The 115,343-nt window shown below is 68.8% G+C and carries 109 protein-coding genes, 1 tRNA gene and 3 riboswitches (2 of these 113 cut by a window edge); of the genes, 84 read left to right on the top strand and 26 right to left on the bottom strand.

The window, feature by feature from the left end; translation table 11 throughout:
* Positions 1-690: the 5' portion of a transcriptional regulator gene (locus FB475_RS33640; protein WP_141862076.1), read on the bottom strand. The gene continues 60 nt to the left of window position 1, outside the view; only the first 690 of its 750 coding nucleotides appear in the window; the start codon lies at positions 688-690; its stop codon lies beyond the left edge, outside the window.
* Between the two features lie 36 nt (positions 691-726).
* Positions 727-801 (bottom strand) — tRNA-Leu (locus tag FB475_RS33635).
* An 89-nt stretch (positions 802-890) separates the two neighbouring features.
* Between FB475_RS33635 and FB475_RS33630 the strand changes: the two genes are divergently transcribed.
* The 7 genes from FB475_RS33630 (at position 891) to FB475_RS33595 (ending at position 8,626) form a co-directional block, all read left to right on the top strand.
* The gene (locus tag FB475_RS33630; protein WP_141862074.1) at positions 891-1,661 is read left to right on the top strand and encodes a transcriptional regulator; all 771 of its coding nucleotides are present in this window, start codon (positions 891-893) and stop codon (positions 1,659-1,661) included.
* 15 nt (positions 1,662-1,676) lie between these two features.
* Positions 1,677-2,264: an ANTAR domain-containing response regulator gene (locus FB475_RS33625; RefSeq protein WP_141862072.1), complete on the top strand. Its 588-nt coding sequence runs from the start codon at positions 1,677-1,679 to the stop codon at positions 2,262-2,264.
* Between the two features lie 344 nt (positions 2,265-2,608).
* A complete protein-coding gene (locus FB475_RS33620; protein WP_141862070.1) occupies positions 2,609-3,838 on the top strand; it encodes a branched-chain amino acid ABC transporter substrate-binding protein in 1,230 nt (409 codons plus the stop codon).
* Between the two features lie 84 nt (positions 3,839-3,922).
* Positions 3,923-5,239: a branched-chain amino acid ABC transporter permease gene (locus FB475_RS38535; protein WP_238332606.1), complete on the top strand. Its 1,317-nt coding sequence runs from the start codon at positions 3,923-3,925 to the stop codon at positions 5,237-5,239.
* Positions 5,236-6,951 carry a branched-chain amino acid ABC transporter permease gene (locus tag FB475_RS33605; RefSeq protein WP_141862068.1) on the top strand — a complete coding sequence of 572 codons (1,716 nt, stop codon included), beginning with the start codon at positions 5,236-5,238 and terminating at the stop codon, positions 6,949-6,951. The genes FB475_RS38535 and FB475_RS33605 overlap by 4 nt, the downstream gene beginning before the upstream one ends.
* Entirely contained in the window at positions 6,948-7,913 is a 966-nt protein-coding gene (locus tag FB475_RS33600) for an ABC transporter ATP-binding protein (RefSeq protein WP_202878674.1), read from the top strand. The genes FB475_RS33605 and FB475_RS33600 overlap by 4 nt, the downstream gene beginning before the upstream one ends.
* Positions 7,910-8,626, top strand: a complete 717-nt coding sequence (locus FB475_RS33595) for an ABC transporter ATP-binding protein (protein ID WP_141862066.1) — start codon at positions 7,910-7,912, stop codon at positions 8,624-8,626. Before FB475_RS33600 ends, FB475_RS33595 begins: the two co-directional genes overlap by 4 nt.
* Before the next feature lie 16 nt (positions 8,627-8,642).
* On the opposite strand, the gene FB475_RS33590 is transcribed toward FB475_RS33595, so the two are convergent.
* Positions 8,643-9,383: a DUF554 domain-containing protein gene (locus FB475_RS33590; protein WP_141862064.1), complete on the bottom strand. Its 741-nt coding sequence runs from the start codon at positions 9,381-9,383 to the stop codon at positions 8,643-8,645.
* A gap of 115 nt (positions 9,384-9,498) precedes the next feature.
* Here FB475_RS33590 and FB475_RS33585 point away from each other — a divergent pair, with 115 nt between their 5' ends.
* Positions 9,499-10,089 carry a GNAT family N-acetyltransferase gene (locus tag FB475_RS33585; protein WP_238332605.1) on the top strand — a complete coding sequence of 197 codons (591 nt, stop codon included), beginning with the start codon at positions 9,499-9,501 and terminating at the stop codon, positions 10,087-10,089.
* Here FB475_RS33585 and FB475_RS33580 read toward each other — a convergent pair.
* Entirely contained in the window at positions 10,052-10,480 is a 429-nt protein-coding gene (locus FB475_RS33580; RefSeq protein WP_238332604.1) for a hotdog fold thioesterase, read from the bottom strand. The two genes, FB475_RS33585 and FB475_RS33580, sit on opposite strands and share 38 nt — an antisense overlap.
* Positions 10,481-10,554: 74 nt before the next feature.
* Here FB475_RS33580 and polA point away from each other — a divergent pair, with 74 nt between their 5' ends.
* The gene (polA, locus tag FB475_RS33575; RefSeq protein ID WP_141863099.1) at positions 10,555-13,260 is read left to right on the top strand and encodes a DNA polymerase I; all 2,706 of its coding nucleotides are present in this window, start codon (positions 10,555-10,557) and stop codon (positions 13,258-13,260) included.
* Here polA and FB475_RS33570 read toward each other — a convergent pair.
* Entirely contained in the window at positions 13,257-13,733 is a 477-nt protein-coding gene (locus FB475_RS33570) for an NUDIX hydrolase (RefSeq protein ID WP_141862060.1), read from the bottom strand. The genes polA and FB475_RS33570 overlap by 4 nt on opposite strands.
* Positions 13,734-13,996: 263 nt before the next feature.
* Here FB475_RS33570 and FB475_RS33565 point away from each other — a divergent pair, with 263 nt between their 5' ends.
* Genes FB475_RS33565 through FB475_RS33555 form a run of 3 tightly spaced genes read left to right on the top strand, consistent with a single transcriptional unit; the run spans position 13,997 to position 17,632 of the window.
* Positions 13,997-15,760 (top strand): extracellular solute-binding protein, encoded by a 1,764-nt coding sequence (locus FB475_RS33565; protein ID WP_141862058.1) that lies wholly within the window; start codon positions 13,997-13,999, stop codon positions 15,758-15,760.
* Positions 15,757-16,653, top strand: coding sequence for a carbohydrate ABC transporter permease (locus FB475_RS33560; protein WP_141862056.1), 897 nt, complete (start codon positions 15,757-15,759; stop codon positions 16,651-16,653). The genes FB475_RS33565 and FB475_RS33560 overlap by 4 nt, the downstream gene beginning before the upstream one ends.
* A 4-nt stretch (positions 16,654-16,657) precedes the next feature.
* A complete protein-coding gene (locus FB475_RS33555; protein WP_141862055.1) occupies positions 16,658-17,632 on the top strand; it encodes an ABC transporter permease in 975 nt (324 codons plus the stop codon).
* Between the two features lies 1 nt (position 17,633).
* Here FB475_RS33555 and FB475_RS33550 read toward each other — a convergent pair whose 3' ends face one another.
* A complete protein-coding gene (locus FB475_RS33550; RefSeq protein ID WP_141862054.1) occupies positions 17,634-18,890 on the bottom strand; it encodes an MATE family efflux transporter in 1,257 nt (418 codons plus the stop codon).
* Positions 18,891-19,005: 115 nt separating this feature from the next.
* Between FB475_RS33550 and FB475_RS33545 the strand changes: the two genes are divergently transcribed.
* On the top strand, positions 19,006-21,684 hold the full coding sequence (locus tag FB475_RS33545; protein WP_185759552.1) for an alpha-(1->3)-arabinofuranosyltransferase domain-containing protein: 2,679 nt from the start codon (positions 19,006-19,008) through the stop codon (positions 21,682-21,684).
* Here the strand turns inward: FB475_RS33545 and FB475_RS33540 are convergent.
* Together FB475_RS33540 and FB475_RS33535 are read right to left on the bottom strand one after the other, a co-directional pair.
* The gene (locus FB475_RS33540; protein WP_141862052.1) at positions 21,591-22,634 is read right to left on the bottom strand and encodes an acyltransferase family protein; all 1,044 of its coding nucleotides are present in this window, start codon (positions 22,632-22,634) and stop codon (positions 21,591-21,593) included. The two genes, FB475_RS33545 and FB475_RS33540, sit on opposite strands and share 94 nt — an antisense overlap.
* Positions 22,631-23,422 carry a class I SAM-dependent methyltransferase gene (locus FB475_RS33535; protein WP_141862051.1) on the bottom strand — a complete coding sequence of 264 codons (792 nt, stop codon included), beginning with the start codon at positions 23,420-23,422 and terminating at the stop codon, positions 22,631-22,633. The genes FB475_RS33540 and FB475_RS33535 overlap by 4 nt, the downstream gene beginning before the upstream one ends.
* 24 nt (positions 23,423-23,446) lie before the next feature.
* Between FB475_RS33535 and FB475_RS33530 the strand changes: the two genes are divergently transcribed.
* The 8 genes from FB475_RS33530 to uvrB all read left to right on the top strand — a co-directional run bounded on the left by FB475_RS33530 (position 23,447) and on the right by uvrB (position 33,067).
* Positions 23,447-24,313, top strand: coding sequence for a phosphotransferase family protein (locus tag FB475_RS33530; RefSeq protein WP_141862050.1), 867 nt, complete (start codon positions 23,447-23,449; stop codon positions 24,311-24,313).
* A gap of 251 nt (positions 24,314-24,564) precedes the next feature.
* Positions 24,565-26,043: a 30S ribosomal protein S1 gene (gene rpsA / locus FB475_RS33525; RefSeq protein WP_141862049.1), complete on the top strand. Its 1,479-nt coding sequence runs from the start codon at positions 24,565-24,567 to the stop codon at positions 26,041-26,043.
* Between the two features lie 76 nt (positions 26,044-26,119).
* On the top strand, positions 26,120-26,737 hold the full coding sequence (gene coaE / locus FB475_RS33520; protein ID WP_141862047.1) for a dephospho-CoA kinase: 618 nt from the start codon (positions 26,120-26,122) through the stop codon (positions 26,735-26,737).
* A gap of 168 nt (positions 26,738-26,905) precedes the next feature.
* Positions 26,906-28,069, top strand: a complete 1,164-nt coding sequence (locus FB475_RS33515) for a PrsW family glutamic-type intramembrane protease (RefSeq protein ID WP_238332603.1) — start codon at positions 26,906-26,908, stop codon at positions 28,067-28,069.
* On the top strand, positions 28,066-29,133 hold the full coding sequence (locus FB475_RS33510; protein ID WP_141862043.1) for a hypothetical protein: 1,068 nt from the start codon (positions 28,066-28,068) through the stop codon (positions 29,131-29,133). The genes FB475_RS33515 and FB475_RS33510 overlap by 4 nt, the downstream gene beginning before the upstream one ends.
* Positions 29,130-30,035 (top strand): hypothetical protein, encoded by a 906-nt coding sequence (locus tag FB475_RS33505; RefSeq protein WP_141862041.1) that lies wholly within the window; start codon positions 29,130-29,132, stop codon positions 30,033-30,035. The genes FB475_RS33510 and FB475_RS33505 overlap by 4 nt, the downstream gene beginning before the upstream one ends.
* A 115-nt stretch (positions 30,036-30,150) precedes the next feature.
* Positions 30,151-30,870: a hypothetical protein gene (locus tag FB475_RS33495; RefSeq protein WP_141862039.1), complete on the top strand. Its 720-nt coding sequence runs from the start codon at positions 30,151-30,153 to the stop codon at positions 30,868-30,870.
* A gap of 91 nt (positions 30,871-30,961) precedes the next feature.
* Positions 30,962-33,067 carry an excinuclease ABC subunit UvrB gene (gene uvrB, locus FB475_RS33490; RefSeq protein ID WP_141862037.1) on the top strand — a complete coding sequence of 702 codons (2,106 nt, stop codon included), beginning with the start codon at positions 30,962-30,964 and terminating at the stop codon, positions 33,065-33,067.
* Positions 33,068-33,099: 32 nt separating this feature from the next.
* Here the strand turns inward: uvrB and FB475_RS33485 are convergent, their stop codons facing one another.
* A complete protein-coding gene (locus FB475_RS33485; RefSeq protein WP_141862035.1) occupies positions 33,100-33,531 on the bottom strand; it encodes an ester cyclase in 432 nt (143 codons plus the stop codon).
* A gap of 111 nt (positions 33,532-33,642) precedes the next feature.
* On the opposite strand from FB475_RS33485, the gene FB475_RS33480 reads away from it, so the two are divergent.
* From FB475_RS33480 to FB475_RS33455, 6 genes are all read left to right on the top strand, one after another.
* Complete coding sequence (locus tag FB475_RS33480) at positions 33,643-35,835, top strand: ATP-binding protein (RefSeq protein WP_141862033.1); 2,193 nt, start codon at positions 33,643-33,645, stop codon at positions 35,833-35,835.
* A 68-nt stretch (positions 35,836-35,903) separates the two neighbouring features.
* A complete protein-coding gene (locus FB475_RS33475; protein ID WP_141862031.1) occupies positions 35,904-36,272 on the top strand; it encodes a VOC family protein in 369 nt (122 codons plus the stop codon).
* Positions 36,265-36,618, top strand: coding sequence for an MmcQ/YjbR family DNA-binding protein (locus tag FB475_RS33470; protein ID WP_141862029.1), 354 nt, complete (start codon positions 36,265-36,267; stop codon positions 36,616-36,618). The genes FB475_RS33475 and FB475_RS33470 overlap by 8 nt, the downstream gene beginning before the upstream one ends.
* The gene (locus FB475_RS33465; RefSeq protein WP_141862027.1) at positions 36,615-37,574 is read left to right on the top strand and encodes an Lrp/AsnC family transcriptional regulator; all 960 of its coding nucleotides are present in this window, start codon (positions 36,615-36,617) and stop codon (positions 37,572-37,574) included. Before FB475_RS33470 ends, FB475_RS33465 begins: the two co-directional genes overlap by 4 nt.
* Before the next feature lie 119 nt (positions 37,575-37,693).
* Positions 37,694-38,530 (top strand): SDR family oxidoreductase, encoded by an 837-nt coding sequence (locus FB475_RS33460; protein ID WP_141862025.1) that lies wholly within the window; start codon positions 37,694-37,696, stop codon positions 38,528-38,530.
* A 273-nt stretch (positions 38,531-38,803) separates the two neighbouring features.
* Complete coding sequence (locus FB475_RS33455; protein WP_141862023.1) at positions 38,804-39,808, top strand: TerC family protein; 1,005 nt, start codon at positions 38,804-38,806, stop codon at positions 39,806-39,808.
* A 179-nt stretch (positions 39,809-39,987) separates the two neighbouring features.
* On the opposite strand, the gene FB475_RS33450 is transcribed toward FB475_RS33455, so the two are convergent.
* Genes FB475_RS33450 through FB475_RS33440 form a run of 3 tightly spaced genes read right to left on the bottom strand, consistent with a single transcriptional unit; the run spans position 39,988 to position 42,784 of the window.
* The gene (locus tag FB475_RS33450; protein WP_141862021.1) at positions 39,988-40,854 is read right to left on the bottom strand and encodes a C40 family peptidase; all 867 of its coding nucleotides are present in this window, start codon (positions 40,852-40,854) and stop codon (positions 39,988-39,990) included.
* Entirely contained in the window at positions 40,851-41,915 is a 1,065-nt protein-coding gene (locus FB475_RS33445) for a mandelate racemase/muconate lactonizing enzyme family protein (RefSeq protein ID WP_141862019.1), read from the bottom strand. Before FB475_RS33445 ends, FB475_RS33450 begins: the two co-directional genes overlap by 4 nt.
* On the bottom strand, positions 41,912-42,784 hold the full coding sequence (locus FB475_RS33440; protein WP_141862017.1) for a serine hydrolase: 873 nt from the start codon (positions 42,782-42,784) through the stop codon (positions 41,912-41,914). Before FB475_RS33440 ends, FB475_RS33445 begins: the two co-directional genes overlap by 4 nt.
* Positions 42,785-42,827: 43 nt before the next feature.
* Here FB475_RS33440 and FB475_RS33435 point away from each other — a divergent pair, with 43 nt between their 5' ends.
* The 14 genes from FB475_RS33435 (at position 42,828) to FB475_RS33370 (ending at position 60,300) form a co-directional block, all read left to right on the top strand.
* Positions 42,828-43,805, top strand: a complete 978-nt coding sequence (locus tag FB475_RS33435; RefSeq protein WP_238332602.1) for a cobalamin biosynthesis protein — start codon at positions 42,828-42,830, stop codon at positions 43,803-43,805.
* A complete protein-coding gene (locus FB475_RS33430; RefSeq protein ID WP_141862013.1) occupies positions 43,796-44,476 on the top strand; it encodes a phosphoglycerate mutase family protein in 681 nt (226 codons plus the stop codon). Before FB475_RS33435 ends, FB475_RS33430 begins: the two co-directional genes overlap by 10 nt.
* The gene (locus tag FB475_RS33425) at positions 44,467-45,435 is read left to right on the top strand and encodes a DUF3500 domain-containing protein (protein ID WP_141862011.1); all 969 of its coding nucleotides are present in this window, start codon (positions 44,467-44,469) and stop codon (positions 45,433-45,435) included. Before FB475_RS33430 ends, FB475_RS33425 begins: the two co-directional genes overlap by 10 nt.
* Positions 45,436-45,473: 38 nt before the next feature.
* Positions 45,474-45,586, top strand: a riboswitch (cobalamin riboswitch).
* 34 nt (positions 45,587-45,620) lie between these two features.
* The gene (gene cobN, locus FB475_RS33420; RefSeq protein WP_185759551.1) at positions 45,621-49,316 is read left to right on the top strand and encodes a cobaltochelatase subunit CobN; all 3,696 of its coding nucleotides are present in this window, start codon (positions 45,621-45,623) and stop codon (positions 49,314-49,316) included.
* Between the two features lie 12 nt (positions 49,317-49,328).
* Positions 49,329-50,084 (top strand): 5'/3'-nucleotidase SurE, encoded by a 756-nt coding sequence (gene surE, locus FB475_RS33415; RefSeq protein ID WP_141862008.1) that lies wholly within the window; start codon positions 49,329-49,331, stop codon positions 50,082-50,084.
* Between the two features lie 27 nt (positions 50,085-50,111).
* Positions 50,112-50,250, top strand: a riboswitch (cobalamin riboswitch).
* Between the two features lie 69 nt (positions 50,251-50,319).
* Complete coding sequence (locus tag FB475_RS33410) at positions 50,320-52,389, top strand: magnesium chelatase subunit D family protein (protein ID WP_185759550.1); 2,070 nt, start codon at positions 50,320-50,322, stop codon at positions 52,387-52,389.
* On the top strand, positions 52,389-53,003 hold the full coding sequence (cobO, locus tag FB475_RS33405; protein ID WP_141862006.1) for a cob(I)yrinic acid a,c-diamide adenosyltransferase: 615 nt from the start codon (positions 52,389-52,391) through the stop codon (positions 53,001-53,003). Before FB475_RS33410 ends, cobO begins: the two co-directional genes overlap by 1 nt.
* 41 nt (positions 53,004-53,044) lie before the next feature.
* Positions 53,045-54,400, top strand: coding sequence for a cobyrinic acid a,c-diamide synthase CobB (locus FB475_RS33400; protein ID WP_238332601.1), 1,356 nt, complete (start codon positions 53,045-53,047; stop codon positions 54,398-54,400).
* Complete coding sequence (bluB, locus tag FB475_RS33395) at positions 54,397-55,740, top strand: 5,6-dimethylbenzimidazole synthase (protein ID WP_141862004.1); 1,344 nt, start codon at positions 54,397-54,399, stop codon at positions 55,738-55,740. The genes FB475_RS33400 and bluB overlap by 4 nt, the downstream gene beginning before the upstream one ends.
* Positions 55,737-56,333 (top strand): LURP-one-related family protein, encoded by a 597-nt coding sequence (locus FB475_RS33390; RefSeq protein WP_185759549.1) that lies wholly within the window; start codon positions 55,737-55,739, stop codon positions 56,331-56,333. The genes bluB and FB475_RS33390 overlap by 4 nt, the downstream gene beginning before the upstream one ends.
* A gap of 177 nt (positions 56,334-56,510) precedes the next feature.
* Positions 56,511-57,581: a LolA family protein gene (locus tag FB475_RS33385; protein ID WP_238332600.1), complete on the top strand. Its 1,071-nt coding sequence runs from the start codon at positions 56,511-56,513 to the stop codon at positions 57,579-57,581.
* Positions 57,582-57,589: 8 nt separating this feature from the next.
* A complete protein-coding gene (locus FB475_RS33380) occupies positions 57,590-58,525 on the top strand; it encodes an ABC transporter ATP-binding protein (protein WP_141862002.1) in 936 nt (311 codons plus the stop codon).
* Between the two features lie 22 nt (positions 58,526-58,547).
* A complete protein-coding gene (locus FB475_RS33375; RefSeq protein ID WP_238332599.1) occupies positions 58,548-59,393 on the top strand; it encodes an ABC transporter permease in 846 nt (281 codons plus the stop codon).
* Positions 59,394-59,397: 4 nt separating this feature from the next.
* Positions 59,398-60,300 (top strand): putative RNA methyltransferase, encoded by a 903-nt coding sequence (locus FB475_RS33370; RefSeq protein ID WP_141861998.1) that lies wholly within the window; start codon positions 59,398-59,400, stop codon positions 60,298-60,300.
* Between the two features lie 70 nt (positions 60,301-60,370).
* Here the strand turns inward: FB475_RS33370 and FB475_RS33365 are convergent, their stop codons facing one another.
* A complete protein-coding gene (locus tag FB475_RS33365; RefSeq protein ID WP_141861996.1) occupies positions 60,371-61,039 on the bottom strand; it encodes an FMN-dependent NADH-azoreductase in 669 nt (222 codons plus the stop codon).
* Between the two features lie 124 nt (positions 61,040-61,163).
* Here FB475_RS33365 and FB475_RS33360 point away from each other — a divergent pair, with 124 nt between their 5' ends.
* Complete coding sequence (locus FB475_RS33360) at positions 61,164-61,712, top strand: MarR family winged helix-turn-helix transcriptional regulator (protein ID WP_141861994.1); 549 nt, start codon at positions 61,164-61,166, stop codon at positions 61,710-61,712.
* Positions 61,713-61,715: 3 nt separating this feature from the next.
* Here the strand turns inward: FB475_RS33360 and FB475_RS33355 are convergent, their stop codons facing one another.
* Together FB475_RS33355 and FB475_RS33350 are read right to left on the bottom strand one after the other, a co-directional pair.
* Positions 61,716-62,366: a response regulator transcription factor gene (locus FB475_RS33355; protein ID WP_141861992.1), complete on the bottom strand. Its 651-nt coding sequence runs from the start codon at positions 62,364-62,366 to the stop codon at positions 61,716-61,718.
* Between the two features lies 1 nt (position 62,367).
* The gene (locus FB475_RS33350; RefSeq protein WP_238332598.1) at positions 62,368-63,636 is read right to left on the bottom strand and encodes a sensor histidine kinase; all 1,269 of its coding nucleotides are present in this window, start codon (positions 63,634-63,636) and stop codon (positions 62,368-62,370) included.
* Positions 63,637-63,986: 350 nt separating this feature from the next.
* Between FB475_RS33350 and FB475_RS33345 the strand changes: the two genes are divergently transcribed.
* The 13 genes from FB475_RS33345 (at position 63,987) to FB475_RS33285 (ending at position 75,062) form a co-directional block, all read left to right on the top strand.
* Positions 63,987-65,009, top strand: a complete 1,023-nt coding sequence (locus tag FB475_RS33345; RefSeq protein WP_141861990.1) for an ABC transporter substrate-binding protein — start codon at positions 63,987-63,989, stop codon at positions 65,007-65,009.
* Between the two features lie 27 nt (positions 65,010-65,036).
* A complete protein-coding gene (locus FB475_RS33340) occupies positions 65,037-65,846 on the top strand; it encodes an ABC transporter ATP-binding protein (RefSeq protein WP_141861988.1) in 810 nt (269 codons plus the stop codon).
* Positions 65,843-66,622 (top strand): ABC transporter permease, encoded by a 780-nt coding sequence (locus FB475_RS33335; protein WP_141861986.1) that lies wholly within the window; start codon positions 65,843-65,845, stop codon positions 66,620-66,622. The genes FB475_RS33340 and FB475_RS33335 overlap by 4 nt, the downstream gene beginning before the upstream one ends.
* Positions 66,619-67,707 carry an Ldh family oxidoreductase gene (locus FB475_RS33330; RefSeq protein ID WP_141861984.1) on the top strand — a complete coding sequence of 363 codons (1,089 nt, stop codon included), beginning with the start codon at positions 66,619-66,621 and terminating at the stop codon, positions 67,705-67,707. Before FB475_RS33335 ends, FB475_RS33330 begins: the two co-directional genes overlap by 4 nt.
* Positions 67,707-68,102, top strand: a complete 396-nt coding sequence (locus FB475_RS33325; RefSeq protein WP_141861982.1) for a RidA family protein — start codon at positions 67,707-67,709, stop codon at positions 68,100-68,102. Before FB475_RS33330 ends, FB475_RS33325 begins: the two co-directional genes overlap by 1 nt.
* Before the next feature lie 40 nt (positions 68,103-68,142).
* Entirely contained in the window at positions 68,143-68,976 is an 834-nt protein-coding gene (locus FB475_RS33320; RefSeq protein WP_141861980.1) for a fumarylacetoacetate hydrolase family protein, read from the top strand.
* Complete coding sequence (locus FB475_RS33315) at positions 68,973-69,671, top strand: GntR family transcriptional regulator (RefSeq protein ID WP_141861978.1); 699 nt, start codon at positions 68,973-68,975, stop codon at positions 69,669-69,671. Before FB475_RS33320 ends, FB475_RS33315 begins: the two co-directional genes overlap by 4 nt.
* Complete coding sequence (locus tag FB475_RS33310; protein ID WP_141861976.1) at positions 69,668-70,393, top strand: SDR family NAD(P)-dependent oxidoreductase; 726 nt, start codon at positions 69,668-69,670, stop codon at positions 70,391-70,393. Before FB475_RS33315 ends, FB475_RS33310 begins: the two co-directional genes overlap by 4 nt.
* A gap of 3 nt (positions 70,394-70,396) precedes the next feature.
* The gene (locus FB475_RS33305) at positions 70,397-71,956 is read left to right on the top strand and encodes an FAD-dependent monooxygenase (RefSeq protein WP_238332597.1); all 1,560 of its coding nucleotides are present in this window, start codon (positions 70,397-70,399) and stop codon (positions 71,954-71,956) included.
* Positions 71,953-72,342, top strand: coding sequence for a cupin domain-containing protein (locus FB475_RS33300; protein WP_141861974.1), 390 nt, complete (start codon positions 71,953-71,955; stop codon positions 72,340-72,342). Before FB475_RS33305 ends, FB475_RS33300 begins: the two co-directional genes overlap by 4 nt.
* Position 72,343: 1 nt before the next feature.
* Positions 72,344-73,243, top strand: a complete 900-nt coding sequence (locus FB475_RS33295; RefSeq protein WP_141861972.1) for an amidohydrolase family protein — start codon at positions 72,344-72,346, stop codon at positions 73,241-73,243.
* A 64-nt stretch (positions 73,244-73,307) separates the two neighbouring features.
* On the top strand, positions 73,308-74,264 hold the full coding sequence (locus FB475_RS33290; protein ID WP_238332596.1) for an alcohol dehydrogenase catalytic domain-containing protein: 957 nt from the start codon (positions 73,308-73,310) through the stop codon (positions 74,262-74,264).
* A 105-nt stretch (positions 74,265-74,369) separates the two neighbouring features.
* Complete coding sequence (locus FB475_RS33285; protein WP_141861970.1) at positions 74,370-75,062, top strand: GntR family transcriptional regulator; 693 nt, start codon at positions 74,370-74,372, stop codon at positions 75,060-75,062.
* Here FB475_RS33285 and FB475_RS33280 read toward each other — a convergent pair.
* The 3 genes from FB475_RS33280 to FB475_RS33270 are packed head-to-tail and all read right to left on the bottom strand — an operon-like array spanning position 75,025 to position 76,740.
* The gene (locus FB475_RS33280; RefSeq protein ID WP_141861968.1) at positions 75,025-75,741 is read right to left on the bottom strand and encodes a PIG-L deacetylase family protein; all 717 of its coding nucleotides are present in this window, start codon (positions 75,739-75,741) and stop codon (positions 75,025-75,027) included. The two genes, FB475_RS33285 and FB475_RS33280, sit on opposite strands and share 38 nt — an antisense overlap.
* Before the next feature lie 8 nt (positions 75,742-75,749).
* Complete coding sequence (locus tag FB475_RS33275; RefSeq protein ID WP_141861966.1) at positions 75,750-76,214, bottom strand: PPOX class F420-dependent oxidoreductase; 465 nt, start codon at positions 76,212-76,214, stop codon at positions 75,750-75,752.
* Positions 76,215-76,218: 4 nt separating this feature from the next.
* On the bottom strand, positions 76,219-76,740 hold the full coding sequence (locus FB475_RS33270) for a hypothetical protein (protein WP_185759548.1): 522 nt from the start codon (positions 76,738-76,740) through the stop codon (positions 76,219-76,221).
* 65 nt (positions 76,741-76,805) lie between these two features.
* Here FB475_RS33270 and FB475_RS33265 point away from each other — a divergent pair, with 65 nt between their 5' ends.
* The 3 genes from FB475_RS33265 (at position 76,806) to FB475_RS33255 (ending at position 82,043) form a co-directional block, all read left to right on the top strand.
* Positions 76,806-77,687 (top strand): hypothetical protein, encoded by an 882-nt coding sequence (locus FB475_RS33265; protein WP_238332595.1) that lies wholly within the window; start codon positions 76,806-76,808, stop codon positions 77,685-77,687.
* Between the two features lie 102 nt (positions 77,688-77,789).
* Positions 77,790-79,361 (top strand): DNA polymerase Y family protein, encoded by a 1,572-nt coding sequence (locus tag FB475_RS33260; protein WP_238332594.1) that lies wholly within the window; start codon positions 77,790-77,792, stop codon positions 79,359-79,361.
* 1,347 nt (positions 79,362-80,708) lie between these two features.
* Positions 80,709-82,043, top strand: coding sequence for an HNH endonuclease signature motif containing protein (locus FB475_RS33255; RefSeq protein ID WP_141861962.1), 1,335 nt, complete (start codon positions 80,709-80,711; stop codon positions 82,041-82,043).
* Here the strand turns inward: FB475_RS33255 and FB475_RS33250 are convergent.
* Positions 82,015-83,697 carry an IS1182 family transposase gene (locus FB475_RS33250; protein WP_238332091.1) on the bottom strand — a complete coding sequence of 561 codons (1,683 nt, stop codon included), beginning with the start codon at positions 83,695-83,697 and terminating at the stop codon, positions 82,015-82,017. The two genes, FB475_RS33255 and FB475_RS33250, sit on opposite strands and share 29 nt — an antisense overlap.
* A gap of 1,108 nt (positions 83,698-84,805) precedes the next feature.
* Positions 84,806-85,417, bottom strand: coding sequence for a GNAT family N-acetyltransferase (locus tag FB475_RS33245; RefSeq protein ID WP_141861958.1), 612 nt, complete (start codon positions 85,415-85,417; stop codon positions 84,806-84,808).
* A 57-nt stretch (positions 85,418-85,474) separates the two neighbouring features.
* On the opposite strand from FB475_RS33245, the gene FB475_RS33240 reads away from it, so the two are divergent.
* Together FB475_RS33240 and FB475_RS33235 are read left to right on the top strand one after the other, a co-directional pair.
* Positions 85,475-85,861, top strand: a complete 387-nt coding sequence (locus tag FB475_RS33240) for a VOC family protein (protein WP_141861956.1) — start codon at positions 85,475-85,477, stop codon at positions 85,859-85,861.
* Complete coding sequence (locus tag FB475_RS33235) at positions 85,858-86,700, top strand: hypothetical protein (RefSeq protein ID WP_141861954.1); 843 nt, start codon at positions 85,858-85,860, stop codon at positions 86,698-86,700. Before FB475_RS33240 ends, FB475_RS33235 begins: the two co-directional genes overlap by 4 nt.
* A 1-nt stretch (position 86,701) precedes the next feature.
* Here FB475_RS33235 and FB475_RS33230 read toward each other — a convergent pair whose 3' ends face one another.
* Together FB475_RS33230 and FB475_RS33225 are read right to left on the bottom strand one after the other, a co-directional pair.
* A complete protein-coding gene (locus FB475_RS33230; protein ID WP_141861952.1) occupies positions 86,702-87,979 on the bottom strand; it encodes a glycosyltransferase in 1,278 nt (425 codons plus the stop codon).
* Entirely contained in the window at positions 87,976-90,186 is a 2,211-nt protein-coding gene (locus FB475_RS33225; RefSeq protein WP_141861950.1) for a glycoside hydrolase domain-containing protein, read from the bottom strand. Before FB475_RS33225 ends, FB475_RS33230 begins: the two co-directional genes overlap by 4 nt.
* A 152-nt stretch (positions 90,187-90,338) precedes the next feature.
* Between FB475_RS33225 and FB475_RS33220 the strand changes: the two genes are divergently transcribed.
* A complete protein-coding gene (locus FB475_RS33220; protein WP_185759547.1) occupies positions 90,339-91,109 on the top strand; it encodes a class I SAM-dependent methyltransferase in 771 nt (256 codons plus the stop codon).
* Here FB475_RS33220 and FB475_RS33215 read toward each other — a convergent pair.
* Both FB475_RS33215 and FB475_RS33210 read right to left on the bottom strand, forming a co-directional pair.
* Complete coding sequence (locus tag FB475_RS33215) at positions 91,078-92,280, bottom strand: RNA polymerase sigma factor (RefSeq protein WP_141861946.1); 1,203 nt, start codon at positions 92,278-92,280, stop codon at positions 91,078-91,080. The genes FB475_RS33220 and FB475_RS33215 overlap by 32 nt on opposite strands.
* A complete protein-coding gene (locus FB475_RS33210; RefSeq protein ID WP_141861944.1) occupies positions 92,280-92,648 on the bottom strand; it encodes a YciI family protein in 369 nt (122 codons plus the stop codon). The genes FB475_RS33215 and FB475_RS33210 overlap by 1 nt, the downstream gene beginning before the upstream one ends.
* Positions 92,649-92,831: 183 nt before the next feature.
* Between FB475_RS33210 and clsA the strand changes: the two genes are divergently transcribed.
* From clsA to FB475_RS33110, 20 genes are all read left to right on the top strand, one after another.
* On the top strand, positions 92,832-93,428 hold the full coding sequence (gene clsA, locus FB475_RS33205) for a cardiolipin synthase ClsA (RefSeq protein ID WP_141861942.1): 597 nt from the start codon (positions 92,832-92,834) through the stop codon (positions 93,426-93,428).
* 71 nt (positions 93,429-93,499) lie between these two features.
* Positions 93,500-94,291: a DUF881 domain-containing protein gene (locus FB475_RS33200; RefSeq protein ID WP_141861939.1), complete on the top strand. Its 792-nt coding sequence runs from the start codon at positions 93,500-93,502 to the stop codon at positions 94,289-94,291.
* Positions 94,288-94,620, top strand: coding sequence for a small basic family protein (locus FB475_RS33195; protein WP_132285273.1), 333 nt, complete (start codon positions 94,288-94,290; stop codon positions 94,618-94,620). The genes FB475_RS33200 and FB475_RS33195 overlap by 4 nt, the downstream gene beginning before the upstream one ends.
* 3 nt (positions 94,621-94,623) lie before the next feature.
* A complete protein-coding gene (locus FB475_RS33190) occupies positions 94,624-95,514 on the top strand; it encodes a DUF881 domain-containing protein (RefSeq protein WP_141861937.1) in 891 nt (296 codons plus the stop codon).
* Positions 95,515-95,545: 31 nt separating this feature from the next.
* A complete protein-coding gene (gene gcvH / locus FB475_RS33185) occupies positions 95,546-95,929 on the top strand; it encodes a glycine cleavage system protein GcvH (RefSeq protein WP_141861935.1) in 384 nt (127 codons plus the stop codon).
* Between the two features lie 122 nt (positions 95,930-96,051).
* On the top strand, positions 96,052-96,588 hold the full coding sequence (locus FB475_RS33180) for an FHA domain-containing protein (protein WP_141861934.1): 537 nt from the start codon (positions 96,052-96,054) through the stop codon (positions 96,586-96,588).
* Entirely contained in the window at positions 96,575-97,273 is a 699-nt protein-coding gene (gene ftsR, locus FB475_RS33175; protein WP_202878673.1) for a transcriptional regulator FtsR, read from the top strand. The genes FB475_RS33180 and ftsR overlap by 14 nt, the downstream gene beginning before the upstream one ends.
* A gap of 95 nt (positions 97,274-97,368) precedes the next feature.
* Complete coding sequence (locus FB475_RS33170; RefSeq protein ID WP_141861932.1) at positions 97,369-97,863, top strand: bifunctional nuclease family protein; 495 nt, start codon at positions 97,369-97,371, stop codon at positions 97,861-97,863.
* A 218-nt stretch (positions 97,864-98,081) separates the two neighbouring features.
* Positions 98,082-98,711 carry a MerR family transcriptional regulator gene (locus FB475_RS33165; RefSeq protein ID WP_141861930.1) on the top strand — a complete coding sequence of 210 codons (630 nt, stop codon included), beginning with the start codon at positions 98,082-98,084 and terminating at the stop codon, positions 98,709-98,711.
* 106 nt (positions 98,712-98,817) lie between these two features.
* Positions 98,818-98,907, top strand: a riboswitch (glycine riboswitch).
* Positions 98,908-98,980: 73 nt separating this feature from the next.
* Entirely contained in the window at positions 98,981-101,821 is a 2,841-nt protein-coding gene (gene gcvP, locus FB475_RS33160; protein WP_141861928.1) for an aminomethyl-transferring glycine dehydrogenase, read from the top strand.
* The gene (locus FB475_RS33155) at positions 101,818-103,119 is read left to right on the top strand and encodes a serine hydrolase domain-containing protein (protein WP_141861926.1); all 1,302 of its coding nucleotides are present in this window, start codon (positions 101,818-101,820) and stop codon (positions 103,117-103,119) included. The genes gcvP and FB475_RS33155 overlap by 4 nt, the downstream gene beginning before the upstream one ends.
* Positions 103,120-103,154: 35 nt before the next feature.
* Positions 103,155-103,520, top strand: coding sequence for a type II toxin-antitoxin system RelE/ParE family toxin (locus FB475_RS33150; protein ID WP_141861924.1), 366 nt, complete (start codon positions 103,155-103,157; stop codon positions 103,518-103,520).
* Positions 103,517-103,834 (top strand): helix-turn-helix domain-containing protein, encoded by a 318-nt coding sequence (locus tag FB475_RS33145; RefSeq protein ID WP_141861923.1) that lies wholly within the window; start codon positions 103,517-103,519, stop codon positions 103,832-103,834. Before FB475_RS33150 ends, FB475_RS33145 begins: the two co-directional genes overlap by 4 nt.
* Before the next feature lie 243 nt (positions 103,835-104,077).
* On the top strand, positions 104,078-105,541 hold the full coding sequence (locus FB475_RS33140; RefSeq protein ID WP_141861921.1) for a pyridoxal phosphate-dependent decarboxylase family protein: 1,464 nt from the start codon (positions 104,078-104,080) through the stop codon (positions 105,539-105,541).
* On the top strand, positions 105,538-107,154 hold the full coding sequence (locus FB475_RS33135) for an IucA/IucC family protein (RefSeq protein ID WP_141861919.1): 1,617 nt from the start codon (positions 105,538-105,540) through the stop codon (positions 107,152-107,154). Before FB475_RS33140 ends, FB475_RS33135 begins: the two co-directional genes overlap by 4 nt.
* Complete coding sequence (locus FB475_RS33130; protein WP_272952121.1) at positions 107,151-107,666, top strand: GNAT family N-acetyltransferase; 516 nt, start codon at positions 107,151-107,153, stop codon at positions 107,664-107,666. Before FB475_RS33135 ends, FB475_RS33130 begins: the two co-directional genes overlap by 4 nt.
* A 1-nt stretch (position 107,667) precedes the next feature.
* Complete coding sequence (locus FB475_RS33125; protein ID WP_141861915.1) at positions 107,668-108,924, top strand: lysine N(6)-hydroxylase/L-ornithine N(5)-oxygenase family protein; 1,257 nt, start codon at positions 107,668-107,670, stop codon at positions 108,922-108,924.
* Positions 108,921-110,672 carry an IucA/IucC family protein gene (locus FB475_RS33120; RefSeq protein WP_141861913.1) on the top strand — a complete coding sequence of 584 codons (1,752 nt, stop codon included), beginning with the start codon at positions 108,921-108,923 and terminating at the stop codon, positions 110,670-110,672. The genes FB475_RS33125 and FB475_RS33120 overlap by 4 nt, the downstream gene beginning before the upstream one ends.
* Before the next feature lie 54 nt (positions 110,673-110,726).
* A complete protein-coding gene (locus FB475_RS33115) occupies positions 110,727-111,062 on the top strand; it encodes a hypothetical protein (protein WP_141861911.1) in 336 nt (111 codons plus the stop codon).
* Positions 111,059-111,253, top strand: coding sequence for a hypothetical protein (locus tag FB475_RS33110; RefSeq protein WP_141861909.1), 195 nt, complete (start codon positions 111,059-111,061; stop codon positions 111,251-111,253). The genes FB475_RS33115 and FB475_RS33110 overlap by 4 nt, the downstream gene beginning before the upstream one ends.
* Positions 111,254-111,269: 16 nt before the next feature.
* Here FB475_RS33110 and FB475_RS37055 read toward each other — a convergent pair whose 3' ends face one another.
* Positions 111,270-111,416, bottom strand: a complete 147-nt coding sequence (locus FB475_RS37055) for a hypothetical protein (protein ID WP_185759546.1) — start codon at positions 111,414-111,416, stop codon at positions 111,270-111,272.
* A 266-nt stretch (positions 111,417-111,682) separates the two neighbouring features.
* Between FB475_RS37055 and FB475_RS33105 the strand changes: the two genes are divergently transcribed.
* A complete protein-coding gene (locus FB475_RS33105; protein WP_141861907.1) occupies positions 111,683-112,525 on the top strand; it encodes a Mom family adenine methylcarbamoylation protein in 843 nt (280 codons plus the stop codon).
* A 2-nt stretch (positions 112,526-112,527) separates the two neighbouring features.
* On the opposite strand, the gene FB475_RS33100 is transcribed toward FB475_RS33105, so the two are convergent.
* The gene (locus FB475_RS33100) at positions 112,528-114,042 is read right to left on the bottom strand and encodes a PfkB family carbohydrate kinase (protein ID WP_185759545.1); all 1,515 of its coding nucleotides are present in this window, start codon (positions 114,040-114,042) and stop codon (positions 112,528-112,530) included.
* Positions 114,043-114,207: 165 nt separating this feature from the next.
* Between FB475_RS33100 and FB475_RS33095 the strand changes: the two genes are divergently transcribed.
* The gene (locus FB475_RS33095) at positions 114,208-114,876 is read left to right on the top strand and encodes a class I SAM-dependent methyltransferase (protein WP_141861904.1); all 669 of its coding nucleotides are present in this window, start codon (positions 114,208-114,210) and stop codon (positions 114,874-114,876) included.
* A gap of 121 nt (positions 114,877-114,997) precedes the next feature.
* Positions 114,998-115,343, top strand: the 5' portion of a protein-coding gene (locus FB475_RS33090) for a DUF805 domain-containing protein (RefSeq protein ID WP_141861902.1). 65 nt of this gene lie beyond the right edge of the window; 346 of the gene's 411 nt are visible here — the first part of the coding sequence; it begins with the start codon at positions 114,998-115,000; its stop codon lies off the right edge, out of view.

Below are 115,343 nucleotides of genomic sequence, written 5' to 3'. Positions count from 1 at the left end.
GAGGGCGTTGGGGCGGGGCATTCGCCAGGGGATGTTGAGCAGGTCCAGGGTCCGTCGGCAGAGGTGCATGATGTCTTGGGACTCGTTGGAGAACATGTAGCGCGGGTATTCGTAGCGCTTCGGTTCGCCTGCGACGGTTCTTGTGGTCCAGTTGGCGACGCGGCAGCCGTCGGAGTTGAAGAGGCCGCGGAGGAACGGTTCGGGGTGGTCGGCAACGATCGTCTGTTGCCAGTCGGCGAGGGTGATCGTACGACGGTGCTTCGGCCCCGGACCGTGCTGCGGGAACAGACACGGCCAGTGTTTCCAGTACGAGACGACTGCCGTGTAGCCGACCGCCTGGACACGATGCACCGGGCGGCTCGGATGAACCGCCCGTACGGCGTCGGCCGCCTCGTCGATCAGCCGCGGATAGCTGTCGTCACACGCGATCCGCAGCGCGTAGACGTCGCGCCGATGCCGCGACAGACAACCGTCCCCGAGATACAGCCCGAGCAGCTGCGCATACGACGACGCGTCGAGCGACCCGGTTCCACACCGCGGACATTCGCTCGGGCGCACGCGACGATCCCCGTTGTCCCGCCACTCACGAAGCGCCGCCCGGCTGATCCCGAGCCGCTTGCTGATCGAGTTCAGACTCTCGCCGGAACCGATCGCCGCGAGTGCGACCGCCCGCGTCCGCTCGTCGTACATACAGCGAGTTTCGCGAGCGCCGCCGACAGTTTTCTGTGCCCTGGGTGGGACTCGAACCCACACTGTGCGGGTTTTGAATCCGCTCCCTCTGCCAAATTGGGGTACCAGGGCTGGCTTTTCGAGAAGCCTAGCGCACACAGACGATGCGACGTAAATCCGGCGCGGCCAGAAACTGTCGGTGGCCTGTCCGAGCATGAGGCATGGGGCACATCAGACCGCAGGAGACAGTCGACTCCGCGTTGCGGATGTCGGACAACGGCGTTGCTGACAAGACGAACGCCGAGATCCATGGGGTTGCCGTCAAGACGATTCGGCGGTGGCGGCGGTTGTATCAGCGGCGCGGGTTGCCGCGAGGGACCGCGTTCCAAGGGACGCCGTGTCCGCGATGTGACGGGGCCGAGTTGGACGAGGCGGCGTACGCGTTGCTCCTCGGGTGGTACCTGGGCGATGGTTCCATCGCGAAGGCGCGGCGGGGTGTGTTCACGTTGCAGATCGTCAACGACCAGAAGTACCCCGATCTCAACCGCGAGATCTTCGAGACCATCAAGTTGGTGAAGCCGACGGCGAGCCCATGCCCTCGGAAGGGGCCGGGCACGATCCGGACAGAGGCACGGTGGAAGCACTGGCCCTGTCTGTTTCCACAGCACGGGCCGGGGATGAAGCATCTGCGGAAGATCGAGCTGACCGACTGGCAGCGGGAGATTGTTGCCAAGTACCCCGAACAGCTGTTGCGGGGGTTGTTCCACTCCGACGGGTGCCGGTTCGTGAACTGGGCGAGCAAGGCTGATGGGAAGCGGTACTACTACGTGCGCTACATGTTCTCGAACGAGTCTGTGGACATTCGGAAGATACTGACGGACACGCTGGATCAGTTGGGGATTGCTTGGCGGCAGCCTCGGTTGAATGCGATCGCCGTGAGTCGGAAGGAGGGGGTGGCGGCGTTGGATGGGTTTGTGGGGCCGAAGTCGTGAGGGTGGGTCGATAAGGTGTCGGGTGTGACTGCTAAGCGTGTGGTGATCGCTGAGGACGAGGCTCTGATTCGGATGGATCTGGCTGAGATGCTCGCGGAAGAGGGGTATGACGTCGTCGGGCAGGCGGGGGACGGCGAGGAGGCTATCCGGCTGGCGATCGAGCAGCGGCCGGATCTGGTGATTCTCGACGTGAAGATGCCGAAGCTGGACGGGCTGAGTGCGGCGGAGAAGATCGCGGGGGAGCGGATCGCGCCGGTGCTGATGCTGACGGCGTTCTCGCAGCGCGAGCTGGTCGAGCGGGCCCGGGACGCGGGGGCGATGGCCTACCTGGTGAAGCCGTTCTCCAAGGCCGACCTGCTGCCGGCGATCGAGATCGCCGCGTCCCGGTACGTCGAGCTCGCCGAGCTGGAGCGGGAGGTCGCGGACCTGGCCGAGCGGTTGGAGACCCGCAAGCTGGTGGACCGGGCGAAGTCGATCCTGCAGACGAAGTTCGGGCTGTCCGAGCCGGACTCGTTCCGGTGGATCCAGAAGACCGCGATGGACAAGCGTGTGTCGATGCGCCAGGTGGCCGAACTGGTCGTGAACGAGGCCGGCGACGCCTGACCGGGCGCGCGGCCCTGCCTCCGATCGGCGGTCTTCGCAGGTCGTACCGGCGTGTCGTGACGGTGTGCTGAATGTACTGGCGGCTTCGTGACGAATCGTGACAGTCACCACGGTTGACAGGCAGCAAATCTCACGCAGACAGACCGTGAGCTGACAGTACGTTACTGACACAGTTGAGGGGTCAGCATCCAGGTGATCGGACGATACTTACCGGGGTAACGACCTCACAACACAGCCGGTGCGCTGTTCGCTTGGGGGCATCGCCGGGTCTAACCTGCGGGTGCTCGCGGCAAATGCGCGAGAGTCCCGCATTTCGCTGGGACTATCCAGACATTGGAGGAACAGTGCACCAGCGTTCCGTAGTACGGGTCGGCGCGTCGCTGATCGTTGCGTCGTTGGCCCTGACTGCCTGCGGCTCACGCAGTGGCAACGACTCTGGGGGGAGCTCCGGAGGCTCGACCAAGACCGCGAAGATCGGCGTGATCGCGCCGCTGTCCGGAGACTTGTCGGCCCTGGGTCTGGGTATCCAGCACTCCGTCGAGCTGGCCGTCAAGCAGGCCAACGACTCCAACGCGATCCCGGGCTGGAAGCTCGAGGTCGTGCCGAAGGACGACGAGGCGAAGCCGGACCCCGGTAAGAACGCGGCGACCGCGCTGTCCAGCGACAAGGACGTGATCGGCGTTGTCGGCACGCTGAACACCAGCGTCAGCCAGCAGGTCCAGCCGGTCCTCGCGGCGGCGAAGATCGTCCAGGTCTCGCCCGCCAACACCGGCCCCGGCCTGACCCAGGGCGCGAACTGGCAGACCGACCCGAAGCGGCCGTACCCGACGTACTTCCGTACCTGCACCACGGACGCGGTCCAGGGCCCGTTCGCGGCCCGGTACCTGTACGAGACCGCGAAGATCACCAAGGTCGCCACGATCCACGACAAGAAGGCCTACGGGCAGGGTCTGGTCGGCACCTTCACCGACGAGTTCAAGAAGCTCGGCGGCACCATCGTCGCGGCCCAGACGATCAACCCCGACGACTCGAACTACAACGCCGCGCTGACGGCCATCAAGCCGTCGAACCCGCAGGCGATCTACTACGGCGGTGAGTACCCGCAGGCGGGTCCGCTGTCGCAGCAGGCGAAGGCCGCCGGCCTGAACATCCCGCTGATGGGCGGCGACGGTATCTACGACCCGAAGTACATCACCCTCGCCGGTAAGACCAGCGACGGTGACCTCGCCACCTCCGTCGGTGCCCCGGTGGAGGCCCTGGAGTCGGCGAAGAAGTTCGTCGCGGACTACAACGCGGCCGGTTTCAAGGAGCCCTACGCGGCGTACGGCGGTTACTCCTACGACGCGGCGAACGCGATCATCGACGCGCTGAAGACCTCGCTGAAGGACGCCAAGGACGTCGAGTCCGCACGGCAGGCGACGGTCGATGCCATGAGCAAGGTCTCCTTCGACGGCGTGACCGGGAAGGTGGCCTTCGACCAGTACGGCGACACCACCTCCAAGGTGCTCACCGTCTACAAGGTTGCCGGTGGCAAGTGGACCACCGTCGAGACCAAGGCGTTCGAGGAAAAGTAAGCAGGGTCGACCTCATGTCTCGGGGGTGGGAGTGATCCTCCCACCCCCCTGGCATGTCACAACCGAGGCAGATGGGAGGTCGACGTGGACCAGTTCTTCCAGCAACTCGTCAACGGGTTGACCTTGGGCTCGCTGTACGCCCTGATCGCGGTCGGATACACGGTCGTGTACGGCATCGTGCAGCTCATCAACTTCGCCCACGGCGAGGTGTTCATGATCGGCGCGTTCGGCGCGCTGACGACGTACCTGTTGTTCTTCAACGGTGAGACCAGCGTCTGGATCCTGCCGGTGATGATCATCGGCGCGATGCTCGCGTCGGTCAGTACCGCGGTGCTGATGGAGCGTGTCGCGTACCGTCCCCTGCGGAACGCGCCACGACTCGCACCGCTGATCACGGCGATCGGTATCTCCGTGTTCCTGCAGGAGTTCGTCCGGCTGTTCTACGAACGTCCGGGCTGGACCGTGGTGGTGTTCGCCGGGCTCGCGATCGCGGCCGGCTACCTGGTCGGCAGCCGCCAGACCGGCGTGAACCTGAACCACCCGGTCACCAAGTGGTACGACCGGGCACCGCTGCTCGGCGGTGGTGCCGGCGCGGTGGCGTTGTGGATCGTCGTCCTGCTGATCAACTCCGATCTCTCCGCGGTGTACATCGTGGCGGCGATCGTCGGCGGCGCGATCGTCGGTACGGGGGTCGGCATGACTGTGGGCGAGGCCGCGAAGTCGCGCGCCGGGGTTCAGGTCGGCGTCCGCGCCGTGGCCGTCAGTGCGGTCACCGCCGCGGTCACCGCGGAGATCGGCTGGGTCCTGTTCAAGCTGCTGATCAACAAGGTCGAGTGGCCGAGCGCGAAGGCCCGCATCCCGTTCCCGCAGTTGGACGTGGTGACCGGCAAGGCGCTGCAGGTCGGTGGCGTGACCATCCAGCGGTCCGCGATCTTCACGGTCGCGGCGCTCGCGGTCTGCGCCGTACTGCTGTGGTTCTTCATCAACCGGACCCGGCTCGGCCGCGGTATGCAGGCGGTGTCGCAGGACCCGGACACCGCGCGGCTGATGGGTATCAACGTCGACCGGATCATCGTGGTCGCGTTCGCGCTCGGCGCGGTGCTCGCGGCGATCGCGGGTGTCTCGCAGGGCCTGCAGAACAACAACATCGACTTCCGGATGGGCTTCCTGGCCGGTCTGAAGGCGTTCACCGCCGCGGTCCTGGGTGGTATCGGGAACGTCTACGGGGCGGTCGTCGGTGGTCTGGTCCTCGGCGTGGTGGAGGCGATGGCCACGCAGTACATCCCGGGCCAGTTCGGTGGTAGCACCTGGAAGGACGTCTGGGCGTTCGTGATCCTGATTCTGGTTCTGGTCTTCAGGCCGCAGGGCCTGCTCGGCGCGAGGGTGGTGGACCGGGCATGACCGACGTCAAAACGCCTGCAGACAACACAGTCGGGACTCCGGTGGCGAAGCCGGGCAAGCCGATCGCGTGGCCGTTGGGTATCGCCGGCGTGGCGCTGCTCGTCATCGGGTCGTTCCTGTCCTGGAGCTACGACGGCCAGATCCTGAACGACCTGTCGATCAACTTCTACCCGGGCGGCCTGCAGATCCTCGCGATCGTCGGTGCGGTGCTGTCCCTGGTGCTGTTGCTCGCCGAGAAGGGCCCGCTGACCAAGCTGGGTGCGTGGCTCGACGCGACCGTCGGGCTGCGGATGCTCGGCACCGGTCTGGCGCTCTACATGGTGCTGATCGTGATCGCGATCGGGACCGAATCGGCCGGTTTCATCAACGTGAACCCGGGTGGCTACGTGTCGCTGGTCGGCGCGCTGCTGATCGCGGTGTCGGCGTGGATGCTGCCGCTGCGGCAACTGCGGGACATGAGCGAGGCGAGGCTGCCGGGCTGGGCCGAGATCCTGATCATCGCGGTCCTGATGGGTTCGATCCTGTACGCCGCGGCGTACGCGCTCGGCCTGCAGGATGCCTGGTCGTTCATCCTCTGCCTGGTGTTCATCGCCGTGGTCGCGACGGCGTTGTTCCGGACCGGCGCGATGAGCTACGTCGGTCATGTCGGGCAGCGGCACCGCAATGTGCTGACGCTTGCCGCGTTCGTGGTGGCGTTCCTGTTCCCGTTCACGCAGAACGGGTCGGACGCGAACATGTCGATCGCGAACCAGGTGCTGATCTTCGGCGCCACCGCGATGGGCCTGAACATCGTTGTCGGTCTGGCCGGACTGCTGGACCTCGGGTACATCGCGTTCCTCGGGGCCGGCTCCTACACGGCAGCGGTACTGTCGACGTCGGCGTTCGCAACCATCGGCTGGAAGCCGAACTTCCTGATCGTGGTGCTGATCGGCGCCTGTGTGTCGGCGATTCTCGGCCTGATCATCGGTACGCCGACACTGCGGGTCTCCGGCGACTACCTGGCGATCGTGACGCTGGGCTTCGGTGAGATCTTCCGGTTCACGATGGGCAACCTGGACGGCAACAACGGTCCGAACCTGACCAACGGCCCGAACGGTGTGCCCGGTATTCCGGACTGGAAACCCTTCGGATTCGACTTCGGCAGCCAGCACACGGTCGCCGGTATCGAACTCGGGCGGTTCTCGAACTACTACTTCGTCCTGCTGGTCCTGATCGGGTTCGTGATCCTGGTCTTCGCCCGGCTGAACAACAGCCGGATCGGCCGCGGCTGGGTCGCGATCCGCGAGGACGAGAAGGCCGCCGAGGCGATGGGCGTGAACGTCTTCGGGCTGAAGCTGCTGGCGTTCGCGATCGGCGCGTTCCTCGCCGGTCTGGCCGGCACCATCAAGGCCCACCAGGACGCCGCGGTCAGCCCGGACCAGTACCAGTTCATCGAGTCGGCGTTCCTGCTGGCCGCGATCGTGCTCGGCGGTATGGGCACCATCGCCGGTGTGCTGCTGGGGGCGACGATCCTGAAACTGCTGCCGGAGAAGCTGCGGTTCTTCTCGGAGTACCGGTTGCTCATGTTCGGTCTGCTGCTGGTGCTGATGATGCGGTTCCGGCCGGAGGGTCTGGTCGCGAGCAGGCGACGGCAGCTCGAGTTCCACGAGGAGGACGAGGCGTTGGCCGTCGAAGTCGAATCCGAACGCCTGGCCGTCGAGGAGGCGAGATGACCACCGTCGAGGAAACGGCCCGGCCCGCGCTGACCGGCGAGACGGTGCTGGAGGCGACCGGCGTGACCATGCGGTTCGGTGGTCTGCTGGCTGTCAACGACGTGAACCTGAGCGTCCGGCAGGGCGAGATCGTCGGTCTGATCGGCCCGAACGGTGCCGGCAAGACCACGTTCTTCAACTGCCTCACCGGCCTCTACAAGCCGACCAGCGGGCAGGTCCGGTTCGCCGGCGTACCGCGGAAGGCCCCGCGGGCGCCGAAGCGGACCACGGTGTCGACGGACGGATCCGACGCGGTGGAGGTACAACCGCTCACGTCGCTGACGCCGTTGCCGCCCAAGCCGCGCGCGGTGGTGCGAGCCGGGATGGCCCGGACGTTCCAGAACATCCGCTTGTTCGCGAACATGACCGCGCTCGAGAACGTGATGGTCGGCCGCTACTGCCGGACCAGCGCGGGCGCGTTCACCTCGATCGTCCGGGGTCCGAAGTTCCGCCGGGAGGAGGCGGCGACCCGGGCCCGGGCGCAGGAGCTGCTCGACTTCGTCGGTCTGGGCAAGTCCGCCGAGCACCTGGCCCGGAACATGCCGTACGGCGACCAGCGCCGGCTCGAGATCGCCCGCGCGCTGGCCACCGACCCGAAGCTCATCCTGCTGGACGAGCCGACGGCCGGTATGAACCCGCAGGAGACCCGGCAGGCCAGTGACCTGATCTTCAAGATCCGGGACTCGGGCCTGTCGGTGGTGGTGATCGAGCACGACATGCGGTTCATCTTCAACCTCTGCGACCGGGTGCTCTGCCTGGTCCAGGGCCAGGCCCTGATCGAGGGCACGCCGGCCGAGGTGCAGTCGGACCCGCGGGTGATCGAGGCCTACATCGGCACCGGCGAGGACGACGAGGACGAGGTCGACGCGCGGGAAGCGCACGTCCAGGACACCACGGTCGCCGACGAGGAGGACAGGTCATGAGCGCGATGCTCGAGGTCAAGGACCTGGAAGTTGCCTACGGCAAGATCGTCGCGGTGAAGAAGATCAGCTTCAGCGTGGAGCAGGGGCAGGTGGTGTCGCTGATCGGCACCAACGGCGCCGGCAAGACCACCACGCTGAAGACGATCTCCGGGCTGCTCCGGCCGACGTCGGGGGAGATCTGGTTCCAGGGCGAGCGGATCGACCAGGTGGCGGCGCACGACATCGTCACCCGCGGCCTGGCGCACTCGCCCGAGGGGCGGCGGATCTTCCCGCGGCTGTCGGTCGAGGAGAACCTGATGCTGGGCGCGTTCTCGCGCAAGGATCCGGCGGGGGTGCGCACCGACCTGGAGTCGGCGTACGACCTGTTCCCGATCCTCGGCGAGCGGCGCAAGCAGCCGGCCGGTACGTTCTCCGGTGGTGAGCAGCAGATGCTGGCGATGGGCCGGGCGATGATGAGCCGGCCGAAGCTGCTGATGCTGGACGAGCCGTCGATGGGGCTGTCGCCGATCATGATGAAGCGGATCATGTCGACGGTCACCGAGTTGCAGAAGCAGGGTACGACGATCCTGCTGGTCGAGCAGAACGCGCAGGCGGCGCTGAAGCGGGCCGACTACGGGTACGTGCTCGAGGTCGGAAAGATCGTGCTGTCCGGTACCGGTCGCGACCTGCTGGTGAACGACTCGGTCCGGAAGGCCTATCTCGGCGAGGACTGACGCGGGCGCTGCTGGTTCAGTTGCGGATGGCAATCAGCAACTGGACCAGCAGCGGCGCGACGATCAACGCGGGGAGCAGGTCGGCTACGGCGACCTGCTTGAGTTTCAGGAGTCTCAGCGCGACGCCGATGAGCATGACGCCGCCGGTGGCGCCGAGTGCGGTGACATGGGCTTCAGGTAGTACGTCGCCCAGCAGTGCGCCTACAGCTGTCATCGAGCCTTGCACCACGAGGACGACGAGCGCGGACGCGGCGACGCCCCAGCCGAACGAGGCGGCGAAGGCGATGCTGGTGAAGCCGTCGAGGACCGCCTTCAGGAACAGCTGGTCGGCGCCGCGGCCGAGGCCGTCGGAGAGCGCGCCGAGGAACGTCAACGGTCCGACGCAGAACACCATCGACGCCGATACGAAGCCCTCGACGAACTTGCCCTCGCCCTCGCCGCGGTCGAACCGGTGCTGCATCCAGGCGCCGAAACCCTCCAGCCGCTGCTCGATCCGCAGCAGCGAGCCGATGATCCCCCCGATCAGCATGGCGCCCAGCACGATCAGCACCGGGGCGCTGGAACCGACCGCGTCGCTGAGTGCCTTGTCGCCGACGGTGAGTGCCGACGAGATCGCGATCAGCAGCGTGACCAGGCCGATCGCATCGGTGACCAGGTCCCTGGTGCGGTGACTGAGCCGGTGGCCGACGAGCACGCCGAGTACCGATCCGACGAGTACGGTCGCGACGTTCACGGCCGTCCCGATCCCGATGAACAAACTGGTCTCCCACTCGACTTTGCTGGTGCCCCCCGAGGGCCTACTGTTGCGCTCGGACGAGCGTATCGGCCCGTCTGTTCACCTCGGGGGTGGACCGGACCGGGAGGTCGCTGTGGTGGCAGCCATCGAGGTGAGGGACGCCCAGCCGCGGGACGCGGGCGCCCTGGTCGCGTTGTGGCGTGAGCTCAGCACCGCCGCCGGGTTGCCCTCGCGGCTGCCCGCGCCGCCGTCGGTCGCCGCCGCGGAGGTTGCCGTCAGCAAACACCTCGACGACCCGCTGGGCCGGTTGCTGGTGGTCGAGCTGGACGGCGACGTGCACGGGATGGCGTACCTGCGCCGGACCGCGGTCAGCCCGCTGCACGACGACACCACCGTCACCGTCGAGTACCTGCACGTCAGCGACACCGCCCGCCGGCACGGTCTCGGCAAGGCGCTGGTCGCCGAGGCGGTGGCCTGGGCCGAGCACGAGAGCTGTGCCCACCTGGCCGTGGTCGCGCCCGCGATCGCCCGCGAGGCCAACCGGTTCCTGGCCCGGCTCGGCCTCGGTCAGGCCGGCGTACTGCGGTTCGCGAACACGCTGACCGTCCGCCGCCGGCTCGCCGCCGAACACGCCCCGAACCTGCTCGCCCTGCTCTCCTCACGCCGCTCCGCGTTCGCCCGGCGCGCCGTCAGCTCCCGGGCGGAGCCTGAATCAGCTGGCAAGTGATCCGCGCGGTGCAGACGCGTTTGTCCCGGTCGTCGGTGATGACCACCTCGTACGACGTGGTCGTCCGGCCGAGGTAGATCGGGGTCGCGACGCCGGTCACCAGGCCGTCGCGGACCGCGCGGTGGTGGGTGGCGTTGATGTCGACACCGACCGCGACCTTCCCGTACGTCGCCGCGTGCAGCGCGGAGCCGATCGAGCCGAGGCTCTCGGCCAGTACGCAGGACGCGCCGCCGTGCAGCAGGCCGTACGGCTGGGTGTTGCCCTTCACCGGCATGGTCGCGACCACCCGGTCCGCTGTCGCCTCGGTGACGACGATGCCCATGGTCTGCAGGAGGGTGCCCTCCATGCTCATGCCCGGTCCGAGGTTCGATCCATCTGTCCTGTCAGTCACTGCAGCAGTGTGTCAGAACTGTCCGTGGGACCCACTAGAGTCGGGTTGTGGCTGCAGAATCTCAGACTTCGACGTTGACCAAGGACACCACGGCCGGCTCCGGCTCCGGGCGACCGCGGATCCTGCTGCTGGACGGGCACTCGCTGGCGTACCGGGCGTTCTACGCGCTCCCGGTGGAGAACTTCTCCACCACCACCGGCCAGCACACCAACGCGGTGTACGGGTTCACCTCGATGCTGATCAACATGCTGCGCGACGAGCAGCCCACCCATGTCTGCGTCGCGTTCGACGTCTCCCGCAAGACCTTCCGCGCCGAGCAGTACGCGGAGTACAAGGCCGGCCGCTCGAAGTCGCCGGACGAGTTCAGCGGGCAGATCTCGCTGGTCAAGGAGGTGCTGGAGGCACTCCGGATCCCGACCACGGAGATCGACGGCTGGGAGGCCGACGACATCATCGCGACGCTCGCGACCCAGGCCGACGAGCAGGGTTTCGAGGTGCTGATCAGCAGCGGTGACCGGGACTCGTTCCAGCTCGTCAACGAGAACATCACCGTGCTCTACCCCAAGCGCGGCGTCTCCGAGATCGCCCGGATGGACCCGGCCGCGATCGAGGAGAAGTACGGCGTCGGCCCCCGGCTGTATCCGGATCTGGCCGCGCTGGTGGGGGAGCAGAGCGACAACCTGCCCGGTGTCCCGGGCGTCGGCCCGAAGACCGCCGCGAAGTGGCTGAACCAGTTCGGTTCGCTGAACGACGTGGTCGACCGGGTGAACGAGATCAAGGGCAAGGCCGGTGAGTCGCTGCGCGAGCACCTTGCCGACGTGATCCGGAACCGGCAGATCAACGAGCTGGTCCGCGACCTCACCCTGGACGTGTCGGTCGACGACCTGGTCCGGGTCGCCTGGGACCGGGACAAGGTGCACACGCTGTTCGACAGCCTGGAGTTCCGGGTGCTGCGCGAGCGGCTGGTCGCCGAGCACGAGGAGGTCGACGCGACCGTCGACCACGGCTTCGACCTGGACGGCGTGCAGCTGAAGCCGGGCGAGCTGGCGGCCTGGCTGAAGGAGCACGTCAGCGGCGGCGAGCGGGTCGGGATCGCGGTGCAGGGCAGCTGGGGGGGCGGTACCGGCAAGATCACCGGGCTCGCGCTCGCGAACACGTCGGGTGCCGCGGCCTGGTTCGATCCCGACGCGGTGACCCCGGACGACGAGGAGGCCTGGAAGGTCTGGCTCGCCGACGCGGCCGTTCCGAAGGCGCTGCACGACGTCAAGGGCCCGCTGCTCGGGTTCCTCGAGCGTGGCTGGACGCTCGGCGGGCTGAGCTCCGACACCCAGCTCAGCGCGTACCTGGTCCGCCCGGACCAGCGGGCCTACGACCTCGCCGACCTCACCGTGCGGTATCTCAAGCGCGAGCTGCGCACCGAGGAGGCCGAGAACGGGCAGCTCAGCTTCGACGACGTCGAGGGCGGCCCGGCGGCGGACCACACGATGCTGCGCGCCCGCGCGATCGCGGATCTCGCCGACACCCTGGACGCCGAGCTCGAGAAGCAGGCCGGTACGGCGCTGCTCGCGGACGTCGAGCTGCCGCTGATCCACGTGATCGCGGCGATGGAGCGGGACGGGATCGCGGTCGACCGGCCGTATCTGGAGCAGCTCGAGGACCGGTTCGCGACCGGCGTCCGGGAGGCGGCCACGGCGGCGTACGAGGTGATCGGCAAGGAGATCAACCTCGGCTCGCCGAAGCAGCTGCAGGTGGTGCTGTTCGACGAGCTGCAGATGCCGAAGACCAAGCGCACCAAGACCGGGTACACCACCGACGCGGACTCGCTGCAGGCGTTGTTCGAGAAGACCGAGCACCCGTTCCTGGCGTACCTGCTGGCGCACCGGGACGCGACCCGGCTGCGGCAGACCGTCGAGGGCCTGCTGAAGACGATCAGCCCGCGCGACGGCCGGATCCACACCACGTTCAACCAGACCATCGCGGCCACCGGCCGGCTCAGCTCCACCGAGCCGAACCTGCAGAACATCCCGATCCGGACCGAGGAGGGCCGCCGGATCCGGCAGGCGTTCGTGGTCGGCGAGGGCAACGAGTCGCTGATGTCGGCGGACTACAGCCAGATCGAGATGCGGATCATGGCGCACGTGTCCAAGGACCAGGGCCTGATCGATGCGTTCAACTCCGGGATGGACTTCCACTCGGTGACCGCGTCCCGGGTGTTCTCGGTCGAGCCGGGAGACGTCACCCAGGAGCAGCGCGCGAAGATCAAGGCGATGAACTACGGCCTCGCGTACGGCCTCTCGGCGTACGGGCTGAGCCAGCAGTTGAAGATCGGCGTCGACGAGGCCAAGGGCCTGATGGACGAGTACTTCGAGGGCTTCGGCGGCGTCCGGGACTACCTGCGCTCGATCGTGATCGACGCCGGCAAGACCGGGTACACCGAGACCATCCTCGGCCGCCGGCGGTACCTGCCCGACCTGACCAGCGACAACCGTCAGCGTCGCGAGATGGCCGAGCGGATGGCCCTGAACGCCCCGATCCAGGGCTCGGCCGCCGACGTGATCAAGATGGCGATGCTGAAGGTCGACGCGTCGCTGCGCGAGTCCGGCCTGAAGTCCCGGATGCTGCTGCAGGTCCACGACGAACTGGTCTTCGAGATCGCCCCCGGCGAGCGCGAGGCGCTGGAGCAGCTCGTTCGCCACGACATGGGCCACGCCGTCGACATGGCCGTCCCGCTCGACGTGTCAGTCGGCATCGGCCGCACCTGGCACGAGGCTGCCCACTAGGACGTGATGTAGCTCGGCTGGTCGGCGGGGGAGAGGGCCCGCTGGATGCAGGTGCGTTCGCGGGCGGACAGCTCGTCGGGCAGGGCGGCGAGCGCCCACCAGCGGACGTCGGTCGACTCGTCGTCGTTGACGCGGGCCTCGCCGCCGAGCGCGTGGCAGCTGAAGCAGAGGTCGAGGAACTGGACCCGGTCGCCGTTCGGGTAGGCGGCCGGGGGCGTGGTCTCGACGCTGAGCAGCCGGTCGACCTCGGCGACCACCGCGGTTTCCTCCTGGATCTCGCGGACCACGGCGACGGCCGGTTGCTCGCCGGGCTCGAGGATGCCGCCGATCAGGCTCCAGCGGCCGTTGTCGGCGCGCTGGACCAGGAGCACCTCGTCCCGGTCGTTCAGCACGACCCCGGTCAGGCCGGTCAGCCAGAGCAGGTCGTGACCGATCTTCGCGCGCAGGTCCAGGATGAACTTCGGTGTCGGCATACCCCGACCCTACCGAGACTCCGCGGAACCTCCACCGGGCTCCGGGCGCGCGTTTCCGGCGCAAGAAACCGTGTATGAAACGTTAGCCGGCAACCGCTTGCCTGCAAGATACCGACAGTGACCGACTGATCCCGGTCAGTGTTCAGCGACCTCTTCCGTCCGCTGTCGTTCTATGTCATTCTCCCGGGCAAGATCCGAGATCCTATTGGATATTGCTATCGGATATTTCGTCTCCGTTCCGACCCAGCCGCCTAGGAGGAACCATGCCGAACGATCACGCACGCCCTGGCATCAGTCGCCGATCCCTCATCTCCGGGGCGCTCGGGCTGACCGCGGCGACCGCCGGCGCCGGTCTGCTCAGTGCCTGCAGTGGCTCGAGCAGCGCCGGCAGCGCGAGCGGCGGAGCCGGCAGCGGAACCGGTGGCGTGGCGCCCAGCGTCTCGCTCGGGCCGAAGCTGGCCACGGTGCAGTACCCGGAGGGGTACGTCGGCCCGGTCGCCCGCGAGCTGAAGCCGCTGACCAGCGAGAAGGTGACGTTCAAGATCGTCGTACCGCAGGACGTGACGATCGGGGACTGGAAGACCAACGCGTTCACCAAGTGGCTCGAACAGAAGACGAACGTGCACATCGAGTGGAACCAGGTCGGCGGGACGCCAGACGACCTGATGACCAAGGTGAACGCGATGATCGCGGCCGGCGACATCCCGGACGCGTTCATGGGCGTCGGCTTCAGCCGCTCGCAGCTGTTTCTGTACGGCCAGCAGGGGCTGTTCACCGATGTCGGCCAGTACATCGACGCGTACGCCCTGAACTTGCAGCAGGCGATGAAGGACTACCCGGAGACCCGGAAGCTCGTACAGGCGCCGGACAAGAAGATCTACACGTTCCCGAGCATCAACGACTGCTACCACTGCCGGGCCAGCAACGGCCGGACGTTCCTGAACACGGACTGGCTGCAGCAGGTCGGCCTGGAGATCCCGAAGACCACCGACGAGTTCCGCGAGGTGCTGCGCGCGTTCAAGAAGGCCGACCTCGGCGGCAACGGCAAGACGATCCCGTTCGCCGGCTACAAGGACGCGGCGCTGGACACGTACTTCATGAACGCGTTCCTCTACAACCCGGGCGAGCCGTGGCTGGTCGTCAACGACGGCAAGGTCGACGTCACGTTCGACAAGGACGAGTGGCGCGAGGGCCTCAAGTACCTGCACGGCCTGTACGGCGAGGGCCTGATCAACAAGGACGTGTTCACCGCCGACCAGGACCAGATGGAGCGGTACGGGAACGCGCCGGGCAAGCCGATCATCGGCGGCGCCCGGTCGTACTACTGGGGCGGGTTCGTCGACATCGACCAGAAGGATCCGGACGCCCGGTGGCGCAAGTACCAGGCGATCCCGCCGCTGGAGGGCCCCAACCAGGTCCGGTACGCCGCCTGGAACTACCTCGGCGTCGGCGTCGACGTGGCCAAGCTGGTGATCACGAAGAAGTGCGCGAAGCCGGAGCTGATGGTCCAGTGGGCCGACGCGCAACTGGAGCTCGAAGCGATCCTGCGGGCCTACGGCGGTCCGCACTTCGCCTGGGCGAAGAAGGGCGAGCTGGGGATCAACGGCAAGCAGGCGATCTACGGCTTCGACGCGACCTGGAACACCCAGAACGGGCTGAGCTGGAGCCAGGACAACGCGATGTACCGCTCGCAGGACTTCCGGCTCGGTGAGCGGGTGAACCCGAAGGACCTGACCTTCGAGAAGCCGCTCTACCAGCAGACCGTGGACAGCTACTTCCCGTACAAGCAGCCGCAGGAGATGCAGTTCCCGCCGGTGACGCTGGACCAGGACCAGGCGGCGCAGGAGGCGGAGCTGAAGACCAACCTCAAGAACGAGGTGTCGCAGTCGATGTCGCGGTTCATCACCGGTCAGCTCGACCCGAACGACGACGGCGCGTGGAACGACTACAAGGACCGGGTCGCCAAGATCGGCGTGAAACCGTACGTCGACCTGCAGCAGGCCGCCTACGAGACGTACAACTCATGAGCACCGCTGCTACCCAGGACACCCGCTCGGACAGGATCGTCTCAGCCTGCATCTACACGGCGCTGGGCCTGTTCTGTCTCGCTGTCCTCTACCCGATCGTCTACGTCCTCAGCGCGTCGGTCAGCAACACCAAGAAGGTCGCCGCGGGCGAGGTCTGGTTGTGGCCGGTCGGCTTCACCCTGGACGCGTACAAGGCGATCTTCGACTACAAGTCGATCGTCAGCGGCTTCGGCAACTCGGTGTACTACGCGGTCGTGGGAGCCGTGGTGGCGACGGTCCTCACACTGCTGGCGGCGTACCCGCTGTCCCGGAAGGGCCTGCCGGGCAAGGGCCTGATCATGGCGGCGTTCGTGTTCACGATGATGTTCAGCGGCGGGCTGATCCCGACGTACCTGGTGGTCGACAAGCTCGGACTGCTGAACACCCGGTGGGCGATCATCCTGCCGGCCGCGCTGGCGGTCTGGAACGTGATCATCACCCGGACGTACTTCATGGTGACGATCCCCGAGGAGCTGGTGGAGGCCGGCAAGGTCGACGGCTGCAGCGACTTCGGGTTCTTCTGGCGGATCGTGCTGCCGCTGAGCAAGCCGATCATCGCGGTGAACCTGCTGTTCTACGCGGTCGGCCAGTGGAACTCGTTCTTCAACGCCCTGATCTACCTCACCAACGAGCAGCTGTTCCCGCTGCAGGTGATCCTGCGGCAGATCCTGATCCAGTCGAAGGTCGATCCGTCGCAGATGCCGGACACCAGCAAGCTGATCCAGCTGAAGGAGCTGCAGCAGCAGCTGAAGTACTCGCTGATCGTGATCGGGATGATTCCGCCGCTGCTCGTCTACCCGTTCGTGCAGAAACACTTCGTCAAGGGAGCCATGATCGGCTCGCTGAAGGGATGAGCGCATGACGACGCTGAATGCCGAGCGCACAGCAGCCGCGCACCAGCGGGAGCGGACCGCGAAGTCGTCGGTCGGCCTGGGCCTGCGGATGCGGCGGCACTGGCAGCTGTACGCGATGCTCGCGCTGCCGCTGATCTGGCTGGCGGTCTTCGCCTACTGGCCGATGTACGGCGTGATCATCGCGTTCAAGGACTACAACGTGGTGTCCGGGATCTGGGGCAGCCCGTGGGTCGGGCTGAAGCACTTCGAGCGGTTCGTGGAGTCGTACCAGTTCTGGCGGCTGATCCGGAACACCGTGTTCCTGCACGTGTACGAGTTGCTCGCGACGTTCCCGTTGCCGATCATCCTCGCGCTCTGCCTGAATACGGTCCGGCGGAAGTGGTTCAGCCGGTCGGCGCAGCTGATCACGTACGCGCCGCACTTCATCTCGACCGTCGTGGTCGTCGGCCTGCTGGTCGTCCTGACCAACCCGAACACCGGCGTCGCGAACCAGTTGCTCGGCCTGTTCGGGCTCGGCCCGGTCGACTTCATGGGCGACTCCGGCCTGTTCCGGCACCTGTACGTCTGGTCGGGAGCGTGGCAGACGATGGGCTTCAGCGCGATCATCTACCTGGCCGCGCTGACCAGCGTTCCGCCGGAGCTGCACGAGGCGGCGATCGTGGACGGCGCGTCCCGGCTGCGCCGGATCTGGCACATCGACCTGCCGGCGATCGTGCCGGTGGCGGTGATCCTGCTGATCCTGAACATCGGCTCGATCCTGTCGGTCGGATTCGAGAAGGTGCTGCTGATGCAGAACAACCTGAACCTCGACGTGGCCGAGGTGATCGACACCTACGTCTACAAGATCGGTCTGGCCTCGGCGGTACCGCAGTTCAGCTATGCGACCGCGATCGGGCTGTTCCGATCGGTGATCGGTCTCGTCCTGCTGGTGCTGGCGAACACGTTCGCCCGGCGGTTCGCCAAGTCGAGTCTCTGGTGAGTCAGCTCGATTGACGATGCAGTCCGGTGGCGAGTGCACCGGACAGCAGGAGCGCGCAGGTGCTGGTCATCGCGGCCAGCACCTTCACGCCGTTCAGGCCGGTCGCGGTGTCGGTACCGAGGACGATGCCGGCCGCGATCGCCAGCACGACGAGGCCGAGCCAGATCACCAGGGCGGCGCGCTTCTCCTGCTGCGCGATCGCGGCGTACACGACCAGCTGGAGTACGGCGTACGCGGAACCGGCGACGGCGAACAGCCAGGTGTACGGGCCGAGCGGGGCGTACTTCTCCTTGCCGCCGATCACCTCGACGACGATCCCGGGCAGGATCAACGTCCCGACCACCGCACACGCGCCGAGGCCCGCGACCGCGAGGATCGCGCGCCGGAGCCGGACCGTGTCGCCAGGGGAGTTGGCCAGCGACGGGAACACCAGCACGATCACGAACTGCGGAAGGAACAGGCAGGCCTTCGCGATGATCAGGCCGGCGGCGTAGTACCCGCTGTCCTTCTCGTCGAGCAGGGCGCGGGCGAACAGCACGTCGGCGTTCGCGAGCGCGAAGAACGCGAGCAGCGTGTGCGTGCCGTGCACGGTTTCCCGCAGTACCGCCTTGACGTCCTTGGCCGTCGCACCGTTCGAGCTGCGGAGGAAGAACTGGCCGAGGACGGCCGGTACGGCGGCACCGACCGCGAGACCGGCCATCGCCCAGTCGAGCGACGGGTGGACGATCAGCGCGCCGCCGCCGAGGATCAGCCGGCCGAGGCCCGCCGCGGTGTAGACGGCGGCGAGCTCGGTCCAGCGATGGCTGCCCTGGAGGATGCCGAGCTGCGATCCCATCAGGGTGAGGCCGCCGAGCGTCGGCGCGAGCAACAGGATCGCGATCACCGAGTCGACGTGCAGCAGCCACATGAACACCGGCGTCAGCACCAGGCAGAGCACGGTCAGTCCGGCCGCGGACCGGCGTCCCGCCCGCAGCATCGCGTCGGCGAGCGTGGCCGCACCGTCCCCGGTGTGGGTGGCGAGCTGCCGCGCGCCGGTGGCCTGCAGGCCGAGCGACGCGACGTTGCCGATCAGCAGCAGCCCGAGCAGCGCGGTGATCGCGCCGAACTGTTCGGGCATCAGCCGCCGGGATCCGATCAGCGTGAAGCCGTACGCCGCGACGTTCATGATCGCCATCGCGACGGCGACGACCGTGGCACTGCGCAGGAAGCTCTTGCGCGGAGTCTGCGGTTGTGGCGCCGGGGTGGTGCCAGAAGTCATGCGTGCTGCCTCGGATCGGTAACAGTGCCGGAAGGTACTGATGTGAGATTTGCCGGACCTCACGGTACGGCAACGATGCCGCCGCGCAGCCGCCGGATCCGTTAATGTCCGGCCGGTGAGGAGGCTGAAGGCAGGCAGTACGGACCAGGTCGTCTGGCGGGCCCGGCTCGTCCTCGGCTGCCTCGCGCTGATCGCCCTCTGCTTCCAGCAGGCCCCGGGCCGGATCGTCGTGGGCGGCAAACTCGAGCTGACCGCCGGACCGGGCGGCCTGCTGTCCCGGGCGATGCATCTGTGGGATCCGCACACCGGCTTCGGTCAGCTGCAGAACGACACGTACGGCTACCTGCTGCCGATGGGACCGTTCCACTGGCTGCTGGCTGCGCTCTCCGTTCCGGACTGGATCGCGCAACGCCTTTGGTGGTCCTTGGTCCTCTGCGTCGCGTTCCTCGGCGTCTGGAAGCTGTGCAACGTCCTGCAGTACGGCGTGCCGTGGACGCGGCTGGCGGTCGCCCTGCTGTACGCCCTGATTCCACGGACGTTCGGTGAGCTCCCGACAGAGGTGTGGCCGATGGCCATGGCTCCTTGGGTGCTGCTGCCGCTTGTGACACCACGTGTCCGCTCCGGATGGTGGCGGGCCAGTTGGTCAGCTGCCGCGTTCGCCTTGATCGGCGGCGCCAACCCGACAGGCAGTGTCGCCGTACTCGTCCTACCGGCCATCTGGCTGGTGCTGCGCGCCAAGGTGAAGCTGACGCTTGCCTGGCTCGCCTTCGTAGTCGCGGTCTCGATCTGGTGGCTCGTACCTCTCCTCATGCTCCTCAAGTACGGCTCCGGGCCGCCCGCGCCGCGGTGGTTGCCTGTAGCGGGGGCCGTCTTCGGTCTGCCGCTCGCACTCGCCGCGGCGCACTACCTCCGGCTGCTGACCAACCTCTCCGTGGCGCGTGGAATCCACCGCCGTGTCGTACCTGTACTCGCGGCCGGCCTTGCGGTGGCTGCTGCCCTACCTGTGGTCCTCGCGCAGCCGACTGAGGCGTTCGCGGCGATCCCTGTGCACTGGCAACAGGCGGCGCGCTGGCTGGACAACCAGACCGCTCCGGGCAGTGTGCTCGTCCTGTCGACCTCGACCGAGCCGCTCGCGGCCCTGGTGAAGCGGCCGCTGGCGACGCTGACCGACGACATGCGGCGCCGGGTGGACTCGGGCGTCGGTGACCGCACGCTGCGGCAGGAGCTGAACCAGGACGGCGTCCGGTACGTCGTCGTGCGCAATGACCAGGAGGACGGTACGCCCGCGCTCGCGATCCACGACAGTCTGGCCGACGCGGGCATCAACCGCGCCGCGTACTTCGGTCCTGCCGGGCCGACCCGCCTGCCGTACCCGGGCGTGGAGATCTACGACGTCGGGGCGACCTCACCCGGCCGGCTGATCCCGGAGTCGCGGTTGTTCGCGCTCGGCGGCAGCACGGACGACGTACCGACCGTGGTGACCGCCCTCGGCGGTGGCGGGGCGGCCGTACTGCGGGCGGACGCGGACGGCAAGGTCGACGGGCTGCCGGTGGTCGAGACCGCCGACCAGAGCGGCGTGGAGCCCAGTGCGGTCGTGCTGCGGAACACGCAGATCGGGCGGTCCGCATGCCTGCACGTGGGGACGAGGGCGCTGTGCAGTCCGGATCAGGCGAAGGACTCCGCCGAGCCGAACGGCCTGTCGCGGACCATCCAGCTGCCGAAGGCGGCGTCGTACCAGCTGCGCGGGACCGCGCTGGCCAAGGACGGCGAGACGCTCGAGCAGTTGCTGGTCGTACCGGGTGCGATCACCGCGACCGCGTCGTCGCGGGCCGTGACCGCACCGGAAGGGCGGCCCGGGGCCGCCGTCGATCGTGCGCTCGGGACCGGGTGGCTGGCCGCGGCGGACGACCCCTCGCCGAGCCTGACCTTGAAGTTGCCGGTGGCAAGGGATGTGCAGGGGCTGCGGTTCCGGTCGGATCCGTACCTGAACGGATCCCGCCCGGCCGAGGTGACAGTGCACTTCGACAACAGCGGTCCGGTGCACGCCGTCGTGGACGCGGCCGGGTATGTGCGGTTCGCGTCGCGGCACACGCAGTCGATCAAGATCGACTTCACCGCGACGAAACCGCTGCAGGACGCGCAGACCAGCCCGGTCGGGGTCGACGAGGTGGAGGTGCTCGGCGCGGACGAGCTGCGCAAGGCGGTCGACCCGCAGCGGCGCGTCCCGGCCTACTGCGGGAACGGGCCGACGGTACGGGTCGACGGCGTACCGATGCGCACGCAGGTTGCGGCCGGCATGCAGCAGCTGCTCCAGCGCCGGCCGGTGTCGTTCCAGCTGTGCGGCACGAGCCCGGAGGTTCCGTTGCGGTCCGGGCGGCACCAGATCGAGGTCCGGGCGAACGGTGGGCTCGTGCCGATCGAGACCACGCTGGTCAAGGCCGGGTTCGGCACCGGGTCGGGTACGCCGGTGCAGGGCGTGGAAGTGTGGCACCCGAACCCCACCGAGCTGACGGTCGAGGCACCGGGCGCGACCGAGCAGTCCGTGCTGGCCGTGGCGCAGAACTACAACGACGGCTGGGAGGCGTACGACGGCAGCGGCCGGAAGCTCACGCCCATCCGGGTCGCCGGCTGGCAACAGGGCTGGCTGCTGCCGGCAGGGCCGGAGCAGCTCGTCACGGCCCGTTTCATGCCGGACCGCAGCTACAGGGCGGCGCTGCTGCTCGGCTTGGTCACACTGCTGTCGGTCTTCGCCGCTGCGATCTTCTTCGCGATCGGACGCTCCACCAGGCGGTAGCTGATCGCTGCCAGTAGTGCGGCGCCCACCAGCGTCACAGGAAGCTGTACGGCGAACGGGCCGTGCAGGAGTCCCAGTACGACGAATTGATAGACGACGGCGCCGTACGACAGCTTCGCGGCGAGCCGCGCCGGGCGACCGCCAAGGACGCGGACCGTGCCGGCCGTTGGGGTCAGCACCGGGAAGAGCATGCAGGCGACGGCCACTGTGTAGAGCAGGCTCTTGACCAGGGCCTGTGCCGGTGTGGGCATGGAGTGGTTGTAGGGGCCTGCGACAGGCGTCGCGGCGATCAGAAGGAGTGCCGCGGCGATTCCCCAGAGCGTGCCGGGGACCCTGGTGAGCGTGTCGAGCGTTGACGGTCCGAGACGACCCGTGGCGCGGGAGACCTGCCACAGCGCCATGCCCATCCCGACGGCGAACCAGCCGAGGTAGCCGGGCAGCCAGAGGCCTGCGCTGGGGTGGCCGGTTGCCATCACGGCGGCCATCCAGACCGGGCCGAGGATGGTCAGTGCGACCAGGACGAGCAGCCGCCAGCGCACACTGCGCCGGGTGGGACGCTCGTAGCCCGTCAGCAGGCGTCCTAGGCCGGGGAGGAGCAGGTAGAACGGGAGTGGTGTCAGGACGGCCCAGCGTAGGTACAGCGTCGACGGGTGCGGGACGAGCACGACAGAGAGCAGTACTGCGATCAGTAGCGCGGGGAGGATGCGCAGGGCGCGGTTGCGGAGGTAGGGCAGTGTCAGCGGCGGCTCGGTGGCCGAGAACCACGCCAGCACGTGCGGCCGGTACAAGAGAAAGCCGGAGATCGCGCAGAAGATCGCCCAGCCCACGTCCAGCCGCGACACCACTCCTGCCAGCGGTGCGTGCGTGTGCAGGCCGACCTGCGAGACCACGACCGCGAGCGCGGCGATCACGCGCAGTCCGTCGACGGCTGGGAAGCGTGCTTGTCTCATGGTTTGTGCGCCGTCCAGATCGCGGTACCGGGGACCAGCGGGCCGCGTTCGGGGCCCCAGCCGCCCCAGATCAGCTCATGGCCGGCCGGCCACTCCGGTTCGAGCAGGTCGTCGACGACGAAGCCCGCGCCGGTCAGCTCCCGGATCCAGTCGCCGACGGTGCGGTGGTGCTCGGCGTAGACCGGCGTACCGGAGCTGTCGACCTCGACGTACGGGCGGCGGTCGAAGTAGGAGTGGGTGATCCGCAGCCCGGCCGGTGACGGGTCGTCGGGCATGGTCCAGCGGAACGGGTGGGTCACGGAGAAGACGAGCGTGCCGGACGGCCGGAGGACGCGGGCGATCTCGCGGAACGCCGTACCGGCATCGGCAACGAACGGGAGCGCCCCGAAGGCCGAGCAGACGATGTCGAAGGAGGCGTCGCGGTAGGGGAGCGCGACCGCGTCCGCGGCGACCGTGCGGACCGCCGTACCGGTGCGCTCGTCGAGGGTCTTGGCGATCCGCAGCTGCTCGACCGAGATGTCGAACGCGACCACGTCGGCGCCCTGCGTCACCAGCCAGCGCGAGCACTGCGCGGCACCACACCCGACCTCGAGCACCCGCCGCCCACGAACCGGCCCGAGCAACTGCGCGTCCGCCTCGTCGACACCCTCCGGCGACCAGATGAACCGGTCGTCACCGAGGAACTCGCCGTGTTCAGCGAGATACTCGCCGGCCGCGTCGTTCCAATAGGTACGACTGGCCAGCGAGGTCTCCGCCTCGCTCAGCTCAACCCGTACCGGCTCGTTCACGCGCCACACTCTAGTGTCGAGGACATGACCGACTTCGCAGCGAGTGCTGTTCCGTTGACAGGTGGGTACGGCGGGCAGACGTTCGCGGTGAGTGCCGGTGGTGAGGACGCGGTCATCAAGTTCTATGCCAAGGACCCAGGACGGGCAGTGGTGGACGCCGCGTTGCTGGAACTGGTCCGTGGGCTCTTGCCGGTGCCACGGGTACTGGAGCTGAAGCGGGAGGGCTCGTACGACGAGCCGCCGTACCTGCTGACCGAGCGGCTGCCGGGGGTCAATCTGCAGATGTTCCTGGAGACCGCGGACGAGGCACAGCGTCGGACGGTCGGGACGCAACTGGGGGAGTTGCTGGCGCGGCTGAGCGGGATGCCGTTCCTGCGGGCAGGGATGTTCCAGGACGACGAGCTCAGGGTCGAGCCGTTCGGGGTCGGGGACCTGACCGAGTACGTGGCCGGTCTGGACCTCGGGCTGAGCGAGGGCTTCGCGACCGTGATCGACGAGGCGGAGGAGCTGCTCGAGGGCGGTGTACACCGCGTCTGCCTGGTCCACAGCGACTTCAACCCGAAGAACCTGCTCGTCGACCCGGAGACCGCGCGGATCACCGGGCTGATCGACTGGGAATTCGCACATGCCGGCTCGCCGTACGCCGACCTCGGCAACCTGCTGCGGTTCTGCGAGGATCCGGTGCTCGCGCGCGCCGTACTGGACGAGCTCCGGTGGGTCGGGGAGCCGCTGGTGGACCTCGGGCGAGCGGCCGATCTGTGGGCGCTGCTGGACCTCGCGAGCCGGGCCGCCGAGCACGAGGTGGCGGCCGCGGCGCACCGGCTGGTCTCCCGAATGGCGGACACGGGGACACTCGCGGGCGGCCGTCCGGACCTGGACGTCGTACATTGAGACCAATGGCACGTCGGGGTACCTCGGCGGGCGCCTGGTGACGACCGGCGCCCCAGGTTGTGCTGCCCTCGTCAAGACCGGTATTCTGTGAGATGCGCTATGGGCCCGCGCGACCTCGGACGGAGCAGGCTCGTGACTCGCAGCAGCTCGGTGGTGAATCTGTCGTCTTCTGGCAATCCCGCGGTTTGGTGCGATCCAACGGTTCATGACGCGACCGCACAACACCACCAGTCCACGGAGCAACCCACCACATGACGGCCAGCATCGAGGCTCCCCTCGACCCCGCAGTGCGCAACACCCCGCAGGTAGCGGTCAATGACATCGGGTCGGAGGAAGACTTCCTCGCGGCGATCGATCAGACCATCAAGTACTTCAACGACGGCGACATCGTCGAGGGCACCATCGTCAAGGTCGACCGGGACGAGGTCCTGCTCGACATCGGTTACAAGACCGAAGGCGTGATCCCGTCCCGCGAGCTGTCGATCAAGCACGACGTCGACCCGAACGAGGTCGTCAACGTCGGCGATCACGTCGAGGCCCTGGTTCTCCAGAAGGAGGACAAGGAAGGCCGTCTGATCCTCTCGAAGAAGCGCGCCCAGTACGAGAAGGCCTGGGGCACGATCGAGAAGATCAAGGAAGAGGACGGCGTCGTCACCGGCACCGTCATCGAGGTCGTCAAGGGTGGCCTCATCCTGGACATCGGCCTGCGCGGCTTCCTGCCGGCGTCGCTGGTCGAGATGCGCCGGGTCCGCGACCTCCAGCCGTACGTCGGCCAGGAGATCGAGGCGAAGATCATCGAGCTGGACAAGAACCGCAACAACGTGGTCCTGTCCCGCCGCGCCTGGCTGGAGCAGACCCAGTCCGAGGTGCGGATGAACTTCCTCACCCAGCTGCAGAAGGGCCAGATCCGCAAGGGCGTCGTGTCCTCGATCGTCAACTTCGGTGCGTTCGTGGACCTCGGCGGCGTGGACGGCCTGGTGCACGTCTCGGAGCTGTCGTGGAAGCACATCGACCACCCGACCGAGGTCGTCGAGGTCGGCCAGGAGGTCACCGTCGAGGTGCTGGACGTCGACATGGACCGCGAGCGCGTCTCGCTGTCGCTGAAGGCGACCCAGGAAGACCCGTGGCAGCAGTTCGCCCGGACCCACCAGATGGGCCAGATCGTGCCCGGCAAGGTCACCAAGCTGGTTCCGTTCGGTGCGTTCGTCCGCGTGGAGGAGGGCATCGAGGGTCTGGTGCACATCTCCGAGCTGGCCGAGCGGCACGTCGAGATCCCGGAGCAGGTCGTCCAGGTCAACGACGACGTCATGGTCAAGATCATCGACATCGACCTGGAGCGGCGCCGGATCTCGCTGTCGCTCAAGCAGGCCAACGAGGGTGTCGACCCGGTCTCGGACGACTTCGACCCGACGCTCTACGGCATGACGGCGACGTACGACGACCAGGGCAACTACATCTACCCGGAGGGCTTCGACCCGGAGACGGGCGAGTGGCTCGAGGGCTTCGACAAGCAGCGTGAGGAGTGGGAGCGGCAGTACGCCGAGGCCCACGCGCGCTGGGAGGCCCACAAGAAGCAGATCGAGGAGGCCAAGACGGCCGACGTGGAGGCCGGCGAGGCATCGTCGTACTCCTCGGCCGCAGCCCCGCAGGACGACGCTCCCGTCGAGGGCGCGCTCGCTTCCGACGAGGCACTCCAGGCCCTCCGCGAGAAGCTGACCGGCCAGGGCTGATAGTCGCCTTCGAAACCCCCGCACCCTCGGGTGCGGGGGTTTCGTACGTTGTACGGCGCCTGGATAAGGTGCTGGCGTGCTGAGAGTGGGACTGACCGGTGGGATCGGGTCCGGCAAGAGTGCGGTGTCGGCGCGACTGGCTGCGCGCGGGGCGGTGGTGATCGACTCCGACGTACTCGCGCGTGAGGTCGTGGCGCGCGGGACCGACGGGCTGGCGGAGGTGGTCGCCGCGTTCGGTTCCGGCGTACTGACCGCCGACGGTGACCTGGATCGGCCCGCGCTGGGGAAGATCGTGTTCGGCGACGAGCCCGCGCGGCGCAGGCTCGAGGCGATCATCCACCCGCGGGTGCGGGCCCGGGCCGCGGACATCGAGGCGGCGGCCGACGCGGACGCGATCGTCGTCCACGACATCCCGCTGCTGGTCGAGACCGGGCAGGCGGACAAGTTCGACCTGGTGCTGGTCGTCGACGTACCGGTCGAGGTACAGGTCGAACGGCTGACCACGCAGCGCGGGATGGCCGCGGAAGAGGCCCGGCAGCGGATCGCCAGCCAGGCGTCCCGGGAGGACCGGCTCGCGGTCGCGGACGTCGTCGTCGACAACTCCGGCAGCCTCGCCGACCTGGATCGCCGGCTGGACGAGGTGTGGGCCACCTTCGAACACCGGCTGAGCCACGGTCCGGACACGAAAAGGTGACCCTCGCGCGGGAAATGATGCTCCCGGGACCCCCTGTACGAGAATCTGTCCCGGTCCGGCCCGTGCCAGTCACGGCCGGGCACGGCCGGTGCGCCCCGCTCCGGTCCGGACGTCCGAGGTTGGGAGGATGGCGTGGTTTGTCCGCGCTGCAGCTCTGACGTCCCCGATGTGTCGCACTTCTGCCATCACTGTGGCAACGACCTGCGCACCGGGGACAACGAGCGGAAGAACGCGTACGCCGCCAGGCCGGACGAGCCGGTGGCGTCGTTCAAACTGGTCTCGACGATCATGCCGCAGGGATCCGGCAAGCAGCCGTACACCTACAAGGTCGCGCTCGGCATCGCCCTGCTGCTGACCGTGCTGACGGCGGCGCTCGGAGCGCTCCCGGTGGCGATCATGATCGCGGCCTTCGCCATCCCGATCGTCTACATCATCTACTTGTACGACGTGAACCTCTGGGAGGACGAGCCGATCCCGGTGGTCGCCGCGGCGTTCGTGCTGACCGGCGTACTCGCGGCGCTCTTCACCTGGATCTGGTCGGACAAGATCGGGCTCAGCCTCGACGCCATCGGCAACGGTTCCACCGGGCCGTCGCTGCGGGACTTGCTGATCCTGCTCCTGCTGGTACCGGTCGTGTCGGAGCTGATCCGCCAGATCGGCCCGCTCTACCTGGCGTCGCGGCCGCGGTACGACGACCTGATGGACGGCTTCACGTTCGGTGTCGTGGCCGGTGTCGGCTACGCCTGCTTCGAGACGCTCGTCCTGCACTGGGGCTGGATCAGTGGCGGCTTCGCCGGTCCGGGCAGCAGCGCCGGTACGTGGATCTCGATCGTCGTACTGCACGGCTTCATCAAGCCGCTGGTGTACGGCTCGGCCACGGGTCTCGCCGGCGCGGAGTTCTCCGGCCTCGGCGAGGGGTACGACGGCTTCACGCCGCGCTGGGTCGGCGGCCTGCTCCAGGCGATGGTGGTGAACGCGCTGTTCCAGGGCGGCATCTACCTGCTCGGCTTCGTCGGCGGCCGCGGTTCCACGATCGGTGCGATCCTCGGTGTCGTCTGGGGCCTGGTGCTCCTCGGGGCGCTGATCATCCGGGTCCGGACCGTGCTGCACAAGGGCCTGCTGGAGGCGGCGCTGGAGTCGGCCGCCCGCGGCGGTTCGAACCACGCGTCCGGCGACCTGGCGTTCTGCTCGCGCTGTGAGATGCCACTGCTCCCGCATTCCGACTTCTGCTCCGCCTGCGGCAACTCGGTGCGTTCGGTACCGAAGTCCGCCCGTGGGGTGACCGCATCGACCGCCGCGACGACTGGGACGACTGGAGAGACGCAGGCATGAGCAACCAGCAGCAGCCGCCGTACGGTGGGCCTGGGGGACAGCAGCCGTACGGCGGGCAGCCGCAGCCTGGTTACGGCCCGCCGCCTGGTCAGCAGCCGCCGCCACAGCAGCGTCCTCCTCAGCAGCCTGGTCAGTACCCGCCTGGGCCTGGGGTGCAGCAGCCAGGGCCACAGCAGCCAGGGCAGTACCAGCAGCAGCCTGGGTACGGCGGGCAGTATCCGCAGCAGCCGCAGCGGCCCCCGCAAGCCCCGCAGCAGCAGGGTTATCCCGGGCAGCAGCAGTACCCCGGCCAGCAGTACCAGCAGCCGGGCTTTCTGGGGCAACAGCCCCAGTACGGTGGCCAGCAGCCCTGGGCCCAGCAACCGCCGCGCAAGAGCGGTGGTAGCGGCAAGACCCTGCTGATCGCCGGCGGTGCGTTCGCGCTGGTCGCGATCATCGGTGTCGTCCTCGCGCTGATCTTCAAGGGCGGCGACGACCAGGCAGACCCGACGCCGATCCCGACCGGCGCGCCGACCGCCCAGCCGACGGGACAGCCGACGGAACAGCCCACAGGTGAGCCGACGGCCTCACCGACCGGCGCGCCGACGACCCAGCCGAGCACCGGCGGGGACGAGGGCATCGCGGTTGCCGAGGGCATCTACGTGAAGCCGGCCAGCGGCTACGTCCGGCAGAGCCTGGATGGGTACAGCGGCGTGTTCCTGGTCAAGCAGGGCGAGGGCATCTTCATGGTCGCCGCCGCGAAGACCACCGAATCGGGCGAGTCGATCCTGTCCGCGGTGGTCAAGGCCAACACCAAGTCGCTGTCCTCGGTAAAGACCAACCCCGTCAAGACCGTGACTCCGGGTCCTGACGACAAGACCCCGGTGAAGGTGCTGATGTCACAGGCCTACTCCGGCGTCAGGACCTCGCAGAGCGGTAGCTTCGCGGCGGTCGGGTTCGTCGCGGTGATCGAACGCAACGACGGCGTGATCACGGTTGCCCAGGCGTACGGGCGGAAGGACAAGCTCGCCACGCTCGACCCGGAGTCGACCGCGATGCTGAAGTCGGTGCTCGAGAGTCAGTGAGCGGAAAGCGAGACAAAGGGACCGGCGGTAACCCCTGGGTCAACCAGCCCGGACCGGACGAGGACCAGGACGAACCGGAGGAGCAGCTCCCGCCGTCGCCCTGGAACCTCGAGGTGCAGCCGCCCCCGTCACCGTGGGGCGGCTCCGCCGGAACTGGCGGGCATGGTGATCCCGGCGCTCCCGGTTCCGGGCCGGCGACCCAGACGTCGTCGGCCTGGGGCGACAAGGTCGGCCCGCCCTCGCTGCGCCGGCCGGCGCCGGCGAAGAAGAAGGGCTTCCAGCTGCCGCCGCTGCTGATCCCGATCGGCGCCGGGCTGCTCGTCGTGGCGATCGTCGCGGTTGTCCTGGTCGCACTGTCCGGCGGAAACGACAAGACCTCCCAGAACCCGCCGAGTACGCCGATGAGTACGCCGACGGCGCCGAAGACGTCGTACCAGCCGCCGCCGAACGCGATCCCGGTCGGCTTCGGCGTCTCGGTCGTACCGGCTCCGGGGTGGACGCTCTACACCAAGGAGACGGCCGGCAAGCAGGTCGCGGTCTTCCCGCCGAACCAGGCGGAGGGTGCCCGGGCGTTCTTCTGGGTCCGGCAGAAGCGCGACGTGACCGCGAACGCGTACCTGCTCGGGATCGTCGAGGGTGAGACCGAGGAGGAGATCACCCAGCTCGGCGCGGTACGGAACCTGCCGTGCCCGAAGGACGTCTTGGTGGAGTGCGTCGCGATCGACTACACCTCCACGTTCACCAAGAACGGCGTCGAGACCAAGGTCAAGGGCTCGATCGAGACGTACCGGCGCAAGGACGGTGTGGTGACCGCGCTGGACTTCCGGACCAACGCCGACTTCGCCCCGAAGGCCGAGGCGGACGCCGCGATCATGAAGAAGTCCGTGATCGACAGCATGTGACCCAGAACTATTACGAGGAACGACAACTATGAGTCAGCAGTACGGTCCGCCGCCCGGACCCCCGCCTGGACTCCCGCCCGGACTCCCGCCTGGACTCCCGCCTGGCCCGCCGCCGGTGTCCGCTCCGGCTCCCGGCGGCTGGGGCCCCGGGCCGTCGCGCCCGGTCCGGCCGCCGAGGTCGAGCAAGACGCCGTGGATCATCATGGCGGCCGCGATCGTCGCGGTGCTGCTGGTGGCGATCGGCGTCGTACTGCTGGTGACCGGCAAGGACGGCAAGAAGACCACCGCGCAGCAGACGCCGGAGCCGCTCGGCACCATGTACACGCCGTCGCCGACGCCGACCCCGGACGACTCCAAGGGGCCGAACGACGTCGGCGTCGAGGTCGGGTACGGCGTCTGGTTCACACCGTCGAAGGGCTGGCTGCCGGACTGGGACAAGACCAAGGCCGGGAAGAACTACATCCTCCAGCAGTTCAACGCCCGCGGCCTGATCGACGGGTACTACTGGGTCCGGCAGACCGAGCTGTACGACGCGAAGGGCTTCGCCGAGCACCTGGTGGACGTCGAGTCGAACGGCATGCAGGGCGTCCGGATCGGCAAGGGCACCGTCTGCCAGCCGGCCAACCCGAACATCAAGGCTTGCTACGCGCTCACCTACACCGGCGACTGGGTCGCGAAGAACGGCAAACACGTCTCGATGCAGGGCTTCGTCACGGCCTACCAGGACAAGTTCGACCGGGTCACGGCCACCGACGCAGCCCTCGAGACCCGCGTCTACAAGCGCCGCGTCAACGAGCTCGTCTACATGAACAACACCCTCATAAAGAGCTTCTGACCTGCAGTTTCAGGAACCGTCGGTGGGTTGACCGACGCCAACCGTCAGCTGGTTTTAGAAACTGTCGGCGGCGGCCCGTACGGTGGGGGACATGAGACAGGTGTCGGATCTCCAGCGGATGGTCGCCCCGCTGAAGGTGGTGTCGGACTTCGCTCCGGCGGGTGACCAGCCGGCCGCGATCGCGGACCTCACGCAGCGGATCAACGCCGGTGAGCAGGACGTCGTGCTGCTCGGCGCGACCGGAACGGGTAAGACGGCGACCATCGCCTGGCTGGCCGAGAACATCCAGCGGCCGATGCTCGTCCTGCAGCCGAACAAGACCTTGGCGGCTCAGTTCGCCAACGAGCTACGCCAGTTCTTCCCGAACAACGCCGTCGAGTACTTCGTGTCGTACTACGACTACTACCAGCCCGAGGCGTACGTACCGCAGACGGACACGTACATCGAGAAGGACTCCTCGATCAACGAGGAGGTCGAGCGGCTCCGGCACTCGGCGACCTGGTCGCTGCTGACCCGCCGCGACGTGATCGTGGTCGCGACCGTCTCCTGCATCTACGGCCTGGGCTCCGCCGACGAGTACCTGAACCGCATGATCCACGTGAAGGTCGGCACCGAGATGGACCGCGACGGCCTGCTCCGCAAGCTCGTCGGCGTGCAGTACGCGCGCAACGACCTGGCCGGCACCCGCGGCACGTTCCGGGTGCGTGGCGACACGCTCGAGGTCTTCCCGGTGTACCAGGAGCTCGCGGTCCGGGTGGAGTTCTTCGGCGACGAGATCGAGCGGGTGATGACGCTGCACCCGCTGACCGGCGAGGTGCTGTCGGAGGAGGAAGAGGTCTACATCGGTGCCGCCACGCACTACGTGACCGCGCCAGAGCGGATGGAGCGCGCGATCACCTCGATCGAGGCGGAGCTGGAGGAGCGGCTCGCCGAGCTCGAGCGCAACGGGCAGCTGCTGGAGGCGCAGCGGCTGCGGATGCGGACGACGTACGACATCGAGATGATGCGCCAGATCGGCACCTGTTCCGGCATCGAGAACTACTCCCGGCACACCGACGGCCGCGAGCCCGGTACGGCGCCGCACTGTCTCTTGGACTACTTCCCCGAGGACTTCGTGCTGGTGATCGACGAGTCGCACGTGACCGTCCCGCAGATCGGCGGGATGTACGAGGGCGACATGTCCCGGAAGCGGACGCTGGTCGAGCACGGCTTCCGGCTGCCGTCGGCGATGGACAACCGGCCGCTGCGCTGGGAGGAGTTCCTGGAGCGGATCGGCCAGACCGTGTACCTGTCCGCCACCCCGGGGCAGTACGAGCAGGACAAGTCCGACGGGTTCGTCGAGCAGATCATCCGGCCGACCGGTCTGGTCGACCCCGAGGTGATCGTGAAGCCGACCAAGGGGCAGATCGACGACCTGATCCACGAGATCCGGCTCCGGGTCGAGCGCGACGAGCGGGTGCTGGTCACCACGCTGACCAAGAAGATGTCCGAGGACCTGACCGACTACCTGCTGGAGATGGGCATCCGGACCAGGTACCTGCACAGCGAGGTGGACACGCTGCGCCGGGTCGAACTGCTCCGCGAGCTCCGGATGGGCGAGTACGACGTACTCGTCGGCATCAACCTGCTCCGCGAGGGTCTGGACCTGCCGGAGGTGTCGCTGGTCGCGATCCTGGACGCGGACAAGGAAGGGTTCCTGCGGTCGGGGCGGTCGCTGATCCAGACCATCGGCCGGGCCGCGCGGAACGTGTCCGGTCAGGTGTTCATGTACGCCGACAAGATCACGCCGTCGATGGAGCAGGCGATCGACGAGACGAACCGGCGGCGCGCGAAGCAGATCGCGTACAACGAGGCGAACGGCGTCGACCCGCAGCCGCTGCGGAAGAAGATCGCCGACATCACCGACATGCTGGCCCGCGAGGACGCCGACACCGCCGAACTGCTCGGCTCCGGCCGGACGCAATCGCGCGGCAAGGCGCCGGTACCGGGTGGCGGCAAGGTGAAGGCAGGAGAGAAGGCAAAGGAACTGGCCGGCGGCCTACCGTCCTCGGACCTCGCCGACCTGATCCAGCAACTCACCGACCAGATGCACAACGCCGCCGCCGAACTCCAGTTCGAAGTAGCAGCCCGCTTCCGCGACGAAATCTCCGAACTCAAAAAAGAACTCCGCCAAATGACCAACGCCGGCGCCAAGTAACCGCGCCGGCGGCGGGAGACCAGGCTGGCGAATCAGGCTGGGGTTTGGTCGAAGGTGGGGATGATGCCGAGTTGTTGGAGCATGCGGAGTTCGTCTACCACGTGCCAGTGTTCGGCTACTTGGTTGGCTTCTACGCGGTAGATGTCGATGCCGGCGATCTGGAACGAGCGGCCGGTGGGTGGGATGCCCGCGAAGTCGCCTACGTGGGTGCCGGTGTTGGTCCAGCGGACCACGACGCGGTCACCCTCCGCGACCATGTCCTCGATCTCGAACCGGGGAGCGAAAGCGCTGGTCAGCATCCGGAAGCGGTCCGCGAGGCCGGCCAGGCCCTCACCCTGCCCGGGCAGCGGATCGTGCTCGACGTACCCCGGCGCCGCCAGCTCCGCGAGCGGCGCGTCGTTCTGCTGGTTGAGGACCTCGTCGTACAGCCGACGGGCGAGTAGCTTGTTGTTCTCGGTGGACATTGTCTGCCTCCTTCGATCCGATCTGGACCTTCTCAGCGTGGTCCGAGGCCAGTCGGCGGACCATGACGACTGACCCACCGACTTGCTGACCGGCCGCGGAAGGGGGCGGCGATGAGCGGTACGGAGCTCGCCGCCGCGCTCCGGCGGCTGCGGTCGTCGGCCGAGCTGACCCAGGAGGAGCTCGCCGGCCGGGCCGGCATCAGCGTGCGTGCGGTCAGCGACATCGAACGCGGGGCCCGGCGCCGGATCTACCCCGTCACGGCCCGCCAACTGGCGACGGCCCTGGACCTACCCCCGGCGGAGCGAACCGCCTTCGAACGTGTCGCCCGCGGTCTCTCGCCGGCGCCGGCAAACAGTGCCAACAGCACCGTCGGCGTTCTTCCAATGCCGCGGAGCACGCTCTTCGGCCGGCACCAGGAAATCGGTGAGCTCAGCGCCCTCCTGGCCAGTGAGCCGCCTGCCCTGATCACCGTCACCGGACCCGGCGGCGTCGGGAAGACCCGCCTGGTGCTGGAGACCGCCCGAGCCTGCGGCCCCGGGACCCAAATCTCGAACGGGCACCCGTTCGCGGCCGTCCACTGGGTCGAACTAGGACAGCTCGACGATCCGGCCCTCGTCATCACAACCATCGCGAGGTCGGTCGGTACTGCGGCGATCGGTCCCGACCCCCTCAGCGCCCTGGCCGGCGCCTTGGCAGTACTCCGTACGTTGCTGATCCTCGACACGTTCGAGCACCTGCTCGCCGCGGCGCCGGACGTCGCCGAGCTGCTGTCGCGCTGCCCCAGCCTGACCGTACTGGTCACCAGCCGGGCAAGGCTGCGGCTGAACGGCGAGCGGGAGTTCGCGCTCGGTCCGATCACTGAACCGGCCGACTCGGTGGAGCTCTTCGTGGACCGGGCAATGGCAGCGAACCGCCGGCTGACCGTCGATCCGGTGCTGGCGGCAGATATCTGCCGCCGTCTCGAGGGCATTCCGCTGGCCATCGAGCTGGCTGCCGCCCGAACCCGGCACCTCGCCCTGCCGGACCTGGCCCGCCAACTCGAGCAGGGGAGCAGCGTACTGTCGCGCGGACCGCAGGATCTGCCGCAACGGCATGAGTCGATGCAGGCGACCGTTGCCTGGAGCTACCACTTGCTGGATCCCGGCGCACAGACGCTCGCCCGGCGGCTGACCGTGTTCGTCGGCTGGACACTCCAACAGGTTCAGGCGGTCTGCATGCACGGGCTCGACGCCGATCCGCTCGAAACCCTGTCGACGCTCCTCGACCACAGCCTCGTAGCGGTGTCACCAGCCGATACCTGCGGGACCCGGTACCGGATGCTCGACGTGGTTCGCGAGTACGTCGCGCGCGAGGCCGTCGTACCGGACGACACGACGGAGCTGCGGTCGCGGCACGCCGACTACTTCCTCGCCCTCGTACGCGAACTCGAACCGTTGCTGCGGGCAACAGGACAGAGTACGGCGCACCTGCGGCTCGATGCGGAGCTGCCCAATCTGCGGAGCGCGCACCGCTGGCTGCTGGCCAACGATCCGCGCCGCGCCCTGGCGATGGCCGGTTCGCTCTGGATGTTCTGGCTGTGGCGCGGCGGAGTACCGGAGGGCAGACGATGGCTTGTCGACGCGCTCGCGGCAGGCAAGGCGGGCGCCGAAGAGGTCGAGGCGCGGGCCAAAGCCCTGTGGGGTGCGGGCTGGCTCGCCTACCACCAGGGCGACGTGGGCGAGACGAGCAGGTACGGCGACGAGCTGCTCGGGTTGGCCCGCGAGACCAAAGACGCGGTTCAGCTCCGGAACGCGCTCACGCTTGGTGGCATGACCTCGATGGCGGCAGCCGACTTCGAGGCGGCCCGGTCGTCGTTCCAGGCGGCCCGGGACGCGCTGCGGGGAGGCGGTGAGGCGTGGCTGATCGCGACCTCGGCACTGAACCTCGGTCTCGCCGAGTTGCACGCCGGCGAGGTGGCAGCGGCAGAACGGCACTTCGTCGAAGCGGCTCAGCAGTACGCCGAACTCGGCGACCAGACGTACCTCGACCGGGCGAATCGTCATGTCGCGGCTGCCGCATTGGTCAACGGCCAGCTCGAACGCGCCGAGCAGCTGTTCGCGGCCGAACTCGTGCGCGACGACACCAGGACCGACTGGGGCGTGGCAGAGAGTCTGGAGGGTCTCAGCTGGGTGGCCGCCGTCCGCGGCGACGTCGAGCGAGCGGGCGAACTGGCTCGCGACGCCGCCACCATTCGCGAGCGCCTCGGAGTACAACTGCACCCCTTCGACGCGCTGCTGTCTCGGCGCTTCCGGGGTCAGGACTGACGCCACGCTCCGGATCTGTCGGTTGTGAGGGCTACTGTGCGTTTCAGAGTCAGCTAGGGAGGACGCGGATGTTCGACCACCTGTCGTTGCAGTGCGATGACCTGGACGCCAGCCGGCGGTTCTACGAGGCCGTGTTGGCGCCCGTGGGGGTCAGCGTGGCGATGGACTTCGGGGATGTGCTCGGCTGGTCCGGCAATGACGGCGTGCCGAAGTTCTGGCTGGGGAAGCAGACCACCGGCGGGACGCAACGGGAGATCCACGTGGCGTTCACGGCGCCGGACCGGGCGACCGTCGAGACGGTGCATCAGGCCGGCCTGGACCTCGGGGCCGAGGTGCTGCATGAGCCGAAGGAGTGGCCGGAGTACCACCCGGGGTACTACGCCGTGTTCTTGAGAGATCCGGATGGCAACAACGTCGAAGTCGTCACCCATGCCTGACAAGCGGCTCACGGGTGACGGCCTACGCGAGTACTGCCTCGCGAAGCCGGGGGCGTGGCCGGACGAGCCGTGGGAAGGGGACACGGTGGCTAAGGTCGGGGACAAGATCTTCGCGTTCCTCGGCGGCGACAGCGTCGGGCTGAAGTGCGGGGCGAATCGCGACGAGGCCGACGAGCTCGTCGCGACGTACCCGGAGCACGTCCGGAAGATGGCCTACATCGGGCGCGCCGGCTGGAACACGGTGCAGCTCGGCGGTGCCGTCCCGGACGACGAGATCCTCGAGCTCGTCGACGTGTCGTACGCGACGGTCGTGTCGAAGCTGCCGAAACGGCTTCGTCCGGCGTGACGTACGACGACCTCGACCGGGCGCTGCTGCACGCCTTGCACCTCGACGCGCGGGCGCCGTTCCGCCGGCTGGGTGAGGTGCTGGGCGTCTCCGACCAGACCGTCGCGCGGCGGTACGCACGCCTACGCGAGAGCGGCGCGCTGCGGGTCACCGCGCTGAGTGATCCGGGGCAGGTGCAGTGGCTGCTCCGCGTGCGTGCCGTGCCGAGCGCCGCCGGTGAGGTCGCAGATGCGCTCGCGCGGCGGCCGGACACGAGCTGGGTGAACCTCTGCGCGGGCGGTACCGAGATCGAGTGCACGGTGTACGGCGCCGACGTCGGCCCCCTCCTGCTCGAGGTGCTGCCCCGGACCCGGCAGGTGATCGACGTCGAGGCCGCGGAGGTCTTGCAGGTCTTCTACGGCGGCGCGGGTTCGCCGTACGACAAGATCGGATCGTTGCGGCCCGACCAGATCGCGGAGCTCCGGCAGCCGCGACCCGATCCCGTCGACAAGCTCGTACTCGACGAGGTCGACCAGCGGCTCTACGAGGAGCTGCGGAAGGACGGCCGTGCGCCGATCGAGCAGCTGGCCAAGGTCTGCGGCGTCTCCGCGCCGACCGTCCGCCGCCGGCTGCACGCACTGGTTGCCGGCGGCATCATCAGCTTCGACATCGACGCGGATCCACGGCTGATGGGTGTGCCGGCGCGGGCGATGCTGCGGCTGGCGGTGACACCGGATCGGCTGGATGCGACCGGCCGTGCGCTGGCCGAGCACACCGAGGTCGCGTTCGTGGCCGCGACCACGGGGTCGACCTCGCTGTTCGCGGCGATCGGCAGTCACTCACCCGACGGCCTGTACCGCTACCTGACGACGGAGATCGCAGGGCAATCGGGCGTCACCGGGGTGAACCTGACGCCGGTCCTGCGTACGGTCAAGGCCGCCACGACGCACTACGGGCTCCGGCATGCTGTCGGATAGCGACACTGAACCCCTGCTGATTGTCGAGATCGGAACACTTTTCATTTCTCAGGCGAGTTTTGGAGCGGTCGCGAGCAGGCTGATCGGGAGAAACGATCAAGCGTGAGGAGCCTCTGTTCATGACCACCCTTGTCATCGGTGCCCGCGGTGCCGTCGGCCGGCACGTTGTCGCCGGGCTGCAGGCGGCCGGTACGCCGGTCCGCGCCTCGGTCCGGGATTTGAGCAAGGCCGACTTCGGACCCGGCGTCGACGTCGTACAGGCTGACCTGACCCGCCCGGAGACGTTGCCCGCGGCCCTCGACGGCGTCGACCACGTCTTCCTGTACGCCGAACCCAGCGGCGCGGCGGACTTCGGAAAGGCGGCACTGGTCGCGGGCGTCGAGCGGGTCGTACTGCTCTCCTCCGGCAGCGTGTTGGTGCCGTGGGCAACGAACAATCCGATCGCCGTCGAACACCGGATGACCGAGGAACTGCTGGCCGGTAGCGGCCCGGAACTCGTCCCGATCCGGCCGCTGGTACTCGCCAACAACGCCCGGAACTGGGCGTGGTCGATCAAGTCCGAGCGCACCGTCCGGCTCGTCCACCCCGAGTCGGTCTCGGCGCCGATCCACGAGCGCGACATCGCCGAGGTCGCGCTCGCCGCCCTGTCCGGTGCCGAGCCGCGGGAGGTCTCCGCGTTGCTGACCGGTGCGGAACCGCTGATGTTGCGGGAGCAGGTCGGGCTGATCGCGGCCGCGATCGGGGAGCCGATCACGGTCGAGGAGATCGACGAGACGCGCGCCCGGGAGATGTTCGATGTGGGGGAGCCGGAGGTGGTGGAGGCGATCCTGCACTTCGTCCGGCGCGGTACCGAGGCGGACGGGTGGTACCGGACCGACACCTTCGAGCGGATCGTGGGACGCCCGCCGCTCCCGTTCGCCACCTGGGCCGCGGACAACGTGGCCGCCTTTCGCTGAGCGGTGCCGACCAGAGGGTGAACGCTTGGTCACCACGGACTGTGACGCCGCTCTAACCCGGTTGTGACGACCGGCGCGGGGTGTGGATTTGGTATCTCGGACGCCGAACCGTCAGAATGGGTGACGAGAAGGGGAGTATTCCTTTCACGGCGGCATCGTCATCACGGCCGGGGTTCGTCCCGTGGCCCGGTGCCCCCGGTCTCACCGGCTACAGACGGTGAGGCGGAAGAGACCTTCGGAGTCGATGTTTTCGTCTGAGCTCCGGAGGACTCTGTGCACGTTGCTGACTATGTCTGGTACATCACCGTCGGGTTGCTGCTCGCGCTGCTGGCCTTCGACGTTTTCGTGATCGGCCGCCGGCCGCATGAGCCGAGCACCCGCGAATCGGCCACCGCGATCGCGTTCTACATCGGGCTGGCCGTGATCTTCGGTCTCGGCGTCTGGTGGTTCTCCGGCGGGCAGTACGCCGGTGAGTTCTTCGCCGGCTGGCTCACCGAGTACAGCCTGAGCGTCGACAACCTGTTCATCTTCCTGATCATCATGGCCAGGTTCCAGGTGCCCAGGCAGTACCAGCAGACCGCGTTGCTGATCGGGATCATCCTGGCGCTGGTGTTCCGCGGCATCTTCATCGCCGTCGGCGCGGCCGCGATCAACCAGTTCTCGTGGGTCTTCTACATCTTCGGCGCGTTCCTGGTCTACACCGCCGTACACCTCGCCAAGCAGGGTGAGAACGACGACGACGACTTCAAGGAGAATGCGGTCATCCGGTTCGCGAAGAAGCGGCTGAACGCCACCGACGAGTACAACGGTGTCAAGCTGACCCTGGTGCGGAACGGCAAGCGGCTCGTCACCCCGATGGCGATCGTGATCATCGCACTCGGTACGACGGACCTGCTGTTCGCGCTCGACTCGATCCCGGCGATCTACGGGCTGACGCAGGAGCCGTTCCTGGTCTTCACCGCGAACGTGTTCGCGCTGATGGGGCTGCGGCAGCTGTACTTCCTGCTCGGCGACCTGCTGAAGCGGCTGGTCTACCTGTCGCTGGGGTTGTCGGTGGTGCTCGCCTTCATCGGCGTGAAGCTGGTCCTGCACGCGATGCACGTCAACGAACTCCCGTTCATCAACGGCGGCCACCACATCACCTGGGCCCCAGAAATCCCCATCTGGTTCTCCCTGGGCTTCATCATCGTCACCCTGGGCATCACCACCATCCTCAGCCTCCACAAATCCCGCAAGCTGAACGCGGACCAGCCAGAGCTCCACCCCAAGAAGTCCTGACCCAGGCAACCCACCCCTCGCTCCGCTCGGGGCGGGGGTGGGTCGGGCCGCGGACCAGGGTGTCGGCTGCCCCCCGGCGCCCTCGCGCCACCCCGCGCCCCGCCCCAGTGGGAGTCCGCGCGACCCCGCGCCCGCGGGACTCCGCCTGCGCGGGGTCTTGGGCTGGGTGGTCGGGTGGGTTAGAAGCGGGCGGCGGTGGTGAGGGTGGATCGGCGGTCTTCGGTGAGGGGGGTGTTTTCTAGGCGTTTGCCGGTTTCGGAGGCGTGGAGCATGCCGGTGGGGGAGACGAAGCCTACGTGGTGGATGGTTTTGCCGGGGCGGGCGAAGAAGTAGAGGTCGCCTGGCTGGACCTCGTCGAGGGGGATGTTCGGGAGGTCGTCCGCCTGGTCGTGGGCGTCGCGCGGGGTCCGCAGGCCGAGGACCCGGCTGACTGCGTGGACCAACCCGGAGCAGTCCAGCCCGTACGCCGACGTACCGCCCCACAGGTACTCCAACCCGAGGAACTGCTCACCCAGCCGCAACCGCTCGTCCGCGTCCGACGGCTCCACCACGGAACGCAGTACGGCGTCCGGCAACCAACCGTGCCCACCGTCAGGCGTGGCCACCCGCGTATAGCCGTCAGCGTGCTCGTCCGACGCCAACACGGTCGCGAACGACAGCTCCACGACCGGACGCCCGCCCGGCTCCGTGAGCAGCGTGGCCGTCGGTACGGTGATGGCGACCGGATCGGACGCACTCGTCGGCAGCTCGCCCAGGTGGCTCGACGGAACCCACCCCGGATAGCCGAGCTCGTCCTGCGACGACGGCTGCCAGGGCGCGAGGATCTCGGACCAGCCGTCACGCTCCGAGCGCACCAGCACGGGCTCGGCGAACAGCAACTGGGTCAGCGTACGGCCGTGCAGGCCGAACCGAGTCTCGGTGTCCATCGACTTCGCCCACGCGGCGACGTCGGGGACTGCGGCGGTTGCCGGTGCGTCGATGTCGCGCGGCGCGTCCGGCGACGTCCAGACCGTGCTGATCGGGACCTTGGTGGCGGCTAACTTCATGCGGACAAGCCTGTCACGCCCAGTCCGGGAGCAGAAGGCAGGTGGATCCGCGCACCCTCGTACCGGATTCCGCCCGTCACCGCAGGCTCGCGCAGCCACCAGGCCGCGTCCAGGTCGTTGACCGCGCTCGTCGGGTACGCCGACACCAGCGCGGCCGCCGCACCGACGCCCACATGGCCCTCCATCATGCAGCCCACGATCGCGCCGAGCCCGTGCTCGCGGGCGAGCTCGAGCAGCGTCCGCGCCGGCGCCAGCCCGCCGCATTTCGCGAGCTTCACGTTCACCAGGTCGGCCGCGCCGCGCTGGATCACCGCCACCATGTCGCGGACGCCGTACACCGACTCGTCGGCGAGGATCGGCGTACTCACCCGATCCGTCACCCACGCCATTCCGTCAAGATCGGCCGCGGCGACAGGCTGTTCGACCAGCTCGATCGCGCAGCCGGCATCCTCGAGCGCCTGGATCACGGTGACCGCATCGCGCCGGGTCCAGCCCTGGTTGGCGTCCAGCCGGAGCCGCGGCTCCGGCCCGATCGCGTCCCGCACCCGGCGGACCCGGTCCACGTCACCGGCCGCGTCGGTACCGACCTTGATCTTGAGTACGTCGAACCCGTCCGTGATCCGCGCCTTCGCCGCGCCGGCGAGCGCGTCCGGGTCGCCGACCGAGAGCGTCATGTCGGTACGGACCACGTCGACGGTCGAGCCGAGGAACCCGTGCAGCGTCTGCCCGCGGCGCCGGGCGGCGAGGTCGTGCAACGCGACGTCGACCGCGTCCTTCGCAGCGAAGTTGCCGACCGCGGCTCCCTGCACGCGGCGCAGCGCCTCGGTGAGGTCGTCCGGTCCGAGCCCGTCGAGGGCCGTGCTGATCGGTCCCTCGATACACGCCCGGGAACCCGCCAGCGAGTCGCCGGTCACCTTCCAGACCTGCGGCGCCTCACCCCAGCCGCTCAGCTCGCCGTCGCTGATCTCGACCAGCAACGACTCGGCGTGCGTCGCCGTACGCAACGCGGTGACGAACGGCGTGTGCAGCGGCGCCGAGACCAGGTGTGTCGTGATCTTCACCGTACGGCCTCCAGGTCGTGCCGGTGGTTCCAGGCCTCGAGCGCGATCGACGCGATCAGCTGCTGCGCCTCGCTGTCCGGCAGGTCGGACGTCGTACACACGACCAGCACGAACGGGTCCGCGTCGCCCGGGCGGACGATGCCGCCGTCGTGCCGGATCCGGGTGTCCCAGCCGTTCTTGTGCTCGACCCGCGTGCCGGCCGGCAGCAGCGCGGGGATCTCGCCGTTCCATTGGTTGCCGGCCAGCAGGTCGCGCAGGTAGTCGCCGGAGGCACCTTCCTGGTTGCCCACCGCAACCAGTACGCCGGCCAGCCCGGCCGGGCTCATCAGGTTGCTGATCCCGGCCCGCTGCGCCGCGCGGTCGTCGATCCCGCGCTGGATCTTGGACGCACCGCCGGTGGGGCGGTTCACGACGGCGCCGGCCGGGTCCACGTCCGGTCGCAGGGACGACTTCAGTGTGGAATCCGCGAGGGCCCGATGCGCCGCATCGACGCCGACCTGTTCGAGCACGAGATCGGTGGCGAGGTTGCTGGAGCGGGTGATCATCTCGGTCGCCAGCCAGCCGAGCGGCACCTGCTCGCCCATCCGGGCCCAGGTCGCGGGCGCCTCGTCTTCGTCCGGGTCGACGCCGAACCGGCCGCCGGCCGCCGACTCGAAGTCGTTGTGTACGGTCACCGGCTGGTCGAGCGCGAGCTCACCGGCATCGACCTTGCGCATCATGGCCATCGCCACCGGCAGCTTCATCGTGCTCGCCGAGTAGTGCGTCCGCTCCGCCTCGTGCACGAAGACCGGCGTACCGTCCAAGCGCCCCAGCCAGACCCCGAACTCCCCGCTCCCGTCGACCTGCTGGAGCAGCTCCGCGATTCCCATGCGGTCACCCAATCACAACCGTTCACCTGGCAGACTGCCCAGGGTGTACAGGGCAAACCCCGGGGCAAACACCAGGACAAACAGCGGGGCAAACACCAGGGCTCTCGGCATCCTCCTGGGCTTCACCGCCGACCGTGTCCTCGGCGACCCCCGCCGCTACCACCCGGTCGCCGGCTTCGGCCGTACGGCGTCCCGCCTCGAACCACACCTGTACGCCGACACGCGCGCCAGCGGAACCGCCTACACCGCGATCCTCGTAGGTACTACGACAGTCCTGGGCCTCGCCGCCGAGCGCCTGACCCGCAAACATCCGCTCCTCCACACAGCAGCCACCGCCGGTGCCACCTGGACCGTGCTAGGCGCCCGCAGCCTCGAACGCGAAGCCGAAACAATGGCCACGCTCCTGCACCAAAAAGACGTCGAGAAGGCCCGCGACCGCCTCAGCCACCTGTGCGCCCGCGACGCCACCACCCTGGAGGCCGACGAGCTGGCCCGGGCCACGGTCGAGTCGATCGCCGAGAACACCTCCGACGCCTGCGTCGCACCCCTGTTCTGGGGCGGTGTCTTCGGCATCCCCGGCCTGCTCGGCTACCGCGCCGCGAACACCCTCGACGCGATGGTCGGCTACCGCTCCCCGAAGTACGAGAACTTCGGCTGGGCCGCCGCGCGCCTGGACGACGTACTCAACCTCCTCCCCGCACGCCTGTGCGCCGCCCTCACCGGGCTGATGGCAGGCCGACCGCGGCAAGCAGCACGCATTCGGCGCCGAGACGCCGCGCAACACCCAAGCCCCAACGCCGGCCCTGTCGAAGCCTCTTTTGCCGGCGCCCTCAACCTCACCCTCGGGGGTACCAACAGCTACGGCACCTACACCGAAAACCGGGGAACCCTGGGCGACGGCCCGCCCCCGACAGTCCCGGACATTCGCCGCACGGCAACCCTCGCCAAACGAGTCGGCCTGGCCGCCGCTGCCGGCGCAGCTGTGGTCGCCCTCCTGCAGAAGGGACAACGATGGGGTTGAGTCACCGGCCGTTGCGGATCGCGCTGATCCGGCACGGTGAGTCCGAGGCGAACCTGGACAAGACGCTCTTCGAACGCATGCCGGACCACGCGATCCCGCTGACCGCGCACGGCCACGAGCAGGCCGCGAAGGCCGGCAAGCAGCTGCGGGAGCTCTTCGCGAACGAGCAGGTCCGGGTGTACGTCTCGCCGTACCTGCGGGCGCGGCAGACGCTGGACTCCCTCGGCCTGGACGACCTGATCGGTCTGGCCCGGGAGGAACCACGGCTCCGGGAGCAGGATTGGGCGAATTTCCAGGACACCGAGGACATCGAACGGCAGCGCAAGCTCCGCGACTCGTTCGGGCACTTCTACTACCGATTCACCCACGGCGAGTCCGGTTCGGATGTGTACGACCGGGTGTCCACGTTCCTGGAGACGATGCACCGCGACTTCGAGGCGCCGGATTCGCCGAAGAACGTGCTGCTGGTGTCCCACGGGCTGACCATGCGGCTGTTCTGCATGCGCTGGTTCCACTGGTCGGTCAACTTCTTCGAGTCGCTGCGGAACCCGGAGAATGGGGAAACACGCGTTCTGCTGCGGCAGCCGGACTTCCGGTACAAGCTGGATCGGCCGTTCGAACAGTGGGCACCGTATGTACCGACGGAGAGGGAGCGATCGGCATGGTTGTAGCGCAGACACGGGAGGCCGTACTCGACCTGCTGGCGAGCCTGTCGCCCGCGCAGCTCGAGAAGCTCAAGGCACCGTTCGACACCCCGGACCACAAGGAATGGACGTACCTGCCAGGCGACCGCCCCGGTCTGCCGCTGGGAGATTTGACCCCGGCACAGCAACTGCTGGCGAAGCGTCTGGTCGAGCTGTGCTGCAGTGAACGCGGGGCAGCCGACTCCTGGGCCGTGCTGGACGCGGAGGTCATCCTGCGCGGCATCCCGGCGCTCCCGGAGTCCGGAGACTGGCAGGGCACGGTCCTTGGCGAGCGCTTCTTCCTGCGCGTCCTGGGCGACCCGTCCGGCACCGGTCCGTGGGCCTGGCGACTCAACGGCCACCACCTGGCGCTGCACGTCACCTTCGTCGACGGTGCTGTCTCCTTCACGCCGCAGTTTATCGGCTCGAACCCTGCCGAGGTCCTGAGCGGCCCTGAAACCGGACGCCGGTTCCTGGCCGCGGAACAGGACCTGGGCTTCCAGCTCCTCCACGCGCTCGAGCCGGGCCAACTGGAGATCGCCTTGGTATCACCGGACGCCCCCGACGACATCCTGACCCGCCACGACCCGGTCGCTGATGCGTCCGTGCTGCACCGCGGCCTGCTGTACGGCGACATGAACGAACAGCAGCGTCAGCTCCTGAGCCTTCTCATCGGCCAGTACGTCGGGCGCGCCGCCGGCCCGATCGGCCTGCAGACCTGGCAGGACATCACCGAACAGGGCATCGAACGCCTGACCTTCGCCTGGGCCGGTGAAACCGAGCCAGGCGTCGGTCACCGCCACTACTACTCGATCGCCGGCCCGACCTTCCTCGCCGAATACGACAACACCCAGGACAACGCCAACCACATCCACTCCGTCTGGCGCGACGTCCGCAACGACTGGGGCACCGACCTACTGGCCGCCCACTACGCAATGCACAGGTAGCGCACGTCTCCCGATCCCACGCGAGACGTGCACTAGAGTCAGCACGGTCAATCGACGGCATCAGCAGGAACCCGGTGTGAGTCCGGGGCGGTCCCGCCACTGTGACCCCATTGTCGGGGGAGTCAGGAACTGCCGCCGTCGTACCTGTAGCTGGGGCGTGGATACCCCGGGAAGGACTTGTGCGCGTGGCTGCGAATCTTCTGCTGCTGTCGACTGCTGACACCGATCTACTGGCTGCCGCGGAGGCGGGCGCGGGGTGGGCGGTGGCAAACCCGGCTCGACTCGAGCTCACTCAGTTGGGCGGCTTGCTCGATGTGGCTGAGGTTGTTGTGGTGCGGTTGCTGGGTGGACGCCGGGCCTGGGAAGACGGCCTGGACGCGGTGCTGGCGTCCGGCAAGCCTGCCGTGGTCGTCAGCGGTGAGGCGGCACCGGACGCGGAGCTGATGTCCCTCTCGACCGTGCCGGCCGGTGCGGTGACCGAGGCGCTCGCATACCTCCGGGAGGGCGGTGCGGACAACCTTCGCAACCTCGCCGGGTTCCTGCGCGACACGCTGCTGCTGACCGGCGACGAGTTCGACCCGCCGCGGGCGCTCCCGGCGTATGGCGTACGAGGGACGTACGTCGAGGACGACCGGCCCGTGGTCGGCATCGTGTACTACCGCGCGCAGGAGATCTCCGGGAACACCGCGTTCGTCGACGCACTCGCCGCCGCTGTCACGGAGGCAGGGGCGCAGCCGCTCCCCGTGTATTGCGGGACGCTGCGCGGGCTCGACCCGGCCAGCGACGAGAGCGCCGGGCTGTTCGACCTGCTCCGGAAATGCGACGTACTCGTGACGACGCTGCTTGCCGCGGGCGGATCGGTCGCGGCCGACGCGAGCGCCGGCGGTGCGGACGACGCGTGGGACGCCGGGGCGCTCGCCTCGCTGGACATTCCGCTGATCCAGGGGCTCGCGCTGACCTCGACGCGTCAGCAGTGGGCCGACAGCGACGCGGCGGTCAGCCCGCTGGACGCGGCGACGCAGGTCGCGATCCCGGAGTTCGACGGGCGGCTGATCTCGGTGCCGTTCTCGTTCAAGTCGTACGACGCCGACGGGCTGGCACGCTACGCCCCGGACGCGGAGCGGTGCGCGCGACTGGCCGGGATCGCGGTAGCGCACGCGCGCTTGCGGCATGTGCCGGTGGCGGAGAAGCGGATCGCGCTGGTGCTGTCGTCGTACCCGACGAAACATGCGCGGATCGGGAACGCGGTAGGGCTGGACACTCCGGCGTCGGCGGTGGTGCTGCTCGGGCAGCTGAAGGACGCCGGGTACGACGTCGGCGATCTCGACGTGAGCACGCTCGACGGTGACGGCCTGATCCACCAGTTGATCGCGGCCGGCGGCCACGACGTGGACTGGCTGACCGACGAGCAACTGGCATCCGCGGTCGCCAAGGTCCCGCTGTCGACCTACGCGAAGTGGTTCGTCCGGACGCCGGAATCGTTGCGGACGGCAATGATCGGGGCGTGGGGAGAGGCGCCGGGAGAGCTGTACGTCGACACGTCCGGCGACGAGCCGGCGATCGCGCTGGCCGCGTTGCGGTTCGGGAACGTCGTGTTGATGATCCAGCCGCCGCGCGGGTTCGGTGAGAACCCGGTCGCGATCTACCACGACCCGGACATGGCGCCGTCGCATCACTACCTGGCGGCGTACCGATGGCTGGAGGCTTCGCCGGCCGACGGCGGGTTCGGGGCGCAGGCCGTCGTACACCTCGGGAAGCACGGGACGCTGGAATGGCTGCCGGGCAAGGGGATCGGGCTGGCGGCCGACTGCGCGCCGGATGCGGTACTCGGGAACCTGCCGATGATCTACCCGTTCATCGTCAACGATCCGGGCGAGGGTACCCAGGCCAAGCGGCGGGCGCACGCGACGATCGTCGACCATCTGGTGCCGCCGATGGCGCGGGCCGAGACGTACGGCGACATGGCGAAGCTGGAGTACCTGCTGGACGAGTACGCGACGGTTTCGGCGCTCGACCCGGAGAAGGTGCCGACGTTGCGGGCGCAGATCTGGACGCTGATCCAGGCGGCGCAGTTGCACCACGATCTGCACACCGCCGACAAGCCGTCGGACGAGGAGTTCGACGAGTTCGTACTGCATCTCGACGGGTATCTGTGCGAGATCAAGGACGTACAGATCCGGGACGGGTTGCACATCCTCGGCGGCGCACCGGTCGGCGAAGCACGCGTCAACCTCGTGCTGGCCGTACTCCGGGCCCGGCAGCTGTGGGGCGGTTCGTACTCGATCCCGGGACTGCGCACGGCACTGGGGGACGCATTCGGAGTTGACGAGGCCGCACTACTGGCCGACCCCGGAGCAGCGGCCGACCTCGCGGACTTGGCAACTGTTGCTGACCTGCCTGCGGTGAGCGGGGCGGATGGTGTGGATCTGCTGGAGGCCCTCGCGCGGAAGCTCGTCCTCGGGATGGAGACGCTCGGCTGGGACGCGGCGAAGGTCCCAGTGGTCGTCAGCGAGGTGCTGGGCCGGGACTGCCCAGAGGTCGAGCGGTCGCTCAGATTTGCGGCCGAGCAGGTGGTGCCGCGGTTGGCGCGGACGGGGGATGAGCTGGCGAACGTGCTTCGGGCGCTCGACGGGCGGTTCGTGGAGGCTGGGCCGTCGGGGTCGCCTACTCGTGGGCTCGTCAACGTGCTGCCGACCGGGCGGAACTTCTACGCGGTCGACCCGAAGGCGATTCCCAGCCGGAATGCCTGGGATGTGGGGGTCGCGCTGGCGGACTCCTTGCTGGCCCGGCACCAGGCCGAGACCGGCGAGTATCCGCGGTCCGTGGGGCTGACGATCTGGGGTACGTCGGCGATGCGCACGCAGGGTGACGACCTGGCTGAGGTGCTGTGGCTGCTCGGGTGCCGGCCGGTCTGGGACGAGGCGTCGCGGCGGGTGACCAGCTTCGAGGTCGTCGGGCTGGAGGAGCTCGGCCGGCCGCGGATCGACGTGACGATCCGGATCTCCGGGTTCTTCCGGGACGCGTTCCCGCATGTGGTCGCGTTGCTCGACGAGGCCGTGCGGACGGTCGCCGCCCTCGACGAGTCGCCGAACAGCAACTTCCTGAAGGCCCACGTCGACGAAGACGTTGCTGCGGGCAACGACGTACGGCAGGCGACCGCGCGGGTTTTCGGCTCCAAGCCCGGCTCGTACGGCGCGGGTCTGCTGCCACTCGTCGACGCGCGCAACTGGCGTACCGACGCGGAGCTGGCCGAGGTGTACGCCGTCTGGGGCGGGTACGCGTACGGCAAGGGCCTCGACGGCGCGGAGGCCCGCGCTTCGATGGAGCGCGCGTACGCCCGGATCCAGGTCGCGGCGAAGAACGCGGACACCCGCGAGCACGACATCATGGACTCCGACGACTACTTCCAGTACCACGGCGGCATGATCGCGATGGTCCGGCACCTGACCGGCGCGAACCCGAAGGCGTACGTCGGCGACTCCGCCGTCCCCGCGCAGGTGAGGACCCGCACGCTGGAGGAGGAGGCGAAGCGGGTGTTCCGGGCCCGGGTGGTGAACCCGCGGTGGATGGCGGCGATGCGGCGGCACGGGTACAAGGGAGCGTTCGAGATGGCGGCGACCGTGGACTACCTGTTCGGGTACGACGCAACCGCGGGCGTCGTGGACGACTGGATGTACGAGTCGCTGACCAGTGAGTACGTCGCGGACCCGGAGATGGCGGAGTTCTTCCGCAAGTCGAACCCGTGGGCGCGGCATGGGATCGCGGAACGGTTGCTCGAGGCGGCGCAGCGCGGTCTGTGGGCGGAGCCGTCGGACGAGGCGCTCGAGACGCTGCGGAACGCCGTACTTGAGACGGAAGGTGACATCGAGGACCGCGCCTGATTGGGTTGAGGTATGCCCCGAGTGTTGATCACGAACGACGACGGCTATCTCGCGCCCGGGATCCGGGCGGTCGCACCGGCGATCGCGCAGCTCGGGTACGACGTACTCGTGGTGGCGCCGCTGGTCGACGAGAGCGGGGTCGGATCAGCCCGGGCCGGGATGGTCGACCGTCCGATCCGGACGGCGTCCGAGGAGGAGAACGGGGTCACGTTCACCGGGATCGAGGGGACGCCGGCACTCGCCGTGACGATGGCGGTCGCCGGCGTGTTCGGGCCGCGCCCGGACCTGGTGCTGTCCGGGATCAACCGGGGACTGAACATCGGCGTGACGATCTTCCACTCCGGGACGGTGGCCGCCGCGCTGACCGCGGCCAGCATGGGCGTGTCGGCGGTGGCGATCAGCATGGACTCCGACGACCCGCGGCACTGGCCGACCGCGGCGACGGTCGCGGGTGAGGCCCTCGGCTGGATCAGGGACGAACCGGCCGGTACGACGCTCACGATCAATGTGCCGGACCGCCCGCTGGATCAACTGGCCGGTGTCCGGCACGCCTCGCTGGCCGTACCGCGGCGGACCGTCCTGGTCGGCACGACGGCCCCGACCGGTGAGCCGATGATCACCCTCCAGCGCACCGACGCGACTCCGGTCGCCGGCACCGACGAGGCGCTGCTGCGCGAGGGCTTCGTCACGGTCACCCCGATCATCGGCATCCGCGAGGTGCGCGACGACTCCGCCGCCACCGCCCTCGCCAAACGCCTCACCGCCTGACCGAACCGGCTGCAGCCGGGCGGGGTGCGTTGCCGGGTGGGTGAGTGTGCCATGATCGGCGCGACGGTTGTGGAGGAACACCGGTGTGAATCCGGGGCGGTCCCGCCACTGTGACCGGAGCTGCGGCTCCGGGAGCCAGGACATCCGCGGTCGTCCGCCGGCCTGCTGTCGTGTGGGTCGGCGTACCAGTGCCGTAGCGGGCGTGGACACCCGCTCGACGAAAGGGCGACCGCCGATGCGGGCTGCAGTGCCGAACTCCTTCCCCTTCACCGCGGTCGTCGGCATGGACGAGCTCCAACTCGCCCTCGTGCTGGCCGCGATCTCACCCGCGATCGGCGGGGTGCTGATCCGCGGCGAGAAGGGCACGGCAAAGTCGACCGCCGTGCGCGCGCTGACGGAAATCCTCCCGCCGGTTGACGTCGTACCGGGCTGCCGTTTCTCGTGCGATCCGGAGCGGCCGGACCCGACCTGCCCGGACGGCCCGCACACGGGCGAGCGGGTGGTGCGGGCGGCGCGCTTGGTGGAGTTGCCGGTGGGGGCCACCGAGGATCGGGTGCTGGGTTCGTTGCATCTGGAGAAGGCGTTGGCGGAGGGTGTCACGGCGTACGAGCCGGGGCTGCTGGCGGCTGCGCATCGGGGACTGTTGTACGTCGACGAGGTCAACCTGCTGCACGATCACCTGGTCGACGTCCTGCTCGACGCCGCCGCGATGGGACGCGCGACCGTGGAACGCGACGGCGTGTCGATCACCCACCCGGCGCGATTCGTCCTCGTCGGCACGATGAACCCGGAGGAGGGCGAACTCCGTCCGCAACTCCTGGACCGCTTCGGCCTGACCGTCGACGTGGTCGCCAGCCGCGACCCCGCCGTACGGGTGGAGGTGATGCGCGCGAGACTCGCATACGAGGCCGACCCGGACGGTTTCGTCGCCCGGTACGCCGGTCCGCAGCGCGAGCTCGCCGAACGGATCGTGAAAGCCCGCGACCTGCTCTCCGAGGTGATCCTGACCGACGCGGCGCTCCGGCAGATCGCGGAGATCTGCGCCTCGTTCGACGTCGACGGCATGCGCGCCGACCTGGTCACCGCTCGTACGGCGGTCGCGCACGCGGCGTGGTCCGGTCGCACGGTCGTCGAGGTGGACGACGTACGGGCCGCCGCCAAGCTGGCTCTTCCGCATCGCCGCCGCCGGAACCCCTTCGACGCCCCGGGCCTGGACGCCGAGCAACTGGAAGAAGCCATCAACAACAGCACGCCACCCGACGACCCGGACGATGACCCGAACGGCCCCGGCGGGCCGGGTGGTACCGGCGGCGCAGGGCCTGACGACCAGTCGGGACCCGGCGACGCGGCCGCCACGACCGACGAGCGAGACGCCGCGACTTCCGGGAGCGACGCGCCGGAGGCATCCAGCCGCGGCCGCGACACAGGGGATGGTACGGCGGGTGGTCGTCCGGGTGAGCGCGAAGGCGCCAACGGTGCTGAGGTGGTCGGAAGTTCGGCGCCGTACAAGGCTCGGTTGTTGAGTGTGCAGACCGCGGGAGCGGGGGTTGCCGGGCGGCGGTCCCGGGCGCTGACCGAGGTCGGGCGGGTGGTGGGGGAGCGGGCCCGGGTCGGGCGCGAGGCGGGGCGACCGCATCTGCTCGGAACGGTTCGGAGCGCTGCGCCGTACCAGAAAGTTCGTGGCCGGACCGGGCCCGGACTCGTGGTGCGGGCCGACGACGTACGGCTCGCGGTGCGGGAAGGGCGCGAGGGGAACCTCGTGCTGTTCTGCGTCGACGCGTCCGGTTCGATGGGGACGAAGAAGCGGATGACCGAGGTGAAGACCGCGATCGTCTCGCTGCTGCTGGACGCGTACCAGCGGCGCGACACCGTCGGACTCGTCACGTTCGCCGGTCCCGCCGCGACGGTCGCGCTGCCGCCGACGGGCAGCGTCGAGGCCGCCGTACGACGGCTCGAATCCCTGCCCACCGGTGGCCGTACCCCGCTCGCGGAAGGGCTCCTGCAAGCGGCCGACGTACTGCGCATCGCCGCGATCCGCGACCCGCGCCGGCGCCCACTGCTCGTACTGGTCACCGATGGACGGGCGACGTACGGCGACAAGGCGTACGACCGCGCGCGGCAAGCGGCCGGCTGGCTCGCTCAGCGCGGGATCGCCACCGTCGTCGTCGACTGCGAACCACGGCGCGGGATCCGGCTGGGTCTGGCCGCGGAACTGGCCGGCGATCTCGGCGCCGAGTACCTGGACCTCGGAGATGTTGCTGCGGGCAACCTCATTCGTGCGGTGACGGAACGGAAGGTGGCCTGATGCCGAAGGGACAGCCGGTCGCGGTACCGGACGACGGGCTGACCACGCGCCAGCGCCGCAACCGCCCGCTGCTGATGGTGCACACCGGGGAGATGAAGGGGAAGTCGACCGCCGCGTTCGGAATGGCGCTGCGCGCCTGGAACCAGGGGTGGAACCTCGGGGTCTTCCAGTTCGTGAAGAGTGCGAAGTGGAAGGTCGGCGAGGAGAGCGCCTTCAAGGCCCTCGGCGAACTGCACAAGTCGACCGGGCAGGGCGGGCCGGTCGAGTGGCACAAGATGGGCGAGGGGTGGAGCTGGTCCCGTAAGTCGGGTACCGAGGAGGACCACGCCGCCGACGCCCTCGAGGGCTGGCGCGAGATCCAGCGCCGGCTGGCCGCGCAGACGCACGACCTGTACGTGCTGGACGAGTTCACGTACCCGATGAAGTGGGGCTGGATCGACGTCGACGAGGTCGTGTCGACGCTGGTCGGCCGCCCCGGCCACCAGTACGTCGTCATCACCGGCCGCGACGCCCACCCGAAACTCCTGGAAGCCGCCGACCTCGCCACCGAAATGACCAAACTGAAACACCCCATGGATACCGGCCAAAAAGGCCAGAAGGGCATCGAGTGGTGACGGGCGGTCAGACCGACGGTGTGGCGGGCGGCGGGGGAGGGGTGGACCGGAGGCTGGTTCCGCGGGTGGTGGTTGCGGCGCCGGCGTCCGGTGCGGGGAAGACGACTGTCGCCGTCGGGTTGATGGCCGCGCTCCGTCGGGCCGGTCATGTCGTCGCTGGTTTCAAGGTCGGACCGGACTACATCGACCCCGGCTTCCACGCCGTCGCCACGGGTCGTCCCGGTCGCAACCTCGACCCGATGCTCTCCGGCGAGGACCTCGTCGCACCGCTCTTCGCCCACGGCTCCACGGGCGCGGACCTCGCCGTGGTCGAGGGTGTGATGGGCCTGTACGACGGCGCACTCGGAACAGACGGCTTCTCCTCGACCGCCCACGTAGCCAAACTCCTTAGGGCCCCCGTCGTCCTCGTCGTCGACGCATCCGCGGCCGGCCGGAGCGTCGGCGCGGTCGTCCAGGGTTTCGTTGCCTACGACACCGAAGTACGCATCGTCGGAGTGATCCTGAACAAGGTCGGATCGGATCGCCACGAAGCCGAAGTACGAGCCGGCGTAGCGCCCACCGGCGTACCGGTCCTGGGCGTGCTGCGCCGGGACCCTCGCCTGACAGTGCCGAGCCGCCACCTCGGGCTGGTCCCCGCCAACGAGCAACGCACCCAGGCAGAGGATGCGGTCGCCGCAGCAGCCGAACTGGTCCGCCAGGGCGTGGACCTCGAAGCCGTAGCAGCCGCGGCCAAGTCGGCGTCTCCCGCCGAGGCAACTCCGTGGAACGCGATCGCCGAGATCACCCGTCAGGGTCCGGCCCGGCCGGTGGTTGCTGTTGCCGGCGGCCCCGTGTTTTCGTTCCAGTACGCGGAGACCGTCGAGCTGCTGGCAGCCGCGGGGGCGGAGGTGGTGCCGTTCGACCCGCTGGCCGACAAGTTGCCAGCGGCAACCGCTGGGCTCTTCCTGGGTGGTGGGTTCCCGGAGCTGCACGCCGAGGGGTTGTCGGCGAACGTCGTGCTGCGGGAGCAAGTGGCGAGTGCGGTGGCGGACGGGGTGCCGGTTGTTGCTGAGTGTGCGGGGCTCTTGTACTTGTGTCGCGAGCTTGACGGGCACTCGATGACCGGGGTGATCCCCGCGACGGCGCGGATGACCTCCCGGCTCACGCTCGGGTACCGGACGGCGGTTGCGGCGACCTCGTCGATGTTCTTCGATGAGGGCCGGCGGGTTCGGGGGCATGAGTTTCATCGGACGGCGGTGGAATTCGACGAGGATGTGCAGCCGGCGTGGCATTTGCCTGGCGGAGTTGAGGGCGTGGTGCTGCCGAATGTGCATGCGTCGTACCTGCATCTGCACTGGACGTCGATGCCGGACGTCCCGGCGCGGTTCGTCGCGGCTGCGCGGGAGTATGCGGGATGAGGCTCGTCGTCGGGATCGGACTCAGGGCGGGTACGCCGTACGCCGAGCTGGAAGGTGCCGTCGCGGGCCTGCCGGGTGAGGTCGAGCTACTCGTGACGCTCGAGGGCCGCGAGACCGAGCCTGCCCTGCAGCAGCTGGCAGATCATCTCGGCGCCAAACTCTGCACGTTCAGCGAGGAGGAGTTGGGCAAGCAGACGGTGCCGAATCCGAGCGACCAGGTGAGTCGGCTCAAAGGCACACCGAGCGTTGCGGAAGCGGCGGTCCTGGCGGCAGGCGCCGAACTCCTGGTACCGAAGTACAAGACCCACAACGCCACCGTTGCCGTTGGACGTCTGCCGGCGGCCGGGTACGGCGTGCACGAGCAGGAAGTCGTGCACCGGGTGATTGCCGAGCGGCGCGATGTGCGCGAGGGGTTTCTGCAGCTCGAGGTCGACGACGAGAAGCTGACGCGTGTGCTGGAGGCGGCCCATCGAGCGCCCAGCGTGGGACTGAGCCAGCCCTGGGATTTCCTGTTGATCCGGGACTTGGCGACGCGAACCAAGGTCCACGAGCTCGCCATCCGCCAACGGGACCTGTTCGCGCAATCCCTCCCGAATGAACGGCGCCAAGCCTTCGACGGATTGAAGATCGAGGCGATCCTCGACGCCCCGCTCAACATCGCGGTGACCTGCGACCCGGGCCGCGGCGGCCGGCATGTTCTCGGACGGCACGCGGACCCACGCACCACCTGGTTCTCAGCCGCGATCGCGATCCAGAACCTCTGGCTCGCGGCCCGCGCCGAAGGGCTGGGCGTCGGCTGGGTCTCGTTCTTCGGCCCGCAAGAGGTCGCCGAGGTACTCGGTCTCCCGCCGCACATCGAGCTCGTCGGCTACCTCTGCGTCGGGTACGTCGACCACTTCGCGCCGGCGCCCGAGCTGATCAGATCCGGCTGGGCCAAGCGCCGCCCACTGTCCTGGGCGATCCACGAAGAGGTATGGGGCCGCCGCAGCACCTCGATCGTCGACGACGCCCACGAAGCCGCACCGAACGCAGTACCGGCAACCGGTCAGCGGATCCGCGTGGTTGTCGGCGGCGACGCGACGAACCTCGCCAGCGCCGAGGCCCTGGTCGTGGATCTGCACGAGGACAAACCGGACCACGACTTCGGCGTACTGTGGCGCCCCGCCCGTACTCCGGAGGAAGCCGAGGAGTACGGCGTGGAGATCGCCCGCGACCTCGCCCTGCAAGGCGCCGGGCACCTCGACGTACGGACCGCAACCGACTCACCAGCAGCCAAAGCGCTGGCGGAAGGCCTGAAGGCCGGTGCGTCGGCCTGTGGTCTGACACACTCCTGCGCATGAGTGAGCCGATATACGTCCCAGCCTTCTCGATGAAGCAGCGGATCACGATGATGGCGAACAAGTACGAGCTGATCGCCACCAACCCGGACGGCAGCGACGGGCAGCTGCTCGCGTTCGCGCAGCAGAAGCGGATGGCGTTCAAGGAGCAGGTGACGTTCTACACCGACGACACCAAGTCCCAGCCGGTCTTCTCCTTCAAGGCGCGCAAGACGATCGACCTCGGTTCGGGCTACGACGTGTTCGACGCGAACGGACAGTCGATCGGGTGGTTCAAGAAGGAGTTCGGCAAGAGCCTGCTCCGGTCGAGCTGGCTGCTGTCCGCGCCGGGCGTCGACGCGGAGGGTACCGAGCGGAACCCGACGATCGCGATCCTGCGCCGGGTCTGGGAGTTCGTACCGTTCGTCGGTGACATCCCGTTGCCGTTCATCTTCCACTTCGACTTCACCGAGCGGAACAGCGGTCAGCCGGTGCTGTCGGTCGAGCGGAAGATGTCGATCCGGGACCGGTACCGGATCACCGTCCAGGACCAGCGCCTGGACTTCCGGGTGGCCGCCGCGATGACGGTCGCGCTGGACGCGTTGCAGTCCCGCTGAGGCGTTCCTGAGTCCGGCGTACGACCCAGGTAGTACGCCGGTCTCACTCTTTCGGGTGAACCTACCCTGAGGACCCTTGGTTCCGTCGGTGCCCGGTGCGAGGCTGTATGTATGGGCGTAGCGCAGCGGAGTAAACGGTGGGCGGTTCCGGTCGCGGCAGTCGCGGTGGTGGCAGGTGTGGGGACACTCGGGCCGGTGATGGCCGACGCGTCGCCGAAGCTGCCGACGATCAGCGCACAGGACCTGCTGGCGAAGGTGCAGACGGCGAAGGTCGACGGGCTCAGCGGCACGGTCAGCTCGAGCGCGGACCTCGGGCTGCCGGCGATCCCCGGCCTGGGCGACCGCGGCAACAGCCAGCTCACCGAGATGCTCAGCGGCCAGCACACCGCGCGGGTCGCGTTCGCGACGCCGGACAAGGCCCGGGTGTCGGTGCTCGACAACCAGGCCGAGCGGGTCTGGACCACCGACGGTTCGTCGGCCTGGGCGTACGACTCGTCCAAGCGCGAGGCGACCAAGCTGACCCTGCCCGCTCACAAGAACGCCAAGCCCGAGAAGGCCGAGCCGCGGTCGTACGATCCGCAGGCGGTCGCGAAGCAGTTCCTGGACTCGATCGACCCGACCACCAACGTCGCGGTCAGCGGTACCGAGAAGGTCGCCGGCCGGGACGCGTACAAGCTGCGCCTGGTCCCGAAGACGGACAAGACCACGGTCGGCTCGGTCACGGTGGCGATCGACTCCAAGACCTGGGTGCCGCTGGACGTGACCGTGATGCCGCGGTCCGGTGACAAGCCGGCCGTCGAGGTGGGCTTCACCTCGGTGTCGTTCGACGTACCGTCCGCGAGCACCTTCACGTTCACCCCGCCGAAGGGTGTGAAGGTCACCGACCAGAAGGTCCCGGCGAACAACGGCCAGAAGCAGATCCCGAAGCAGGTCGTCCCGAAGCAGGTCGTCCCGAACCGGGTGCTGCCGCGCAAGCCGGTCGGGTCGGGCGCCGAGAAGCCGACCGTGATCGGGCAGGGCTGGGACAGCGTCGTGATGATCAGGAACGCCCAGACCGGCGGCCTGACCGGCAACGGCCCGCTCGCGCAGCTGCTCGCGAAGGCGCCGACCGTGCAGGGCTCGTGGGGCAAGGGCAAGCTGATCACCAGCAAGATGGTGAGCGCGCTGATCACCGACGACGGCCGGGTGTTCGCCGGCCTGGTCACTCCGGACACCCTGCAGGCCGCGGCCGCTAAGGCCCCACGCTGAACGCCGAGATGGCGGGCGCGCCGGTCGTCACCCATGGGTTGACCAAACGGTTCCGCGGCGGGCAGGTCGCGGTGGACGCGGTCGACCTGGAGGTGCCGGCCGGCAGCGTGTTCGGCTTCCTCGGCCCGAACGGGTCGGGGAAGACCACCACGATCCGGATGCTGCTGGGCCTGATCGCACCCACGTCGGGCCAGGTCGAGCTGCTCGGCGAACCAATGCCGAAGGCGCACCTGCGGGTGCTTCCTCGGGTCGGCGCGCTGGTCGAGGGGCCGGCGTTCTACCCGTTCTGGACCGGTCAGGCGAACCTGTTGCGCTTCGACGCCGCCGACCGGACGGCAGACCCGAAGACCCGCAAGGCGCGCGCCGGGGAGGCGCTGGAGCGGGTCGGCCTGTCGAACGCCGCCAACAAGAAGGTGCGGGCGTACTCGCTCGGCATGCGTCAGCGGCTCGCGATCGCGGTCGCGCTGATGCAGCGCCGGGACCTGCTCGTGCTGGACGAGCCGACGAACGGCCTGGACCCGCAGGGCACCCGCGAGGTGCGGCACCTGATCCGCGAGCTCGCCCACGACGGGACGACGGTGTTCACGTCGACCCACCTGCTGGCCGAGGTGGAGCAGGTCTGCACCCACGCCGCGGTGATGAGCCGCGGGAAGCTGCTCCGCCAGTCCACGGTCGCCGATCTCCGCTCGGAGCTCCGCCCGCGGCTCGTTGTCCGTACGCCGGACCTCAGCCAGGCGGCCGACACGCTGCAGGGGCTCGGGGTCACGGACCTGAAGACGACCGAGGAGACCGTCGAGGGCGATCCCGGCGAGCTCCCGATCGAGAAGTTCGCGGCCGCGCTGGTCGCCGCCGACGTCCGCATCCACGGCTTCGGCCTGGAGCGCCCCAGCCTGGAAGACGCCTTCGTCGCACTCACCGGAGAGGGCTTCGATGTCGCCGAGTGAAGCATCCGCCCAGGCACCCACTGTGGCCGAAAGGGTTGTCGGGCAGCGGCCGAGTGCCGGCCGGCATACTCTTGCGCTGTTCCTCTCCGAGTTGCGGCTCGTGTTCGGGCGGGCGCGCACACAGGTCGGCCTCGGGGTGCTCGCTGCCGTACCACTGCTGATCGGCATCGCGATCAAGATCGCCGACAACAACGGTGGCACCGACGGTTTCCTGGGGCAGATCGCCGGTAACGGCCTGTTCCTGATCGTCGGCAGCCTCGGGCTGTCGATGCCGTTCTTCCTGCCGACCGCGGTGACCGTCGTGTCGGGGGAGTCGCTGGCCGGTGAGGCCAGCCTCGGTACGCTGCGCAACCTGCTCGTCGCACCGGCCGGGCGGTCCCGGCTGCTCGCGGCGAAGATGGTCGCGCTGATCGTGTTCTGCTTCGCCGCGACCATGACGATCTGGATCTCCGGCTTCATCGTCGGGTTCGTCCTGTTCCCGGTCGGCGACGTGCTGCTGCTGTCCGGCTCGACCGTCTCGCTCGGCGACGGACTGATCCGCGCGCTCGGGATCGCGGTCGTGATCTCACTGTCGCTGCTCGGACTGGCCGCGATCGGCCTGTTCGTGTCGTCGCTGACGTCGACGCCGCTGGCCGCAATGGCGGCGACGTTCGGCACGTTCGTCATCCTCGGGATCCTGACCGCGATCCCGCAGCTGCACGCGATCCACCCGTGGCTGCTGGTGTATCGCTGGCAGTCGTTCGCCGACCTGCTCCGAGATCCGCCGTACTACCACGAGATCGCACGCAACCTGCTGCTCCAGGCCGGGTACGTCGTGGTCTTCTACGCAGCCGCGTGGGCACGGATCACGAGCCGGGACATAACCTAGGCAGGTGAAACCAGACCTCGTCACCGTACTGCGTTGCCCGGCCTGCGCGGACCGGCTCGCTCTGGACGGCCGAACGGCGAGGTGCGCGCAAGGACACGCCTACGACCTGGCCAAGCAGGGCTACCTGAACCTGATGCCCGCGGCGTCGAACGGGATCGAGGGTGACTCGGCCGCGATGGTCGGCGCCCGCACGGTCTTCCTCGGTACCGGCCACTACGCCGCGATCCGGGACGCGCTGATCCTCGAGGCAGAACTCGGCGCCGGACCCGGGACAGAACCCGGGACCGAAACCGCGACTGAAACCGGAACCCAACTGGAGGCCGGCCTTGGCGTGGACGACCTGGTAGTCGAGGTCGGCGCCGGTACCGGCTACTACCTCGCCGGAGTCCTCGGTGCGTCGGAACACCGGCGCGGGATCGCCCTGGACGTGTCGAAGTACGCCGCCCGCCGCGCGGCGAAGCTGGACCCGCGGATCGCGTCGGTCGTCTGCGACGCGTGGCGGGAACTGCCGATCATCGACGATTCGGCCCAGGTGCTGCTGAACGTGTTCGCTCCGCGCAACGCGAAGGAGATGGCGCGGATCCTCGCGCCGGGCGGCCGGCTGCTCGTGGTCACTCCGAACCAGCAGCACCTGGCCGAGCTGGTCGACGTACTCGGGATGGTGAGCGTCGACGAGGAGAAGGAACGCCGCCTGCAGGACTCGCTCAGCGGCGAGTTCGAACGGACAGGCGGTGAGGTGATCGAGGAGACGATGACGCTGGACCGGACCGCGGTGGAGCAACTGGTGCTGATGACGCCGAGCGCCCGGCACCTGGACTACCGCGAACTGCTGCAACAGATCGCCGCGCTCCCGGAGCCGTCGGTCGTCACGTTGTCCGTGACGTTGTCGACCTGGCAGGCGCGGTGATGCCGGCTCGAGCTCGGCACCACTGAGCTGTCCATCAGCCCTGTTGGATCAGCCTGTCAGATCAGTGCTGTCAGGCCGCCTTGCCGATCAGTTCGCGGGCGACGACGGTGCCGTGCGTCTCGGCCTCGACGTGTGCCTCGGACTCGGACACCTTGGACGCCTCGATCAGCTCCTCCATGCCCGGGGTGACCGGCGCCAGGGTGAGCTCGGCCGCGGCGGTTCGGAGGTTCATACCGAAGACGTCCCCGAAGATCCGCTCCAGGTACGGCGTGGCGTGGTCCCAGCCGTGCTTCGGCGAACCCGGGCCGTAGCCGCCACCGCGGGCGATCGCGAAGATGGCCGGCCGGCCGACGAGCGGGCGCGACCCGAAGGCGAGGTCCTTGTCGATCACCAGTACGTCGATCCAGGTCTTCACGTTCTGCGCGATGCCGTAGTTGTACATCGGTACCGCGAGCAGGACCGCGTCCGCGCTGACGATCTCGGCCTTGAGCTCGTCGGCGAGCGCCTGGGCGTCCGCGAGCGGCATCCGGTCGGAATCGGCGACCGGCTCCTGGCCCACCTGGGCCGCGGCCAGCGTCGGCCACAGGGTTGCGGGCAGCGGGTGCTGTCCGAGGTCACGCCGTACCACGACACCGTCCGGGTGCTCCGCCTTCCAGGCGGCCTCCGCGCTGTCCGCGAGCGCGCGGGACACCGAACCGTCCAGCCGGATGCTGGCGTCGACCCGTAGCAGGGTGCTCATAGCTGTCTGTCTCCATCAGTTGAGGGGGCGAGCTCGGTTGAGCTGTTCCGAAGATAATCTGTGTAGCAGAACATATTCAAGTCAGAACGTATTCCGGGTGGCGTACGCCACGTAGGATGGGGACATGTCCAGTCCCTCGCCCGACGTCGCGACCCGTGCTGCCCGCGGAGTCGAGCCGCAGGCCGCCAGCGGTGTGCCGGTGGAGGCTGACCTCGGCTGGGCCCTGGGCGTGGTCTTCCGGCAGTACGTGAAGGCCTCCGGGGCGGCGCTCGAGGGCCTGCCCGGCGGCCCCCGTGGGTATCAGGTGCTCGCGACGACGAACTCCGAGGGCCCGAAGCGGCAGCTCGACCTGGCTGCGCAGCTCGGCGTCGACCGGACCGTGATGACGTACCTGCTGGACGACCTGGAGAAGGCGGGCCTCGTGCAGCGCCGGCCCGACCCGGCCGACCGGCGGGCCCGGCTGATCGCGCCGACCGAGCAGGGGATCGAGGCGCTCTGTGATCTGGAGCGGAAGCTGCGGGCGACCGAGGACCACATGCTCGGCATCCTGGACGAGTCGGAGCGCGCCAGCTTCCGGATGCTGCTGCAGCGGCTGGCGATGAAGGCCAACGCCATCGATCCGCTGCACAACGCGTGCGTTCTCGCGGAAGCGGACGACCCCGCCGATACCTAGCGCCTAATGCAGCGGCACGAAGCCTGACTCGTAGGCGCGGATCACGGCCTGGGTGCGGTCTCGCGCGTTCAGCTTCGACAGCACGTTGGCGACGTGTGTCTTCACGGTCTGCAGGCCGAGGATCAGTTCGGCCGCGATCTCGGCGTTGGACAGTCCGCGGGCCATCAGCCGCAGTACTTCCTGCTCGCGCTCGGTCAGCTGGTACTGGTCGAGCCCGGTCGGCGCCGGCGTACCCACATGGGCGAGGGCAAGTGTGCGGATCGCCTCCGGGAACAGCAGCGACTCGCTCCGCGCGACGGTTCGGATCGCCGCGATGATGTCGTCCGGCGGAGTCCGCTTCAACAGGAACCCGGACGCGCCGGCGCGCAGCGCGTCGTACACGTAGTCGTCGTTCTCGAAGGTGGTGACGACCAGCACCCGCGGTGCCGGGGCGAGGTTGTCGAGCAGCAAGCGGGTCGCCTGGATCCCGTCCACCGCGGGCATCCGGACATCCATCAGTACGACGTCCGCCCGGGTACGACGTACCAGCGGGAGCACCTCCGCGCCGTCACCGGCCTCGCCGACGACGGTCAGGTCCTCCTCGGCGTTGATGATCGCGCGCAACCCACTGCGAATCAGCGGTTCGTCGTCGACGACGACCACGGACAGGCTCATGTCATCCCCTCGTCATGCTCACCGGCAGTTGTACGGCGAGTTGCCAGCCCGGGCCGTCCGGGAGGTTGATCGGGCCCGCGTCGACGGAGCCCTCCAGTACGGCGACTCTTTCACGGATCCCGGCCACGCCGCGGCCGCCTCCTGAGTGGTCGGACCTGCCGCTGACCGGGTTCGTCACCGACAGCCGCAGGCCGGACGTGTCCAAACAGATCGACAGCTGTACGGCGAGCTCGCCGGGCGGGCGGCCCGCGTGCCGGATCGCGTTGGTCAGACCCTCCTGCACGATCCGGTACGCCTCGCGGGAGACCGCGGCCGGCAGTTGCTCGAGGTCGCCCGTGCGCTCGACCTCGACGCTGATGCCGCCCGCGCGGGTGGCCTCGACGAGCCGGTCCAGGCCGCCGAGCGTTGCCTGCGGTGCCGTCCGGGCGCCCGGGCGGCGATCGTCGCGGAGCAGGCCGAGGACGTGATCGAGGTCCGCGAGGGCTGCCCGCGCGGACGTCTCCATCGCGGCCAGCGCGGTCTCGGCGAACTCCGGGTCGCTGGCGAGCACTCGTCGCGCGGCGGCGGCCTGAATGGTGACCAGGCTGAGCGCATGCCCGACGCTGTCATGCAGCTCGCGCGCGAGACGGTTGCGTTCGGCAAGCGTTGCGGTCTGCTTCTCGAGCAGCTCGATCCGTTCCGCGGCGGTCGGCCCGAGGACGCGGGGTGCCAGGTACGCGAGCAGCGCGCCGACCGCGGACGACAGCAGGAAGAGCGCGGCCAGTCCGGCGATCGCCGCCACCGGCATCCACAGATCGGTCCAGTTGCCGCGCACCTGGTACTTCCAGCCCGGTACGACGTCGCGCGCGCCGGGGGAGCGGAACGGCGCCGCGAGCCAGATCGCACCGAGGCCGAACACGATCGTGCTGAGCACGCCGACCACGCCACCGGCCAACAGGTGCAGGCAGAACCACACCGTCGTACGCCGTCGTTGCGCCCAGGTCCGGGACGGGCCGAGCGGCCGCTCCTCGAAGCGGACCGCGAGCAACGACTCGACGGCGATGCCCTGGACCTCGCGGACCGCGGGCAGCAGCCCGAGCGCGACCGGCGGCACCAGGCCGAGCACGACCCAGAGGATGCCGGTGGCAACGTTCGGCAGTTCCAGGTCCGAGACCACCGCGCCGAGCGCGCTGTCGACCAGCATGAACGCCAGCACCAAGGCGGCGCCGAGCAGCAGGTACACCCAGCGCAGGTACGTCGAGGTACGCCAGAGCTGACCGATCACCCGCACGGATACATCCTGTCAAAGTCGGCACGGCCTGACCTCCCTCCGCCGGGTGAGCGGAGCCGAATGTGGGCTCGGTCACCGGAAAGTTGAGGGTTTACGCAAATTTGACGCGTGCACGCCCGGTTCGGCCGTCGCGGGCGTCGCGATCTGCTGCTCAGGCAGGTACGGTCTGTGGTCGGGGCGGGTGCCCGTCCGGTTACGGACAGGTATGGGGAAGCTCCAGGACAGGTGGCAGGCAAACGACTGCGAGGACCCGTGCGGCGGACGTTAAGACCCCGTGAAGTCCCGGCGGACGGATTGACCAGCTTTCTGCATTTGATGTTTGATCAAATATCGGGACGAGAGAGGTCGATATGAGGTTGAGGCGTTCCGTCATCGCCCTGATGGCGGTCCTGGGGCTCGCCATGGTGAGTGCGTGCGGAGGCGGCGACGACAAGGCGTCGGGCGGCGACAACGGGTTGCAGAAGGTCAGCTACCTGACGTCGTTCAACACCTTCGGTCGCGAGGCGTACGCGTATGTCGCGCTGGACAAGGGCTACTTCAAGGACGCCGGCTTCGACGTCAAGATCACGCCCGGCAGCGGAACGGTCGACGTGATGAAGCTGGTGGCCGGCGGTCAGGCCGACTACGGCATCGGCGACTTCACCGCGTTCGCGATCACCCTCGCCAAGCAGAAGCTCCCGGTCACGTCGGTCGGCATGATCCACCAGCGGTCGATGGCCGCGATCATGTCGCTGGAGGGCCTCGGCATCAACTCGCCGCAGGACCTGCCGGGCAAGACGATCGGCGACCAGCCGGGTTCCACCAACACGGTGATGTTCCCGGTCTACGCCAAGGCGGTCGGGATCGACCCGAAGTCGGTCACCTTCCTGCCGTCGCCGCCGCCGGGTCTGCCGACCCTGCTGGCGTCGGGCAAGGTGCAGGGGATCGGCCAGTTCGTGGTCGGCGAGCCGCTGATCGCGAAGGCCGACAAGGAGAAGCACCGCAAGGTGATCACGCTGCCGTACGGCGACAAGCTCCCGGACCTGTACGGGAACACGATCATCACCCGGTCGGACCTGGCCAAGGACCACCCGGACCAGGTGAAGAAGTTCACCAACGCGCTGCTCAAGGGTCTGCAGGACACCCTGGACGACCCGGCCGCGGCGGCCGCGATCCTGAAGAAGTACGTACCGGACACCGACCTGGACGTCGCCACCAAGGAACTCCAGATCATGCAGGGCTACATCAAGCCGAAGGGCTTCGACGGCCCGCTCGGCGACGTCACCCAGGAGCGGGTCCAGAAGGTCATCTCGCTGCTGAAGGAGTCGAACATCCCGATGGGCTCCATCACGCCGGACGACCTGGTGACGATGAGCCTGGCCCCGAAGAGCTGACGTAGCGCTAAGGAGTACTGGAACCGGATGATTCGCCTGGACGGTGTGGGGCAGGTCTTCGACGGACGCGAGGGCCGGGTGACCGCCCTCGAGAAGATCGACCTGCACGTTCGCGGCGGTGAGTTCGTCACGCTGATCGGCCGGTCCGGCTGCGGCAAGTCCACGCTGCTCCGGCTGATCGCGGGACTGCTCCCGCCCACGTCCGGCGCGGTCCAGGTGGCGGGGGAACCCGTCACCGGACCACGCCGGGACGTCTCGTTCATGTTCCAGCGGCCGGCCCTGCTGCCGTGGCGTTCGGTGTTGTCCAACGTGATGCTCCCGGTCGAGATCGACCGGGGAACGCGCGACAAGGCGTCGTACCGGGACCGTGCCCACCAGTTGCTCGAGCTGGTCGGGCTGCAGGGGTTCGAACGCCGCCTTCCGCATGAACTGTCCGGCGGTATGCAGCAACGGGTGTCGCTGTGCCGGTCGCTGATCCGCGACCCGCAGGTGATGCTGATGGACGAGCCGTTCTCCGCGCTCGACGCGCTCACCCGGACCGAGCTGTCCGAGGAGCTGCAACGGATCAAGATGGAACTGTCGACCACGATCGTGTTCGTCACGCACTCGATCGAGGAGGCCGTGGTGCTCGCCGACCGGGTGGTCGTGCTGACGCCGCGGCCGGGCCGGATGCGGGAGGTCGTCGACATCGACATCCCGCGGCCACGTAGTCTCGGCCAGAACGCGCACCTCACCGAGGTGGCCGAGATCAGCGGCCGGTTGCACGCGCTGCTGGCCGAGAAGGAGCCGCCGGCCGCGCCGGACGGACGTCCGGTGGACGAGGTGCGCGCCCGATGAAGCGGAAGTCCTGGCTGACCACGTCTCCGGCGGCCGCCGTCCTGCTGCCCGTCATCGGCCTGGCCGCGGCGATCGGGCTGTGGTGGGGCGCGACGATTGTGTTCTCGATCCAGCCGTACCTGCTCCCGACGCCGTGGGACGTGGTGGTCAAGCTCTTCGACCAGCCCGGCGAGTTGCTGGCGCACACCGGTACGTCGCTGCTCGAGACCCTCGAGGGGTTCGTGCTGGCGATCGTGATCGGCGTACCGATCGCGCTGGTCATCGTCCGCTCGGTGATCCTCGAGCGGCTCGTGTACCCGCTACTGCTGATGGTGAACTCGATCCCGAAGGTGGCGGTCGCGCCGCTGCTGGTGATCTGGATGGGCTTCGGGCAGTGGCCGAAGGTCGTGATGGTGCTGCTGATGTGCTTCTTCCCGATCGTCATCTCGACCGCGCAGGGGATGAAATCGACGCCGACCGAGCTGGTCGAGCTGATGCGGTCGCTGAACGCGAGCCGGGCGCAGGAGTTCTTCAAGCTCCGGCTTCGGTACGCGATGCCGCAGATCTTCACCGGGTTCAAGGTGGCGATCTCGCTCGCGGTGATCGGCTCGGTGATCTCCGAGTTCGTTGGCGCCACCAAGGGTCTCGGGTACGTCATCCAGCAGTCCGGCGCGAGCGCCGACACCACGCTGGCGTTCGCCGCGATCACCCTGCTGAGCGTGATGAGCATCGTGCTCTTCTACACACTGGCACTGCTGGAGCACCTGCTCCTTCCCTGGGCCCAGGAGAAGCGATGACCGCTCAGGCCTCCGATGCGGATCGTCGTGTTCTGGTGCGGCCGGAGTGGCTGGAAGCCACCGTGGCCGCTGTGTTCACCGCGGTCGGGTTCGACTCCGCCGACGCGGCCGAGATCGCCGCCGCGCTGGTCGAGGCGGACCTGCGCGGCGTCAGTTCGCACGGCGTGATGCTGGTCCCGATGTACGTCGAACGCCTGAACGCCGGCGGTGTCACCCGGGAACGCGAGCTCGACGTCCTGTTCGACGCCGGCGCCGCGATGGTCGTCGACGCCCGCGGCGGGATGGGGCAACTGTCCAGCCCGCAGGCGATGGGGCACGCGATCGAGCGCGCCGGGCGGCACGGGATCGGCATCGTGTCGGTCCGTAACGCGCACCACTTCGGCGCCGCCAGCCGCTGGGCGATGCAGGCGGGCGAGGCCGGATGCATCGGGATCGCGATGTCGAACACCACGCCGTTGATGCCCGCCCCCGGCGGCGCCGAGCGGCTGGTCGGCAACAATCCGCTCGCGATCGCCGTACCGACCACGGGTGGCGTCGAGATGGTGCTGGACATGGCCTTGTCTGCCGTTGCCCTGGGCAAGATCCGGTTGGCGGCGTCGGCCGGGCGGCCGATCCCGGACACCTGGGCGACGGACCAGAACGGTACGCCGACCACCGACCCGGACGAGGCCGTCCTGGGCATGCTGCTGCCGGCCGCGGGACACAAGGGCTTCGGGCTGGCCCTGATGGTCGACGTGCTCACCGGCGTACTCAGCGGTGGCGGCTGGGGCGACCAGGTCCGCCCGCTGTACCGGGAGCCCGACCGCCCGAACGACTGCGCCCACCTGTTCCTCGCGATCGACCCGGAGTTGATGGGCGGCGTGGAGGACTTCCGCCGCCGGTCGTCCGGGCTGGCCGCCCGGGTCCGGGGGAGCGCGACCGCGCCGGGCGTGAACCGGCTGTACCTGCCGGGCGAGATCGAGGCCGAACGGGCCGCGCAGCAACGGCGCAACGGCGTACTGATCGAGAGGTCGGGACTCGACGGGCTGCTGGCCGCCGCGCGGGCGGTCGGCGTCGTCGTACCGGCGGGAGGGGTGCTGAGCTGATGCCGAAGACACAGGTTTCCACCGATGCGCTGCGGAGCCCGAACGGGGTGTTCTCGCAGGCGACCACGATCGAGGCGACCGGGCGGCTGGTGTTCGTCTCCGGGATGACCGCGCGCCGGCCGGACGGCAGTATCGCCGGCGTCGGGGACGTCCGGGAGCAGACCCGGCAGGTGTGCGAGAACGTGAAGGCAGCGGTCGAGGCGGCCGGCGGCACCCTCGACGACGTCTGCCGGGTCGACGTGTACGTCCGCAACATGGAGGACTTCGCGAAGATCCACGAGATCCGGGCGCAGTATTTCACCGAACCGTTGCCGGCCTCGACCATGGTCGAGGTCAGCAAGCTCGCCCATCCCGACTATCTGATCGAGATCTCCGCGATCGCGGTGGTCTCATAACCCGGGGGTGATGTTGTGCGCGGCGTCGAGTGGACCTGAGATGAGATATGTGATGGTCGAGCACGCCGGGGCTGTCGTTCCCGGCGTGCTCTCCGACGGCACCGTCTTGTTGCTCAATGCAACAGACTTGACCGCGGTGATCGACGGTCAGCCTGGGGTTGTCGGCGAGATCCCTTACCGACAAGAGGATTTGCGCGCTCCGCTGCGGCGGTTCCGCCGGGACATCCTGTGTACCGGGTGGAACTACTGGGACCACTTCGAGGAGAGCAAGGGCAAGCGCGAGGGTCAGGACGTGGACCGCCCCGAGCACCCGACGTTCTTCACCAAGGGACCGGACGTGGTGATCGGCCCGTACGACGACATCGCCTGGGACTCGGCGATCTCGGCCAAATGGGACTACGAGGCCGAGGTCGCGCTGGTGATCGGCAGGACCGGCAAGAACATCGGAGTCGACGAGGCACTCGACCACGTCTGGGGTTACACGCTCGCCAACGACGTGTCTCAGCGGGACCTGCAGCGCGCGCACGGCGGACAGTGGCTGAAGGGCAAGAGCATCGACGCCACGATGCCGCTCGGCCCGTGGATCGTGACCGCCGACGAGGTCGGCGACCCACAGGACATCCACCTGCAGTGCCTGGTGAACGGCGAGGTACGTCAGGACGCGTCCACCCGGCAGATGGCGTTCGACGTGGCCACACTGATCAGTGAGCTGTCCTTCGGCATGACGCTGCGTCCGGGCGACCTGCTGCTCACCGGTACACCGGCCGGCATCGGCAACGCCCGTGAACCGCAGGTGTTCCTGCAGGAGGGGGACGTGGTCGTCACGCGCTCCGACAAGCTGGGAGAGCTGCGGAACAGGGTGAGCCGGGCATGAGTGGCCCCTTGGAACTGCTGCCGGGCGGTGGCAAGAGCGGCCGCCGTACGCTCGCCGAGCACGCGGCCGCGGAGCTGCATCAGTTGATCCTGTCCGGTGAGCTCCCGAGCGGTACTCCCTTGCGCCTGGTGGAGCTGGCCAGCCGGCTGGAGATGAGCCAGATGCCTGTGCGTGAAGGCCTGCGCCGCCTGGAGGCGCTCGGGCTGGTGGAGATCATCCCGCACCGCGGCGCCTGGGTCCGTGACCTGTCGTTGGCCGATCTACGCGACACGCACGAGACTCGGCTGGCGTTGGAGAGTCTCGCCGTACGAGCTGCTGCGGCTCGTTTCACCGAAGACGACCTGACCAAGGCAGCGGCCGCGTTGGCCGAGCACCTGCGGCTCTCCCGCGCCGAGGACTCAGCTGGTGCACGTGATGCGCATGCGGAGTTCCATTTCGCGATCTACCGGGCGAGCGGGTCGCAGTGGTTGCCGCGGGCAATCGAGCCGGTCTGGCAGAACAGCGAGCGGTACCGGTTCGGCAGCCGCCCGACCGCGTACCTGATCGAGCGGAGCAGGCAGGAGCACCAGGCGATCCTGGACGCTTGTGTGGCGCGGGACCCGGACGCGGCCGAGCAGGCGCTGCGCAGTCACTTGGCCGGCGCGTTCCAGCGCATCACCGAGACCATGACGTCGAAGCAGAAGGACACGCGGTGAAGGCGAGCTTCGACGCGACCGGTGACGTCGTGGTGATCACAGGCGGTGCGCAGGGCATCGGCGCGGCGCTGGCCAGGGCCGTGAACGCTGCCGGCGGTACGGCGGTGGTCCTGGACATCACTGCACCGCCCGAGGGTGTCGCTCATGTCCAGGTGGACGTCGCGGACCGCGCGGCAGTCGGGGAGGCCGTCGCCCAGGTGCTGACGCAGTACGGGCATATCGACGGGCTGGTGGCCGGTGCTGCGGTGCAGCCGCGCTCGTCGGTGCTCGAGCTGGATCCAGCCGAGTGGTCCCGGACGTTGCAGGTGAACCTGGACGGCGTGGTCTGGGCGTGCCAGGCCGTCGTACCGCACATGGTCGAGCGGCAGTCCGGTTCGGTGGTGGTGTTCACGTCCGGTATGGCGTCGACCGGGTACCCGGGCGCTGCTGCGTACGCGGCGAGCAAGGCGGCGCTGGTGGCCTTCGCGAAGACGTTGGCAGCGGAGGTGGCCTCGGACCGCGTCCGGATGAACGTGGTCGCGCCAGGTGTCATCGACACCGCGCAGTTCCGGGAAGCGAACGCCGGTGCGGACCGGGAGCACTGGCAGGACACCATTGGTATCGGCGACCCCGACGACGTGGTCGGGCCGTTGCTGTTCCTGCTCTCGGACGCCGCTGCGATGACCGGGTCGGTGCTGACCAGGGAACGTGCCTTTGCCAAGCTCACGACTTACACGGAGTGATCTGTGACTGAACAGCTTCCTGTGGCGGTAGTCGGTGCCGGGCCGATCGGTCTGACCACCGCGCTCGGTCTGCAGCACTACGGCATCCCGTACGTGCTGCTCGAGGAGGACGCCACGCTCTCCTCCGACACCAAGGCCGGTACGACGCTCAGCCGGACGCTGGAGATCTGGAACCGGTACGGCGCCGTCGACCGCATCCTCGGTGCCGCGCTGCGGATCGACGAGATCGGTGACATCGACCGGGCCACCAACACGCCCCGGGCGTCGGTGCAGCTGGCCGAGCTGGTCAACGACACGCAGTTCCCGTTCGTGATCAACCTGCCGCAGCAGAAGATGGAGCCGCTGCTCGCTGCGGCGCTGTCCGAGCCGGTACGGACGCAGCACCGGATGACGTCGTTCGAGGTCCGCGACGACCGCGTCGTACTGCAGCTGGAGACGCCGGACGGGCCGCAGGAGCTCGAGGCGTCGTACCTGCTGGCCTGTGACGGTGGGCGGTCCCGGATCCGCGATGCGCTCGGCGTCAAGGTCGTGGGCCAGACCCTGCCCGAGCGGTACATGCTGATCGATGTCGTGGTCGACCTGGACGTCGACAATGCCAGGGACTACCCGTACCTGGCGTACTTCGCCGACAAGTCCGAGTGGATGGTACTGATCCGGCAGCCGGACAACTGGCGGTTCCTGTTCCCATTGGCGGCGGGAGCGGACACGCCGGGCGACGAGGACCTGCTGGTGAAGGTGAAGCAGTTCATCGGCGAGGTGGACCGGATCGAGCTGCTCGGTTCGGTCGTGTACAACGTGCATCACCGGGTGGCCGAGGAGTGGACCCGCGATCGCAAGGTCTTCCTGATGGGCGATGCGGCGCACTTGATCACGCCGATGTGGGCGCTCGGTCTGAACACCGGTGCGCTGGACGCGTCCAACCTGCCCTGGCGGCTCGCCTGGGTGCTGCGTGGCTGGGCTTCTCCGTCGCTCCTGGACGGGTACGAGCGTGAGCAGCGGCCGGTGGCGATCGAGGGCTCGGGCGAGATGGCGGAGGCGGCTCGCAAGTACATGTCGTTCCAGCGCGGCGCTGTCACGGAGAACACCGGGCCGTGGGCTACGGCGTACAACCGGACGCTGTTGAGCGTGCGGCTCGACGTCGAAGGCGTCGGTGACTGGTCGATGGTGGCCACGTCCGCTGCGCCGCCTGCGGTCCGGGCGGGGGACAGAGCCCCGGACCTGGTGCTGCAGAGTCCCACCGGTCGTACGACGATCCACGACCTCTGCAAGGACTCGTTCGTCGCGCTCTACTTCACCGACGTACGCCGTCGTCCGGAGATCCCGCAGAACGGTTCGCCGGCGTTGCAGCACTACGCGGTGTCGCGGTGGGACGCTCCGCACGACTCCGGTCTGCGTGACCGCGCCCTGTTCGACCCGGGCAGCGTCACCACCAACCGCTACGGCGTACCGCCCGAGAGCGTCGTACTGATCCGGCCGGACGGTCACATCGCCGCAGTGGCTCCGATGGGCCCTGGCGTCGCGGAGGACCTGTACAAGCACGTGACGGGCCGGGAGGTGCCATGAGTTTCGACAAACCGCTGCGGGAGATCCTGCTGCAGACCGACGACCTGGAGTGGGTCGAGAAGTCGCTGGAGGGCCTGTCGCACAAGATGCTGTGGCGGGATCCGGTGACCGAGGCTTCGATCGCGCTGGTGCGGTTCGAGCAGGGCTCCGGTATCCCGTCGGAGCACAAGCACGCCTCGAACCAGTTCATGTTCTGCCTGTCCGGCCGGTACGTGTACCTGCCGACCGGGACCACGCTGACCAAGGGCAGCTTCTACTGGAACCCGAAGGGCGTCGTACACGGGCCGACTCGGGCGGAGGAGACCTCTGTGCTGCTGGAGGTGTACGACGGTCCCCACTACCCCGAGCGTCCGGACTTCTACGACAACGACGAGGACGCGCGCTGACATGGGCGGCTGGGACGTTCACACCCACCTGATCCCGCCGACCGTACTCGCGGCGGCGCACCGGGGTGAGCACGGGCTGTCCGTCGACAGCGGCTCGCTGGTCGTCGGCAGTGACCGGCTGCCGTTGCGCAGGCTCGCCGACCCGGCCGCACTGCTCCGCTGGATCGAGGACCAGGGTCTGGACGGCGCGGTGGTGTCCGTGCCGCCCGCCCTCTTCCGGTACGACGCAGGACCTGAGTGGGCCGAACTGGTGAACCAGGGGCTCCGGGAGCTTGCCACACCGCAACTCCGCGTGCTGGCGCACCTTCCGCTGCTCGACCCGGCCGCACCTGGTGTTGCTGCCGGGCTCGCCGGTGAGGGCGTCTTCAGCGGCTTCGCCATCGGTACGCCGAGCTACGCCGGACTCGATCCGGTGTGGCGGGTGCTCGACGCCGCCGGGGCGTTCACGCTGATTCACCCCGGGGCCAGTGACGACCGGCGGCTTGATTCGTTTTACCTGTCGAACCTGTTGGGGAATCCGTACGAGACCGGAGTGGCGGCGGCTTCGCTCGTCTTCGCGGACGTGCCGGGGCGGTTTCCGGGGATCCGGTTCTGTCTGTGTCATGGGGGTGGTGTGACGGCGGCCGTTGCCGGCCGGTGGCAGCGTGGGATCGACACGGCCCGGCCGGGCATCGAGCCGGTGTCGCTGCCGGTGTCCGAGGCGCTGCGCCGGTTCTACGTCGACGACCTGGTGCACGACGACGCCGTACTGGAACTGCTGACGTCGACGTTCGGTGCCGAGCGGGTGCTGGCCGGCAGCGACTGGCCGTTCCCGATGGGCAGCGACAAGGTGTCCGCTGCGCGGTCCGCGACCGCCGGGGAACTCACCCGGCCGCTCGCGAAGGAGGTCTCCGCGGAGTGAGACATGGTGGTCGTCTGGTCGAGGGTGTGATCAGATATCAAATCGTGGGGAACGGGGTAGTGCGGTGAATGCACGGGGGACTGTGTTGCGGAGCCACGGACCGGGTGAACAGCTGAAGGCCGAAGAGGTCGAGCTGACCGCGGGTCCGGGTGAGACGTTGGTGGAGATGCGGCTGGCCGCGGTCACTCCACTGGATCGTTCGACGCTGGCCGGTGAGCCGCCGTGCACGCCGTTCGTGCCAGGGTCGGAGGGCGTCGGCGTGGTGGTGAGCTCGGACGTGGCCGAGCCTGGTGCGGCCGTTGTCGTGCGCGGCGCGGGCGTTGGACTGACCCGGCAGGGCGTGTGGGGGCGGTACGCCGTCGTACCGGACGCCGCCGTACACGCACTGCCGTCGTCGCTGGAGCCCGCTGCGGCGCTGGCGTTGCTCACGCCCGCGTTGACGGCTCACACCGCAGTACGTCGAGTAGCCGACGTACTGAAGGGGGAGACCGTCGTGGTGACCGGTGTGTCCGGGCTGGTCGGACGGATGTGTGCTGCGGTCGCGCGGGCCGCGGGAGCCTCCAGGGTGATCGGGCTGGTGTGGGTGGACGACACCGTCGACAGTGCGACGGCCCTGGTCGACCAGATCGTCCATGTGGACGGGCTGGGACAGGTGGGCCGGGAGATGCCTTGGTGTGACGCGGTCATCGACACCATGGGCGGTCCGGTCACAGGTGGCGTACTCGGGAACATCTCGCCGGGCGGACGGATCGCCGTACTCGGTTTCAAGGCCGGCGAGTTCACCACGATCGACCTGCACCAGTTGATCGGCCGGGATCTGCGCGTGCTGCCCGTGAACCTGCAGCGCACCACTCTGGCCCCCGATGCGGTCGGCCAGGCGCTGGCCGACATCGCCTCGGCATCGTGGCAGTCGTCGTGGCGAGCGGAGTACGACCTGGTCGGCGCGGACCGGATCGGCGAGGTCCTGGACCGCCAGACCGGCCGGGTCCTGCTCGACCTGACCACCCTCCCGGTGGCCTAGACCACTTGCGTTTGCTGGACAATCTCTCGCGGAACAGCCGCAGATACCCGCGCGGCGGCTACGGTACCTCCAGAGCTGAATATGGAGAGAGGCAGTCCGCTACTGATGATCCGACGACTCGAGCTCACGCCTGGGGGGCCGACCGGCCGTCGTACGCTCGCCGAGGAAGCCGCCGCCGAGCTGCACGAGCTCATCCTGTCCGGTGAGCTTCCCAGCGGTACTGCGCTCCGGCTGGAGGAGCTCGCCAAGCGCCTGGACATGAGCCAGATGCCGATCCGCGAAGGGCTGCGCCGGATGGCGGCACTCGGGCTGGTCGAGATCGTTCCGCACAAGGGGGCCTGGGTGCGGGAGCTGTCGATGGAGGACCTGCGCGACACCCACGAGACCCGGCTGGCGCTGGAGTCGCTGGCGGTCCGGGCGGCCGCGACCCGGTTCACCGACGCGGACGCGACCGCCGCCCGGAAGGCGCTGGCCGAACACGTCCGGCTGTCGAAGCTCGGCGACAACATCGCCTCCCGGCAGGCGCACACCGAGTTCCACTTCTCGATCTACCGGGCCGGCGGTTCGCGCTGGCTGCCGCGCGCGATCGAGCCCGTCTGGCAGAACAGCGAGCGCTACCGGTTCGGCTCCCGGCAGACCAAGGCCCGGATCGAGCAGACCCGCCGGGAGCACCAGGCCATCCTCGACGCCTGCCTGGCCCACGACGAGGAACGCGCCGAGGCCGCCCTCCGCGAGCACCTCGAAGGAGCCATGCAACGCATCACCGAAACGATGGAACGCCGCTCCGCCAAGAAGTGAGCTCTTCGAAGCGGTCCTGCTCCCAGCCGGTCGCGTCGAACACCGCCCGCAACAGCAGACCGTCACTGGTCGGCCTATGGGTCTTGATGAGCTCTGCCAACGGTTTGCTGCCGAGACCGTCGTAGTACGCGTCCAGTGCCTGCCTCCTTTGCTGCTCGCAGTCTCCACCGATTTCTTCCAGCGGTACGTCACAGCCTTTGACGCGGCCTGAACCGAGTTGCCGACCTGGTAGGAGCTGCTGGCCTGCCCGCACGTCCTGTGCTCTCAGGCGAGCCCCCAGTGCTCGGTACGGGACGCGCTGGACTGCTTGAGCGATGGCGATGTGGTCCGGGTGACCTGTCAGGCCGTCGCTGCCCACGGTGAGGATGAGCTCGGGCTGGAGCTCCTCGGCCGCAGCCTCAACTGCTGCCGTCACCTGTTCCGCGGGGGTGGCCGCCAGCGTGCGCGAGCTGTTGCGGCCGCCGTCGTCGATCCACTGGTCCGGTGCGCCGAGCCAGTCCCATTCAGCGATACCCAGTAGTGCGCAGGAGGTCGACAGGTGGTCGGACGCCCCGTGCAAACCGGCGGTAGCAACACGCAGTACGACGTGCCAGCCCTGGTCGCTCAGCACCGAGGTGGCCGCGCCGGTGGCGAACACCTCGTCGTCGGGGTGCGCGTGGACGACCAGGGCAGTACGCATCGATCAGGTCAATCAGCCAGGCGTGCGGGGAATCCGCCGGTGGCGATCGGGCTCCAGCGGTCCGGGGTGATGCGGATCAGGCACTTGCCCTGCTTCACCATCGCCTCGCGGTACTCGTCCCAGTCCGGGTGCTCGCCGGAGATCGCCCGGTAGTAGTCGACCAGCGGCTCCACCGCGTCCGGCAGCTCGATCACTTCACCGCGGCCGTCCACCTGGACCCAGGCGCCGTTCCAGTCGTCCGACAGCACGAGCACACTGGCCCTGCCGGCCCGCTTCACGTTCGTACTCTTCGCGCGTTCCGGGTACGAGGAGATGACGATCCGTCCTTCGGTGTCCACTCCGCCCGAGACCGGCGACGCCTGGACCGATCCATCCGCTCGCGTCGTCATCAGCAGCATGTGGTGGCGCGGCCGCACGAACTCCAGCAGCCCGTCCAGCTCGACCTTCGTGTTGGTGGCGATTGTCCTTGGCATGCCTTCACCCTATGTCCGGCGCGACGATGAGGTGCTCCAGCTCCTCGTCGCCGAGCTGGTTGATCAGGTGCTTGGCGCGCTGAGCCTGTGCGGTCGTGGGAAGCGCCCCGTCGAGAAGGTCGGGGAGGAGCAGCTCGTAGCCGGCGCGGGCGCGCGGGGTGTACCGGTGACGCGTACGGGCGACCGCCGAGGACACCCGGATCGCGTGCTCGTTCCCCGGCGGTACGCCGGGCCGATCGGTCTCCCGCGCCGCGAAGCGGTACCCGTTCGCGCGGTCGCAGCTCGGACAACCGAGGACGCCCGCGCCGAGCTGGACGCCGCATTCCGGACAGCTGAGCTGCTTCAGCGCGCCGTCCACGACCCGCCAGTCGAACTCGGAGGTGTCCTGCACGACGATCTCCGCCAGCTCGTGGGCCTGTTCCTGGGGTACTCCGGAGGCGGCGCGGAAACTGTCCCAGGCGGCATCGATACTGTCCTCGACCTGCTGCACGGCGGTGATGAACCGAGGGTGATCGACGCGTCGCACACCCCCGACTCTAACCAGCCAGGAGCCGGATTGACTTGTTCGAACAGGTGTTCGAACATGGAACCATGACGGGGAGCAAGGCGACCGAGAGTCGAGTGACACCACTCGACCAAGCCCGCCTGCTCCTGGCCCAGGCCAAAGCCCGAAAAGCCGCCGCCGAGGAGTCGAAGGAGGTGCGGCTGGCGTCGGTCGGCAGCCGGGCGCCTGCGGTTGCGCGGGTGCAGCAGGCGTTGGACACGGCGGGCGTGGAGCGGGAGTTGCCGACGCACCCGGCGGTGCGGGAATTGCTGGCCGGGGCGGGGCTGCGGGGTGGCTCGGCGTACTCGGTGCGTGGAAGTGCGGCGCTGGTGATGGCGTTGATGGCGGGGCCGTCCGCGGACGGGGCCTGGTGTGGGGTCGTCGGGGTGCCGTCGTTCGGGGCCGAGGCGGCGCGCGGGCTCGGGGTGGACCTGGAGCGGTTGGTGCTGGTGCCGGATCCGGGGCGCGAGTGGCTCAGTGTCGTCGCCGCGCTGGTGGACGCGCTGACCGTGGTGGTGGTGCGACCGCCCGGTGAGGTGACACCGGGGGAGGCGTCCCGGCTCGCGGCCCGGCTCCGGACCCGCGGCGCGATGCTGATCGCGTACGGGTCCTGGCCGGGGAGCGAGGCCCGCTTCGAGATCGAGAGCAGCGTGTGGAGTGGTCTGGGCGACGGCGAGGGGCTGCTCACCGCACGCCGGGCGACGGTCGCCGTGTCCGGGCGGCGCGCCGCCGTACGCGCTCGGAAGCACGAGCTCTGGCTCCCGGCGGCAGACGGCGAGATCCGCACCGCGGATCCGGCGGCGGAGGCCCCCGCGGTCGACGGCCCGGCGACGGCTGCTGTGGACGGCTGGGCGGAAGCCCGCCTGGCACGGCGGGCGGAGCCGACGCTCTTGGACGAGTGGGACGAGCAGGTCGGCGCGGTGGGCTGATGGACACGCAAGGGCCGACGCGGGCGGTGGTGGTTTGCGGCATGGGTTGGCTGGGGGTGGGTGATGGGTGAGCGGGGGTTGGTTCGGACGATGGTGGTTTGGGTGCCGGATTGGCCGGTGGTGGCGGTTGCGGGGGTGACCGGGCGGTCTCCGGACGAGGCGATTGCCGTGTTGGAGAAGGGGAAGGTGCTCGCTACCTCGGCGGCTGCGCGGGCGGAGGGGGTACGCCGTGGGCAGCGCGCCCGGGACGCGCAGTCGCGGTGCCCGGAGCTGGTGGTGCTGAAGTACGACCCGGTGCTCGACGCGCGGGCGTTCGACCCGGTGATCTCGTGCCTGGAGGCGATCACACCCGGCGTGCAGGTGATCCGCCCGGGGATGTGCGCGTTGAAGGCCCGCGGCCCGGCCCGGTTCTACGGCAGCGAGGAGGCGGCCGCGGAGAAGCTCCTCGACCGCCTGGAGACGTACGACGTACAGGGCAGCCGGATCGGGATCGCGGACGGCCCGTTCGCCGCGGAGCAGGCGGCCCGGGTGAGTTCCGCGCGGACCCGGGTGCACGTGGTGCCGCCGGACGGTTCACCGGAGTTCCTCGCGCCGCTGTCGATCGACCTTCTCGAGCAGCCGACGCTCACGGACCTGTTGCGCCGGCTGGGGTTGCGGACCCTCGGCGCGTTCGCCGAGCTGCCGGCGACCGAGGTGCTGACCCGGTTCGGTCCGGACGGCGCGTTCGCGCACCGGCTGGCCCGCGGCCGCGACGACCGCCCGGTGACCGGCCGGGAGATCCCGCCGGAGCTGACCCGGACGCTCGACTTCGAGCCGTCGGTGGACCGTGTCGACCAGGTCGCGTTCGCGGTCCGGTCGATCGCCGACGAGCTGATCGTCCGGCTGACCGAGCTCGGCCTGGTGTGTACGACGCTGCGAGTCGAGGTCGGCACCGAGTCCGGGCGGGTGCACGAGCGGGAGTGGCTGCACCCGCGCTGGTTCACCGCGGCGGACGTGGTGGACCGGGTGCGCTGGCAACTGCAGGGCAGCGGTACGGCGACCAGCGAGCTGACCTCACCGGTGGTCCGGATCCGGCTGATCCCCGAGCAGGCGGATCCGGTCGGGGCGCACGCCGACGGATTGTGGGGCGGCGGCCCGGACGAGCGGATCCACCGAGCGCTGTCGCGGGTGCAGAGCATGCTCGGGCACGGCGCGGTCAGGTCGGTGGTGATCGGCGGCGGGCGGGGGTTCGCGGAGCGGCAGACGCTGATCCCGTGGGGCGACCCGCCGGTACCGGCCCGGCCAACGGACCAGCCGTGGCCGGGAGCGGTCACCGGCCCCGATCCGAAGCGCTGGCCGGCGCTGGCGCCGACCACGATCTTCCCGGAGCCGATCCCGGCGAAGGTATACGCCGCCGACGGCACCCTGGTCTCGGTCACCGCCCGCGGCGAGCTGTCCGGCGCACCCAGCGCGTTCGCCCTGCAACCGGCCCACGGCGCCGGCGTACAAGTTGCCGACAGCAACAAGCTGTACCCGATCAGCTCCTGGGCCGGCCCCTGGCCGACCACCGAACGCTGGTGGGACCCCGTCACCGCGTCCCGCCAGGCCCGCTTCCAGTTCCAGACCGCCGACACCCGCGCCTGGCTCTTCACCCTCCACCACAACACCTGGCAAGCCCAAGCCACCTACGACTAACCAACAACCCCACCGTGCCGCCCCTGCCTTCCCCCCACCCCACCACGCCCCGGCGTACGTCCCCACCCGCCATGCCGTCGCCGCCATCCCGGGCCCGTCACCGCCGTGCCCCCGCTGCCGTGCCCCCGCTGCCGCCGTCCCCGCAACCGCCACCACGGCCCCGTTCTCCCCGTGCCCGCTGCATCATCCGGCTGTCCCCGGCGCGCCATCCCCGCACCGCCCCCACCGCCGTGCTCGCCCGGCGTAGGTCTCCACCCGCCGTGCCGTTGCCATCCCGTGCCGCCACCGCCGTGCCGCCACCGCCGTGCCGCCGTTGCCGTACCTGCGGGCGCGCCTGCCCCGCCCTCCCGTTCCCGCAGTGCTGTTTCACCGTGCCTGCCCGTCCCGCCGCCACCACCGTGCCACTCCGCGGCGCCGTCCGCGGTCTTGTCCTCTCCGTGCGGCCCCGCGGCGACGTCCCGCCGTCCCGTGCCCGCCCGGCGTACGTCCCCCATCCGGCGTGCCCTCCCGTTCCCGCAGTGCTGTTTCACCGTGGCTGTCCGTCCCGTCGCCACCACCGTGCCACTCCGCGGCGCCGTCCGCGGTCTTGTCCTCCCCGTGCGGCCCCCGCGGCGACGTCCCGCCGTCCCGTGCCCGCCCGGCGTACGTCCCCCATCCGGCGTGCCCTCCCGTTCCCGCAGTGCTGTTTCACCGTGGCTGTCCGTCCCGTCGCCACCACCGTGCCACTCCGCGGCGCCGTCCGCGGTCTTGTCCTCCCCGTGCGGCCCCGCGGCGACGTCCCGCCGTCCCGTGCCCGCCCGGCGTACGTCCCCCATCCGGCGTGCCCTCCCGTTCCCGCAGTGCTGTCTCACCGTGGCTGTCCGTCCCGCCGCCACCACCGTGCCACCCCGCGGCGCCGTCCGCGGTCTTGTCCTCCCCGTGCGGCCCCCGCGGCGACGTCCCGCCGTCCCGTGCCCGCCCGGCGTACGTCCCCCATCCGGCGTGCCCTCCCCGGCCGTGCCGTCCATCGACCTCGTCCTCGTCGTGCCGTTGCCACCCGGTGTGCCGTCCCCACCACCCGCGTCCCGTCCCCACCGTGCCCCCGCCGCCGTACCCGCCGTGCTGTTTCATCGTGCCTGCCCGGCGTGCTGTCCCGCAGTGCCTGCTCGCCGTGCTTTGCGCATGCTCATGTAGCGATCACCACCACTGCATTGATCAGGCACCAATGCGACATGGTTGCCTTTGGCAATATCCACAAGCCGCAGCAGATCGTCTCAAATCTGTGGATAAGCAGACGAGCCAAATTCCCTTGAAAATAAGGGGATCCAGCTTTGAAAACTGTCCGAAGGTCTAGGTATCGTTGTCGGCATGGATGTTCTCGGCGTTCTGGATGGGCGATCGGTGGTGTCGCTGAGCGATGCCGAGCTGATGCCTGTGTTCGACCTGGTTGACGCCGGGATCAACGGGCTCGAGGAAATCCGGCTGCAGCTGATCGCCCGGATCGAGGACACGGGCTACGCCCAGGAGGTCGGTGCCCGCGACGCCGTCGAGCTGGTCTCCAAGCGCTACCGCCGCGACCGCGCCGAGGTCTGGCGCGACGTCCGCCTCGCGAAGGCTCTGCCCAAGTACACCGCTGTCGCCACCGCACTCGCCGACGGCATCGAACTCCCCGAACCCGACGACAACGACGCGGACGGGACAGCCCGCCAAGGAGTTCGCCCGATGCGCACCGCGCAGGCGGCGGCGATCGTCTCCGAGCTGGAGCGGGTCCGTTCGCGCGTACCGGTCGAGCACCTGGACGTCGTCGAGGAGCAGTTCGTCGGACTGGCGCTGCACATGTCGCCGGCCGAACTGCGCTCCGCGGCCCGGGAAGTCTGCGACCTACTGGACTCCGACGGCCCCGAGCCCGAAGAGCAAATAGCCGCCGCCCGCGAATCCCTGACACTGACCGCAGCCGACCGAGGCGTGAAGTTCAAGGGCTTCCTGGCCAACGAGAACGCCGAACTCCTCCGCGCTATAGTCCACGCCGGCGCGCGCCCCCACAAGACCCCCGACGGCGAACAAGACCCCCGCTCCCGCGACAAACGCCAAGCAGACGCCCTCTCCACCGCCCTGAGCGTCGCCGCCGCCGCGTGGGACACCAACACAGCGGCAACTCCTCCGCCGACAGATGATGCGATGGCCGCTCCCACGGCCGACGGCTGGGCGAATGCGGCGGATCCACAGGCGTCTCGCCGGGGAGAGTGTGTACCCGGGTACGGTGCGAAGGCGAACATCACCGTCACCATCGACCTCGACGACCTGAAAACCGCCACCGCGGACGCGATCGGCCAGACCGTCTACAGCAACGGCCTGTCCGCGGCCGCCATCCGGCGACTGGCCTGCGACGCCGGCATCATCCCGATCGTCCTAGGCTCCAACTCCGAACCACTGGACGTCGGCCGCTGCGAACGCCTGGTCACCAGACCCATCCGCCGAGCCCTGAACGCCCGCGACCGCGGCTGCATAGTCTGCGGCGCCCCACCGATCATGTGCGACGCCCACCACCTGATCCACTGGCTCGACGGCGGCACCACAGCAATCACCAACCTCGCCCTACTGAGGCTGTCGCGCGAATCCTCGGGGCCGGGGGTTGGTCGTGTGTTCGGCGGTCCGGGGGTGCTGCCCCTGCCGGTCAGGCGGGGGTGGCTTGTTGGAGTTTGAGGAGGTTGTGGACGGTGCAGATGAGGCGCCATTCGCTGTGCACGGCCGGAAGGCTGCGGCGGGCGAAGCGCCGGAATCGGAGGTTGTGCTTGATGTTGCCGAACACGGGTTCGATGCTCGAGGCCCGTTGCTTGTAGAGTTCGGCGTTGCCGGGGTCGGCGAGTTTGGTGTCCATCGTTTTGCGGGCGACCGTTGGATCGGTGGCTTCGCCGCGGACGTGGGCAAGCATTGCGTTGATGCGGGTGTCGGAGACGGTGAGCTCGTCGCGGGCGGCGCGTTTGGACATCTCCCCGCGGGCGACTTGTTCGATGACCGGGATCCATTCGGCGGGTTCGGGTTCGGCGCTTCGGGTGATGCGTTGCCCGTCGTTTCCGAAGTACCGCTTGGTCATGTCCCGCACCCAGGTGTAGGAGACACCGAGGATCTCGCCGGCCTTGCGTTGTGACAACTCGCCACGGTTGACCTTGGCCAGGACCGCGAGCTTGTCGTCGTCGGGCTTGTCTGCCTTGCGCCATGAGGGTTTCTTCGTCGCGATGAGCACCTCGGCACCAACACCGGTGGTGCCGTTCGCAGCCGTCCAGTAACCGGCATCGGCCACGAACGCCCCGACCCCGTCGTTGTGTCCGGCGTCGGTCAGGTTCTCGCTCACCGCGGTGGCCATCGGCACGAAGTGGGGTTGATCGTTGGTGGTTGCGGTGACCTCGGCCGCGACCACGATCTGAGCAGTCGTGGCAGCTGTTTGGGCGTTGTAGCCCTGCATGACACCCTTCGACGCCTGAGCAATGATCCGCGAGTGCGGATCGGTGGTGTTGGCCCGCCGCGGCTTCGAGCGCCGAGCGGCGTCTTCCTTGGGTTTGGGGCCGGTCAGCTTTCGTCCCAGCCCGGCCTCCTTCTTCGCGCGCTCAGCCATCCGGGACTCGTAGTCGCGCGACTTCTGCGACTCCAGCTCATCGAGCGCGGCACGGATCCGGGCCCGACGATCCCGGCCTCCCGCCCACTCGACGGGAAGCTCGTCGCCGCGGGCATCGCCATGCTCAGCGTCCTCGGCCTCATCGACCGCGGCAGCCTCGGCCAAGACCGCCTTGGCGACCTCACGCGCCGCATCGACCAGATCGCCAGGATCCATCTGGCCGGCCTGGCTGTGCTCGGCCATCGCAGTGAGTTCCTTGGCCAGGGCTTTGCCTTCGCGGTTGGCGAAAAACGATGCATTCGCGGCGATCTTGGTGCCGTCGATCGCGACCACGCCGGCATCAACCAGACCGGCCTTCACACACAAACCAAGGACCTGCCCGAACAACCCGGCAATCGCTTCTTGATGACGCGCCCGAAACCGCGCGATCGTCGCGTGATCGGGCTGCTGGTTCGCCGCCACCACCCGATAGGCGACGTCCTCGACCAGACGCCGCTCGACCCGGCGCGAAGACCGCTCACCAGTGCAATACGCGTACAGCAACACAGCAAGCATCATCGCCGGGTCGTAGACCGAACCACCCCGCCCGTCAGCCCGATACGCCGCGAAGAACTCCGCCAGATCCAGCTCGGCCACCGTGTCCAGCACGAAGAACGCCAGATGATCCCCAGGCAGCCACTCCCGCACCGAAGGCGGCATCAACATCAACTGATCCACGTCGCCACAACGCACATTCACAGCCACACCAAATACTCCCGCGAAACCCCAGCCAGACCCCGCAGGCGCGCGATTCGTGCGACAGCCTCTACTCTGCCGCCGCCACCACGTAGACGTACACAACGACCGCTGGACCATCACATTCACCAACGGTCACCCCCAAGTAGCCCGCCCCACCTGGGCCGACCCCCCACCCCTGACCCACCCGAGAACAGCGAGCGGCAGCACACTCAGACCACCCAGCACACCCGGGGTGCTGACCAGCGCCGGATGCCCCGGAGCGTCGACGAGCGCGACGGCGCGTTCGGCATTGGGGTCTGCGCGCTCGGAGTCACCGCACGGTGATCCGTGGGGTGATAGTGGTGCGGCGTACAGCTCTGCGCGAAAGACAACCCCAGTAACCGCTCCCTGCAACGAATCAGCTGGTCTTGAGCCTGCGCGATCTGAGACAACTCGCCCTCTCGCAGGCCCAAGTGCGGGACCTCACGCCGATCGGACCGCACTGGCGCCGGCCCAGCCGACCTCGAGTGAGCCCGACTCCGCTCAGTCCATCTCCGCCCTGTTCGAGGCCGGGCAACGTGCGGTGTCCGGCGCTCTCGAGACGGGCGAACGGACGAGCCGGTGGCGCGGGAACACTGCGACCTACGCCGAAGCCGCACGGTTCGCGGTCTGGGACGGGAATCGGGCAACCGACCCCAGCGCCGGACCTCCGTCCTTCGCAACAACCTGACCTCACGCCCACCCGCACAACACCGGTACGTCGCGTTCACGTCGCAGCTGCGACAGGAGGGCCCGCATGTTCCTTGTCGCAGGTCGATACCCCGTTCGGTGGGGCGGCGGTGACGTGGGGGGACCGCTGGGGTGGTGTGGGGTGCGGGCCGTCGTGTCGCGGCGGCGGGGACGGTCGGCCGACAACGCGGTGGCGCGGTGGGGCGGCAGTGTGGTGGGGCGGTGGGGCGGCAATGCGGTGGCGCGCTTGGACGGCAGTGCGGTGGGGCGATGGGGTGGTGAGACGGTGGCGTGGTGGAGCGGCAGTGCGGTGGGAGGGATTGGGCGGGGCGTGGCGCGGTGGTGGTTTGGGCGTGGGGGCGTCGGTGGGGTGTGTAGCCGGGGGGAGGGCGGTCGTGGTTGGGGGCTAGGGAAAGTCGATGCGCATCACGGTGCGGCGGAGGGTGGGGTGGGTGAGCTGGTGGAAGCCGGCTTCTTCGAAGGCTTGGTGGGGGCCGACGTGGAGTTCGCCCCAGGTGATGGTTTTGCCGGGTTGGGTGAGCATCGGGTAGGCCTCCAGGGCTCGGGCGCCGCGGGTGCGGGCGTGGTCGACCGTGGCTCGTGCCAGGTGGTAGGTGAGACCACGGCCGCGGAAGCCCTTGCGGACGACCATGCACGTCACCGACCAGACGCTCTCGTCGTCCTTGTCCTCGTTGCGGTCGGTCCACGGGATCCGTGACGTCCGCAACTTCGGGTACGCCGTGCGTGGTTCGACCGCGACCCACCCGGCCGGCTCGCCGTCGACGTACGCGACCAGGCCACTCGTCGACGGGGCGTCCGGGGTGCCGCACGCGGTCTGTTCCTGCAGCCGGGTCATCCGCTCGTCGAGCGTGGAGTCGCGCCAGATCCACCCGCGGATCTTGAACCGCTGGCACTGACACTGCCCCGCGTCCGCCGTACCGAGCACCGCCTGCAGGTCCTCCCACGGCACCTCGTTGGCCGGTACGACCCGAACCTGTGTCTCCTCGATCACCTGCATGGGCAGCACGGTAATCCCAGTACCGGACGACCGCCGTCCGGAACTAGGTTGACCCGTATGCATCGCAGCCGTGTCTCCACCTTCCTGATCGACGCCCACCACGACGACGTGCAGGCCGCCACCACGTTCTGGTCGAAGGCTCTCGGCGTGCGTACGTCGTCACCCGAGGGCGAGCCGCAGTTCATCAGCCTGCACGACGCGGTCCCCGGCTACGTCACCGCGATCCAGTCGATCGACGGCGAGTCCCGCTACCACCTCGACATCGAGACCGACAACGTACCCGCCGAGGTCGCCCGGCTGACCGCGCTCGGGGCGGTCGAGGTCGCGCAGTGGCAAGGCTGCCACACACTCCGCGCCCCGGGCGGCCACCTGCTCTGCGTCATCCCCGTCCACAGCAACCCCCAGTACTTCGAACAACACGCGACCGTCTGGGAGAGCGAATGAGCGTGACAGTGCGGGACCTGGTGCCGGCGTACCTCGACTACCAGGCCGGCGGGGACTGGGACGAGTACGTCGAGAAGTACCCGGAGGTGCTGAACGACCTGACCAGGTCCGGGCGGACGCTGCAGCCGGCGGACCGGGAGAAGGCGTTCGCGGCGTACGAGCAGTACGGCGATCGCATCCGCGCCAATGCGCCGCACGCCACCCGCTGGATCGAGCAGGCGGCCGCCCGCGTGGTACCGATGCTTGACGCCGCCCACGTCGACATCAACGGTGTCGCGATAGTCGGCCTCGCCACGTCGAACGGCTGGGTCGCCGACGGCACGCTGTATCTGGCCGTCGAGCTGATCCCCGACGAACGCGCAGCCGAGATCCTCGCCGCCCACGAGATCGCCCATGCGCTGCAGGCACCGCTCCCCGATCAACCGTGGCCCGACGAGGGGCCGCTCGGACAGGACATCTACAGCGAGGGGTTCGCCACAGCGCTGACGGCCGAACTCTTCCCGCAGTACTCACTCGCCGAGCACCTCTGGTTCGGTCCCGGGTACGACGACTGGCTCGCGGACTGCCGGCGACACGACGCCGCTGCCCGTGCCGAGATCCTCGCGAACCTCGACTCCGGGGAGGACGAGGTGATCCGCCGCTTCCTCACGCTGAGCGGCGCGTCCGGGTTTCCGCAGCGCATCGGCAACTACGTCGGTACGCAGTTCATCCGGGACCTGCGCAAGCAGCACGAGTGGCCCGACCTGGCCCGCTGGTCGACGGATCAGGCCTTGACGGAACTCCGTACCTGGCTGTCGGACCAGGCCCAAGTTCTGCCTGGCACTCCGGACAGGACCTAGCTCACGCGACCGGAACGGCGGGCGGTTCGGTGAGGGCGGCGAAGAGGCGATCGAACACCACTGCCCGGTCGAATTGCAACGCGTGGGCTCGCGCGCGCCGCTCGGCTGCGGCTCGTTGGTCGGAGGTCCAGTCGCAGATGACCTCGTCGAGTACGGTCCGCAGCGTGGCCGGGTCGTGCTGTGGCACCAGTAGGGCCGTGTCGCCGACCGCCTCCGGTACGCCGCCGGTCGCGCAGGTGATGATCGGCCCGCCGCCCGCCAGCGCCTTCTCGACCAGCGCGATCCCGAACGTCTCGACGAACTCCGGCTGCTCGCGCGTGGGCAGCACGAACGCCGCGCTCCCCGCCATCAGCGCCGGCTTCTCCGCATCGTCCACGTCGGTCAGCACCCGCACCCGCTCACCCAGACCCGCGGCCGCGACCCGCGCCACCACCTCGTCCTCCTGCGGCCCGCGCCCGGCAAGCACCAGCTGGACCCGCTCGGCCGACCGCGAGCCGGCGTACGCGTCGATCAGATCGTCGACGCCCTTCGCCGACGCGATCCGGGACAGGAACAGCACGTACCCGTCGCGCGAGAGCCCACGCCGGGCGAGCGTTTCGGCGACGCCGTCCTCGGTGAGCGACAGGTACGACCACGAGTCGACCGCCGGGTACGAGATCGCGATCCGCTCCCGGCACTGCTGCGCGAACGTCGTACCGTGGATGCCGTCGAGGGTCTCCGCCGAGGCAACGATCAGGTCCCTGGTGTACTCCGACACCGCCACGCAGTGGTCCGCCGCCAGGTAGACCGACAGGATGTGCGCCGCCGCCCCGAACCGGCCGCTGTCCACACAGTCGCGTACGACGTTGGTGATGTCGGACCCCACCGCCTCAGCGATCGTGGTGACCTGTGCGGGCCCGATCCGGCGCGCCACCTGAACGGCCTCCTGTACGGCGATCGCGTGCGGACTCAGGTAGAGCGACATCGCCACTGTCGGCACGCCGTCGGTGAACAGCTCGACCAGCCGCCCGATCAGCCCGGACAGGTAGCGCCCGTCCGGGACCCGGTAGTCACCGACCGGACCGGGCCGCTCCACGGTGATGCCAGGGCTGTACGGCAGCACACGATCGAGTGGTTTCAACGGCAGCCCGGCCGCCTCCAGCGCAGCCAGCGGCCAGGTCACGATCCGTACGTCGTCGAACCCGCGGGTCAGCGCGACCTCCGCGAGGCACCGGGCCTCACCGGAGTGTCCGCAGATCACCGGGTCCGCGCGGACGACGATCACCAAGCGGCGGGTCATGTCACACCTCCAGCCGGATCGGATGTGGACGGTGGCCGCACCCGGGTGCCCCAGCCGGAGGGCTGCGGACCGAGTTCGATCTGGAGGTGCCGGATGCGTCGCAGCTCTCGTCCGGAGATCCACGGGCGTTCGAGCGTCTTGCCGTCCACCGCGACGGACTGGACGTACGACACCGGTCCGCCCGCCTCGACCGGCTCGAATCCTGTGGTGGTGATCGACAACTCGCCCGCAGGCAACCGCGTGACGGACTCCGCCACGGCCGGCGCGCTGATCAGGAACAGGTTCTGCCCGGCCACCGGGAAGAGCCCGAGCGTCGCCCACACGTACCACGCGGACAGCCCGCCGGAGTCGTCGTTCCCCGGCAGGCCGCCCCGGCCGGTGCCGAACTGGTTGGCGACCGCCGCATGCACCACCTCGGCGGTCCGGTCCGGCCGCCCGGCGTAGTGGTAGGACCACGGCGCCTCGTAGTCGGGTTCGTTGTTCAGGCCCTCGAACCGGCACAGGTCGTAGCCTGCGTTCATCTCGGCCACGCTCGGCGCGACGCCCGGCTGGGTGACCGGTCCGGCGTCGTACCCGAAGAACCGGTCGAGCAGCCGTACGAACGCGTCGTCCCCGCCGGCGAGGGCGATCCGCGCGCGCATGTCGTGCAACAGCCGGAACGAGTAGTTCCACCGGCCGCCCTCGTAGAACGTCGAGTCACGCAGCAAGCCGGTGCCCGGGTCGTACGCCGCCTGCCAGCCCTTGGCCAGCTCCCGCATCTGCTGGGCCAGCGGCCGGTCGCGGACCTTGTCGGCGATCGCCGCGGTGCAGTGGTACGCGTACGCCAGGTCGAGCGTGTGACTGATCGGGTGCGCCACGCCGTGCACCAGGTAGTCCTCGCCGTACGTCCGGCGCAGGTCCATCTCCAGGTGAACCATCGCCCAGTCCCAGTCGATCCCAGGCAGGTCCAGCCGGCACAGGTCGGCCAGGAACGTATGGGCAAGCGCGCTGCCCTGCCGGGAGAACCTGTCGGCGCCCTTGGCCATCCGGTAGCCGATCGGCAGGTTGCCCTCCTGCTCGCAGATCGCCAGCAGCGCGCCGGCCAGCGCGACCGAACGCTCGGGGAACAGCGTGGTCATCAGCGGGAGCTGGGTGCGGTAGATGTCCCACATCGTGCAGATGTCGAACGCGTACGGACCCTCCGTGGTCCACGACGGGCTCTCGTCCGGGGCGAAACACGGCTTGACCATTGAGTGGTAGAGGGCCGTGCCGAAGACCGTTGCCTGGTCGTCCGACTCGGCCTTGATCTCGACCGTACCGAGGTGATCGCGCCAGCCGGCCGCCGTACGTTCGCGTCGCCCGGCGAAGGTCGCCGGGGCGCGGCCGACGTCCGCGTGCAGATTGTCGCGAGCCGTCCCGCACCCGCGCAGCGAGAACCCCAGCCGCACCTCGACGGTCTGCTCGGCCCGCGTCGGTCCGATGAAGATCAGCCCGAACGGCCGCAGCGTCGTCGGCCGGATGTAGTCGAAGTCGAGACGCGTACCGCCGGGCATCAGGCGCCGGTCGTACCACAGCAGCTGCCGCCAACCCGGGGCGTCGACCTCCAGGTGCACGGCCAGCGGTACGCCCTCGACGTGGATCTCGCCCTGAGCTACCCCGGGCTCGAGCAACGCGAGGTGCGCCTTCAGCGGCACGGTCCGGCTGTGCGGGATGGCCAGGCCGCCGGTGGAGGCGTCGATGACGATCCGGGCCGCGTCGTTCGCCGGGAAGGTGTACCTGTGCACGGCCGACTTGGGGCCGACCGTCAGCTCGCAGTGCACCCCCGAGCTCAGCGTCGCCGCGTAGTAGCCGGGCTCGGCCACCTCCTCGAGCAGGTCCCACGTGGTGCCCAGGTCGTCGAGCGGGCCCAGCATCGGCGTCACCCGGAAGTAGTTGTAGTACTTGCGGATCGCGCCGGTGCCGGACTGCTGGAAGTGCGTGAAGCCGGAGGCCACCGGGCGGTCGTACAGGAGTTCCGGCACGCCCTCGGTGTTGAAGTCGTAGAGCCCGTAGCCGGTCGGGTAGGCACCCGAGTACGGGCAGGCCGACACCATCCCGAACGGATGCATGGCACCCGGATGGGTGTTGCCGACCTGCGGCTTGGGCCACCACCAGGTCGCTGCCAGGCCCTTGGGCGTGGGCAGGTCGGTCGCGCCCGTCCCGATGAACGGGTCGACGTACTCGTACATCGGCTCACCGCCTCGCCCCGGCTGACGTGGACTCTCACGGTAGGAAGCACATGTTTCAGCCACATGACCGCAGCAGGCGCAGCCGGTTACGAGCGGTCGGCCGACAGCAGAAATCGGCGATCGGTACGCCGCCCCGGCCTAGGCTCGCAGACATGACGGAACTCGCGGCGACGTTCAAGCAGCAGGCGGTTGCGCAGGCATACCGGCATCGGCCGCCGTACCCGGACGAGGTGTTCGAGCGCCTCCTCGACCTGATCACCGACGCACCGCGGCGGGTGCTCGACATCGGCGCGGGCGAGGGCGCCCTCGCCCGGCCGCTCGCGCCACGGGTCGAGCATGTCGACGCGATCGACTTCTCCCAGCCGATGGTCGACGCCGGCAAGCAGCGCCCGGGCGGCGACCACCCGAACCTCAGCTGGCAGGTCAACCCGATCGAGACCGCCGATCTCAACGGCCCGTACGCCTTGGTGACGGCCGGCGCCAGCATCCACTGGATGCCCTGGGAGCAGACGTTCGCCCGGATCGTCCCGCAGCTGACCCCGAACGCCCAGCTCGTCGTCATCGAACACGGCGCGGTGGACGAGCCTTGGCTGGGGGAGCTGATCCCGATCATCGAGCGGCACTCCCGCAAGAAGAACTACGACCCGAAGTTCGACGTCGTCGACGCAATCGTCGAACGGGGCCTCCTCGACCTGACCGGCAGAGTGCGCACGACGCCCGTCAGCTACCCGCAGACGGTCGCCGGCTACATCGAGAGGCTGCACTCGACCTCCAGCTTGGCGCGTGACCTGATGCCCGCCGACGAAGCCGCGAGCTTCGACGCGAGTGTGGCGGAGGCGCTCCGGCCTTATGCGAAGGATGGTGTGCTGCAGCTGCAGATCCAGGCCGAGCTCAGCTGGGGGCGGCCGAAGCTCCCAGGCTAGCCGCGCGACCCAGCAGATATACCTGCTCGGGAGTGCTCTGGGTGAGTCGCGCGGCGAGCTCGTACGCCTCCCGAGCAGCCGCGGCGTCCCCGGCCAACTCGAGCAGGTGGGCGCGTACCGCCGCCAATCGATGATGGTCGCGCAGCGCGGGGTCCACGTCGTCGAGCAACCTCAACCCAGCGGCCGGTCCGTGCACCATCGCGACCGCGACGATCCTGTTCAGCGTCACCATCGGCCCGGGTGCCGTCGACTCCAGGAGTTCGTACAGCATCAGGATCTCGCGCCAGTCCGTCTCGTCGGCACTCGCGGCCGAGTCGTGGACGGCCGCGATCGCCGCCTGCAACTGGTACCGCCCGACCGGTGCCGTGCGCAACGTCGCCTCGATCAACTCGATGCCTTCGGCAATCGACGCCGCGTCCCACAACGTCCGATCCTGCTCCGGCAGCGGCACGAGCGCACCGGCGGCCGTTGTCCGGGCCGGCCGGCGTGCGTCCGTGAGCAGCATCAACGCCAGCAGCCCCGCCACCTCACCCTCGGCCGGCAACTGCGCGTGCAGCAGCCGGGTCAGCCGGATCGCCTCCGCGGACAGCTCGACCCGGTGCAGCGACGTACCGGACGAGGCTGTGTAACCCTCGTTGAAGATCAGGTACAGCACGTGCAGTACGGCGGCCAGCCGCTCGGGCTGTTCCGCGGCCGGCGGCATCGCGAACACCGCGCCCTGGAGCTTCGCCTTCGCCCGGCTGATCCGTTGCCCGATCGTTGCCTCAGGCACCAGAAAGGCGCGGGCGATCTCGCCGGTGGTCAGTCCACCGACGGCGCGCAAGGTGAGCGCCACCTGCGACTGCGGCGTGAGGTCCGGGTGACAACACAGCATCAGCAACGTCAGCGAGTCGTCCTCGGACGACGCCGGCTCCTGGGGAGTCCACGACGCGACGGTCTCCTCGCGCCGCGTGCGGGCCGCTTCGCTGCGCAGTACCTCGATCCGCCGCCGGGACGCGACCGTGATCAGCCAGCTCCGCGGATTCGCCGGTACGCCGTCGGCCGGCCACTGCAGGGACGCCGCCAGCAACGCCTCCTGTACGGCGTCCTCGCACGCGTCGAAGTCACCGTAGCGCCGGACGAGTGCGCCCAGCACCTGCGGCGCCTGCTCGCGGAGCAGGTCCTCGAGCATCAGCTGTACGCGCTGAGGTCACGGACCGGCCGGACCTCGACGACGCTGAACGGCGCCTCCGGGATCTTCGCGACGATGTCGACCGCGCGGTCCATCGAGTCGCAGTCCAGCAGGTAGAAGCCCGCCAGCTGTTCCTTCACCTCGGCGAACGGGCCGTCGGTGGTCAGCGGCTTGCCGTCGCGGATCAGCACCTGCTTGGTGAGGCCCGGGTCGTCGAGCGACTCCGACGCCACCAGTTCCTGCCGTTCGGCGAGCTCGGCGTGCAGAGCGGCGTACCCCGCCATGCCTTCCTTCTTCTGTTCGTCGGTCAACGAGTCCCAGACCGCACGGGACTCCGGGTTGCCGTAGATCAGTACGAGGAACTTCATCTGCCAAGGGTAAGCATCACCAGGGGGTCTCGATCGGGTCACTGGTTAGCAGCAGCCGTAGCGGGCCGCGGCCGGAGGCGTTCTGGTATCAGGGGAATGTCGGGGCATGGCCGGAGACAAACCTGTCCGGGCGCCCCAGTAGAGTGACGACGGGTATCCAGGGTGGACAGAGGGAGGGGTCGAGTGCCGGACGTGGAAGTGTCCGACCGGGTGTGGACGATCCCGAACGCGCTCAGTTTCCTGCGGTTGCTGGGGGTGCCGCTGTTCCTGTGGCTGATTCTCGGGCCGCACGCGGACGGCTGGGCGCTGCTCGTGCTCGCGGTCTCCGGGTTCACCGACTGGGCCGACGGCCAGATCGCCCGCCGGATGAACCAGACCAGCCGGCTCGGCCAGATGCTCGATCCGGTCGCCGACCGGCTCTACATCTTCGCCACCGTGCTCGGCCTGGCGCTGCGCGACATCATCCCGTGGTGGCTGGCGATCGCGCTGCCGCTGCGGGACGTGCTGCTCACGCTCACCTTGCCGGCGCTGCACCGCCGCGGCTTCAACGCGCTTCCGGTGCACTTCCTCGGCAAGTCCGCCACGTTCTGCCTGCTGTACGCGTTCCCGCTCCTCTTGCTCGGCGACGGCGACAGCACCCTCAACCTGCTCGCCCGCGTGATCGGCTGGGCCTTCGCGATCTGGGGCACCGGGCTGTACTACTGGGCCGGCGCGCTCTACTTCGCGCAGCTGCGGCACCTGGTCCAGACGGTGAAACCGATCAAGGACTCGGCAGGGTGACCCAGCAAGCCCCTGTGCAGCCTTCTGGGCAGCCTTCTGGGCAGCCGACTCCTCGGCGCGTCGACGCGTCGATGTCACTGCTGAACAACCTGATGGCGCACCCGATCGACGAAGGGTACGCCGTCGCCGCCCGGACCCGGTCGAACTCCGGCGGCACCCCGGTCCGCTCCCGGCACCGGATCATGCTGGTGATCGCCGCCGCGGTCCTCGGCTTCCTGCTCGCGATCGCCGCCGCGCAGAACTACCGCGCCGCGCCCGAGGCGGAGAAGCAGCGCAAGGAACTGATCGACCGGATCAACCAGGCCGACGACCGGCTGAACGAACTGCGCACCCACCAGTCGCAGCTGTCCGACGAGGTCCGCGGGCTGCAGGCGAGCGGGCTGAGCAACGACAGCACCGGCGCGGCGGTGCAGCAGAAGCTCGACGACCTCGAACTGCAGGCCGGCGCGATCGCGGTCACCGGCCCCGGGATCAAGGCGGTCATCGACGACGCGAAGAACGCCGACGCCAAGGAGGGCCGGCTGCTCGACGTCGACCTGCAGCAGCTGGTGAACGGGTTGTGGACCTCCGGCGCGGAGGCGATCTCGGTGAACGGTCACCGGCTCACGTCGCTGACCGCGATCCGCGGCGCGGGCAGCGCGATCACCGTCGACTACAGTTCGCTGACCCCGCCGTACACGGTGCTCGCGATCGGGGACACCGCGACCATGCCGGCCCGGTTCGCGCAGAGCTCGGGCGGGCAGTGGGTGCAGTACCTGGTGAGCAACTTCGATGTCCGGATGACGATCACGACGGAGGATTCCTTGCTGGTGCCGGCCGATGCGACGATCGCGTTGCGCTATGCGAAGGTGAAGCCGAGATGATCGCCGTACTCGGTCTGGTGATCGGTGTCGTGGTCGGCCTGCTGGTCGCACCCGACGTGCCGGAGTGGGCCCAGCCGTACCTGCCGATCGCGGTCGTCGCGGCGCTCGACGCGGTGTTCGGCGCGCTGCGCGCGTTCCTGGACGGGATCTTCGACGACAAGGTGTTCGTCGTCTCGTTCGTGTCCAACGTGCTGATCGCGGCGCTGATCGTCTACCTGGGCGACCAGCTCGGCGTCGGCTCGCAGCTGTCCACCGGTGTGGTCGTCGTACTCGGCATCCGCATCTTCACCAACATGGCCGCGATCCGCCGGCACATCTTCCGGGCCTGAGCCATGACCGACGAAACCCCCTCCCAGCAGCCCGAACAGCAGCCCGAACAGCAGCCCGAACAGCAGCCCGAACAGCAGCCCGGACAGCAGCCCGGACAGCGGCCCGAGCAGAAGGCGCCGGACGTACCGACGCCGATGCCGGCGCCGAAGAAGCCGCGGACGCCCAACCTGGCGTTGCGCCGGTTGCGGACCGGGTTCAAACCGTCCCGCGGTCAGGCGATCGTCGCGATCGTGCTGGCGCTGGTCGGCTGTGTCGCGGTCGTCCAGGTCCGGGTGAACCGCGCCGACGACGGCTACCAGAACGCCCGCCGCGAGGACCTGATCGCGATCCTCGACGGACTCGGCCAGAACACCCGCCGGCTGGAGAGCGAGATCGCCGACCTGGAGGAACGGAAGAACTCGCTGTCCTCCAGCGCCGACAAGGCCCAGACCGCCCGCGACCAGGCCGAGGCCCAGATCCGCACCCTGGGGATCCTCGCCGGGACGCTGCCGGCGGTCGGCCAGGGGGTCCGGATCACGCTGAACGACCCGCAGGGCAAGATGACCTCGAGCAATCTGCTGGACGCGATCGAGGAACTGCGTGACGCCGGTGCCGAGGCGATCCAGATCAACGGCTCGGTCCGCGTCGTGGCCAGTACGGACTTCGTGGACGACCCGCCGGGGATCAAGATCGACGGCCAGAAGGTGACCTCGCCGTACGTCATCGAGGCGATCGGGGAGTCCCACAACCTGGCCGAGGCGGCCAACTTCCCCGGTGGTCTGGTGAGTGAGGTGACCGGTCCGCAGGTCGGCGGAACGGCCGAGGTCAACGAGTTGGACAGCGTCTCGATCACCGCCTTGCACGCGCCCGACGAGCATCGTTACGCTCGCCCGGCGCCCAGCCCCACCAAGTAGGCAGCGCCATTAATCAGAAAGAGGGACGAAGGTGTACCCCGAAGACCTGAAGTACACGCCCGAGCACGAGTGGGTGAAGGCCGGCGAGGAAGGCCCCGCGCGAGTCGGTATCACCGACTACGCCCAGGACCAGCTCGGCGACATCGTGTACGTACAGCTGCCCGAGGTCGGCAGCACGGTGCGGGCCGGCGACGCCTGTGGGGAGCTGGAGTCGACCAAGAGCGTGAGCGACCTGTACGCCCCGGTGAACGGCACCGTGACCGCGGTCAACGAGGCGCTCGCCGACCAGCCGGAGCTGATCAACACCGATCCGTACGGCGAGGGCTGGCTGCTCGACATCGACGTCGAGGACACCGCCGAGGTGGCCGCGCTGATGGACGCCGACGCGTACCAAGGCCAGCTCGACCAGGCCTGACCACAGGCTGGTACCGTTACGGGCCTCAACCGCTGGTCGAGGGTTGAGGCCTATGGCCACACTGTCAATACGGGGTCTATCGAAAACGTCGCCGGACCACCGGCGATCGGGAGGATCACAGCATGCCGTTCTGCAACCAGTGCGGGCACGAGAACTCCGAGGGCAGCAGGTTCTGCTCGCAGTGCGGAGCCATGCTGCCTGGCGCGGACCGCCCGGCGGCAGCTCCGGCGCAGCCGCAGCAGCAGCCCGGTGTCACCGACACCGCGATGCTGGCCCCGATCGGCGTCGAGCCGGAACCGGAGCAGACCGGCGAGCCGCTGACCGCCGACGACCAGGCCGCCGTCGGTGCGCTGCCGGCCGGGACCGCCCTGCTGATCGTCCAGCGTGGACCGAACGCGGGCAGCCGGTTCCTGCTCGACGTCGACGTGGTCACCGCCGGCCGGCACCCGGACAGCGACATCTTCCTGGACGACGTCACGGTCTCCCGCCGGCACGCCGAGTTCCGCCGGGACGCGCAGGGCGTGAAGGTCCGCGACGTCGGCAGCCTGAACGGCACGTACGTGAACCGCGACCGGATCGACGAGGTCCTGCTGAACAACGGCGACGAGGTCCAGATCGGCAAGTACCGGCTGGTGTACTACGCCAGTGGCCAGGCCTGATCCGAACGCCGAAGGACCTGCGGGCACCCGCGGCATCGGAGAGGTGCTGCAGCTCCTGCAGGCAGAATTCGCCGACGTCACGATCTCCAAGATCCGGTTCCTGGAGGCCGAGGGCCTGGTGACACCGGCCCGGACGGCCTCCGGCTACCGCAAGTTCAGCGCCGCCGATGTCGAGCGGCTGCGGTACGTGCTGACCGCCCAGCGCGACCAGTACCTGCCGCTGAAGGTGATCAAGGAACACCTGAGCGCCATCGACCGCGGGTTGCAGCCGGCCGCCGCGGGCCCGCCGGTCGCGCCGAGTTCGTTGCCGCAGACCCCCGGCCAGCCGGTCGCCGAGGACTTCGGTGCCACCGGCACCGAACTGCGGCTGACCCGGGACGAGCTGCGGACCGCGGCCGGCGTACCGGACGGGCTGCTCGCCGAGCTGGAGAGCCACGGCCTGGTGGTGGCCACCGGCAACCATTACGGCGGCGACGCGATCGTTATCGCGAAGGTCGCGGCCGAGCTCGCGGCGTACGGGCTGGAGCCGCGGCACCTGCGGGCGTTCCGGACCGCGGCGGATCGCGAGGTCGGCCTGATCGAGCAGGTCACCGGGCCGCGCCGGACCGAGCAGACCGCCGAACTGGCGGCGCTCACCGTCCGGCTGCACACCGCACTGGTCCGCTCGCGGCTGCCGCGTCCGTAGTCTGTCCGTAGTCCGTTCGTAGTCCGTCCGTCGTCTGTCCACAGGCCGAACCCCACGGGCCTACCCGGAGCTTCGGCTCGGAGTAGGCTGGAGCCGTGCGCGAAGTCGACGTGGTCGGAGTCCGGGTGGAGATGCCATCGAGTCAGCCGATCGTGCTGCTCCGGGAAGTCGGCGGTGAGCGGTACCTGCCGATCTGGATCGGTGCGGCCGAGGCGAGTGCGATCGCTTTCGCCCAGCAGGGCATGGAGCCGCCCCGGCCACTGACCCACGACCTGTTCGCGGAAACCATCCGGGTGCTCGGGCACACGCTCAGCGAGGTCCGGATCGTGAACCTGACCGACGGCGTCTTCGAGGCGATCCTGGTCTTCGACGACCAGACCGAGATCTCGGCCCGGCCGTCGGACTCGATCGCGCTCGCGTTGCGAACCGGCACGCCGGTGTTCTGCGCCGAGGAGATCCTCGCCGAGGCCGGCGTGCCGATCCCGGAGAGTGAGGACCCGGGCACCGACGAGGTGCAGGAGGAAGAGGAGGTCGAGCGGTTCCGCGAGTTCCTGGACCAGGTGACTCCGGAGGACTTCGACAAGAGCTGACCGCGACAGCCCTGGATACCGCGCTGGATACGGCGCTCGATACGGGAAGCCGTACAAGAGCGGCTAGGTAACGATTCGTACGGCGGTCGCGACACGCTCCCGGCTCGGGGCGGTTGTCGTTGACCCGCCTCGGGTGGCGGCTTACCGTGAAGAAGTCGTGGGGTGCTGTCACTCCACGGACATGACTCGTACCAGTCGGTATCCAGGGAGGCTCAGGCGTGACACGCACCGGGGACACGGATCTGACGCAGTCGGCTTCCGACGCGCACGCCGAGGCTGTGGCAGAAGCCGCGGCGACTGCCGGCGTCCAGGGTCTGTTGTTCGACGACGACCTGCGGCCGATGCCGGAGGACGTCGGATTCCGGGGTCCGACGGCCTGCGCGGCCGCCGGGATCACCTACCGGCAGCTCGACTACTGGGCCCGCACCGGCCTGGTCTCACCGTCGGTGCGCCCGGCGACCGGATCGGGCACGCAACGGCTCTACGGTTTCCGTGACGTCTTGTTGCTGAAGGTGATCAAGCGGCTGCTCGACGCCGGGATCTCGCTGCAGCAGATCCGGACCGCGATCGCGCACCTGAGCAAGCGCGGCTTCGACGACCTGACCCAGATCACGCTGATGAGCGACGGCGCGTCGGTGTACATGTGCACTTCGCCGGACGAGGTCATCGACCTGCTGGCCGGCGGCCAGGGCGTGTTCGGGATCGCGCTCGGCGGCGTCTGGCGCGAGGTCGAGGGCTCGCTGTCGGAGCTGCCGACCGAGCGGGCCGACGGTCACGACGACGAGAGCTCCGACGGCCACGCGGGCGACGAACTCGCCGCCCGCCGCCGCGCCCGGATGACCGGCTGACCCCGTCAGCCTTCCGACGCCCACTCACCGCCGGTGAGTGGGCGTTGTGCTGCCGGAGGGGCGGACCGACGCGTTCGCCGATTGCTGGTAGCCTCGACACTGCCGTTCACAGCACTCGGGAGAGTCCCGTGTCATCGGGCGCCGAAGGGGCAATTCCTCCCCGGAACCTCTCAGGCCCATGGACCGAGTGTGACAGGCGACTCTGAAGCGCAGCAGTGCGTGACAGAGGGGGAGGCCACCGGCAGCGACAGTCAGCATCGGAGCCTCTAGTGAACGACACCCCCCAGCTTTCGGCGACCTTCGCCGACCGGCACATCGGTCCGCGCCCGGACGAGATCGCCCGGATGGTCCAGCTCCTCGGGTACGACGACGTCGACGCGCTCGTGGACGCCGCGGTCCCGGCCTCGATCCGCTCCGCCGAGGCGATGCGGCTGCCCGAACCGGCCTCCGAGGTGGACGCGCTGACCGAGCTGCGCCAGCTCGCCGCCCGCAACAACGTCGCGACCTCGATGATCGGCCAGGGGTACTACGGCACCTTCACGCCGTCGGTCATCGTCCGCCGCCTGGTCGAGAACCCGGCCTGGTACACCGCGTACACGCCGTACCAGCCGGAGATCTCCCAGGGCCGGCTCGAGGCCCTGCTCAACTTCCAGACCGTGGTCTCCGACCTGACCGGTCTGCCGACCGCGAACGCGTCGCTGCTCGACGAGGCCACCGCGGCCGCCGAGGCGATGACGCTGGCCCACCGCTCGAACCGCAAGAGTAAGTCCGAGCGGTTCCTCGTCGACGCCGACTGCTTCGCGCAGACGATCGCCGTTGTGCAGACCCGCGCGCAGGCGCTCGGCATCGAGGTCGTCGTCGCGGACACCACCGACGGTCTGCCCGAGGGTGACTTCTTCGGCTTCCTCGTGCAGTACCCGGGCTCCAACGGCGCCGTCCGTGACCTGAAGCCGCTGATCGAGGCGGCCCACGAGCGCGACACGCTGGTCGCCGTCGCGTCCGACCTGCTCGCGCTGACCGTGCTCGAGGCACCGGGCGAGGCCGGTGCGGACATCGTCATCGGTTCCTCGCAGCGCTTCGGCGTACCGCTGTTCTACGGTGGCCCGCACGCGGGCTTCATGTCGGTGCGCGACGGGCTCGAGCGGCAGTTGCCCGGACGCCTCGTCGGCGTATCGGTCGACGCCGACGGCGCCCCGGCGTACCGGCTCGCGCTGCAGACGCGTGAGCAGCACATCCGCCGCGAGAAGGCGACGTCGAACATCTGTACGGCGCAGGTCCTGCTCGCGGTCGTCGCCTCGATGTACGCCGTGTACCACGGGCCGGACGGCCTGCGTGCGATCGCCGAGCGGGTGCACGACTACGCCGGAAAGCTCGCAGCCTCTCTGCGCGCCGGCGGCGTCGAGGTCGTGCACGACGATTTCTTCGACACCGTGCTCGCCCGCGTCCCCGGCCGCGCCGCCGACGTCGTCGACGCCGCCCGGCAGAACGGGATCTGGCTGCGGCTCGTCGACGCGGACCACGTCGGCATCTCCTGCGACGAGAAGACCGACGTCGCCACGCTGACCCGGGTCTGCCAGTCCTTCGGCGTGCAGTACGACGACATCCTCGGCGCCGCTGCCGTCAGCGTGCCGCGGACCACGGAGTACCTCACGCACCCGGTCTTCAACACGCACCGGTCCGAGACGGCGATGCTGCGGTACCTGCGCAAGCTGTCCGACATGGACTACGCGCTGGACCGCGGCATGATCCCGCTCGGGTCCTGCACGATGAAGCTGAACGCGACCACCGAGATGGAGCCGGTCACCTGGCCGGAGTTCGCCGACCTGCACCCGTTCGCGCCGATCGAGGACGCCGCCGGGTACGTCAAGCTGATCGGTCAGCTGGAGCGCTGGCTGGCCGAGGTCACCGGCTACGCGAAGGTCTCGATCCAGCCGAACGCGGGCTCCCAGGGCGAGCTCGCCGGGCTGCTCGCGATCCGTGGGTACCACCACGGGCGCGGTGACGTGGACCGCAACATCTGCCTGATCCCGGCGTCCGCGCACGGCACCAACGCCGCCTCCGCGGTGATGGCCGGCATGAAGGTGGTCGTTGTCAAGGGCAACGACGACGGCACCATCGACCTCGACGACCTGCGGGCGAAGGCGTCCGAGCACGCCGACCGGCTCGCGGCGATCATGATCACGTACCCGTCGACGCACGGTGTGTACGAGGAGAGCGTCCGCGAGGTCTGCCAGGTCGTCCACGACCACGGCGGCCAGGTGTACGTCGACGGCGCGAACCTGAACGCTCTGCTCGGGCTGGCGAAGCCGGGCGAGTTCGGCGGCGACGTCAGCCACCTGAACCTGCACAAGACGTTCTGCATCCCGCACGGCGGTGGCGGTCCGGGCGTCGGCCCGGTCGCGGTCGCGGAGCACCTCGCGCCGTACCTGCCGAACCACCCGCTGCTCGACCAGGCCGGTCCGGAGTCGGGGGTCGGGCCGATCAGCGCGGCGCCGTTCGGGTCCGCCGGTGTGCTGGCGATCTCGTGGGCGTACATCCGGATGATGGGCGCGTCCGGGCTCACCGACGCGACGAAGGCCGCGGTACTGACCGCGAACTATGTGGCGAAGCGGCTCGAGGGCGCGTTCCCGGTGCTGTACACCGGCGAGAACGGCCTGGTCGCGCACGAGTGCATCCTGGACCTGCGGCCGATGACGAAGGAGACCGGCATCACCGTCGACGACGTCGCGAAGCGGCTGATCGACTACGGGTTCCACGCGCCGACGATGTCGTTCCCGGTCGCGGGCACGTTGATGGTCGAGCCGACCGAGTCCGAGGATCTGGGTGAGTTGGACCGGTTCTGCGACGCGATGATCGCGATCCGGCACGAGACCGACCGGGTCGCCGCGGGCGAGTGGCCGGCCACCGACAACCCGCTGGTGAACGCACCGCACACCGCCGAGTCGGTGATCAACGACAAGTGGGAGCACGCCTACACCCGCGAGGAGGCCGCCTTCCCGCGCTCGGTCGACCGCGCCTCGAAGTACTGGCCACCGGTCCGCCGCATCGACGGCGCGTACGGCGACCGCAACCTCATCTGCTCCTGCCCATCCCCGGAGGCTTTTGAGTGACTTCCGTTCGTCCTGATACCGCCGCCGCCCTGTTCGCCGAGGTGGCGGCGGCGCAGGGGGAGTCGCGGTTGCCTTCGGTGAATGCCGGGGTGGTGCGGGACGGGGCGTTGGTGTGGACCGGCGCCCGTGGGCGGTTCGCCACGGCGGACGGTGAGTTGCCCGGTGCGGACGTGCAGTACCGGATCGGGTCGATCACCAAGACGATGACGGCGATCCTGGTGCTGCAGTGCCGCGACGACGGACTGCTGTCGCTGAACGATGCCGTCGGCAAGCATCTGCCCGGGATCGCGTTCGGTGACCGGACGATCCGGCAGCTGCTCGCGCACAGCGGCGGGATGAACGCCGAGCCCGACGGTCCCTGGTGGGAGCGGAACCCGGGCGTCTCGTTCGACGAGTTGACCGCGGCGATGAGCGACACGCACGCGGCCGGTCCGGCGGATCGCCGGCACCACTACTCCAACCTGGGGTACGGCCTGCTCGGCGAGATCGTCGCCCGGCTGCGCGGTACGTCCTGGCTCGAGCTCGTCCAGCAGCGGATCCTCGGCCCGCTGGAGATGCGGCGTACGACGTACTTCCCGCAGCCACCGGCCGCACAGGGCTTCTCGGTGCACCCGTTCAGCGGGCAGCTCGACCCGGAGCCGGCGCACGACTCGGGCGCGATGGCACCGGCCGGGCAGCTGTGGAGCACGATCGAGGACCTCGCGCGGTACGCGTCGTTCTGGATCGATCCGGTGCACGAGATCCTCAGCCGGGACACGGTCGAGGAGATGGCGACCCCGGTCGCGTCCGATCCGCGCGAGGGGCTGAACGCGTCGTACGGTCTCGGGTTGCGGCTGATCGCGGACGACCCACAGCTGCTGATCGGCCACACCGGTTCGATGCCGGGCTTCCTCGCCGGCCTGTTCGTGGACCGGGTCCGCCGGATCGGCGCGGTCACGCTCGGCAACGCGACGTACGGCCGGGTCGCCTCGCTCGCGCCGGACCTGATCAGGATCCTGGCCAAGTACGAGCCGCCGATCACGCAGGAGTGGGTCCCGGAGCCACAGCTTGCCCAGGGCACCGACCTGCTCGGTCATTGGTACTGGGGCAACACGCCGATGACCATCGCGGTCTCCGGCGGCATCCTCCAACTCTCCGGCGGCCTCACCACTCGCCTCACCCCGCTCGCCCCCGACCTCTACGTGGGCCGCGACGGCTACCTGGCCGGCGAAAAACTCCACGTGATCCGCGAGGGCGACACGATCAGCCACCTGAACGTCGCGACGTTCGTCCTCACCCGGACTCCTTACGGACGCTGAGCTCAGACAGGTTTACCATTTGCTATACTTCGACGATGGCGATGAACGAGTGGGACGTCTACATCGTCAATGAGGTGCGCGAGTGGATCGAAGGCCTGGACGACGGCACTTACCGGCGGATCGTGCAGGCAATCGACGCGCTGGCTGCGGAAGGGCCCGGGCTCGGGCGACCGCTCGTGGACACGATCACCGGCTCGCGGCTGCCAAATCTCAAGGAGCTGAGGCCAGGCACTGTGCGGATCTTGTTCGTGTTCGATCCGTGGCGATCGAGCATCTTGCTCGTCGCCGGAGACAAAGCGGGCAGATGGAAGACGTGGTATGACGAAGCCATTCCGCTCGCGGAGCACCGTTACGAGATCTACGTGAAGGAACGGCTGGCCGAAGAGGAGGATGAGCGATGAGCGGCTACGTGAGGTGGCGGGACATTCGCGAGGACGCGGTTGCGCGTGCTGGTGGTGAGGAGGCTGTCGCGGCCGGCAAGCAGGAACTTCTTGCGGAGGTTCAAGGTCATCGCCTCGCGGAGATCCGGCGTGCACGTGGGCTGACTCAGGCTCAGGTCGCCGAGCGGATGGGTGTGACCAAGGGCCGGATCTCACAGATCGAGCAAGGCAAGATCTCGGGGCAGGATGTTCTCCTCCGCTATGCGGCCGCGCTCGGTGGTCGCCTCCATCAGGCCATCTATTTCGACGATGGAGACATCGCCGCGATCGCCTGACGCTCCCCTTTCCTTCAGTCTGTGTGGGCCCCTGCAGTTGCGGTAGGCAACGCTTCCCCGACGGATCAGCGCGACGCGGAACACACTTGGGTGGAGGACCTTCGGGATGGCGCTTCTCGCCATTGGCTGATGTGGTGATCACCACTCCTCGGGTAGCCGGGTTGACACGGTGAGTGCACCGGATAAAAGTTAGGGCTGCCTTAGTAAGGGTTGCCTTACTCGACAACTTTCCGGGAGTACTGGATGCCGCAGCCTGCGCGTCTGACCGCCCTACCTGCACCTGTTCGCGATCCGTTCGCTGCTCGGTGGCCGCTGGCGTCGACCGTGTCGGACCGGGAGCGCGGACCGTTGCCACACGGTTCACCGGGAGCGGTACTGCGGCGGGCCGCCGAGGTGCTCGGTGAGCCGCGGGTGCCGTTGACGGGCGTGGGGGAGCCAGCCGCGCTCGACCTGATCGCGGGCCTGCTCGACGAGCACGGGATCGACCTGAGCCACCCGCACGCCGCGGCGCACCTGCAACCGCCGGTACTGCAGGTCGCGGTCGACGCGGACGCGCTGGCGTCGGCCTCGAACGCCTCGCTGGACACCTACGACTCCGGTCCGGCGACGCTCGCGATCGAGCAGTGGGTCGTCCGCGCGCTCGCCTCGCTGGCCGGGTTCGGCCCGCGAGCGGACGGCGTACTGACACCCGGCGGGTCGATCTCGAACCTGCTCGCGGTGCTGATCGCCCGCGACAGCGCCGCCGCCGCGGCGGGTCTCGACGTCCGGCGGAACGGGCTGCAGGGGTTCGAGCGGCCGGTGGTGTTCTGCTCCGAACTCGCGCACTTCTCGGTCCAGCGCGCCTGCGCCGCGCTCGGCCTCGGCGAGCACGCCGCGATCACGATCCCGTCCGACGAGAACTTCCGGATGCGGGTCGACGTACTCTCCGAGGAGCTCGCCAAGCCCGGCCGTACGCCGGTCGCCGTCATTGCCACTGCCGGTACGACGGACTTCGGGTCGATCGACCTGATCGCGCCGATCGCCGAGCTGGCTCGCGAGTACGGCGTCTGGCTGCACGTGGACGCGGCATACGGGTTCGGGGCGCTGTTCTCGGACCGGCTCGCGCCGCTGCTCGCCGACGTACCGCTGGCCGACTCGGTGACGCTGGACCTGCACAAGATCGGCTGGCAGCCGGCCGCGACGAGCGTGCTGCTGGTGGCGGACCGGAACCGGTTCGCGGCGTTCGGCCGGTCGGTGGACTACCTGAACCCGGCCGACGACATCGACTCCGGGCTGGACGGGCTGCTCGGTCGCAGCCTGCAGACCACCCGGCGGCCGGATGCGGTCAAGGTCGCCACCACGCTGACGGCGTACGGCCGGGCCGGACTGGGCTCGATGCTGGACACCTGCCACGAGCTCGCGCAGGCCGCCGCGGCCCGGATCGTTGCCGACAGCAACCTCGAGTTGCTGGCCCCGGTGACGTTGACGACGGTGGTGTTCCGGTTCGCGGCGCAAGGAGCGTCGGACGAGCTCCAGGGTGAGGTACGGCGGCGGTTGCTGACGTCCGGACGGGTGTTGATCGGCCGGACCAGGTTGCCAGGCGGCCGCGGGATCGCTTTGAAACTGACTTTGCTGAACCCGAACGCGACGGCGACCGACATTGAAGATCTGCTCGACCAGGTCGTGGCCACCGGCCTCGACGTGCTTACCGGCGAAGGAGCAGCGTGAGTACTGCGGTTGACGCCCACCTGAACGCGATCCTGCGCTGCTACACGCGGGAGTCCTCGATCCCGGTCACCACCGGATTGCTGACCTTCGATGTCGGCGCCTCGACGGTGACGGCTCGGGTGCGGCACGCGTCGCGGACCGGGCTGCACCAGTTCACCGACGTACTGCTGGACGGCGTTGCGCCTGCGCCCGAGGAGCTCGTGCGCGTGCTCGCGGTCGGCGCGGACCCGGCCGAGGCCGAGGACCTGGCGGCGCGGACGGCGGAATCGGTGCGCAACGTCGCGCGGTTCGTGGAACAAGCGGACGTGGAGCGTGGTCCGGGACGGTTCCTGGAGTTCGAGCAGGCGTTGCTGTTCGGGCATCTGAACCATCCAGCGCCGAAGAGCCGGGACGGGCTGAGCGGCGACGAGCTGGCGGCGTACTCCCCGGAGCTCGGCGGGCGCTTCGCGCTGCATTGGTTCGAGGCCGACGCCGAGCTGGTGTCGTCGGACCAGGTCGCCGGCGCACCCTCGCTGCGGGGACTGGACGCTGTGCAGCTGATGGGCGCGCTGGCCGGCATCACCCCGTCCGCCGGCCGGGTGCTGATCCCCGCTCATCCGTGGCAAGCGACGGCCGTCCTGCACCGGCCGCGGGTGGCGGACCTGATCGACTCCGGTCGCGTCAAGGCTCTCGGGCCGCAAGGTACGCAGTGGTACCCGACGTCGAGTCTGCGGACCGTGTTCCACCCCGAGGTGCCCGTGATGCTGAAGCTGTCGCTCGGGCTGCGGATCACGAACTCGCGACGCGAGTCGACGCCGACCGAGCTGCGCCGCGGTCTGGAGATCAATCGGCTGCTCGATGCGGCGTACAACGCCGGGACGGCGACGGCGCATCCGCGGTTCGGCATCGTCCGCGACCCGGCCTGGGTCGCGCTCGACGAGGGTGGACCGACGTTGACGGGTCTCGACGTCGCGGTCCGTGAGGTGCCGGCGGAGGTCAACAGTTACGCGTGCCTGGCCGGTCTGGTCGCACCGCGGCTCGGTGGGGTGAGCCGGCTGGCCGAGTTCGCGGCGGAGGATCCGGCCGGGTGGGTGTCGGCGTACATCGACGAGGTGTTGGTGCCGATGCTGCACCTGTACGCCGAGACCGGTATCGGGCTGGAGGCGCATCAGCAGAACACGCTCGTGCGGCTGGACGACGCGGGGCGGATCACAGGCGGTGCGTACCGCGACAACCAGGGCTACTACCTCGCGTCGTCGTACCTCTCGGGGCTGCTCGGTGTCACCGGCCTGCGCGAATCGACCCTGGCGGTCGTCGACGATCCGATTGTCGACGATCGGTTGACGTACTACCTGCTCCACAACCAGGCGCTGGCCGTGGTGGGCTGCCTCGCGTCTGAAGGAATCGCCGACGAGGCCGAGCTGCTGGCCGTCGTTCGCGAACGCCTGGCGCTCGCCCTGCCGCTGCTGAAGGCGGCCGGCCCTGACGGGGACCGGCTGGCCCGGAGGTGGCTCGATGCGAAAACCCTGCCGTGCAAGGCGAACATGCTGACCCGGCTGCGCGGCATCGACGAGGTAGTTGCGCCGCTGGATGCACAGTCGGTCTACCTCGACATCCCGAACCCGCTGCGGTGACGGCGTTCGCACTGCGGCCCGCAGTATTGTCGGACGCTCCTCGGATCGCACTGTGGATGGCACAGCCGCATGTACGGCGCTGGTGGCAGCAAGGCTGGTCGGTGGAGCGCTGGGAAGAGGAGATCGCACGGCAGACCGCGGGGGAGCACTCCACGCCTTGTGTGGTGACCCTGGACGAGGAGGAGTTCGCGTACGTCGAGTTGTACCGCGTGCGACACGACAGGCTGGCGCAGTACTACTCGTACGACGACGAGGACTGGGGCGTTCACGTCGCGATCGGCGACGGCACCCGCGTCGGTCGGGGATTGGGGCGCCAACTACTCCGTGAGGTCGCTGACACGGTGCTGCGTTCGGAGCCGGCGTGTACCCGCGTCGTGGCGGAGCCGGACATCGAGAACACGCCGTCGGTTCGTGCGTTCGCGGCGGCCGGGTTCGTGGAGTCCGGACAGCTCCAGCTGCCCGAGAAGACAGCAGTACTGATGGTCCGCACCCGGACCGCGCAGGAGGCTTGAGATGTACGACGTGATCGCGATCGGCTGCGGGCCGTTCAACCTCGGACTCGCCGCGCTGGCGGACGGTGTCGACGACGTACGGCTGGCGGTGTTCGACAGCAGGCCGGAGTTCACCTGGCACCGCGGGCTGATGTTCGAGGACGCGATGCTGCAGGTGTCGTTCCTGGCCGACCTGGTCAGTCTGGTGGAGCCGGCGCACCACCTCTCGTTCTTGTCGTATCTGCGCCAGAGCGACCGCCTGTACCAGTTCTACGTACGGGAGAAGTTCCACCCGACGCGGCGCGAGTACGAGGCGTATCTGCAGTGGTGTGCGGCGCAGTTGGAGTCACTGCACTTCGGTCACCACGTGCGGTCGGTTGACTGGAACGGTGAGGCGTTCGAGCTGACTGTGGAGCGCGGTGACGCTGTGGAGCACTACGAAGCGCGGCACCTCGTGGTCGGCGTCGGCACTGAGCCCTTCGTACCTGCCGCGCTGGCGGGACTGCCGGAAGAGCGGTTCACGCACTCGGCGGACTACCTGTTCCGTCGGGACGACCTGCTGCGCACCGGTCACGTGACCGTAGTCGGCTCGGGGCAGTCTGGCGCCGAGTGCTTCCTGGACCTGCTCCGCTCCCGGGACACCGCAGTGTCGTGGCTGACCCGTACGGCGGCGTTCACGCCGTTGGACTACTCGAAGCTTGTGCTGGAGATGACGACGCCGTCGTACGTCGACTACTTCCACGCACTGGATGAGCGTGTGCGTGACCAACTGGTGAAAGACCAGTGGCGTCACTACAAGGGCATCTCGTCGGAGACGCTCGAGGACATTCACGACGTGCTCTACGCGCGCGATCTGAGCGCAGCTCCGGCCGAGCTCCAGGTCGGCGTCGGCGTCGTGTCCGCGGTCGCCCGTGCCGACGGCCTCGAGCTGACCATGCTGCACGCCGACAGCGGCAAGACCTTCCAGCACACCACCGGCGGGGTAGTAGCCGCCACCGGCTACCGCAACCGTCCCTTGCCTTTCATGGAGTCTCTGCAGCCGCGGATCGACCACGACGCCTCGGGCCGCTGGGTCATCAACCGCAACCATAGTGTTCAGGGGGCTCTTGAAGGACGCCTCTTTGTTGCCAACGCCGATCTGCACAGTCACGGCGTCGCTGCGCCGGACCTGGGCCTCGGAGCGGTTCGCAATGCGACGATGTTGAACAGTGTGGCCGGGCGCGAGGTGTACCGGCTGCCCAAGTCGACCGCGTTCACGACGTTTGCGATCCCCGGATGACGGTCTGGACGCAGTGTTCGTCGGAGTTGCTGGCGAAGCTCATCTCCCAGTTCTGCACGGAGGGCTTGCTCGAACCGGCGGACAACCGCTTGGACCTCGGGCCGGTCTCCTACACGTTCGACGCGACCCGTGGCGCCTTCGGGAGCTGGCGGGTCGATCCGGTGTCCATTCGCCGTACGACGGCGGGCATCCTCGGCAACGACGAGAGCCAGCCCGCCACGGACCCGGTGCAGTTCTTCGTCGACGCGGCCGACGTACTGGGTGTCGACGGGTCGACCGTGGCCGGGTACGTCGCAGAACTCACCAGCACGTTGGCCGCCGACGTACGCATGGCTTCCACCGCAGTGCCGGCGGCTGAGCTGCTCGAACTGCACCACAGCCGGCTGGAAGGGCACCTGACCGGTCACCCGCTGCTCGTCGCCAACAAGGGCCGCCTGGGCTTCTCCGCGGCCGACAGCGAGCGTTACGCCCCGGAGGCCCGTACGCCGCTGCACCTGGTCTGGCTGGCCGTACGGCGTGGTCTCGCAGAATTCCGCGGTACGCCGGACCTCTCGGAGCACGCCGTCATCGCCCGGGAACTGGACCCGCCGACGATCGAAGCGTTCCGTGGCAGGTTGGACGATCCGGACGCCTACGTCTGGCTGCCGTGCCACCCGTGGCAACTCGACCACGTCATCCGCACCCAGTGGGCCCGCGAGTTGGCGTCCGGGGAGATCGTGGTGCTGGGGGAGAGCCCCGACGAGTACCTGCCGACGCAGTCGATCCGCACGATGGTCAACATCTCGAAACCCTTGCGGTACCAGGTCAAGCTCCCGCTGAAGATCCTGAACACCTCGGTCTACCGTGGCATCCCCGAGCACTGCACGCTGGCCGCTCCGATGATCACCCAATGGCTGCGCGGCCTCTGGTCCCGCGACTCCATGCTGTCCGGCACCGAACTCCTCGGCGAGGTTGCCTCGGTCACCGTTCCGCATCCACAGCTCTCCGCCCACGCCGGCATCCCGTACCAGTGGACCGAAACCCTCGGCTGCATCTGGCGCGACCCCCTCGACCCGCGGTTGCAGGGCGATGAGTCCGCGTGGCCGCTGGCCGCAGTACTGCACCCGGGCTTCACCGCAGCCGCGATCGCCCGCAGCGGCACCGACCCGGAAACCTGGCTCGCGACCCTGCTCGCCACCATCCTGCGACCGCTGCTCCACCTACTCCACCACTACGGCATCACGGTCAACCCGCACGGTGAAAACCTGGCAATCATCTGCGGCCCCGACGGCCTGCCCACCCGCCTGGTGATCAAGGACCTGGTCGACGACATCAACCTCTCCACCGACCCGATCCTTGCCCGCGGCCCCGAACCCGACTCCCACACCAAGGTCCTCCCCAGAAAACCCTGGCCCATCCTCCGCCAGTACGTAGTCGACGCCCTCCTCCTCGGCGTCCTCAACCCCCTCTCGACCCAGAACCTGATCCCCGAAAACAACTTCTGGGGCATCGTGCGCGGCGAGGTACACCGCTACACCGAAACCCACCCTGAATACACCGACCGGTTGGCAGCAACCGCATTGACAGGTCCTACGTTTTTCCGGTTCCCGCTGAACGGATACCGCCTGAAACTCGGCTACACCGACCTCGACACCCGTCCACCGATACCTGTCACCGGCACCATTGCAAATCCACTGCACACCGTCGAACCGGTGTTCGTGAAAACAACCTTGCCAACCGATCAGCAGTCCGCTGACAATGCCCAATGAACTTGTATCCGCCGCGCGGGGGCGCGGCGAACGAGCAGAGTTGGGGGACGAACCGTGCAGCAGTCCGCCCTGGCAGCGGCCCGCCCGGAACGCGGGCCGTGCTTCTCGAATCGCTTCCGCCGCCGCCTGCACGCCTACCGGGCGGCGCTGTCGCTGGAGTGGTCGGATTCCACCGTGCATCCGGATTTCAGCTCCCGGCCGGACCTGCCGCGCTCGGCCGGCCAGTGCGGGGTGACCTCGGCCTGGCTGCTGCAGGAGCTGCCGCTGATCCTGCGGCCGCGCGCCCGGTTCTGCTTCGGCGACATCGTTGTGGACGGCAAAGTTTCGAGTTCCACTGCTGGATCGAGATCGGCCGCGCCACCGCGCCCGGGCGCTGGATCCTCGACGTGACGTGCGATCAGTTCGAGCCGCTGGCCGATCACCCGTTCGTCTGTGACCGGCACAGCAGCCTCGTGGAGCGCTCGATCGAATACCGCGCCTCGACCCGTCAGTCGGTGCGCCGGCTCCGCTCCGATCCGGTCTGGGACCGGGCGCAGGTCCTGGCCGCCGGGATGGCGCGCTGGTTCGCGAGCGGCTCGTGACAGCTGGACGGTGTCGTCAGCGGGTCATCACAACGACGATGTTGTAGAGACCGAAACAGAAGACGAGGACGGCACCTACCAGCACCAGTTTGAGCAGTTGCTTCCACAGCGTTGTCACCAGAATCGTGCCGGACAGCGTGATCAGCATCGCGAGGAGTTGCATCGGACTTCCCCTTTCCGGCCAGTTGTTTCCTGCTTCTATTGCACCGCGGGTCAATCGGCTGACAATGCAGGAATTGGTCGCGGAGATCGCGCCAAAAGGGCAGCGCGCTTTTGCGTGCGGATGAATTTGGTAACCACGCCCGGCGGGCAGCGTGCCACTTGGCAGAACTGGCCGTGCCAGTTGGCACCGAATCGCTGCCAACACACCAAAAGACGTTTGTTTGATGAGTTGTCGTCCGGCCGCGTAGATCCGCTAGCATCCGACGCGTGCAAAGAACTGCTGAGCACTTGTTGGGGCTCGCCCGGCTGTGGGGCGTGGACCGGCGCGCGCTCGACGTCCGGACCCGCTTGCACCTGCCGGCCTACGCCGATCCCGACGGCCAGGTGAGCTACCCGAAGGCCGTCACGGTCGTCGTCAGCAATGCGGCCCGCCTGCGCAAGGACCAGCGCGCGGTCCGCGATCTGCTCCCGCGACGGGACTACGACCTGGCCGACCTCGAGTTCCGCCAGATCGGCGAGGAGGCCGAGCGGGTCTTCGACAGCTTGCACTACCTGCGGAACGCCCGGCGCGGTTCACTCAACTTCGCTCTGGTCGACAAGAACACCGGTACACCGTTGACCTTGTGTAGCGCGTCGCCGTTGGAGTGGCAGCGGGTGGCCGACCAGTTGACGCGGCAGTTCGGCGTACCGAAGGACGCGGTCTGGGACCTGTCCCGGGTCTACTCGTTCGACGGTGCACCACCGAATGCGGTGTCGTACCTGCTGGCTCAGGTACGGAAGTACTTCCAGAAGCGTGGTGACGTTCAACTGCTGACGACCGCGGTCGACCCGAATCTGGGCTTCACCGGGTCGAGCTATCTCGCGTCGAACTGGCAGCAGTGGATGACCGTCCAGGCCCGGCCGTACCTGTACTACAAGCGGCGCTACATGAGCATCCGCGAGATGCGGGCCAGCTTCCCGTCGATCCGCAGCATCGACGCACTGTGCGAGGCGGACAAGCACGCGACGAGGAGCTGGGCCGAGCTGGCCGACTCGCTGATCTTCTGCTGTCGCATCCACGGTGCCACTGAGCGGGTGCGACCTGAGGATCAGCGGCGGATCCTGCGCTGAGGCTAGGTCTGCAGGCCTTCCAGGAGGTCCTCGATGCGACGTCTCGTCGGTAGCGAGTTGCGGCGTGGGAAGTCGGAGGCGGCGCAGGACATCGCGGCGGCGGCCCAGTGCGCGACCTTGTCGGAGAACTCGTACTTCGTGTCGATGAGGCGGGCGGCCAGCGCCGCGCAGAAGGCGTCGCGGGCGACCGCGGATTCCTTGTAGATCGCCGGCGGGGCCGCGATGCGGAGTACGTCGCGGAGCGGGCGCGAGTACGCGTTGCAGCCGCCTCTGACGAGCAGGCACAGCGTCTTGACGCCGTACGCGAGCAAAGTCCTGGCCACGGAGTCGGGATCGAAGTCGGCGTCTTGTCCGACGAACGACTCCAGCTCCCAGGCGTGGGCGACCAGGTAGTCGATCTGCGCGAGGGTGTCGGCCGACACCTCGTCGTCCGGGTACGGCTGGCCAGGCGTGACGATGACCACGGGACGCTTCCCCGCATCGTCGTGGACCAGCGCGAGAGTGTCCTCCAGCGTGTCGCGCGGGACTTCGAAGGTCAGCAGAACCGCGTCGCACTCCTGGAGCTCCTTGCGGTGTTTGAACACATCACCGGCGTCCAGATGAATCTGTTTGTCGTTGCGCCAGTTCACCGCGATGCTGTCGCCGAGCTGCTGCTGGAAGACACCGGTGAAAGGTGTGTCGGCGCCGGGCACCCGCTTGAGCAGCGACGTGTCGACGTTCTCCTGCTCGAGGTATTCGACGATCTTGTCGCCGAAGCTGTCGGTGGCGACCGCCGCGATCAGCGATGTCCGCAGCCCCAGCCGTGCCGCCGCCACGGCCTGGGTGAGGCCTTTGCCGCCAGGCGCAAGGCTGAACCCGAGCGCCTCGCTCGACGTCTCCGGAGCCGGCAGATGCTTCGTTCGGAACGTCGCGTCCATCACGGCGCCGCCGATCACGACGACCCGGCCGGACGAAGACAGCTCCGGTCTCGGTCCAGGATCGGTTCGGACGACGTTCTTGGCGCCGACCGAGTACGTGTCGCGGCGGGTCAGCTGGTAGGCGAGCTCACGGAGTGCGGCCAATTCCGTCGTACCGCGCAGGTACCGGTCGCTCGGTGCGGCCTGAGGCGTCACCGAGACGGCAGCGTGCAGCGGATGCCAGTGGTTGAGCAGCGTCTCGCGGCGGCGGCCGAGGTCCAGTTGGTACAGCGCGCGAGTGATGTGTGGGTCGATGCCCGCCGCGCGCAGTGTCTCCTCGAGCACCCCGAGCGCGAGGATGATGTCGGCGACGATCCGCTGGGACTGGGACAGGTCGTCGCGCACGCACTCGCCGACCAACGCGACCGCCGCGTCCGGAAGATCGAGCGCATGGACGTCGGCGTACCGCTGGGTCGCGGCCAGGGTCAGCAGCGGCGCGGAGATCCCGGTCCGGTCGGCTCTGACCCGGTCGGCGGTGAGTCCACTGTGCGTCCGAAGCTTCTCGAGGGCGTTGGCGAGCACGAGGACCTTCTCCGAACGCATCTCACCGCTGTCCGCCATCAGCCCCCGGCACCCCCTTTGAAGACCGCAACGCCCTGCACGCGGCGCAGTTCCGTCATTGTGCCAGCTTGACGTCCTTCGGGTGCACCTGTTCGCGGTTCTGGCGTAGGCTGGCGCGGTCTGTCGGTCGGCCAGGGCGGCGGGACGTACACGGGGAGCAGGACAATGGGTACTGGGCATGTGGAGCTCGCGAGGGCTCAGCAGGAGCGTTGGGATCTGGCGTACGCGCGCCGGCCGCAGTTGCACGGGGCCGAGCCCTCCGTGGCGGCGCGGCGGGCGGTGGAGGTGTTCGGTGCCGCGGGCATCGATGATGTGCTGGAGCTCGGCGCGGGGCACGGGCGGGACGCGCTTTTTCTGGCTCGGCAGGGATTCAGCGTGCATGCGACCGACTTCAGCGAGACGGCGCTCGATCAGTTGCGGCACGAGGCGCAGCGGGCAGGCCTCGACGATCGGGTGACGGCCGCGCTGCACGACGTACGGGATCCGTTGCCGCCGGCTGATCGGACGGTCAATGCGGTGTTCGCGAATCTCCTGCTCAACATGGCCTTCTCGCCGTCCGAGCTGCGTTCACTGGTGGCCGAGGTGCACCGGGTGCTCTGCCCTGGCGGCCTTTTCGTGTACGCCGTGTGGTCCGCGGACGACCCGTGCGCCCAGCAATGGCTGCCGCTGGAGGACGGGTTGTCCGGGCACGACGGGTTCGTCGGGCGGTTCTTCGACCGGGAACTGATCGATGAACTCGGCGAGGACTGGAACCTCGACGAGGTCACGCCGTACCAGGAAGGACAGCGGCTGATGCTGCGGATGACGATGACGAAGTCCGCACCAGGAACCTGAAGCCGGCTCTAGGCGTCAGATTGCAGTCTGATCACCAAAGGGAAAAGCCGGATTGACGTCCTCAGCGCGTTCCGACAGTCTCCTGTTCCGGCGTCAGACCCTCAATCATCGGAGACGAGCTATGCAGTGGTATCTGGATGTCCTCAAGAAGTATGTCGCGTTCGACGGGAGGGCCCGCCGCAAGGAGTTCTGGATGTTCACGTTGTTCAGCGTGATCATCAGCGTGATCCTTTCGATCATCGACCACGTGGCCGGCCTCGACTTCAACGGCGGCCGGAACGGTGTGTTGCAGTCGATCTACGGCCTCGCTGTGCTGCTGCCGACCCTCAGCGTGTCGTGGCGGCGCCTGCACGACACCAACCGCAGTGGTTGGTGGATGCTGCTCTACTTCACCTGCATCGGCATCATCGTGCTGATTGTCTTCTGGGCGATGGAAGGCCAAGCCGGAAACAACAAGTACGGACCGG

Origin of the sequence: Kribbella jejuensis (assembly GCF_006715085.1) — a bacterium.
GTDB lineage: Bacteria > Actinomycetota > Actinomycetes > Propionibacteriales > Kribbellaceae > Kribbella > Kribbella jejuensis.
This window is presented reverse-complemented; position numbering and strand designations above follow the sequence as displayed.

Excerpts from the sequence above, each read along its gene's own strand:
- FB475_RS33595 (WP_141862066.1), top strand. The coding sequence starts at position 7,910 with ATGAGCGCGATGCTCGAGGTCAAGGACCTGGAAGTTGCCTACGGCAAG.
- FB475_RS33430 (WP_141862013.1), top strand. The coding sequence starts at position 43,796 with ATGGGGTTGAGTCACCGGCCGTTGCGGATCGCGCTGATCCGGCACGGT.
- FB475_RS33320 (WP_141861980.1), top strand. The coding sequence starts at position 68,143 with ATGAGATATGTGATGGTCGAGCACGCCGGGGCTGTCGTTCCCGGCGTG.
- FB475_RS33485 (WP_141862035.1), bottom strand. The coding sequence starts at position 33,531 with ATGTCCACCGAGAACAACAAGCTACTCGCCCGTCGGCTGTACGACGAG.
- FB475_RS33345 (WP_141861990.1), top strand. The coding sequence starts at position 63,987 with ATGAGGTTGAGGCGTTCCGTCATCGCCCTGATGGCGGTCCTGGGGCTC.
- FB475_RS33340 (WP_141861988.1), top strand. The coding sequence starts at position 65,037 with ATGATTCGCCTGGACGGTGTGGGGCAGGTCTTCGACGGACGCGAGGGC.
- FB475_RS33540 (WP_141862052.1), bottom strand. The coding sequence starts at position 22,634 with ATGAGACAAGCACGCTTCCCAGCCGTCGACGGACTGCGCGTGATCGCC.
- FB475_RS33410 (WP_185759550.1), top strand. The coding sequence starts at position 50,320 with ATGCGGGCTGCAGTGCCGAACTCCTTCCCCTTCACCGCGGTCGTCGGC.
- FB475_RS33315 (WP_141861978.1), top strand. The coding sequence starts at position 68,973 with ATGAGTGGCCCCTTGGAACTGCTGCCGGGCGGTGGCAAGAGCGGCCGC.
- FB475_RS33220 (WP_185759547.1), top strand. The coding sequence starts at position 90,339 with ATGACGGAACTCGCGGCGACGTTCAAGCAGCAGGCGGTTGCGCAGGCA.
- FB475_RS33475 (WP_141862031.1), top strand. The coding sequence starts at position 35,904 with ATGTTCGACCACCTGTCGTTGCAGTGCGATGACCTGGACGCCAGCCGG.
- rpsA (WP_141862049.1), top strand. The coding sequence starts at position 24,565 with ATGACGGCCAGCATCGAGGCTCCCCTCGACCCCGCAGTGCGCAACACC.
- FB475_RS33510 (WP_141862043.1), top strand. The coding sequence starts at position 28,066 with ATGAGCAACCAGCAGCAGCCGCCGTACGGTGGGCCTGGGGGACAGCAG.
- FB475_RS33325 (WP_141861982.1), top strand. The coding sequence starts at position 67,707 with ATGCCGAAGACACAGGTTTCCACCGATGCGCTGCGGAGCCCGAACGGG.
- surE (WP_141862008.1), top strand. The coding sequence starts at position 49,329 with ATGCCCCGAGTGTTGATCACGAACGACGACGGCTATCTCGCGCCCGGG.
- FB475_RS33190 (WP_141861937.1), top strand. The coding sequence starts at position 94,624 with ATGACCGACGAAACCCCCTCCCAGCAGCCCGAACAGCAGCCCGAACAG.
- FB475_RS33125 (WP_141861915.1), top strand. The coding sequence starts at position 107,668 with ATGTACGACGTGATCGCGATCGGCTGCGGGCCGTTCAACCTCGGACTC.
- FB475_RS33355 (WP_141861992.1), bottom strand. The coding sequence starts at position 62,366 with ATGAGCCTGTCCGTGGTCGTCGTCGACGACGAACCGCTGATTCGCAGT.
- FB475_RS33100 (WP_185759545.1), bottom strand. The coding sequence starts at position 114,042 with ATGGCGGACAGCGGTGAGATGCGTTCGGAGAAGGTCCTCGTGCTCGCC.
- FB475_RS33145 (WP_141861923.1), top strand. The coding sequence starts at position 103,517 with ATGAGCGGCTACGTGAGGTGGCGGGACATTCGCGAGGACGCGGTTGCG.
- FB475_RS33605 (WP_141862068.1), top strand. The coding sequence starts at position 5,236 with ATGACCGACGTCAAAACGCCTGCAGACAACACAGTCGGGACTCCGGTG.
- FB475_RS33275 (WP_141861966.1), bottom strand. The coding sequence starts at position 76,214 with ATGCCAAGGACAATCGCCACCAACACGAAGGTCGAGCTGGACGGGCTG.
- FB475_RS33380 (WP_141862002.1), top strand. The coding sequence starts at position 57,590 with ATGGCGGGCGCGCCGGTCGTCACCCATGGGTTGACCAAACGGTTCCGC.
- FB475_RS33360 (WP_141861994.1), top strand. The coding sequence starts at position 61,164 with ATGTCCAGTCCCTCGCCCGACGTCGCGACCCGTGCTGCCCGCGGAGTC.
- FB475_RS33570 (WP_141862060.1), bottom strand. The coding sequence starts at position 13,733 with ATGCCGACACCGAAGTTCATCCTGGACCTGCGCGCGAAGATCGGTCAC.
- FB475_RS33230 (WP_141861952.1), bottom strand. The coding sequence starts at position 87,979 with ATGACCCGCCGCTTGGTGATCGTCGTCCGCGCGGACCCGGTGATCTGC.
- FB475_RS33460 (WP_141862025.1), top strand. The coding sequence starts at position 37,694 with ATGACCACCCTTGTCATCGGTGCCCGCGGTGCCGTCGGCCGGCACGTT.
- FB475_RS33210 (WP_141861944.1), bottom strand. The coding sequence starts at position 92,648 with ATGAAGTTCCTCGTACTGATCTACGGCAACCCGGAGTCCCGTGCGGTC.
- uvrB (WP_141862037.1), top strand. The coding sequence starts at position 30,962 with ATGAGACAGGTGTCGGATCTCCAGCGGATGGTCGCCCCGCTGAAGGTG.
- cobO (WP_141862006.1), top strand. The coding sequence starts at position 52,389 with ATGCCGAAGGGACAGCCGGTCGCGGTACCGGACGACGGGCTGACCACG.
- FB475_RS33550 (WP_141862054.1), bottom strand. The coding sequence starts at position 18,890 with ATGACTTCTGGCACCACCCCGGCGCCACAACCGCAGACTCCGCGCAAG.
- FB475_RS33450 (WP_141862021.1), bottom strand. The coding sequence starts at position 40,854 with ATGAAGTTAGCCGCCACCAAGGTCCCGATCAGCACGGTCTGGACGTCG.
- FB475_RS33285 (WP_141861970.1), top strand. The coding sequence starts at position 74,370 with ATGATCCGACGACTCGAGCTCACGCCTGGGGGGCCGACCGGCCGTCGT.
- FB475_RS33530 (WP_141862050.1), top strand. The coding sequence starts at position 23,447 with ATGACCGACTTCGCAGCGAGTGCTGTTCCGTTGACAGGTGGGTACGGC.
- FB475_RS33225 (WP_141861950.1), bottom strand. The coding sequence starts at position 90,186 with ATGTACGAGTACGTCGACCCGTTCATCGGGACGGGCGCGACCGACCTG.
- FB475_RS33560 (WP_141862056.1), top strand. The coding sequence starts at position 15,757 with ATGAGCACCGCTGCTACCCAGGACACCCGCTCGGACAGGATCGTCTCA.
- FB475_RS33295 (WP_141861972.1), top strand. The coding sequence starts at position 72,344 with ATGGGCGGCTGGGACGTTCACACCCACCTGATCCCGCCGACCGTACTC.
- FB475_RS33630 (WP_141862074.1), top strand. The coding sequence starts at position 891 with ATGGGGCACATCAGACCGCAGGAGACAGTCGACTCCGCGTTGCGGATG.
- FB475_RS33150 (WP_141861924.1), top strand. The coding sequence starts at position 103,155 with ATGGCGATGAACGAGTGGGACGTCTACATCGTCAATGAGGTGCGCGAG.
- FB475_RS33480 (WP_141862033.1), top strand. The coding sequence starts at position 33,643 with ATGAGCGGTACGGAGCTCGCCGCCGCGCTCCGGCGGCTGCGGTCGTCG.
- bluB (WP_141862004.1), top strand. The coding sequence starts at position 54,397 with ATGAGGCTCGTCGTCGGGATCGGACTCAGGGCGGGTACGCCGTACGCC.
- FB475_RS33120 (WP_141861913.1), top strand. The coding sequence starts at position 108,921 with ATGACGGTCTGGACGCAGTGTTCGTCGGAGTTGCTGGCGAAGCTCATC.
- FB475_RS33200 (WP_141861939.1), top strand. The coding sequence starts at position 93,500 with ATGTCACTGCTGAACAACCTGATGGCGCACCCGATCGACGAAGGGTAC.
- FB475_RS33440 (WP_141862017.1), bottom strand. The coding sequence starts at position 42,784 with ATGGGAATCGCGGAGCTGCTCCAGCAGGTCGACGGGAGCGGGGAGTTC.
- FB475_RS33245 (WP_141861958.1), bottom strand. The coding sequence starts at position 85,417 with ATGCAGGTGATCGAGGAGACACAGGTTCGGGTCGTACCGGCCAACGAG.
- FB475_RS33240 (WP_141861956.1), top strand. The coding sequence starts at position 85,475 with ATGCATCGCAGCCGTGTCTCCACCTTCCTGATCGACGCCCACCACGAC.
- FB475_RS33265 (WP_238332595.1), top strand. The coding sequence starts at position 76,806 with ATGACGGGGAGCAAGGCGACCGAGAGTCGAGTGACACCACTCGACCAA.
- FB475_RS33365 (WP_141861996.1), bottom strand. The coding sequence starts at position 61,039 with ATGAGCACCCTGCTACGGGTCGACGCCAGCATCCGGCTGGACGGTTCG.
- FB475_RS33300 (WP_141861974.1), top strand. The coding sequence starts at position 71,953 with ATGAGTTTCGACAAACCGCTGCGGGAGATCCTGCTGCAGACCGACGAC.
- FB475_RS33565 (WP_141862058.1), top strand. The coding sequence starts at position 13,997 with ATGCCGAACGATCACGCACGCCCTGGCATCAGTCGCCGATCCCTCATC.
- FB475_RS33180 (WP_141861934.1), top strand. The coding sequence starts at position 96,052 with ATGCCGTTCTGCAACCAGTGCGGGCACGAGAACTCCGAGGGCAGCAGG.
- FB475_RS33280 (WP_141861968.1), bottom strand. The coding sequence starts at position 75,741 with ATGCGTACTGCCCTGGTCGTCCACGCGCACCCCGACGACGAGGTGTTC.
- FB475_RS33255 (WP_141861962.1), top strand. The coding sequence starts at position 80,709 with ATGGATGTTCTCGGCGTTCTGGATGGGCGATCGGTGGTGTCGCTGAGC.
- FB475_RS33335 (WP_141861986.1), top strand. The coding sequence starts at position 65,843 with ATGAAGCGGAAGTCCTGGCTGACCACGTCTCCGGCGGCCGCCGTCCTG.
- FB475_RS33215 (WP_141861946.1), bottom strand. The coding sequence starts at position 92,280 with ATGCTCGAGGACCTGCTCCGCGAGCAGGCGCCGCAGGTGCTGGGCGCA.
- FB475_RS33390 (WP_185759549.1), top strand. The coding sequence starts at position 55,737 with ATGAGTGAGCCGATATACGTCCCAGCCTTCTCGATGAAGCAGCGGATC.
- FB475_RS33095 (WP_141861904.1), top strand. The coding sequence starts at position 114,208 with ATGGGTACTGGGCATGTGGAGCTCGCGAGGGCTCAGCAGGAGCGTTGG.
- FB475_RS33600 (WP_202878674.1), top strand. The coding sequence starts at position 6,948 with ATGACCACCGTCGAGGAAACGGCCCGGCCCGCGCTGACCGGCGAGACG.
- FB475_RS37055 (WP_185759546.1), bottom strand. The coding sequence starts at position 111,416 with ATGCAACTCCTCGCGATGCTGATCACGCTGTCCGGCACGATTCTGGTG.
- FB475_RS33555 (WP_141862055.1), top strand. The coding sequence starts at position 16,658 with ATGACGACGCTGAATGCCGAGCGCACAGCAGCCGCGCACCAGCGGGAG.
- FB475_RS33470 (WP_141862029.1), top strand. The coding sequence starts at position 36,265 with ATGCCTGACAAGCGGCTCACGGGTGACGGCCTACGCGAGTACTGCCTC.
- FB475_RS33140 (WP_141861921.1), top strand. The coding sequence starts at position 104,078 with ATGCCGCAGCCTGCGCGTCTGACCGCCCTACCTGCACCTGTTCGCGAT.
- FB475_RS33330 (WP_141861984.1), top strand. The coding sequence starts at position 66,619 with ATGACCGCTCAGGCCTCCGATGCGGATCGTCGTGTTCTGGTGCGGCCG.
- FB475_RS33235 (WP_141861954.1), top strand. The coding sequence starts at position 85,858 with ATGAGCGTGACAGTGCGGGACCTGGTGCCGGCGTACCTCGACTACCAG.
- FB475_RS33425 (WP_141862011.1), top strand. The coding sequence starts at position 44,467 with ATGGTTGTAGCGCAGACACGGGAGGCCGTACTCGACCTGCTGGCGAGC.
- FB475_RS33195 (WP_132285273.1), top strand. The coding sequence starts at position 94,288 with ATGATCGCCGTACTCGGTCTGGTGATCGGTGTCGTGGTCGGCCTGCTG.